This window comes from Iningainema tapete BLCC-T55 (assembly GCF_014698965.1).
In the GTDB taxonomy this organism is placed as follows: Bacteria; Cyanobacteriota; Cyanobacteriia; order Cyanobacteriales; family Nostocaceae; genus Iningainema; species Iningainema tapete.
Window position 1 is genome coordinate 57,672 of sequence record NZ_JACXAE010000049.1, and the last position, 87,762, is coordinate 145,433.

Sequence of the window (87,762 nt, forward strand, 5' to 3'; positions counted from 1 at the left end):
TTACCGTTGACATTGACTTGAGTACCAATGAGTTGAGCGTTTCTGCTACAATCTCGCGTCACCATACTGTGATTCAGTGGGCTAACAAGCGCATCATATTATCCAGTCACTTTGTTAAATTAGCTGATTTTGGGTTGCAGACTGCTTAGCCGATTGTTAAAAAGGTATAGGTGTAGATTTGCTTAAGGGGCAATCTTGTTTGTAGTGTCATCTTATACGATGACAAAACAGCTTTTTATAGCTAGACTAGTTGCAAAATAACAGACAGTGCTGTGCTAAACATTTCATATAACCCGTAGTTAAGTAGTAAACTTATACTTCTACGAGTTAACTTTTTATTATTAAGGTTTGAATTGTTATTGGTATGCAAGAGAATATGAAACCTATTACTAAGCAAGAAAGAATAAAAAGGGCAGAGCTACAGATTGAAAATAAAAAGCAAAATGTAGACTATGATACACGCGAGTTTACAATAGAGTACATTGTAGACAAGTATTTGAAAAAAGAAGAAGAAGATAAAAATGAAATTTATGTACCTGAGTATCAAAGAGAATTTGTATGGGATGAACGTCGTCAATCAAGATTGATAGAATCAATCATTTTGGGGCTGCCTGTACCTCTCATTTTTGTGGCAGAAATCCAAGAAACAGGACGTTTAGAGATAGTTGATGGATCTCAAAGAATCAGAACATTAGCTCAGTTTCTTCAAAATGATTTACAGCTAACAGGACTTGTTAATCTTGAATATTTGAATAGTTTTAAATTTGAAGACTTTCCTCCGTCACGTCAGAGAAAGTTCAAGAATACTCCAATGAGAATGATTGTTCTATCAGAGAAGGCTAATGAAGAGGTTAGAAATGATATGTTTGACCGTATCAATACCAGTAGCCTTCCACTATTCCCAATGGAGAAGAGAAAGGGAATATTTAAAGGAAATTTTAATGATTTTGTCTTTGAATGTTCTAAAAATTCTAAGTTTGGAAAACTATGCCCTATAGGTTTTCATTTTAAGAAAAGGCAAGAGGAAGCTGAGCTTGTTTTGAGATTTTTTGCATTTTCAGAAACTTATCCTGAATTTAATATTCAGGATATTAGTTTGGAATTTACTGGTGTAGAAAGGTTTTTAGATAAATATTTAGATTTAAAAAATTTGAATGCAACCGAAGCAGAAATGGTTCAAAAGAAAAAGGAATTTGAAAGAATGACCAATATGTTTCCAGGAAGATAAGCTTCCAATATCAGGCAATCTTAACGCAGAAAAGATTGATGAGCTTATCCACCAATACGGCTTTTTTGGGAGAATAGAAGTAGACAATAAGCGAGTAAAATATATTCTAGACCACATAGTAAAAATGAGATGTGATTTAGCACACGGAAATGTGTCATTTCGTTGGGCAGCTAGCGGAAAGGTTATGAATGAAATAGTTGCTATTAAAGATGATACGATTCAGTACCTAGAAAACTTATTGCAAAATATTAGTGAATTCATTAACCAGAAGAAGTATAAAGGGAGATCCTAATTCAGCAAGCAGAGAATTTTGCTAATTCAACTGCACGCTAAGAAAAATTTTGAGCCAATCCTAGACAAAGTTGTTTCTGTATACACCCATCTGATGCGTGCATACAGAAAGTATCAAATATGCAGGCAGAGAAAAACTTGTAAATTAGAATTTATCTTCCCAGTTTCTTGTATCGGTATGGTATCTTTGTAAATGTCCTACATTTGTAGTTGCAATTATTACTTTATTACCTTGATTTTGAGATGTAATTATTGCTGTAGCTGCCAAAATTACGTCTCCATCAAGAGCTTCTTTTGAGGCTGTTTGTTGACCAGTGCTGCGTGCCCATGCCCAAAGTTCTGCTGCCTTAAGCATGATTTCTGTTGTTATTGGTATGTACTGTATGTTCTCAAGATTTTCAATTTCGTTTAATCTTTCTATCCCCTTTTTTAACTTTTGGTGAATTAATTCTCTCCGAACTTCATAATCTGCTATTTCAGGAATATAAACAAAGTATTTTTTGATTATTATTCTAAACCATTGTTGACATTTGATTACTACCTCCTTTTGACTATTTGCATGGGTTATTAAACTAAGTGGTCCAGAGTCCAGTAAAATTATTTCTTTGTTCATGAAAAGAGAGTACGTCCACCTTGTCTTCTTCTTTCAGAGTCAATTCCTTCCATTAAGGCTTCTAAACTTTTCTCTACTTCCTCTTCATCATATTTCTCATTCCAATACTCAAAAAGCTCATCCACTGTCTTAAACCTTTTTTTAAATTTTTTCTGATAATTACTAATATCCCATAAAATAGCCTTTGCCTTTGCTTTACTATTTATTAAGTATTCTTTTTTGTTTTCATCTTCTAATTGATGTTTGTCTAAAGTAGAAAGAAATTTTTCTGCTATTATCTTAGTAATTTTTAGTAAATTTTCTGGTACATAACCTGTGTAGCTTTCTGTCACTTCTAACAAATTACTCAGAAATTTATAAATATTTTTTAATCCACTAAAGCTTATTTCTTCACCTGAATCAATATCTATAATTTTCAGAATTTCCAGCAGAGCTATGCGTACTGCTATATCTGCTTCTAGCGATTTAATATCATACTCAAACTCCTCGAAATCTTTTAGTAAACTAGAGGGTAAAAAATTGTGAAATTGAGTTATAAAATTATTCACTAACTCCCGAAATAATTTCCATGATTTAAATTGTTGTTGCAAATTTTGTGTTTGATGAAACTCCAGTTTTACTTGTTCACTTTGCTTTACTATCTCCTCAAGTCTTTTATGAAAACCTTGAGGTGCTTGAGGATGGCTAGAGTTAAATATTTCCTCTAGTTTATTAATTGTTTCTTCTAGTCCGGTATTTATATCTGAACTACCGTCATTAACTGACTTTACTACCTCAATGGCATCTAGTAAAAGTGAAGTCATATTTTTTACTTCCTGCTTCTCACTTTGTTTCTTTGACAGAAGCGTCAAAGCACCAAGCCCTATATGCTTAATACAGCAATGACAACTGAGCTTAGTACTTCCCATCTTAAGTCATCTGTTTTTATTTATGCTGATTTTGGACTTTTTGTTTGCCATACACCTTAAACTGTTTGACAACCCAGTTGGTTATGCGGGGCGTTGTTGGCTTAAAACCTGGTAAGCATAGCTAAAATCGTCAGTGGTAATTCTGATTGCAGCAGGATCTGTCAAACCTTGAGCGCGATAGCGACGGATTGCTTCTACAGCAGCACGATCGCCTAACAATGCCAAATCTGCTCCATTCCAACCTTCAGTTACTGCCGCCCAATCTGCCAAATTCACATCTTCCAAGGGACGTTCTTGATTGTGAACTTGCAGAATTGCCAAACGGCTGTCCAAATTGGGTAAATCTACTAATAGTTGTAAATCTAACCGTCCCGCTCTAAGTATAGCTGGGTCTAAAGCATCAGGACGATTGGTGGCGGCAATCACTAAGATGGTAGCACCTGTTTGTAAACCGTCCAATTCTGTAAGTAATTGTCCCACCACGCGATCGCTCACTCCCGAATCGCCACTATAACGCCCTCTCGCTGGTGCCAAAGTATCAATTTCGTCGATAAATACAACGCAAGGGGCTGCTTGTCGCGCTTTAGCAAACAATTCCCGCACCGCTTGTTCGCTTGCACCCACCCACTTACTCAGTAATTCTGGTCCATTAACGCAGATAAAATTAGCTCTAGCTTGGGAAGCCACTGCTTTGGCTAACATAGTTTTGCCAGTTCCGGGTGGTCCCCAGAGTAAAATACCTTTAGGAGGTCTTGCTTTTGTTTTTAGATAAAGTTCTGGATGTAGTAGTGCGCCTTCTACTGATTCGCGCAAAGTTTGTTTAATCTCCTCCAACCCACCAATTTCTTCCCAGGCAACATTGGGTGATTCTATTTCTACTGAACGCAAAACAGCGGGTTTAATTTCTTTAAGTGCTTGCAAAAAATCCGACTGCTCTACTGTTATAATGTCGGGAATTGGCTCCTCAATTGAGGGAACTTGGCGACGCAAAGCACTGTATGCTGCTTTTTGACAGACTGCTTTCAAATCTGCACCCACAAAACCGACAGCTAAATCGGCGATCGCTTCTAAGTCTACCATCCGATCTTTAGGCATAGCGCGAGTGAGAATTTGCAATATCTCCAAACGTCCCTGACGATCTGGCACGCGAAATTGTACCTCACGATCAAATCTTCCCGGACGACGTAACGCTGGGTCAAGATGATCGGGGCGATTAGTTGCCGCTAGCACTATTACACCTTTAGTTTGGGCAAAACCATCCATCAAACTCAACAGTTGTGCAACTAGTCGTTTTTCCACTTCCCCTTCTACTTTGCTACGATCTGGGGCAAGACTGTCGATTTCATCTATAAATATTATACATGGAGCATTTTTGGCAGCTTTGTCAAAAATTCCGCGTAGTCTTTCTTCAGCTTCGCCATAGTGTTTGCCGATCACTTCTGGTCCAACTAATGCGATATAATTAACTCCTATTTCTTCTGCCAGAGCGCGGGCAGTTAGGGTTTTGCCAGTACCAGGAGGACCTACTAACAAAACACCGCGTGTAGGTTCCAGTCCAAGTTTAGCAAGTAAGTCAGGACGTTTTAAAGGTATAGCGATTAATTCTTTCAGTTCTTTGAGAACTTCTCCAAGCCCGCCCACATCTTGAAGAGAAATAGCTGTGGAGTTTTTTGCGGTAGAACTTGAGTGACTAGAACTTGGCGTCTGTGGAGTGGGGCGATTTGTGCCGATATCGCTACTTATATTACCAGAACGGGGTATACCTCCCGAACGAGGTATACTCCTAAGAGGACGAGTACTGAACTGCACATCAGTTTTGATTTCTCCCTTTTCAATTTTTTCTTCTAGGGTTTTCGCAAGTTCTAATAAATGCTCAAAACCTTTGAATAAATCGCTCATCAAATTCCTCCCATTTTTTGCAGTCTGATTTTTAAAAGCCAACTCCCAACTGGTTATGTTTCATTAATACTACTATTTTTTTCTGATTTGATAGTAGTGCCTGTTCGTTATACTGGAAAAAAGGCTGGAACTGACCAATGTTTCTGGCGATTAGCTCAGGCACTCTCAGCGTTGTATCCTAATGGTACAGACGAAGAACTTTGGGTGAATGGTTTTTAGAAAGAAAAAAGGACTTGGATTTTAATATTTATGATACGCTCCTAACTGAATATATCATCTGTGTTAGGGTTAGATAAAGTGATTCCAGATTTTGACGAAAATGGTAATTTACAGCCAGGTGTATATTTTTGCGAATGGGAGGAGTTTAAGGAAAGATTTGGAAACAGTTTCAAGCGAGAACGAATGATCAATGGTTTAGAACTGGCAATGACGCAATTAAAAGCGGCTGGCTGTAGAATAATTTACATAAATGGCAGTTTTGTTACCAGTGAACCAAGCCCTAATGATTTTGATGCTTGTTATGATAATGCAAAATAGAAAGGGAATTATTGCTATTAATTTGGTGAGATGGGAACCATGATTAAAAATGAAAAGCAATATGAGTACAGCAAAGATTGTGCAAAAAGATTTGAATATTCCATAGCTGTAGTTGAACAAGACGAAGCGTGGAAGAAAAGAGATCCTGAACGCTGGCAGCTTGACATTGATGTTAAAAAGTCTCATTTAGTGGCTTTACAAGAAGAAATCGCTGAATATGAAAAGCTGTTTGATTGTGATAAAAGCCAACCAATTAAAATTAAAGTTGAAAATTTCAACAAACTGCCAGATGTATTAATAAAAGCTCGCATAGCAGCAAAAATGAGCCAGAAAGAACTGGCTGATATTTTAGGGTTTGAAGAACAACGAATAAAAGAGTGTGAAGATAAAGATTATCAATGCGCGAGTTTTTGCGAAATCCTCGAAGTGAGTGCAGCCTTAGGTGTGGAGTTTGACAACGCATTTGTTCAGGTGAATTTTGAGGAAATAGAAGAAGGAAAAAAAAGTGCCCAAAAATGGCATAAATGGCGAGAATTAAGGATGAATCTAAAATCTCAAGCTTCCTAATAGGTTTAAAAATTAGAACAGGAGATTCGCTGCTCCTTTAATCCGGTCTAGGGGTTCCACGGAACGGGGTAAGATTGGTAGGCGGATAATAGTTTGCTCGGCAAATAAACTAGTATCAAGTTCTACATCTTTGCTGTAGCGGTTATGCACTATGTAACGCTGCGCAACTCCCATGTTTTGCAAAGACTCAGTTAACCGCGCAACTTCGGCAATAATTGCAGCTTGAGCTTGGATGACACCAATAAATTCTGTGTGGCGGGGATCTTTCAATTTTTTCTGGGCTTTGACAACTTGTTGTCGCAAATTTCGCAGCCGCCCGATAAATTCTATTCTACCTAAAACATTTTGATACTTCATCCACAACTTGAATATCCAGGCTAGCCAATCTGCTAATGCAGATGGCATTTCCAGAAAGCGCAGAAGATGACCTGTTGGGGCAGTATCTAGGATAATTAAATCATGTTGTTTGCGCTCTAATAAATCTATTACTGTAATGAGGGAGAGCATTTCATCAATACCAGGTAAAGCTTGCGCTACAATTTGTCGCCAAGCTTCAGGAGTGTAAGCGATTTTCACTGCTCCTGCGACTGTTCCTTCGCCGCTCATCATTTCGGCTAGTTCCCAAAGATAATCATTGCGGAACTGTTCTAATACTATCTCGGCATTGATTTCTTGACCGCTTAAATTGGCAGTTATCTGGGTAGGTTCGTGTTCTAATTTTATTCCGAAAGCATCTCCTAAAGAATGAGCAGGATCGATGGAAATTAGGTGAATATTTTTCTCTGGATAACGACTTGCTAATGCCCACCCTATAGCGGCTGCTATTGTAGTTTTTCCCACTCCTCCTTTGCCGCCAACGAGAATTAGTTGGCGTTCTTCAGCAATAAAATCACTGAAACTGGGTGGCACTTTAGCGGGTAATTGTATAGATGGAGGTGGTACAATTGCTACTGTATCAATTTTTTGAATTTGGTTAATAATCTTGTCTAAGGCTTCACCCCCAAGAGGTTCTGATACTTCTGGTACAATAAAAATAGGTTTTACTAGTAATTTTAAGAATTTATCTAGTAATCGTTGTTGTTCGCTATAGCGGTCTAAATCTACATCTGCATCTGTTATAATACGGTTAATAAATAAGCCTCCGCACGCAATTTTTAATATTTGTAAGTTTTCGATAAATCTTTCTGTTTCTAAAAGGCTCATGGGTTCGGCGATCGCCACTACCAAGCAAGCGCTGATATCTTGATTTTGCAGCAAGCGTCTGCCTTGTGCCAATTCAGATTTCATGTTGACTAAAAATTCATCGACTTCATCTGCGGTATAATTTCCCCTAAAAGTTTTAGCAATTAACCGATGTTTTTCTTGGAATAATTCTAAAGAATTTAAAACTATATCTAAAAAATCTTTAATTCCCAGCAAATTTAAAGTATGCCCAGAAGGAGCCATATCTACCACTATTCTATCAACCACTTTTTCTGTAAGCAGACGTTGAATTTCTAATAGACTCATGACTTCATCTAAACCGGGCCAATTTAAATCCCAAACAGGAGTTAAATCTTCCCCTTCAACGAAACTTCCCCGTTCAACTAATAACTCTAAAAACTTGCCGTATTTTGCTTTAAATTCTAAAAGTAATTCTTTAGCATCTAACGCTTGAACACTCAAATTAGGTAAATCGGTTAAAGGTAAAGCATTGTTTTCTACTTTGATTTGCAGTACATCGCTCAAAGAATGTGCCGGATCTGTGGATATTAATAGTATTTGTTCGTGGGGAAATAATTTTGCCCAGCGCCGAGCAAAACCGCAGGCAAGGGTGGTTTTTCCTACTCCGCCTTTACCGCTAAACATTGCTAGGTGAAGTGAGTCGTATTTGATCATATTTTTAAATAAAATGGTATGGAGGTAAAGCTTCTCCTAACTGTAATTCCCAGCGGGAGCAAGCTTGTTGCCATGTTAGAAATTGTTCGGCGAGTAAGGGTTCGTCTTGACGACTGACTAAAAGAAAAATCCGCGCTTCTTCACCCTGTGGTTGAACAACAATTGCCGACTTATATATCTGGGTAATCAGTTCAACTATCTGATTCCACTCCATATTTTGAGCTATTTGAAAGTCTTGCTGTGTTTGATAGCGTTGTTTTTTGGCTAAAAAATACTGTCTTCCTCCTACTTCAGGTGTGACTACTGGTTCATCCAGAGTTTTGGGAATAAACTTCAATATATATTCAGCTTTCCCACTAAGTTGGCGTATCTTTTCTAGATATTCCTGAGCGTGGGATTCTAGATAAGTTAGTAAACTTTCTTTGGCGGTAAAGGATGTGCCGAATCGCAAGGGTAAAATTGTAGTTTGGCGAAACAGTTCGCGAATAACGCAATCGTGCGACAAAACTGCTTGGATTAATTGTTCGTCATCGTTCTGCAATGATTCTAGGGAAACCTTTGGTTCCACTAAAGCTGAAATGCCAGCATTACTAATTATAAGTACGCGCGAGCCTATACCGTAAGGCAACTCAAGGGCAGCGACTGGTGTCTCTAAAAAGGCGTAAGTGTAAAAATTATCTAGTTCCACGCTTAGTAGCCGATGTAAAAATTTTCACTATTTAATATCTCAACTTGTTGCCAGGTTGCGCCATGAATCTTACCGTGATTAGCGTTGACGGTGTGATCTTTAACTACACTACCAGTACCTTCATTCAAGGGCCAGTATCCCACTAATCCGGGTTCGTTGCCCACAAGACAACGCGACATATCAGCTTGGATTTCTGCCTGAGAACGAGATCGATTCCAAATGCGAAATTCAGAAACTTGCCCTTTATAAAAATTCCGCCCCCCTGCTCCGCGACACAAGTAAAGCGGTGAATTGTTATGAGTTGTCCCTATAGTTGTGTCATTTGCGCTTGCCACTTCGACACCATCCACATACAAGTACAGATGCGAACTTTGCTTAACAAACGCAATATGATGAAGTTGTTGATCGTTAATCGGTTGCGAAGAAGTCATTGCTGGATTTTTTTTCCCATCATATCGAGACGCATAGATGCGGTCATTTTTACTGCTGTATCTAATGGCATATGGAAAGGGGGTTCCTGTCCATTTTTCAAGGACATTGATATCGAACGTTGCTTTACCCTCACCTTGCTGTACAGGATCTGGCTTTAACCAAACTTCGATGGTAAAATCTTGATCTTGGGCAAAGTCTAACGCAGCAGAATATGGGATTTCTACATAATCATCCTGCCCGTTAAAAATCAAAATCGGTACAACCGATTTTAGCGGCACTTCTGTTTGCTCCCAGATATCCTCATCAAAGGTTGAATTATTTTTCTGAGATTCACCCCTAGTAGTTTCCTCTTGTGTTTGTGTTGCATCAGGTTGCAGATCTTGGGAAGAGGGAGTTATGATGACTTCTGGGGTTATAACCATCACATGAGTTTCTTGATCTTCAGGCGAAAGCGAGGAGGAAGTCTGAATTTCTTCTGCTGACAAGGATCTTCCCCAAATCCGCACGTTAGTAATACTGCCGTGAAAGAAACAGGAACTTGCGCCGGGTTGTTCAATTGCTCCTGCACCTACATGCAATGGATTTTGATCGTTTGGTAGAAACGGAACTCCTACCCATTGTCCTACTACCGAACCATTGACGTAGAAAATCATTGTTTGGGACTTTTCGTCATAGGTTCCTGCTAGATGAGTCCAGATTCCTTCTTGAGATCTTGAGCCTGTAAGAATAGCCCAAGGAAATCCCATCATACCGCTTCCCATCCAGAACTGCCACTGTTGTGCGCTGTTCACGCAGAACACATACCCTCTGCGCCCAAGGCTTGCAGAACCATTGACGGAGGTTAAGATTGCCCGATAGCCACTACCACCTTGATACTTAACCCACATCTCAATTGTAAAGCTAGTCGGGTTGAGATCTATCGCGTAGGGGATGTCAATTTGGTCACTAATACCATTGAAGTAGGGAGTCGCGGTTGCAGGATAACCAAGGTCAACATCTTTTGGTTGTCCGCTAACAGTTTCTTTTATTTTCATCGAGTGTCCATCCCCCTAAACGGATACTTTCTCTTAAATGTTCAACTAAGAAATTTTGCTAACGAGTAATAGTATTTACGAATGCTGTTTGCTAATTATAGTATTATTTATATGTAAATTCAAAATTATATATGAAAAACATTCATCCGCGCCGCACAATTCAACCGACAATCAGTACAGTACCCCGCTATAAGAGTGAGGCGTCTGAACAATTAGAACTATATAAAATGGTAACGAAACGGCAGCGCATCCAGCAAGAATTGCAGTTTATGGAACAGCGTCTCCAACTATTGAAACAACAACTGAGTATGTTGGATAGCCAAATAGAAAAATCTGAAAAGAATATTCAGAAGTTGCGTCAATCAACTCCTATTTCTTCTCCTACTACAGCTACTCCTCAGAAAAGTGTTAAGTCGAGTAATTTCCAGACTTTCCACTTTGAATATTAGCATCCTCCTTGTAGAAGTTTGTAGTAAGCGCTTGAGCGCTTAAGCGCTCACTACGAACGTATATGTTTAATTTCACCTACTTACTTAATAATCTTCGGCTTCCTCCAAAGCTTGAATTTTCAGCAAAAGTTCTTCTTCTTGAATTTCAAAATCCTCTTCAGAAATATCACCTAAATCAAATGCTAACTGCAATGCTAATAACTGTTTTTGCAAATTTTGTGTATCATCTAATTCAGCATTAGCACGCTCTAGAAGTTGCTCTGCTAACCAGATAGTTCCACCTAGTGGTGCTGACAGTGGAAAGGTTAATAGTTCCAGTAACATAACGTTATCTCTCTTAAGAAAGCTGGGCAAATGTATAAGGTGCTGTAAAATTGTTGTAGCGGATTCGCAAGCGATCGCCAAATTTTTGGTCTATTTCTTCTACTTTTTCGCTAAAATTAGATTCACTTTCCCAACGAATCAAATAAGCTGCATTGTAAATCATCTCTTCCGTCATCGTATCGTTTTCCACAAATTCAGAAGCCAAAACCTGCAATTCGGAGCGGAAAACATTAATGACTGCTTCCTTACGCAGTTGCAAACCACTTTCAATCAGCTTGCCAATTTCGATTATTTCCGACTGACTTAAAGCTTTCCCTAACCTAGCATCGCGCTTTTCTTTCAAGCTGACATTTGATTCTAGTAACGCCTGCATCTCCAACTTACTATTCCAAAATACCTTGACGCTAACTTCTCTGTATCCCTCCAATTTTTGAAATAACTCTTCTAGTTTTTCCTTATAAGGACGAGTCAATTGTTCGGTTACAGTTTCCCATGTTTTCACTACCAATCCAAAGCGGAGAGGTAGCAGAGTACGAAACCCTTCATGCATCGCCTCTTCCAAAACTCTTTCATGGCACAATAAATTGCGTCGCGAAGTGAGATATTTCTCTTGTTTAGCATCCGAGTATAAAAAGTTAAACCCATCAATACTATACCCCCGTACTGGTTCTCTATCTAGTCCTTCTAGTACCACTTTTTCCGAAATAGGTGCTGGTAAAATGCCGTAAAGATAAATACCATGACTCATAAAAATTTACTTAAAATATACAACATTATTTATATCGGCTTTGATGTCAAAATTAGGCGTAGCTTTGCGTGAATCAAATTCAGGTTTCCCAAGCCTAAATCAACATCACCATGCACCACAACACCAATATTTAAAAGTTTATCTAGTAGTTCTAATATAGAAGGATTATTACTAGCTTCCCCTGGATAATAAGTTCCTGGCTGCGGTAAAAGAGTACCGAATTCGCCCAGATTTACATTCAAAGAAGCTGGCTCGATTTCAAAAATTTCGCATAACTGTAGTACTTGTTCTTCCAGCTTTTGTAGACTAAGAGCCGCTCTATCTAACTCTGACTCGCTGAGAAGTTGTTGTTCCATGCGGCGAATGACTTGTGCTTCCATTAACTGGCGCACCAATTCCACCACTGTTAACAGTAAAGAAGCTAACCCCGCCTTACTGTTCAATTTGTTAGTATTGGGTAGATCGGGATTTTCCTCGTGTATACCAACTAATGTCATAATGCTAATAATTAAGGATCGTTGAACTGCTTGTTTGCACCAAATTCTACTTGACTGCTAGCTAAAGCTTTGAGCGATCGCATTTCTGCTTCTAAACTTTGCAACCGTTCCTGAAGTTGGCGATTTTCATCAATTAAAGTCTGCGCCTTACTTGTAAGATAGGGATCGTTCTCCCACCAATTTATTCCCATCTCTCGCGCTTTATCTACTGAGGAAATCAACAAGCGAATTCGGATATGCAACAGTTCTGTGGAGGCTACAGAAACCGAAATATCACCTGCAATCACAATTCCCTTATCCAAAACTCGTTCGAGAATATCTGCCAAACTTGAACCTTGGGTAGATGTTGCAATTGTTCGACTTGTGTTGGATTGTGAACTGAGCGGCAGTCCTGGTTTAGAAGTCACGATTTGTTCGACTCTTTAATAATAGTATTTTACATCCCAGTTATCAACTAAGTATATAAAATTTTCCTTCTCTACAGCACGAATTTGAATGTCTTTTTTTTCTTTTTTCATAGATATTTTTGTAATTTTCCCCTAAGAAAAAAGTAGGAAAAGTAGGAAAAGTAGGAAAAGTAGGAAAAGTGAGAAGAAGTACATAAATATAGACTGTCCAAGTTTTTTAAGATATGATTATTTCTTATGAAATCTATCATCGATAGATGATTACAGAAATTATCTACATTCAAGAGAAATAATCATGGCAGTTGAAAAAGTAAATTCATCTTCTAGTTTGGCTGAAGTAATTGATCGCATTCTCGATAAGGGTGTTGTCATTGATTTGTGGGTAAGGGTATCCCTTGTGGGAATCGAACTTATAGCCATAGAAGCACGGATTGTGCTGGCATCAGTAGAAACTTATCTGAAGTATGCTGAAGCTGTTGGCTTAACTACTCAAGCTGCTGTACCAGCAGTCTAAAAGGTTGAGCGAGCGAACTGCGTAAATATTTCAGTCCGTTAAAACGGACTTGAGCTATTAGCGAGCCAGCGCTGTAGGAGGGTTTCCCACTGTCACGGCGACTGGCGTCCTTGAACTGAAGTTCAAGGCGTAATATTACAAAAAGGAGTTTAGAGCGTGTCTCTCAGAGAACAATGGTACGCAGCCAGACAGCAACGCCAACAGGAAGTGCGGGAACGTCAACAGCAGGTGCTTTTGACTCGAATGCAGTTTCAGGCGGAGATGGCAGCGTTGCATGAATATCAACGGGCAATGCTCAGTCAGTTTTGTCAGAACTTAGCGATGGAAACAGCAGAATTTCTGTCTGCTACAACGGCAAACAGAGCAGCAATGGCAGCGGCAATGCGCGAGTATTTGAGTAACTTCTACAGCACTTTGCAAGCTGATGTAGCTGCTTTTAGAGAGGAAACGCGATCGCATCAGTTACAAGTCTGGCAGGAACAGCGACAGCAACGGGCAGCCTATGTAGCAGCGATGCGAAATTATGTTTGGGGGACAACACCCATTCCAATATCTGAGCAACACCTATATAGCGCTACTCCAACAAATGAGATGGGAGGATATCAGTTGTGACGACGGTAATGCATGCCAACTCCCAAAATTTTGTCGATACACCAACAATCCATCGTCTCACCCAGCGTGCCCTGCGCTATCTTCACGCTGGTTTCTCCGTCCACTTGCGCGGTCCGGCGGGAACAGGTAAAACAACATTAGCAATACATTTAGCGAATCTTCTAGAACGTCCGATTTTACTGATGTTCGGAGATGATGAGTACAAACCCTCCGATCTAATTGGCAATCAACGGGGCTACAACCGTAAGAAAGTTGTGGATAATTTTATCCACACTGTTGTCAAGCTGGAAGATGAATTTCGCTCCTCTTGGGTTGATGCCCGTCTCACCACTGCCTGCCGCGAGGGCTTCACTTTAGTCTACGATGAGTTCAATCGCTCCCGTCCGGAAGTTAATAATGTGCTGCTGTCGGTATTGGAGGAAAAGCTCCTGGTGCTACCAACCTCAGCCCAGCAACAGGAATATATTCGCGCCCATCCCCAGTTTCGTGTCATCTTTACCTCCAATCCAGATGAGTATTGCGGAGTTCATGAAACTCAAGATGCTCTAATGGATCGACTGGTAACGATTGATATTCCAGAGCCAGACGAAATGACTCAGGTGGAGATTGTTGTGCAAAAATCAGGATTGACAAGAGCAGATGCTGGGGCGGTCGTACATTTGGTCAAGCGGTTTCGGGAGCGTACACAAACAAAGGAAAAGTCCTCAGGTTTGCGGGCGTGTCTGATTGTTGCCACAGTCTGTCATAGCAATAATATTCCTGTTGTGTCAACCAATCCTGACTTTCGCGATATCTGTGTAGATGTGCTGCTGTCACGTTATAAACTATCCCAAAATGATGGGATCTCGATTCTTCACGAACTGTTTCAAGAAGTTCCGGCAGTGAAAAAATCTTCTGCAAGGCGGCGTTTGGAGGGACAATGATTCTGATTCGCACCATGCGGCAAATTCGTACTAGTGGAACGATCCCTAGTTTCCGCTCCTGCCAAACTTTGAGCCATTTAGACTTGTCAAAGAGCGATCACGCTCGTCAAATCGGTGCATCAGCAAAAATGCTGGAAAAAGAAGCACGCAGGCAATGGCTTGTGCAACAATGGAAACAAAGGTGGTAATTCGATCTTACGCAGGAGGTTTGTAGTTATGGCGCTTGAGAATATCCCACCACATAAGCTAGATAGTGAGCATTACCGTCAAATGCTTGTTCGAGACGGCGAGCGTCGTTTTCGCGAATGGCACGGCGAGTTTCTTCGGTATCAACGCGAGTTTCTTAACGATCAGCATCGTCGGATTCGCGAACTTGAGAACCTACGTAAGAACATTTACGCCGATCACAAACGTCGTTCTCAAGAATCGCGTGATGAATATTTGCGCTACTACTACAAATACCTTGCCGAAATGCGTCGTTATTAAATGCAATTACGTCTATTTGCTCGTCAATCACCCGTGAGCGTACTCGGTCCTGGGCAAAGAGCTGTAATCTGGGTACAGGGTTGTAGGTTCGCTTGCAAAAACTGTATAGTGCCTGAGTCTTGGGATGAGTCAGCAGGAGAACAAGTAACGGTGGCTCAGATGGCAGCTTGGGTGCTGGCTCAACCTGGAATTGAGGGGATTACCTTATCTGGAGGGGAGCCGATGCTTCAAGCGCCGGCACTATCTCACCTGATCGACTTAGTTCGGGAAAAGGCAGACTTAGGAGTTGTATGCTACACAGGATACCGCCTAGAGCAGCTACAACAAGGTACATTAGAACAGCAAGATTTGTTGCAGCGTGTAGACCTACTAATAGATGGGATTTACATCGAACAACAGCACGCTGATTTACTTTGGCGTGGCTCAGCTAATCAGCGATTGATCTCTCTGACTGAGCGTTATCAGTCTCTAATCATATCTCAAAAAACACAGGAACGCTCAGTAGGTTTACAATTTTTCATGGAACCCACCGGAGAAATCCAGTTTGTGGGAATTCCCAATCAACCAGGTTTTCGTCAAGAGTTTGAATCTAGAATGTTAAATCGTGGTGTAATTCTAGATAGACATCTCCGCAAAAAAATGTAGAGACGTTCCGCCGGAACGTCTCTACAAGGATTCTGAATAATACACGTTTAAACTCAACTAAAAAACCTTTCCACACAGCGAACAAAAATCTCCACACCGATTGCCAAAGCTGTCTCATCAAAATCGAAACGGGGATGGTGATGGGGATAGGCTAAGTTTTTTGCTTGATTTGCCGAACCAACAAAGAAGTAGCAACCAGGAACTTCTTGTAAGAAGAAAGACATATCCTCACCACCCATAGTTTGGCATTCTGGTACTATCCCAACAGGAGTTTCGATCACTTCTTCTGCAATTGAACGTACCAATTCCGCCATGCCAGCATCATTAATTGTGGGTGGATACAAACGCCAGTACTCAAAGTCATAACTAGCACCATGACTTTGGCAAATACCTGCGATTATTTGCTCTACTCGTTGGTGAAAAAAGCCTTCAAACTCTGGGTTAAAATACCTGACAGTGCCACGCATCCTAGCAGTATCAGCAATCACATTATGTGCTGTTCCCGCATGTAGTTCACCAACTGTCACTACTGCAGAGTCTAGCGGACTAACATTCCGAGCGACAATGGTTTGTAAGGCATTAACAATTTGGGCAGCAACTACAACCGAATCAATGGTTTGATGTGGCATCGCACCATGTCCACCTTTACCTAAAATTGTACAGTTGAACAACTCTACAGCCGCCATTAATGCCCCGGCACGCACACCCACTGTCCCTAAGGGGAGATTATTCCACAAGTGCAAACCGATAATCGCATCTACATCTGGGTTTTTCAGTACCCCAGCTTCAATCATCGGCTTTGCGCCTCCTGGTCCTTCTTCTGCAGGTTGGAAGATAATTTTTACAGTACCAGTAAAACTATCTCGATGTTGATGAAGATAGTATGCTGTACCTAGTGCGATCGCCGTATGTCCATCATGTCCACAAGCGTGCATCACTCCATCATGCTGCGATTTATAGGATACCTCATTTAGTTCTTGAATCGGCAAAGCATCCATATCTGCCCGAATTGCCAACACCCTCGACGACTCGTTCCCAAGCAGAGCTTGGGAATGCCTCCCCCCAGGCTCTGCCTGGTAACAACTCTTACCATAAATAATCGCAACAATACCCGTTTGAGCAATGCCAGTTTGATGCTCAATTCCCCATTCCTGCAACTTTTGTGTAATAAACTCAGCAGTGAGTTTTTCTTTAAAACCTAATTCTGGTTGTTGGTGTAATCTTCGTCGCCACTCCACTAGTTGAGGTTGTAATGAACGAATGTCGAGGCGGATGCGAGATAAGTCAGCAGCAGGATGGGGAAATGTAGAAACCATTGTTCAAAGTTTTCTCAAATTGTAGTCGTGGTATTTCTATTCTCACACTAGAACTAAAGAACTAAAGGTAGCAATCGCTCTAAATCTAAATTTGCAGCGACTTGAGCAAGTTTGTTTACATCAGCAGGGTTCTCTAGGTAAGGTAAGCAGCCCAAGACAGGAATGTTAGTCAGCGATTGAATTAAATCAATTGGTGTCAATTCAGCTATTTCCTCATCTGTTCTCGGTTGAACGCAGTTGAGTATAATTCCGATTAGTTGCACTTTTGTCAATCTAGCTAATGCCACATTAGCTACTGCTTGGGAAATTGCACCTAATCTCACAGGTACTACCAATACTGTAGGTAAGTGCCATGATCCTGCTAAATCTGCTACCGTCATTTCATCAGTAACGGGAGAACCTAATCCTCCCAAAGCTTCAACTAAAACAAAATCGTGACGCTGACGCAAAGCTGTCAAAGCTTGCCAAACAACACCTAAATCTACTGTGCGATTTTCCTTGGCTGCAGCGACAGGAGGAGCCAAAGGTGCTTGAAAATATAATGGTGTAATTTCTTCAGGAGATTGCTGTAAAGAAAATAACTTTTGATACCACTCGCGATCGCCAACTCCTGCTTGTATTGGTTTCATAATTCCCAAGCTACGGGAACAATATTTTTGCCAATAAGAAAATAACGCTGTTGTTAAAACAGTTTTACCAGATTCCGTATCAGTGGCTGTAATCAAAAGAGAATTAATCATAACGTAGATACGTTCCGTGGGAACGTCTATCAAGAACGTGGTTGAATTAGCTCTGGCGTTGGTATTCCACCGGGCGGTTGCTCCAAATTATAACCAGGTGTAGTAGGATTTGGCGTAGGATATGGCTGTACAGGCGGTTGTAAAGTGGGACTTATTGTAGGTATAATTGGAGACTCTGTAGGCGTTGGTAAAGGTATTTCTGTAGGAGTGGGTGTTGGTGTTGGTTCAACTAAATTTTCTAAACCAACATTAAGACTATAGTCGCTTTCGGAAACTCCAGATAAAGGACTTAACTCAATACTGTAACTACCAGTAACAGGCAATTCTCCGCGATAAAATGTGACAAGCTTGGCATTATCTTCAATCGGTTGTCGATCTGGACCTAGAACTGAGAGTAAAACGCCACCTTCTTGAGCAAACAAAGCTGTTAACTGTTGTCCTTTCCTAGCGAAAAAATTATAGCGGATAATTTCATTTGCTTGCAAAGTACCTTCTTTGTTAACTGTATTCGATAAACCGAAATTGAGACGCCTAATTTTGATGATCGGTTTACTGCTTGTTGGTGTCGGAGTCGGTGTCGGAGTGGGTGTAGATATATCGGCTTGAGGTGTCTGTGTGGGTGTTGGTGTTGCACCAGAAATCACCGGAGAAGGAAAAGTTTGTGGTGCTGTTGCTTGTGATGGTTCTCTAGATTGATTGCGGATGGAACTAACAATTGCCCAAGAACCAACTCCTGCTAGAATAAAAACAGTAATGCCAATTGCTGCCATTGCCCAAGGATTATCTAAAATTGATCCACTAGCAGGTTCGGGAATTGCTCTTGCTGGTTGATGAGGTAGCGGGGCTTTTGGTTGCACGGGAGGATCGGGGCGACGGGCGACGGCTACTGTTTGTACATTAGATACATTAGAAGTGGGACTTTTTTGCTCTTGTAGTGCTTGCAATACCTCGTTAGCATTTTGGTAGCGAGTACTAGGTCGATAACTCAACATCCGATTCAACACAGAAGCAAATTGTGGATTGACTGTTACCCAAGGTTGCCAATTCCAAGTTAACTGGTTTTCATCAAATAATTCATTTGGTTCTTTACCAGTCAGCAAAACTATCGCCGTTACTGCTAGTGCGTACAAATCACTATTAGGATAGGCTCGACCCGTTTGCATTTGCTCATTGGGTGCATAACCCAATTTTCCTACACTAGTGGCGTTTGTGGTAGTATTGGGCGATTGCACTCGAGTGACTATTTCTTTGACTACACCAAAATCAATCAAAACAGGTGTACCCCCCACAGCCCCCCCTTCAGAAGGGGTGGTCATGGGAGGGTTGCGTAAAATGATATTATCTGGGGAGATATCCCTGTGAATAATGCCACGGCTGTGAATATGCTCCAATACTGGCAATAAGGAGCGCATCAACTGCAAAACTTCTCTTTCGGTGAACGCGCCACCAATAGCTTTGCGTTCATCAAGTATTGTACGGTAAGTTTTACCCGCGATATATTCTTGCACTAGAAACAAGCGCTGGTCTTGTTCAAAGTTTTCCCGAAATTGCGGTATTTGTGGATGTTGTATTTTATATAGTGTTGCTGCCTCTCGCTGGAAAAGCTCGAGTGATTTCTCCCAAGCTTCAGTTCCTGTTGCTGTGGGCATCAGTTCTTTAATGGCACAAAGTTCGTTAAAGCGCCTCTGGTCTTCTGCTAGATAGGTTCTCCCAAATCCTCCTTGACCCAGAGTTTGAATTATACGGTAACGGTTTTGCAGGATAGTGCCAGCGGTAATCGGTGGTCGCATCTTCGATTTCTTTAATTTAATAGCACTAATAGGAGGAATTCATCTCAGGATAGACTGTTTCCTGACAATTTACACTTGATAGTAAAACTTTTCTATCGAAGTTGGGGGTAACTCCCATAGAGAAGTGCATTTCAAGTAAAGCATAAAAGACTTGCATTACTATATTTTTACAATTTCTACTGTCCTTCTTACTCTTTACAGGTGTATCATAAGATATCTGACAACTCTACTAAGCCGAACGCTGTAAGTAAAAACGTCAGTATGGGGTGTATCTTAAAAGATTTTTCCCAAGTATGAAGTTGGGATAAAGATAAGGAGTGAAGAATCAGGAGTTATACGGTTTTTTTTACCTGACTCAAAAAGACCTAAAAATTAGACCTAGTTAATAGACTTGAGGTTCAGTTAAGCTGTCATTGGTTCACCTAACTCAATAATATGGCAAAAAGTAAAAATTATAGTTTGATGAAAAAACATTTAAAGTTTTTATGAAAGGCTCAAACTTCTTTAAAGATAGGGTTGTGCAGCGTTTCCAAAGGAAGGATTATTGCTCTAACTATCGAACGATAAATCTGCAAAATATCTAATAATTAAGATTGCCATGAATGCACATCGAGGATCTGCTGTGCTCAGTTCTGCAACAACTTTAAAAGTACAGCCAGCTGCAACAGCACTAATTGACAATAGTCGTTTGCGACTGTTCTCTGGCTCAGCCAATGTACCACTGTCTCAAGAAGTCGCTCGTTACCTGGGGATGGATTTGGGACCAATGATCCGCAAACGATTTGCGGATGGAGAACTATACATTCAAATACAGGAATCAATTCGGGGCTGTGATGTTTATTTAATCCAGCCCTGTTGTCATCCTGTAAACGACAATCTGATGGAATTGCTGATTATGATTGATGCTTGTCGTCGAGCCTCAGCTCGACAGGTGACAGCAGTAATTCCTTATTATGGGTATGCTCGTGCCGACCGCAAAACTGCAGGACGAGAGTCAATTACAGCCAAATTGGTTGCTAACCTGATTACCCAAGCAGGTGCTAACCGCATTCTAGCAATGGATTTGCACTCAGCGCAAATTCAAGGCTATTTTGATATACCTCTGGATCATATTTATGGTTCTCCAGTGGTGCTGGATTATCTAGTAAGTAAACAACTTTCTGACATTGTGGTAGTTTCTCCAGATGTCGGGGGTGTTGCACGAGCTAGAGCATTAGCGAAAAAGCTCGATGATGCGCCTCTAGCAATTATTGATAAACGTCGTCAAGCTCATAATGTTGCCGAAGTATTAAATGTTATCGGTGATGTTAAGGGTAAAACTGCGGTGCTAGTGGATGACATGATTGACACGGCAGGAACTATCAGTGCAGGAGCGCGGTTACTACGTGAGGAAGGGGCTTCTCATGTATATGCTTGTGCAACTCACGCCGTGTTCTCTCCACCTGCAATTGAACGGTTGTCAACTGGTTTGTTTGAGGAAGTAATTGTCACAAACACGATTCCGATCGCCGAGAGCGATCGCTTTCCCCAACTAGTCATGCTTTCTGTCGCTAATATGCTAGGTGAAACCATCTGGCGGATTCACGAAGATAGCTCAGTTAGCAGTATGTTCCGCTAATACAACAAGACACGGAGGCACAACCCTCGTCTCCGTGTTTTTTAAACAGTTATTTCCGAGTTACTGGTGGCATTTGTGATGCTAGGAGGCTCAGATCCCCGACTTCTTAAAGAAGTCGGGGATCTTGTTGTTTACGAATGATTTAGGATTGCTATCTCTGCTTGGGCAACAGTAACAGTTAGTTTTAATCCCAGAGCATTTAACCAATTGCTTAAATTATAAATAGCCTCGCTTCCTTTTTGAGAAAGCAATTCATCTAATTTTTCTAAATGTTGTTTTGCTTGCTCTGGTGTCATGTTTTGTTCTGCAAGAGCAATTGCTACATGACTTAGCGCCATTTTTAGCAGTTCAGGTTCAGGATCTTTTTCCTCGAATGTCGCTGTTATATAAGCAGCAGCCAGTTCTGGCTTTTTTTTGAGAGATTCAATCAAATAGTCATGATAACTATCACTCGTTGGTATTTTCACGTTTTTCATAATCTACCCAATATTCTTTAGCTTGGCGAATATCTTGATTTTGAGTACTTTTATCTCCACCACATAGTAGAAGCACAATTGTTGAGCCTATTTGTCCAAAATAGACGCGGTAGCCAGGATCATAATTAATTTTAAGTTCACAAACTCCTTCTCCAACTGAGCGATAGTCTCCCAAATTACCAGCAGTCATTCGGTTAAGCCTAGATATAATTTTAGCTTGGGCATTAGTATCTCGCAAAGAATCAAACCACTCAGCAAAAGGAACTTTGCCATCAGATGTAATATAGCGTTGAATTTCCCTTGGTTGTGCTTCCATTTTTTTGATTTAATAACTAGAAGCACGATTTCTTATAGCTTCCTCAAGTATCTCGTCTACTAACTCAGGTTCCTTAGCAAATAGTCCCACCCAAGGGTCTTTGGTCACTTTTGTAGCTGCTAGTAGTTTGATGACTTCTGCAATCATTTCTGGCAATGAAATTTGACGAGTATCAGCCAAAAACTTAGCACGAGCAAGGGTTTGTTTTTAGATTTCAACTTCAATTTTTTCCATGCCGCCTCACCTTTTAAATTGCTGCTTTGTGCAATTTTAGCATTATTAACTTACACGGGCGAACTTGCTCTATAATCTCAGTATTAAATTTTACTTCTTCATCAAAAATTAAAATTTATAAAACGGTTAATTCAGAGTTAGTGGTAGCATTTGTGATGCTATTTTCTCCCTTCTGGATAACATTCACAGTTAGTTTTAACCCCAGAGCATTTAACCAATTTCCTAAGTTATAAATTGCCTCGCTTCCTTGTTGGGAAAGCAATTTATCTAGTTGTAGATGTATTTTTGCTTGTTCTGGTATCATGTTTTGTTCTGTAAGAGCCTCAGCTACATTGCTTAAAGCCAGTCGAAGTAGTTCAGGTTCAAGCGCTTCATTTTCTTCTAATTCAAAATGAGTCTCAAGACACAGCGCAGCATAACTTGGATCTTTGAGATGTGAAATAAGAAAGTCATGGTAAGGTAAACTTTTGGGCATGGTTTTAACTTTTATAGTCTTTCCAGTATTCTATTGCTTTCACAATATCTTGGTCTTGAGTGCTTTTATCTCCGGCACAGAGCAGAAGCACAATTGTTGTACCAATTTGTCCAAAATAAACTCTGTATCCTGTCCTGCTCCATAGTCAATTCTAAGTTCACAAACTCCCTCTCCTACTGAGCGATAGTCACCTAGATTGGCCGCACTAACTCGGTCGAGTCTCTTATTAATTATGGTTTTGGCTTTACCATTCCTTAAAGCAAGAAACCACTCATCAAAAGGAATGCTATCAGGTGTAACATAGCTTTGAATTTCCCGTGGTTGTGCTTCCATAATTATAAAGTTTTCATAATAATAGAGCGAGTGTGATCATCTTAACTACGCAAGCTCTTACCTACCACTCTGTCAAGCTAACATTGATGTATTAATTTTAACATCTTTTTAGTAATTTTCTGGGTATTTTCTCTTGTCTTAGCAGTTAGTTGCCGGATAAACACCAGGACTATAAAGAATAAGATAGAATTATTAAAGGTTATTTACAGAATTGACTAATTCACCTAAATTCTGTTAAAACAGTCAGCCACCGTATATAAATCTAAAAATCTCTATTAAAGTTCACCAAATCTTATGACGCTCCCTATTCGCAACGTCGCCATCATCGCCCACGTTGACCACGGCAAAACTACCCTAGTTGATGGTCTTCTCAAACAATCCGGCATTTTCCGCGAAGGGGAAGACGTTCCGGATTGCGTCATGGACTCCAATACCCTCGAACGTGAACGAGGTATTACCATTCTTGCCAAAAACACCGCTGTTCGCTACAAAGAGACGTTAATTAACATTATCGATACCCCAGGACACGCTGACTTTGGCGGTGAAGTAGAACGGGTACTGGGTATGGTTGACGGTTGTATCCTGATAGTCGATGCAAATGAAGGTCCCATGCCGCAAACAAGGTTTGTGCTGAAAAAAGCCTTGGAAAAAGGACTGCGCCCCATTGTTGTAGTGAATAAAATCGACCGTCCCCAAGCAGATCCTCATGGCGCGATCGATAAAGTATTGGATCTGTTCTTGGAATTAGGCGCTGATGACGATCAGTGTGATTTCCCTTATCTGTTCGCCTCCGGCTTAAATGGCTACGCTAAAGACAGCTTGGATGATGAACCCAAGGATATGCAACCTCTGTTTGACGCAATTTTACGCCATGTTCCACCTCCAGTGGGCGACCCCGACAAGCCATTACAATTGCAAGTCACAACCCTAGATTACTCAGAGTACTTGGGGCGAATTGTAATTGGTAGAATTCATAATGGCATCGTCCGTGCTGGTCAACAAGCAGCTTTAGTAACAGAAAAAGGCGAAATTGTCAAGGGAAAAATTTCTAAGTTGTTGGGTTTTGAGGGCTTAAAGCGAATTGAAATCGCAGAAGCAACTGCAGGTAATATTGTTGCAGTAGCTGGTTTCGCTGACGCAAATATCGGGGAAACAATTACTTGCCCCAATGAACCACAAGCTTTGCCATTAATTAAGGTAGATGAACCAACCTTACAAATGACCTTCTGGGTAAATGATTCACCGTTTGCAGGTCAAGAAGGAAAGTTGGTAACATCACGGCAAGTGCGCGATCGCCTAATGCGAGAATTAGAAACAAACGTCGCCCTGCGTGTTGAAGAAACCGACTCCCCCGATAAATTCCTAGTTTCCGGTCGTGGAGAACTACACTTGGGGATTTTAATTGAAACCATGCGTCGAGAAGGCTACGAGTTTCAAGTATCCCAGCCACAGGTAATTTACCGCGAAGTCAACGGACAACCTTGCGAACCTTACGAACTTCTCGTACTTGACATTCCCGAAGACGCAGTTGGCAGTTGTATTGAACGACTGGGACAACGTAAAGGTGAAATGCAAGATATGCAAGTTGGTGGTAATGGACGCACCCAGCTAGAGTTTGTCATTCCCGCCCGTGGATTAATCGGTTTCCGGGGTGAGTTCATGCGGATGACACGGGGTGAAGGTATCATGAATCATAGCTTCCTTGACTACCGTCCTCTCAGTGGTGATATTGAAGCTCGTAACAAAGGTGTTTTAATCTCCTTTGAAGAAGGCGTTTCCACCTTCTATGCCATGAAGAATGCTGAAGATAGAGGACTGTTCTTTATTACCCCTGGTACTAAAGTTTACAGAGGCATGATTGTGGGCGAACACAATCGTCCTCAAGACTTAGAACTCAATGTCTGTAAGACTAAGCAACTTACCAACCACCGCGCCTCCGGCGGTGATGAATTGGTACAGTTGCAAGCACCTGTAGATATGAGTTTAGAGCGTGCTTTGGAATACATTGGACCAGATGAATTGGTGGAAGTAACTCCTCAGTCAATTCGTTTGCGCAAGATGACGAAGAAGCTGGTTAAAAGGTAGAGACAAAGACGGGCGCTTAGATCGACATTCCATGTAAATACACTTTTACTGTAGGTGGGGCATATGCCTTGCCTACTTGATTTATGAAGCGATCGCGCTTCAAATCACCGCTATGATCCAAGGTATATATTATCTGGAGAGTTAATGATTATGAAAACCCTTCAAACTACAGCAAAAATTACTGCTAGTGGTGAGTTAACGGTAAATATCCCAGGCAACATGCCTGAGGGAGAATACCAAGTTGTTCTAGTTATAGAAGAACGCCCTATTGAAAAAGAAAAATCTCGTTTACAAGATTTCCCTGTGATTAGCATTGGCTCTTGGCCAGAAAATTTTTCTCTAAGGCGTGAGGATATGTATGGTGACGACGGTCGTTGATGCTGTTTTTATTGATAGTAACATCCTTATATATGCCAGTATTTTAGAATCACCTTTTCACTTAACTGCTCTTAACAAGATACAGGCACAAGAACAAGTGGGAAGAGAGTTGTGGATTAGCCGACAAGTGTTGCGGGAATATCTGGCAACTCTCACCCGTCCACAAACAACAATCAACCCTATCCCAATCTTGACATTGACTACAGAGATTCGGTTTTTTGAAAATAGATTCAGAGTCGCTGAAGATAATCCTCAAGTCACCCAAAACTTACTGACTCTAGTGGAGCAAGTAGCTGTTGCTGGTAGACAAATTCATGATGCTAACATTGTGGCAACCATGCAGGCTTATAATATCACAAAGCTACTTACCCATAATCTTGCTGACTTTAACAGATTTGCTCATCTCATCACCTTGCTACCTTTACAAGAATGAGTGTGACAAAAGTATTAGATGGTTGGATTCAATGAAGGTGCTTTGAGTGCTTTTAGGGCAGCTTCTGCCAATACCCGATGTGCAGCAGTTGTTGGATGAATACCGTCCCAAAACAAAAACTTGTCTTGAAGATCGCAGGTAGTAATATTATTGAAACAGGCACTGGTCACATTGATGAAACCAAATTTACTAGGTTCTCTAAAGGCTTCGTTGTATAAGGAATATACATCAAGTGCAATAATCTGGGTGTGAGAATCTAACTTTTTACTGAGAAAATCAAGAGATTTTGCCAAGGTTTGATTACTCGCTTTCGCCACAAAACTGAGTAAGCTGGAACTAGAAGTATTACTTGTGGCTGGAATCTTTCCCAAATCAGGTAAGTTAGCCACCATAATTTTTTTAGCGCCCAATTTAGACAGAGACTCAATTGCCCTCGATAAATTTTCGATTGACTGAGTAGGATTACTAGCGCCATAAAGATAATCATTGGCTCCTGCCCAGACAAGAAATAGCCCATTTGGATTTATCTTTCGATTAGCTTTTGTAAAGCTATCGACTTGCGTCAATAAACCTGGTACTCCATTCATGCTGTTGCTTCCCGTAGTTGCACCACCAAAAGCAAAGTTATTTTCAGGCGAGCTTGCTGCTTCCAATGAGGAAGCTAGATATTCTACCCAAACCAAACCATTTGAATAACGCCCTTTGAAATAAGGAGGGTTGGGGGGATATGTTCCACCTGTAGCGCGAAACATATTGCCAACATCCGAGAGACTATCACCAAAAACGTAGAGTTCATTGATTTGAGCGGAACTCTGTTGAGAAACTGCCATCACCATAATTAAAGATAAAAGAGCAAGTCCTAATATAAAAATTCTTTTTTTCACTGTTGCTATCAGTTTCGACGGATACGAAGAATCAATGCAAATTTCTTTTTAACTTTGCTTTACACTCTTTTAACATAACTTAATAGTCATGATAGTGGAGGGGGATTAACCGTACTTAAGGGCAAAATCTCCCACTTGCCCACTCCCCTACTTCCCCACTTCTACTCAAAAGGGGGGAATGTCCCTAGTCCTAGCGTTGTAAGGCTGAGGTACAATGCAAAGATATATTTAAAAAATGAGTAGCCGACAACCCATGATATCACCAGAGGTTAACACAAAATCCACCGATAAAAACTTAGAGGCAATGCGGCATTTTTCTGAGCAATATGCCAAGCGCACCGGAACTTACTTCTGTGCAGAACCCTCTGTTACCGCAGTAGTGATCGAAGGACTTGCCAAGCACAAAGATGAACTTGGCGCTCCTTTATGTCCCTGTCGTCACTACGAAGATAAAGAAGCTGAGGTGAACGCTACTTTTTGGAACTGTCCCTGTGTGCCAATGCGTGAGCGCAAAGAGTGTCATTGTATGCTATTCCTCACACCAGACAATGAATTTGCAGGTGATAAACAAGAAATTTCTTTAGAAACTATTAAACAAGTGCGCGATAGCATGTCATGAGCGAAGAAATACCCCAGCAGTTTTGGCAAGGTGTAGAGCAGTTCAATGCTGGGGAGTTCTATGCCTGTCATGATACTTTAGAGGCTTTGTGGATCGAAGCAACAGAGCCTGAAAAAACTTTTTATCAAGGAATTTTACAAATCGCTGTGGCGCTGTATCATTTAGGTAACGGTAACCTAAGAGGTGCAGCAATTTTGCTGGGAGAAGGACGCAATCGTCTACGCCGCTACCCATCTATATATAGTGGGATTGATGTAGATGAATTATTGAATCAAAGTGGGGTTTTGTTGGAGATAGTACAACAAAACGGAGTAAAACAGACTACTGCTTCTCATCTGGCTCAGCATGTAATTAAACTGGTAGCGAAACCTTATCGGTAGGAAAAGCGTCAGTGGTTGTAATTGATAGTAGAGACGTTTCGGCGCAACGTCTCTACTGTAAATCGCGCCAAAACGTCTTTCCGGAAGTCAGAAGGTAGAGATTTTCTGCGTTGTGAGTACCTGACGTAAAAAAGACTGCAAAATAAAAGCACATTAGCTAACAATTAAAATACAAGCAAAAATCATAAAGTTCAATTTGTTATGAAACCCCGTTATCAATTATCTCCATCCCATATAAGTCGCTTTGGATTAGCTGTAATCCCAGCGTTAGTTTGCAGTGCGATCGCAGTTCCTACCCAACTACAAAGTGCGATCGCTCAAGCACCCAAGGAAAATCGTCCACTGACAATCCGCTCTGATGTACAAGAATACGACTCGAAAACTCAAGTAGTGACAGCTCGTGGTAATGTCCAATTATCATATCCAGCACGCCAAATCCAAGCAACAGCAGCCCAAGCTCAATTCTTTAATAAAGAACGTCGCATTATTATGAGCGGTAACGTCTACATTTTGCAACAGGATGGCAGTAGTATTCGCGGAGAAACTGTTACTTATCTCATTGATGAAGGAAGATTTATTGCTCAACCCAAAGCTAATCGACAGGTAGAAACTACCTACATTGTTAATGACACACCCAATCAGGCTAAAGCACCAGCCCCAAAAACACCTGCATTAAAGCGTACTAATTAAATTTACTGGTACTGGGTATTATGGAAAAAATACTCAGCACTACTCTAGAACTTGGTTTAAGTTGTGAGAATTATCTTAGAGAATATTCACAAATCTTACGGTAAAAGAGTTGTTGTAAATCGGGTAAACCTCTCTGTCGCCCAAGGTGAAATTGTCGGTTTACTAGGTCCTAATGGAGCAGGAAAAACAACAACTTTTTACATCGCTACAGGTTTAGAAAAACCGGAGCGAGGGACTGTCTGGTTGGATAATATAGATATTACTAATCAGCCAATGCACAAAAGGGCGCGAATGGGTATTGGTTATCTAGCGCAGGAAGCAAGTGTTTTTCGCTCCCTAAGTGTGCGAGATAATATACTTCTAGTGCTTGAGCAAACTAATGTGCCACGTTGGTTATGGGGAAGGCGAATGGAAACTTTAATCCGGGAGTTCCGTTTGGAAAAAGTAGTTAACAGTAAAGGAATTCAACTTTCAGGAGGAGAAAGACGCCGAACAGAATTAGCCAGAGCCTTAGCAGCAGGAACAGAAGGACCACAATTTTTACTTTTAGACGAACCATTTGCCGGAGTTGATCCCATTGCAGTCTCAGAAATTCAGCAAATTGTGGCGCGATTGCGCGATCGCAACATGGGTATACTAATCACAGATCACAACGTCCGCGAAACCCTTGCCATTACAGATCGTGGCTATATAATGCGCGAAGGGCAAATCCTGGCTTCGGGTACTGCCGAAGAACTTTATAGTAACCCCTTAGTAAGGCAATACTACTTAGGTGACAACTTCCAAATGTGAAGTATCCACCATCAATTGCAATATGACATCAAAAAAGCTCAAGTCATCTTTTTACACACTTAATACACTGCTGCCTTTTTCGATCATGGATCGTTACCTAGCCAGCGAATTGCTACCACCGTTTTTATTTGGCGTTGGGGCTTTCTCTTCACTAGGTGTAACAGTTGATGCGATGTTTGACTTAGTACGGAAAATAGTAGAATCCGGACTACCGATTAGTATTGCCATTCACGTTTTTTTATTAAGGCTGCCAGAGTTTGTCGTTTTATCTTTCCCTATGTCCACATTACTGGCTACATTGATGACTTACAGTCGTCTTTCCAGCCAAAGTGAACTAGTCGCTTTACGTGGCTGTGGGGTAAGTGTCTATCGCATGGTACTACCAGCTGTAATGTTAAGTTTAGTGGTCACAGGATTGACATTTGCGTTTAATGAACAAATCGCACCAGCCGCAAAATATCAAGCAACTCAAATCTTGAATAAAGCATTAAAGTCTGACAAGCCAATTATCGCCAAACAGCAAAACATCTTCTATCCAGAATACCGTCAGGTTGAGCAGGATGGGAAAAAGTCTAAGATTCTAGCACGTCTATTCTACGCCGATGAGTTTGATGGAGAGCGGATGAAAGGGTTAACGATTATAGACCGTTCCCGTGAAGGCTTGAATCAAATCATCGTATCAGAATCAGGCGAATGGAATCCAGGACAAAATGTCTGGGATTTTTCTAACGGCACAATATATCTAGTTGCGCCCGATCGCTCTTACCGTAACATATTGCGCTTTGAACACCAACAATTGAAATTACCCCGTACACCATTAGATTTAGCACAGAAAAGTCGAGACTACGGTGAGATGAATATTGCCCAAGCCTTAGAACAACTGGAAGTTGAACGCCTGGGCGCAGATGAGAGAAAAATTCGTAAACTCGAAGTTCGGATTCAACAAAAAATCGCTATCCCATTTGTATGTGTAGCCTTTGGCTTAGTTGGAGCAGCAATGGGAACTATACCCCAGCGTACTGCCAGAGCAACCAGTTTTGGTATTAGTGTTATAGTTATTTTTACTTACTACATAGTATATTTTATTTCTGGAGCATTAGCAGAGGCAGGGATTTTTTCTCCCTTTATCGGAGCTTGGTTGGCAAACTTTTTAGGATTAGGAATCAGTATTTTCTTATTAATGCGGGTAGCAAAAAGATGAAAAAGAATGGGCTTTGGGCAATGGGCTTTGGGCAATGGGAACTGGTTAGAGAAGATTAATTATTTCTTACCTAGCCGGATACCCGATGCCCGATGCCCCATTCCTGCTAATCTTCAATCAAAATTCGACATTCAGGTGCATCTGGGTTTGCTATACAGTATTCCTCAAAGGAAGTTTTGGCAGGCTCCATATGCTCAGCTTTTTGATGAGCTGCTTGTGCCTGAAGCTCTTCCACTTCATCCCAAGCATCTGCACATTCACTAGAAACAGCCCCATTAATAGCACAAGTGCTACGTGCCTCCTCAATCGCTTTTTGAATTTTCTGCTCAAACACATGCACAATTGGACTTTCGACAAAGTTGCTTTTGGTGAGAATATCCGTCACCGAAATGATGCCCAACAGCTTGCCTTGAATTACAGGCGCTCTACGGATACCAGTATTAGCAAATAACCGTGCTACATATTCCACGCTTAACTCAGGATTTACAATAATGCAAGGCTTGCTCATAATTTCGTAAACACGCACTTGCTTAGGATCTTTTCCGTAAGCTGTTACCTTGTAAATAACATCTGTTTCTGTAACAATGCCATAAGCATCATTGTCATAGGCACGATCCACAATCAAAGCTCGCAGACCTTTTTCTTTCATCAGCCTCACTGCAGTAGCAACAGTCGCTGAACTGCGAATTGTCACTACCTCTGTAGTCATGATGTCTTCAGCTTTCATTGCTAACATCTCCTTTTTAATGGAGTGGAATTCTTGCCCATCCACCACCATAAATTAGAACAGATGTCAAATTCAAATTATATCTAAACAAACATTTTGAGGCTTGAACTGAAGTTCAAGGCTTAAAGCTCAAGTCAGCTGAAGCTGACTGAAAGAGTTACGCAGTTAGCTTCAGCTAACTTAAGCTTTTAGCCAAGAAATAAATTTCTTGGGCGTCTTTACGAAGTGTACACCAATTGATAAGTTACTAATTTAACCTTAATTTAACAGTAAGTTTAAGTACTTTAGCTAGTATTTAACAGAACATAGCGATTTCTCAAATTTTGCCATGAAGAAATCGCTGTGCTATTTTTACTTAAGCATTTCAATGAATTTGCTGCGGTATTTTTGGAGACGCGCTCCTCAGTAATATAACCAAGCCTCAGAATTAACAACTATGTGGAATTCTTTCGATGTATCAGGGTATAACGGACTTAACTTTAATTCCGTGGAACTCGCACTACTAGACTTAAGTGCATCAGAAACTACTTACGGACTCGCAACCTCACATCAGTCATTCTCAAACTATAGTCTTCCTTCAATCGAAGCTATTAATACTGGTATCTTTACAGTTGGCGAAACTGGAGAGGTAAGCTTTAACTATTTGTTTGATGGAGGTGGATATGAAGGCGAGTTAGCAATCTTTAGTTTATTAGGAATGGAGCAGTACGGCATAGGCTCAACCATCTTTATTCAAGAAGCAGCGCTGCGTGCGTCACAAAACTCTCCTGATTGGGGCTATGTTGTGATTTCTGACAGTACCGAAGGAGCAAAATTCTTTGGCAGTATAGAGTACGAAGATGATGTTAACAACGGACTTTATTTAGGTAATAAAACCTTTAACCTGCATCCAGGAAGCCAATTTGGCATCATGCTTGTTCCTAATGGTAAAGTTAAAGATGCTTTGCTCAATCCGGATATAAACGGAGAAGGGCGTCCACTGTTCTCAATTCCCAAGGCAAATCTTAATAACACAATTCAATTTGCTCAAGTAACTAAACTCAATGCTGATGGACAGCAGCAAGTCAATGGTAACACTTTTAGCTTTGAGGATATACAAATTAATAGAAATTCAGATCGTGACTACAATGATCTAGTCTTTCAATTAAGTGGTGTAACGGGAGAAGCGCCATCTTTGCAGAGAGTTATTAATCCGAAAAGAGACTGGCGTAACTCAAATCTTGGACAAGAAATCATCCAATCAATGGTAGATCCGCTCGATTTTGCTGGTAACACAATTGATTTAGGGCGTAAAGTTAACTTATCCTCATCTGGCAAAATTTATCAAGGCTGGGTGGGTAGTATTGACACAGATGACTACTACTGTTTTAGTCTAGGGACGAGTAATCACTTCAGTTTGTTAATGGATGGCACGAGTGCTGATGCAGATATTCAGTTATTAGATATTCATGGCAACATTCTTCATCTATCGACTGGCACAATTGCAAAATCAATTGATACAACTTTAGATGCAGGGGCTTATCGTCTTCGAGTTATGCCGGGTGAGAATGTCGGCACTATGTATAATATCACACTTTCGAGTACACCCCTAATTGACGATATCACAACTACTGGTTCGGACTCTCCAACATACTTTGAGACAAATCTTTCCACTTCATTGATTAGAGTAAATGATTTTCGCAGTGGTAATCCTAGCCTTGGTAGCGATGCACGTTTTGCAGGAATAAATGGTAGTGGTTGGCATAATGTGGTTTTGGATACTGGTATTAATTTAAGTCATCCCTTCTTTGGCTCAGATAGTAATGGAGATGGTATAAGCGATCGCATCGTCTACAGTTTCGATTTTGCTGATAACGATACAGATGCAACGGATGTTAGTGGGCATGGCACAAACGTCACCAGCATTATTGCTTCCCAAGACGGAACTTACACAGGTATTGCACCTGCAGCTAATATCATCAACCTCAAGGTTTTTTCTAATAGTGGAAATGGCAGTTTTGGTGCTACGGAACAAGCCTTGCAATGGGTAATTAACAACGCCGCAACATACAAAATCGCTAGTGTGAATTTGTCGATAGGTGATGGCAATAACTGGAATACAGCCGCACCACGTTACGGAATTGGTGATGAGTTGCAAAGGCTAGCAGATTTAGGTATTATAGTCGTCGCTGCCTCAGGTAACTCATTTGCTGGATATAGTAGCGCTCAAGGTGTACAATATCCTTCAGCAGATCCCAACTCACTTTCTATTGGTGCTGTTTGGGATGCAAATAATGGCGGAGCCTTTAGCTGGGCTAGTGGTGCAATAGATTTTACTACCAACTCTAACAGAATTGTCAGTTTTTCTCAACGCTCTGAAGCATTGACAACTGCATTTGCTCCTGGTGCGCAAATCACTGGCGCGGGACTTAGTAGTAATAGTACAAGTTCTGACTTTACAACTACAAGATCTGGCACTAGTCAAGCTGCACCACATGTAGCAGGTATGGCTATATTAGCTCAGCAATTAGCAGAACAAACTTTGGGGCGGCGACTAACTCCAGGAGAATTCCGCAACTTGTTAAGGTCAACAGGTGTTACTATCAACGACGGTGATGATGAAAACGACAATGTAACAAACACAGGGCTGAACTTTCCAAGAGTTGATATGCTGTCTTTAGGACAGGCAATTCTGAATTCCTAATCAACAACTCTAACAACAAATGAGGAGTATTAATATGGGTTCAAGAAAAGCGATCGCACTATTTCTCTCCCTTGGCTTAGCTGCAACCGTCAGCGCATGTGGTAACTCCGAAGGTGGTGAAGGCGGCGAAGGCGGCGAAGGCGGTACAAAGACTCCATCCACGCAAACTCAATCACCCGCACCAGCAAAAACACCTTAGATTAGACATAGCAGTGAAAAATAATGTAGAGACGTTCCATGGAACGTCTCTACAAGGATTCTGGATGATGATTCTTTGTATTGATCATGTTCTCACCCCTACTGAATTAGAGTCGATTATTTCCCAATTGAATAATGCTGAATTTATCGACGGCAAGGAAACAGCAGGATGGCACGCTCAGCAAGTAAAAAATAACACGCAATATATAGCCTCCCAAGAAATAAGTTCTATCGTTACACAAGCACTTAAACGTAATAGATTATTTCAAGCAGCAGTAAGACCAAAAACTATCCTTCCTGTAATATTTAGTCGCTATGAACCAGGTATGTATTATGGCGATCACACTGATAATGCATTGATGGGGCATGAAATTCTCACTCGTTCTGATGTATCATTAACCCTATTTCTTAGTCACCCTTCAAGTTACATAGGTGGAGAATTAGTAATTGATACTTCTTTGGGTGAACAAGCTTTTAAACTAGAAGCAGGCTCAATGATTGTTTATCCTTCTTCAACTTTACATCGAGTTGAAACAGTTAAAGAAGGTATTAGACTTGTGGCTATTACTTGGATACAAAGTATTATCCGTGACACCGCAGAAAGAGAGATTTTGTTTGATTTAGATACCGTTCGGCAAGTGATATTTGAGAAGTACGGTAAATCACCAGAGTTTGATTTGATTTGTAAAACTCATGCTAATCTGTTGCGGAAATGGGCAGATGTATAATCAGAAATATTTGATTCTATTTATTAGTAGTAGCCATTTAATCAATTGCATGGCTATTAGCCAAAATCCATAACTGACTAAGAAGTGCAATGAGCTTTAATTTTCGTCAAATTCATCGCAAGATAGCACCAATACTTTTCTTGCCATTATTTGCCAGTGCTTTAACTGGAATATTTTACCGTATAGGAAGAAGTTGGTTTGGCATCCCGAATCAATTAGCGGATTTTGCCATGATGATTCATCTAGGAGGATACCTCGGACCTCTTGTACCTGTTTATGTACTTTTAATCGGTTTAGGACTGTTAGGGTTGATTGTCACAGGTTTAAGTATGACAAATTTATTTGGCGAGCGCTCCTCAAAAGCAGCAAAAGTGGGCGTAGACGCTTTGCGGCTTGCCGTAAGGCATCGCAAACTTCACAGCATCCTCGCACCCATTTTCTTTTTACCGTTAGCAGTTAGTGCTGTGACGGGGATAATTTTCCTATTGGGAAAAGATTTTTTTGGCATGTCTGGCGAAGTAGCTGGAATTTTTTTACAAATTCACCAAGGTACATATTTAGGACCTATTCTTCGACCGTTTTATGTACTTTTAATTGGTTTAGGATTGATAGGATTGTTGGTAACGGGCATTAATATGACAAGTATATTCCGCAAACGTCGTGTTTGAAAAAAACTGATTTACTTTACCATTCTCAAACCTTTACCAGTAACGCTACCCTTTTTTACCGCGTAACTGTTGTATTCCTTTTCTCTACCCAAAATCTTTGCTAATGTGCGCAAATTGAGTCGCTTAAGTAATTCAATAGTTATTGGTCGCTTATCACTCCAAAAAATCATAGATGCTAAAAACTCTTGAGCTGGTTGTGAATTTAGCATAGCGGCAAGAAAAGATGCCTCAGATTTAGAATCGCATGATAAAAAGTAAACCGTATCGTCAAAAACAACAGGATGCCCGTTAATTGGACTAACTTCTACAAAATTAAGAGTTTTGTAAAAACCCGATATAGCCACTTTCCAAGGTGCAAAAGTATATTCTCCCACACCAAATACAGAAAATTCTGGACGATTCCGATAAATCGAACTACTACGTTTTGATAAATACTCTCGATAACTCTGAAGATAGCTCCATATTTTAGGAGCATCAAACTCTAAGTGTGTTGTATCTTCACCAACATACCGTTGCGTAACAATAACATATTTTCTACAAGTTGATGTACGACCATTTCCAACATCTGAACTTTTCAACAGCGGAAATACCCAATCTTGCTCAAGAGAATAAACATTACCATATCCGTTGCGGAATTTATCGCCTTCTCGTTCAAGTTCCATCACATTAGAAGAGTCATGCTTTAAGCCAGAGCGCCAGGTATAAACTGAGTCAGTCCCACGTAAATGTAACCAATGCTCATAATCTATGACATTGGCAACGAGTGTATTATCGTGATAACCAATAATTTGAGATGGTTTTTGAGCAGATAAATTATCGAAAATTTCGCAATCTTTTGCTAACTCTCCATCTCCAATTAACAAAACAAACAAACAAGCATCTACAGAAGCATTAAAATATTTTGTAGTATCTATTTTATAGATTTGAACCCGGTTAACTCTATGCTTATACTGCCAAACATGAATAATAATTTTTCTAGCAACAGAAGTTTTGCATAACATTGCAATTATGCCAGAACGTTCTTGCAGCCACTCTAAATGTTGAAGTAACATCCATTCGGAAATATCAAAATTACTTTTCCCCGTTAAAGCATCATATCCACGCTTGCCTTGAAAATTAGATTTTTGCGGTAAATTAGAACTTTTTAATAAGCCTAAATCGGAACTTGTCACCCAAGGAGGGTTGCCAATAATCAGTAATGGGTCATCTAATTTATTAATAATTGCTGACCAATTTAAATCAAAAAAATCACCGTTAATAATCTCTATTGGTACATTACACTTTTCTAGTGCTATCCTTTCTTTCAAGTAGACCAGATGCTCTGTATTAATATCATATCCAACAAATTTACTGGCTTTTGAGAATATTTTACAAGCAGCCAACAAAAATGCTCCACGACCACAAGTAGGTTCTAAAACGGAATTTGGTGTTACACCAAGCTTATGAACAACATTCGTTACTTCCAACGCTAAAGTTGTTGGTGTCTGAAAATCCCCAAATTCCCATACTTTTTTAGCTTTGTGCTGCTCATCCCGCAGCGTCCTTAAACAGTAACAAGCCATACTCTTCTCCAGTAGGTTGAAAGCCTAGCCCTCGATAAACTGCTTGGGCTGCTTTGTTGTTTACAGAAGTAAACAGAATGGCGCGGTTCACTCCCTGAGACTGTGCATCTAACAATGAGCCTGCCAATACGCATCTGGCATAACCTTGTCCACGCAAAGCAGGCGGTGTCCACACTCCACCAATTTGTACGATATCAGGTAAGCGAGCATTGAAGGCAGAGTAGGAAACTAAAGTTCCTTCTGCTACCAGCACATGGTGCATAGCGTTAGCTTGACGCGCTTCTACCGTTGAACGGCAGGCTACTGACAAGCTGGGAGTGTCTGTTGCTCCCAAAGTTTCTATGTTGTAAGCAGCGCACCACGAGGTAAGTAAGTCTAACTCATCTGCTGTTGGTAGTCGGCACTCAACTTCTTTTAATAAGAGTGCTTCTGGAATACGAAGATCTTTTAATGCTAAAGAAAACAATACTTCAGGTTCGTTGATTTGTGTAGGTCGGTTGGCAACTCCCAACACTTCTGTTGCTGCCTTTACTTGTGAAAATGGTCCAATAATTCCTGCGATCGCACGACTAGATGCTACAACTGCTTGCACTACCTCTTGAAGATATACAGGTGCTTGAACTATTACTATTCCGTTCCAATAATGAGCGGCAACGGCGGTGATAATTTTATCTTCAATCGCAGCCACATAAGTGCCTTGAAACTGCGCGCCCTGGTAAACTAGTCCCACTGCTTGCAGATTCGAGCGCAAGAACATTGAAGTATCAGCATGTTGAGAGAGGAAAGTCTCTAGCGCCTCTTCATCACCAAGTTGCAGAGTCCTTATGGTTGGCACAAACAACTCCCAAGGAAAATAGTTTGATCAAAAATTATTAGGATATGTTTATAACCAATATAAATGTAGATTGCTAAAGCTGCGGGACACCTAACTATGAAAACACTGTTTTTAGCTTGGCAAGATCCAAATAGTCGCTGTTGGTTTCCCGTCGGTAGGTTAACTTTTGATGGGAAGAAATATCAATTTGTGTATACTCATGGTGCTGTAGAAGCTAGAGATAAGTGTGGATTTCCACTAGTATATTCATTTCCCGAACTGCACAAAGTATATACATCGGATGAACTGTTTCCCTTATTCTCTAACAGAGTTATGCGGCGATCGCGCCCTGATTATCGTAATTATCTTGAGTTGCTAAATATTTCGATGCACGAGGATGATCCAATTGCCATTCTTTCTCGTAGTGGTGGGCGTAAGGTAACAGATCATTTTGAAGTGTTTCCTTGCCCAGAACCAGATGAAAATGGCTTTTACCACATCCATTTTTTTGCGCATGGACTGCGACATCTTCCGCTTTGTGCAGCAGAACGAATTAACCAACTTCAAAGCGGCGAACTTTTATATCTAGCCCATGAATTTCAAAATCCCTATGACCCTAATGCTCTGCTCTTATGCACTATGGATCATTATATTGTAGGTTATTGTCCCCGCTATATTTTAAATGATACTTTTAAACTTAAAAACGAAAACCCAAAATTTTTAAAAGTACACGTTGAGCGCGTCAACTCAGTACCAGCACCGCTCCAGTTACGATTATTATGCAATTTGACCGGGCAATGGCATGAGGATTTTCGCCCATTTTCTAGCCATGAGTATCAGCCAATTGTGACCGATACTCCAGCTATCAGCATCTTATAGTGAATGGGATGCAAGGAAAGCTTCGACTTCAGCGGCTGTGGGTTGAGAAGCGATCGCACCAGGTTTTAAAGTCGTCAACGCTCCAGCAGCACTAGCGTAAGTGACAATTTCTTTTGCTGTCTGTGGATTACTCAAATTATTGATACCTTGTTGACAAATTTGGTGAACAAACCCAGCGACAAAGCTATCCCCAGCCCCAGTGGTATCAACCACGGGAACGGAAAAAGCAGGTAACTTACCTTCATTTTCACCCAAACAGTAAGAGCAGCCGTTCTCCCCATCTGTTACTAGCACTCCCTCTACAGAGTTAAGACGGTAGTTGATTGCTCCTGCATCGCTGGTATCAAAAAGCCATTCAGCTTCTTCTTTGGCAAGTTTAACAAAATCGACTTGCTTAAATAGTTCCCGAATTTTTTGTTGAGCGATATCAGGGCTTGTCCAAAACACAGGTCGCCAGTTAACATCAAGTAAAATCTTGATGTCATATTGCTCTGCGAGCTTCAAGGCGTAGTGAATTGCACGCTCACTTTCTGGATAAGCTGCTTCTAATGTACCTAAAACTAAAAAATCTGCCGTTTGAAATAGGGATTGTGGCAATAAATCAGTCTTAAGGTGAGTATCGGCGAATTCGGAGGTATCGTGTTTGCCAAAGCCGGCAAAATTGCGATCGCCTTTAAGGTCGCGCACAACGTAAACTTGTCGTGTTGGCGCTGTGGGATGGCGTTGCACTCCTGTGATATCCACACCTACTTCATCTAAGAGTTTTACCAGCGTATTTCCTGGCTCATCTTCACCCACAGCGCCGATAAATCCGGATTGTGTCCCCAGCTTTACTAAAGCACAGGCGACATTAGCTGGTGCTCCCCCTGGGTAGGGAGTCCAAGATTCTACCTCTGGGAGACTTTTTCCCAATTGATCGGCTAATAAATCAAATAAAACTTCGCCCAAGCACAAAACACGGGGATTGCTCATCTGAACTGAGATTTTCGATTTTGGTTAGGAACTTGCCGTTTAAAATCTACAATATTTCCGCGACCGAGTCGGCGATCGTTCATACAACTCAACGAACCTAACCCAGACCAACCATATTTAAAAAGAAAATCTTCACAATAGTATCACTGCTAACAGTTAAAACACCTACTCACAAAAGAATCTTCTAGAATGAAAAAGAGCAATTAAGTAGATATACTATGGAGGATTAAATAGCTCATGGCTGGTGGCGAGTCTCTGACCCCCGTTAGTCTATCAGACAGAGAACTGCAAATTATCGATTTAGTGGCCGCTGGCTTAACTAACCAAGAAATTGCAGCCAAACTGGAAATTAGTAAGCGTACAGTTGATAACCACATCAGCAATATTCTCACTAAAACCGGCACTGATAACCGAGTAGCTCTTGTCCGCTGGGCTTTGCAGTGGGGAAAAGTTTGCTTGAATGATGTAAATTGCTGTCCTCTTCCTCTGCCTGAACACAACGGTTAAATAAGTTACTAATTTATGAAATCTGCCAATTTTGGTAGGTCCGATGATTATTCTCCTCCTCACGCCTAACTTTGACGAGGACTTCTCCAAATTAAGCAGAGTAAAACAAGGACTGTTTCCCCAAAAGCAGTTCAAGTTGCAGTGATAGTACACAGAAGCTTTTTTATTGCAGCTTCTTCTAGAGTAAGATTTGGTGGCGGTGAAAACACCTTTAGAAAGATTGTGCCTTTAATTAAGCTGGGTTTGTTGCTGCAATCAACAAAAATTAGCAATACTTTATGGGATAGAGCGTTACATTTGTAAGAAATCTATATTGCTCGATCCGATTAGGGAGCAGTGTTGCTATGTATACCTCTGCTGCTGCCAAAGGAAGCTCGTCTTCCTTTGACTTCTTAAATTTCGATTTAACAGTACCTTCACCTACACAAGATGCTGATTTACTCAAACAGCTATCGTTTATTCCTGGGCTGAAGGAAATTCTCATGCTGCGCCAAGTTCATGCTCTAGAACATGCCGTAGTTTGGGTGTTGAGTGAATTAAACAATTACCATGCTCCCACATCAACCTCATCTAATTTTCAAGTTGATAACGAACTATTAGGGGGTTTATCTACAGATCAAGGATTCTACCTGTATGGTGAGGTGAATATCAGTGATTTGCGTCGTGCCGTGTCAATTGCCCTACATCGCCTTACTAGTGGAGAATGGAATTTAGCGGTGCATCCCCGTTGCGGCACAAATTTATCCGTAGCAATGCTGTTAACAGCAGGATTAGCTGTAGGTGTGCATCTTTTACTACCTAGAGGACCAATCGAGCAATTGGTAGGATTGGGAATAGCCACGACAACAGCGGCTGAACTTGCACCAGATATTGGTGCTTTGGTACAAAAATACCTTACAACCGCCATTCCCTTCAACTTAGCCATTGAAAATATTACTTTAACTCGTGACCTTTGGGGACGCCAGGGGCATTTTATTAAAGTATGCTGGCGGGAGTGAAGAAGAAACATCATGCGAAAACTTTATTTTTTACTTCCTGGGACAGATGGCAAATTTGCCTGTGGAGGTCTTTGGGCAGAATTAAAAACGTTTCATCTTGCCCAGCAAATTTGTACTGCTGAGGTGGTAACTTACCGTCAACGGGAAACAGGCAAGGTGTTTCTCGATGATTTGCTTCAAGACAAAGACTTAGATGACATCATTTTTGTGATTAGCTGGGGATTTGATGTAGCTCTGCTAGTCACTAAGTTAAAGCAATACAATGTTGTTTACCATGCCCACAGTGCCGGATACCGATTCAACCTTCCGCCGAGTATTCCAATTATTACTGTAAGTCGAAATACAATGGGATATTGGGGACAAAAATCTCCAAACTCGCTCATTTATTATTTGCCTAATCAAATTAGTAACGAATTTCAAAATTTAGGGATTGAAAGGGATATTGATGTTTTAGTTCAGAGTCGAAAATCTTCTGAATATTTAATTCAAAACTTAATTCCAGCATTACAAAAATGTTGTAACGTAATGCTAGTTAACTCTTATGTAAAGGATTTACCTGGTTTATTTAATCAGTCAAAAATTTACCTCTATGACTCTGCAGAATATTGGGCGCAACAGCGTGTAAGTGAAGGATTTGGTTTACAACCAATGGAAGCTCTTGCATGTGGATGTCAAGTTTTTTCTAGCATCAATGGCGGACTTTCTGATTACTTAGACCCTGGATTTAATTGCTATAAAATTGCTGGATATTCCCAAGAATATGATACTCAACGTATATTACAAGTCTTAAAAAATTGGACTTCACCTAATTTATCGGAACAGTTTTTTAGTGAATATCGTGCTGAGAATATTACTAAGCGTTTTCAAGTTATATTGGATGAGTTGAACAACTTTTTTGACCACAAAAAACAACACCCATCAAATATTCCCAGCTTGACGAGAATACGTGCTGCAAAATTACTCACAAACAGAATATTAACTAAGCTAAGTAAGAAATATTTTAGTGGTTTATGATTGAGTTTCTATGGTTTTAGACCAAAATTTTGCTGATTTGCTTAGGGCTTCATCTCACCGATTATTCTCCCTCATGGAAAGATTTAACGAGGCACGAGTACTGATAATTGGTGATTTGACTTTGGACGAGTTTCTCACAGGAAGTGTGGAGAGAGTTTCTCGTGAAGCACCAGTGTTGATTCTCCGTCACGAAACCACTAAGCAAGTACCAGGAGGTGGAGCAAATGCGGTGTATAACTTTGCTCGGTTGGGAGCGCAGGTTTTGGCGGTGGGGCTTTTAGGTAAAGATGAACAGGGAAAAGCACTACGTAATTTATTGGAGGTGGCGGGAATTAATACTGATGGTGTTTTTCTTGATCCCCATCGTCCGACAGTCACGAAAACACGAATTTCAGGGCATTCTCGTCAATCGGTGACTCAGCAAATAGTTCGGGTGGACAGAAAGTCTGATGAATTGCCAGATTTGGATTTACAATTACAGTTGGCTCAGTATATAAAGGAGCAAGCTAGTTCAGTAGATGCTGTGATCTGCTCTGATTATGGTGATGGAACTTTGACTCAAAGAGTGATTTCGGCGGCTTTGTCTGCTTCGCGGACAATTGTTGATGCTCAAAAACATTTGGAGCGTTATTCTGGAGCTATGTTGTTTACTCCCAATCTGCCGGAAGCTGAGTTGGCTGTGGGTTATAGTATTACTGATGACCAGAGTTTGACTCGGGCAGCAAGCGATTTATTTCGTTTGACGCAGGCTAGGTATGTTTTGATTACTCGTGGTGAACAGGGGATGAGTCTGTTTGATTGTGATGGGGGTGAATTTCATATCCCGGCTTTTAATCGGACTGAGGTGTTTGATGTTACGGGTGCAGGTGATACTGTGGTGGCGGGTTTGACTTTGGGTTTGGCTGCTGGGGCTTCTGTTTGGGAAGGGGCTGTTTTGGGTAATTTGGCGGCTAGTATTGTGGTGCGTCAGTTTGGTACGACGACGACGACGGTGCAGGAGATGCGGGCAGCGTTGTCTGCTTTGTTGGATGATTTGGATTATTGAACCGCGAAGGCGCTAAGAGCGCGAAGGAAACAGATGAGTCGTAGGTTGTTGGTGACTGGTGGTGCTGGTTTTATTGGTGCGAATTTTGTTCATCACTGGTGTGGGGTTTTTCCTGAGGATCGGGTGGTGGTTTTGGATGCGCTTACTTATGCGGGTAATCGTAAGAATTTGGCTTGTTTGGAGGGGCAGGAGAATTTTCGCTTTGTTCAGGGGAATATTTGCGATCGCTCTTTGGTTGATGAGTTGTTGGCGGTGGAGGGGATTGATACGGTTGCCCATTTTGCGGCTGAGTCTCATGTTGATCGTTCGATTTTGGGCCCTGGTGCTTTTGTTCAAACTAATGTGGTGGGAACTTTTACTTTGTTGGAGGCTTTTCGTCAACGTTGGTTGGTGTGTGATAAGTCGGATGGTTTCCGTTTTTTACATGTTTCTACTGATGAGGTTTATGGTAGTTTGGGACTGGATGACCCTCCTTTTCGGGAGACTACGCCTTATGCTCCTAATAGTCCTTATTCGGCGTCTAAGGCTGGTAGTGATCATTTAGTTCGTGCTTATTTTCATACTTACGGTTTACCAACTATTATTACGAATTGTTCTAATAATTATGGTCCTTTTCAGTTTCCGGAAAAGTTAATTCCTTTGATGTGTATTAATTGTTTGATGGGTAAGCCTTTACCTGTTTATGGTGATGGTAGGAATGTTAGGGATTGGCTGTTTGTTGGCGATCATTGTCGTGCTTTAGATGTGGTGATTAATTCTGGTCAGCCGGGGGAAACTTACAATATTGGTGGTAATAATGAGGTGGAAAATATCCAGTTGGTGCAGATGTTATGTGAGCTGATGGATGAATTAGCACCCAACTCTGCTGTGCATCCGGCAAAAAGTTTGATTAGTTTTGTTAAGGATCGCCCTGGGCATGACAGAAGATACGCTATTGATGCGACTAAGATTAAAACTCAACTTGGCTGGACTCCAACTGTGGCGATCGCTCAAGGTTTACGTTTAACTGTTGAATGGTATCTGACTCACATCGATTGGTGGCAACCTCTTTTATCGCCAGATTACCAAGCTTATTATCGTAAAGTTTATGCCTAGTAGAGACGCAAAATTTCGCGTCTCTACTTCATTGTGTGAAATTTCGCGCTACATCATCTACTAAGACTGAGCTATTCCTACTGGACAAGCAACATTTGTTCCACCTAAACCACAGTAACCATTGGGGTTTTTAGCTAGGTATTGCTGATGGTAGTCTTCTGCGTAGTAGAACTCAGGCGCTTTGAGAATTTCGGTAGTAATCTTACCATGACCAGCCGCAGTTAAAGCTTGTTGATAAGCTTTTAATGATTCTTCTGCCTGCTTTCTTTGCTCTTCGGAATATACGTAAATTCCTGAACGGTACTGAGTACCAACGTCATTACCTTGACGCATTCCTTGGGTGGGGTTGTGGTTTTCCCAAAATACTTTGAGCAGTTGTGAATAACTAATTACTTTTGGGTCAAAAACAACGTAAACTACTTCATTATGTCCGGTTTGTCCACTACAAACCTCTTTGTAGTTAGGATTAGGCGTTATTCCAGCTGCGTAACCAACGGCAGTGGTATAAACTCCTTCTAACTGCCAAAATTTGCGTTCTGCACCCCAAAAGCATCCCATCCCAAACATTGCTGTCTCCATTCCTTCTGGAAATGGAGGTTTGAGGGGATTACCATTAACATAGTGGCGTTCAGGTACTCGCATAGGTTCTGCCCTTCCTGGCAAAGCTTCTTGTGCAGTCGGCAGAGTTAGTTTTTTACCAAATCCGAATAAAACCATGATTCTGATAAATATCTTTACATTACTTACTATTGTAAAGATGTTTGGCAATTCTTGTGGTACGGAGAGCAGCACCGTGCTTTGGTTCCCAAAGTTGAGGTGACTGCGGAGCATCCTGCCCGTTCTTGATTAAAGGAGACGAAATATCCACACCCAATCCAACACGGTAGAGACTTTACATGTAAAGTCTCTACTGTGAAATTGTTGCTAAAACTACTTTGATTAAAACTACTAAAACAGCACCAAAAAGAAACCCCAGCAAAGGAATCCGGAATTTTTCCCAAGTAATCATGATTTTTTGATATTTCCTTCTTGCTCAAGTAAAAACCAGTAAAATAACCCTAAAAGGAAGATTCCGATCATGCCAAACGAGTAAGAAGCTGTACCGCCATGCCAATCATCAAAAGCAGCTTTGTTGGATACTGACATAGCTGCCAACATGGCAATTCTCACTCCATTAACTATAAATCCGATGGCGATCGCGACAATTGGTACGAAAATTTGCTTACGCCAATGTACGGGAAACATCACTAGCGCAATCACCGCAATTCCCAAAACGTAGGTGATGGTATCAATGCCAGAGCAACCGTAAACTACTCTCACGCCTCCTGTAGGAAGATTAATATTTGTCCCCACAACAGACACAGAGAAGCCGCTCAAAGACAAGAGAAATCCACCAAATTTAGCACTCAATGGCGAAAGATCAAATAGGAATGCTGCAATAACACCGGGTACGCCTAAGAAAAAAAGTATGATCAATTCTTGCCAATACTGCTTTAATCCTTTAAAACCAGAAGCTAGTAAGGCAACACCAATAGCCGAAGTTAAGGATAACAGGCGAAGTGCATGACCTGCACTCAGATTAATACTCTCCCATAGCACCCAACTAATTAGTACAACACCAACCAAGCTGGAAAAAAAATCACTTTCAAAGCTTAAACTATGGCGTTTTTCCCATAATAAAGTGCTGGTGGCTAGTAAAAACAGAATACTCATCCCTAAATGACCCATGTCATCTGCCCGCCAAACTAAAGTAATACACATTGTCTCTAAGGCGATGGCGATCGCTAATAGCCAGTAGCGAGGGTCTTTCCAAGATAGGAGTTGAGTTAGTTGGAACTCTTTCATTGAAACACAATCTATGATCTTGAGTAAAGTACGCTACAGCAAAAGCCGTAACGTACTATATCTTCAGCTTCGGTGCGCTATAGCTTTTGCTTAACGCACCATTTTTTGTAGTGAGATTTGAGCATCTGCTACTTCTAACAGATAGAACATTCCAAAATTACTTAAACCTCATTTTTGGAAGCCTGCATTTGCTTACGCTTCTTCATAAAGCGTGCACCAAAACCAGCGGCAGTCAAAGTACCTAAGATAGTCATAGGTTCGGGAATTTCTGGGTTAGGCGCACCTGGGTTAACTGCAACTGGTGGGTTAACCATTGGAGGGTTAACTGCTGGTGGGTTAACCATTGGAGGGTTAACTGCTGGTGGGTTAACTACTGGGGAAACAGTTGGAGCTGGGCTAATTACCACAGGGGGAAGAGTGGGAACTGGGCTGGGGCTAGCGCTAGGACCTGGTGTAATAATAACGGCTCCAGCACCGCCTACTGGTAAATTATTTTCAGGACCTGCGTTGAAGGCTGGTCCTCCTGCTGGAGGTCTTTGTCCAAAAGGAGGTGCGCCCAAGCCAGGTTGTGTAACTTGTTGTGCCTGCGCTTGGCTTACCAAAGATGAGAGGGTTGCGGTTGCTGCTACTGTGAATGCACAGATTACTAAATTCTTAAGAATAGATGACTTAGTCATCACTATTTGACTCCTCAAAAATTATACGTTCAGAAAAAACTATGTGTTGATCGCTTTCGTTCGCGTAGAATTTTCAGATTTAGCGCAGCAATATATTGAGTAATTCTGTAGTAGATGAGCAATTACTACTAGAAGTACCTATCAGTACGACCAATTTGAAAATTCACACAATTTGTATAGCAGGCGAGAGCTTGCCGTTGGTTATGAACTTGTTACTGTACAAAAAAACGGTAAGTCAATTGGTAAAGCACCAGAAAATTTCTCTTGAAGAATCACGAAAAAGACGAATTTTTTGCCAGCCTGCTGCTGTGGTAGATGATGTAAAACCTGGAATGCTGGAGTACCAAATGCTTTTCATCTGCTTGAGCTTTGTGTACTCCCTATTAAAGTCACAATGATATAGATCATTGTGTACGTGTTCTCCTTGCTACAGCCATCTTACATTAGTAAATCGATTGACGAATATAAAGTTTTGGCAAATACGTTAAAAAACACACAAAGTTTAGGTAAAGTAATGATGCTACAAAGACTTAAACTACGGCAGTAGGAGAAACCACAGGCACGCAAGCGTTGACTAAAGGTAACAATGGACCTTGTTGCTCTTGCCCATTCACAGCTAAATCACTATGACACAAATAAATTGTTTGTGATACACGAGAAAGCAAATCAGCCAAAATTCTTTGCAATCTTTGTTCTTCTGCCTGTTTTTCATCCTCCGCTGTCCAAGGTTCTCCATAGCGATCGCGCAGAAAAAACGGCGCACCGAATAAAGTAGCCGCACCACCTTTTGCCCACAAAGGTGAACCAGCATCTAGCCAAAAATGCCAACGATGAGATCGTCTACTAGAGCGGTATTGGAAAATAGTTGCCAAGGTAACAGCTTTTGCTCTTTGTCCAATGGGACGAACAGGGTAAGGATTGGCAGTAATAGTACCACGTTGCAGCAGTTGTATAAATTCGGCAATTGTATTATGAGGTACAACCCCCCCACTGTGGGGGGTTTGTTTTAACCTGGTATCAATTTCCCAGTAGTGTTGGGCAGTTTCTAGTAACTCCCGCAGAGCAGCTAATTGATCGTAAGGGAGATTACTCCCATTCCATAAAAAGCGCTGAATAGTTCTGTCAATTAGAGAAATAGGACTAGGTATCAAACGCATCTCCTGCTGAGTTCGTTGTTTCTCCAACCACTCTAAAATTTCTCCATAAGCTGTAGTAGCTCCATAACCCAATCTATCCCACCGATCAAAAGCCGTTACTTTGAGTAAGTTGGGATGATCTGGGTGTGGGACAAAGCAGTAATCTGCTATTAATCCAGCACGTACTGGATCTATGTGGGATTTGGGGATGATATTTTCTCCCTCGTTGTCGAGACGCCCCACCGGGGCTTCTCTACCTTCTATTCCCCCACTCAAAACAACTAACATTTCTGCCACTGCATCTCGATTTACCAAACGTCCTAAACCTGGGTAGACAAGTGCTAGTGTGGTGAGTAATCCGCGAATGAGGGGTGAACTAACTAGGGGACGTTGATCGTTGAGAGATTCTACGGGAATATTTTGCTTGGAGAGGATTTCTATCAGGGTGTAACGAGCGATCGCATCTAAACCTGGAGCAATTATCGCTATTTCATCTGGCTGCACTTGATGATTTTTAATTGCGTCAACAATTAGCTCTGCTGATTGTCGTAAAAGTAGAGCGCGAGAAGTAGTTTGAATTGATTGTACATTGGAAGGTAAACCAGACAAAACGATTTGTTCTGTCAATAGTTCCTCCATTGGTTGAATTAAACTATTTGCCAAACTAAAAATGGCAGGCTGAGTCAGGGTTTCGCACCGACAACGCGACGCTAACACGGATAGGTAACCGGGGTCGGCGCCTAGTCCCAAGCGTACTGTACCATCTAAATTGTAGCTAAAAGCCCCTACAGCACCGTTATCTAACAGCAGATCAAATAAGTGACGTGCTACAGCCGGGTAATCTTGCACATCATCTGCTAGCACAGCTTGATAACGTTTAGTTAACTGCTGTTGGTAATTTGGTTCTAACAACAAATGTTGGTGATAAAGTTCAGTAACAATACCGTAAGTAAGTAATCCTCTTTCTAAGCACCAATTGCGCCACTCTAGTAGTAACGAAGCTAAAAATTCAGGATCTAGATTAGTAGCATCTGGCGTCAAAGCTTTTGCTAAAACATCGCCAATTTCCTCACTTGGTGTACCGCTATAGGCTGCTAGTTGTAGTAAGTCTAGAATGCGGCGCACTAAGCGGTACTCTGTCATGCCTACACGCTGTAATAGTTCTTCGTCTAAGCGATCGCGCCATAGCTTAGTTGCTAATTCCTGCTCAGTTTCTGGACGTAATCTTACCGGAAATTGTGCTTTTAACTGTAATACCTGAATTAGTACAGGCCAAAATAAAATTACTTCATCCTGAAAAAAACCTAAAGGAGTTTTACAGCGTACTGGATATTTTCCTTGCGTTGCTGTAACAATTTTATCAGCTAAATCTCGTCGATTTTCTTCATTAGCCGCTAAAATTAACGCTTTTACTTCTATGTGGTGACTATAAAGATAGTTTCTCACATTTTCACTATTTTTTCTTCTACCATTTTTGTTATACAATAGTTCATTTGCGGAAGTTTCACATCCTATCCATCTACACAACTGATTTACTAACACAGATGTTTTACCACTACGGCTAGGACCGATTAACCAAAGTGAATCAGAAACCACAGACTATCTCCTCGTGGATTTGTGATTATACCTTGTACGTTAACGTATATTTAAGAGAAACTAAATTAATAATGCTAAATGATTGCTACTATGATACACTCAATATTTAGCCAAAAAATTTATCCCTCCTTACTGGCTACTTACCACTGGTATTTACGCACACCAGAGCGTTCGCTGGAGCAAGCTTATAAAGCGGCTTTACAAATTAAGGCAATAGAAGATGAACATTTCGATGGTAATCCTGTAAGTTCTAATTCTAGATATAGCAGCAGTATGATGGAATATTTCGAGTCCGACTTGAAGAAGCTGCTGAAAAATGTCCGAATGCGGCTGACAGAGTTTAAAATAAGTCGTTCCATACTCTACGAGTATAATTTAAGAGCTGCGAGAAAATTTGATATAGAACACCTCAGTCCTAAGTTAATTCTAGATAAGTTGAAGTTCATTGATAATATAGTAGCAAAATATACCGATATATATGAAGAAGTGAGTGGTAAAGATTTAATTACTCCTCAAGACACAACAGCAGCAATAACAGTTGTCAGCAAACCTCAACCGCCAAAACCACAAAATTTTTCTAGAAGAACTTTATATGAACAATCAACAAGAAGTAAAGTGAACACAACAGGGGTACTACCCCGTTCTATTTTAGGTACTCTCACTCGTTTGCAAATAGAATTAGACCCGAATGCAGAACAAGACGTTGTACAAAATTTTCGCAAAACACAAAAAAGAACTGTAATATCTATTAGGTTTATTTTACTACTAATAATCGTACCTATTCTGACTCACCAACTATCAAAAGCTATGGTAGTAGGACCTGTGGTAGATCATTTTAGACATGCTGAGGAAGTGTCAGTATTTCTCAACACCGAAATGGAAGAAGAAGCATTGTCAGAATTACAAAGATTTGAAGAGAGAATAAAGTTTGAAAACCTAATTAATAAAGTATCTGCACTATCTACTGAGCAAATAGAAATTAAAGTTAAAGAAAAAGCTATTGATATTGCTGAAGAATATCGTCATAACAGCGCCAACGCCATCAAGAATGTTTTTGCAGATATATTGTCAATTGGTGCTTTTACGTGTCTTTTGCTAGTTAGTAAACGTGAAATCGGTGTGTTGAAGGAATTTTTTGATCATGTGGTTTATGGTCTGAGTGATAGTGCCAAAGCATTTATTATTATTTTGTTTACAGATATATTTGTAGGGTTCCACTCTCCTCATGGTTGGGAGGTAATTTTAGAGGGTGTGTCTCGCCATTGGGGTTTACCAGGAAATCATGATTTTATCTTCTTATTCATTGCTACATTTCCAGTGATTTTAGATACAATCTTCAAATATTGGATTTTCCGCTACTTGAATCGTATTTCTCCTTCGGCAGTTGCTACATACCACAATATGAATGAATAGATGGAGACGCACAGTGGTAAGGTAATGGCGGACGGTAACTCGTGCCTACAATAAATGGTAAAAGTATCATTTATGTGCGTGAAATGAAAAATGTACTGAAAATCATCGCTATTAGTTTTCCCGTTATGGCGACAATTCTCCTTGTACCCATACACAGATTGGGATATGGAGAACTAAGTCCGCGAGAATGTAGACTGGAAAGATGGCAAATACCAACTTCGGTTCAACAGCAAGAAACGAAATCGCCTCTGGTATCGATACCATCGTTATTTCCCTGTTGTCAAGGTGATAATTCTTGTTTAGATCAGCAAATCTGGGGTGAAAATAGTCTTGCACCCGATCAAAAGTCTTTGTTAACATCGATTGAACGTAGTTTGCAATATCTACAAACTAGTGTTGCTGATAGTGCTTATAAAAGGTACAAAGTGGCAGGCATTACTCGCTTTCGCGTGATTAAAAGTTTACAGCGATTCCGTGAGTTGTTGCTTGTTTCTAAATCTCCAATGGAACTAAATGCAGCTATTGCACAGGAGTTTGAATTGTACCAGTCTGTAGGGAAAGACTTGAAAGGTTCGGTTTTATTCACAGCTTATTATGAACCAATTTATGCTGCAAGTCGTTTCCCAACACCAGAATATCGTTATCCTGTCTACCGCTTACCTCCTGATTTGAAATCTTGGCGCAAACCTCATCCTACTAGATTAGAACTAGAAGGAGCAGATGGTTTGCAAGCGGCAAAAGGTCGATTGCGCGGATTAGAATTGTTTTGGCTACGCTTACGCTTAGAACCATATTTAGCTCAAATCCAAGGTTCTGCTCGACTTGAGCTGACCGATGGTACTCAAACTACAATTGGTTATGCGGGTAGTACTGCTTATGACTATAAAAGTATTGGGCGAGAACTAGCGAATGATGGCAAACTACCTTTACAAGGTATGACTATGCCGATTATTCTCGATTATTTTGATAAACGTCCCCAAGATCTAGATATTTATATTCCCCGTGATCCTAGTTTTGTCTTTTTTCAAGAAAATCACGGCGCTCCAGCACAAGGTTCTATCCAGCAGTTACTAACACCAGAGCGCTCCATTGCCACAGATAAGTCTCTGATGCCTCCTGGTGCTCTTGCTTTGATTCGCGCTAGTTTTCCCTTTGTCAATTCTCGGGGCAAAATGGAGCATCGAGTTGTTAGTCGTTATGTTCTCGATCAAGATACTGGTGGCGCAATTAAAGGCGCGGGTAGAGTTGATTACTTTTTGGGTGCGGGCAAGGTAGCAGGCTTACGCGCTGGAGTCACTGTCAGTGATGGGCATTTATATTATTTGCTTCTTAAAGAAAAAATTAAATAAAAATAGCACTTAAAATGATATTCTAATTTATTTACCCAAATTCACGTAGAGACTTAGTTTGCTCGCGTCTCTACATCTACGAGTTTTTTGGGTTGGAACCACAAAACTTATTTCTCGTCATACGTAATTGTCGTTAACCAAACTAAAAGCAATCAACCTCCTTTACAGAGGTTAATAACCAAACTTATTTAAGTTTTCTTCTTCCCATCAAAGTTTTAGCCAATCTCCTGCATAAATCAGAAATCACGTCCCTATAGTTTGTATATATCTGTATTCTTACTTAAGTAAGTTGCTGAATTGTATTCTGACGATACATTGAGATGAAAATCAGGGGGATTATCAGTGATCAGAATCTTAGTCGATGCTGACCTAATACTAGAAGCTTTGATGAATCGAAATGGAGTTGTAGGTGACATTAACCAATTGTTAGATAGAGTACATCCACTCATCCAAATGCACGTAACGGATATTGGTTGGCAAAAAATTTACACTTATGCAAGCCGTTTACGAAACACAAATATTGCTGAGGTAGTAATTGATTGGTTAAAAGAAAAAATCCAAGTTTGTTCTGTAGATCAAAACATACTACAACAAGCACGTTTGTCTCCTCTCAAGGATTTTGAATCTGCTGTAGAATTAATGTGTGCTAGTTACGAAGAACTTGATGCGATTGTGACTCACAATCAAGATGATTTTGCCGAAGCTCCTAGTAAGTTTTGGATTTGGTCTGCATCAGAATTGTGGATGCGTGCGAATTTAGAAAGTCAGTTCAAAGCAACCAGATACAGTTAAGTAGTAGGTCACAGCGAAAATAAGACTACCATTCTTAATAATGTATAACACCATTAATCAGGCTAATGTACAGATAAATCTAAAGTATAATTTATAATACCGTTTCCACTTGTTTGTTGGGAAACATTGGTATCAGGACTGCTTAACTCTAAACTAACAGAAGACGATACCGGAGCATAACGAGCAGAAATTTGCACTTTATGCTCTCCTTTAGAGAGTAATGGTGATAAATTAATTTCTTCTTGATTGTTGGTAAATCGTTTCACTACCCTACCATTTACGGTAATTTCACCACTTAATTGGCTACCAGAAGTATTAATCCTTAAGATGTGGGGTTGTCTGAGATCATCAGCACTTAAGGTAACAGCGCTGTGTTGATATCCTGAAGAATCACTGGAGGAACGCTGACTAGAAAATACAGTTGAATTATTCATATCATCACTACTGCTTTCTGTGTGAACAGAAGTTTGGCTACTTGAAGCAATATTCTCAGTACAAGCTGTGGTTAAACTAACTACACAAGCTATACAGCAAGCAAACAATAATTTAGTTTTCATGGCTCAATTTAGATAACAGCAGGTATGGAAACCCACCTGCTGAATACTAGTAAAAAATTAAAGCTAGCTCCAAGGGAGAAAACCCTAACTGCTGCCATAATCTAACTATAGATTATTCTATCAAATCCGCCTAGAAATTTATTTCTAGGCTAATAGCTCAAGTAAGCTTTAGCTTACTAAGAGTATTTTTCAGTCAGGTGTCTTGTGACTTTAGCTATTAGCCCTTACTTTCGTCAAGGCGTACTTTAAACCTATCTTCTGCGGCTAGGAAGACCTGGTACATCTACTTGAACGTTGACTGGTACTTTAATATGTGGACTTCTCACACCAGTGGGGTTGTAACCACCACGAAGGTTTTGATTGCTATTGCGAATTTGTTGAATTCGACCACCAACAGCAGTTTGAGTACCTACGTTGGTAGCATTGTTACCATAGCAATTTTTGTCAATGTTCTGATTCACATTGTTAACTTGTCGAGCTGGTTTACCACGTTCGCGAAGTGCTACTTGTACGTTAACATCAGTTGCTACGCAGGCAGCTTTGGCAGAAGGTGTGAGTGAAGGAACGAAAGATGATACAGTTGCTAGAGAAAATAAGCTTACAGAAAGTAACTTAAAGTTCATGTCTATTTCCTATTGACAGATTGTTGTACTTGTCGCAGTTTGAGTGCGATTAATTGTTGAGCGAGAACGTAGAGTACTAGTGCGTTTAGTCCCAGTTGCTCTGCAGACAACGGCAGTTCTTCCCGGATATTTCAAAACCCGATATGCACCATTTTTGCGCAGGCGCACGCTTGCAGGAGTGCGATTAGGAACAATTACTGCTCTTGGTTGAGCGTTTTGCACTTGGATATCACCGTCTTGATCTATCGTTAATCTAACGTTGTCAGTTTCTAGGTCTATCTCACCAGCAGAAGCAATTCCCACAGGTAAAACTAATAGAGCAGAGATGGTAAATAGCGAAATGGATTTTTTGGTGAGCATGGCTTTAGTCTCCCTATTAGAGGAAAAAACCGATTTTTTAGCAATTCTTGCTAGGAAATCGGTAAAACCTATAATTGCTAATTGCTATTTTTTTAGTTATTTACTCTTAAAAATTGGCAATTTCGCAATATTTTCCCGCTAATACTTTTGACTATTTTCAACTCGATTAGCGACGATATTTAGCTGCATCAATTTGACGCTGGACGTTGCGCTGTATAGCTTCTTGGCGAGATTGATTGCCAACACCGTATACTCCTGCATCTTGATTAATTATCTGAAGGTTATCTGCTCTTTGCCTACCTGTTTTCTTGTATCGTCCAGAGCTAGATTGATTTTGAGTACTGTATTGTTGACCTCTTTGACTGGAAGAGTTGTTGTAACCACTAACAGTATTGTTTTGATTCAAAATTTGTACGTTGCTGCCATCTTGTCCAGCGAAGGCAGTGCTTGGAGCAACAATCAATGCAGCAGCTAATAAACCAAAAGCGTGAATTTTTTTCATGTTTTTTACCAGGTTAGTTGAGTAGGATAAATTGGTTTTTTGCCAAAACCAGCGTTGTTTAAGTTTATGTGCTTAGTAGCGGTAACCACCTTTTCTTTGCTGATATTGCTTCTGAATAGTATTGGTTTCGGAAGTTTGACCAGTTACGTTATCACGACCTACATTTACACCATATTGGTCGGTAACTGAATTGGAGCCAGCAGTTTGATTACCACCACGATTGTATGTACCAACACCACTTTTCTTCAGTTGTTCTTGAACAGTATTGGTGATGGAAGATTGACCAGTGGTGTTACCAACGCCCTTGTTTACACTGGATTGATTGGTAATACTTTCGCTACCTGCAACTTGATCGGCTATTGCTGCAGTGGGTGCAATTAATAAACCAGCAGCTAGTAAACCGAAGGTGAAAAAATTCTTCAACATATTTTTAGACCTGATGAGTTGTGTGTTTTGAATTTGGTTGAGTTGGGTGATAGATATAGGCGATCGCCTATATCTATGTTTGGTAGTTCCCCTGGTTGGGGTAAGACGACTTCATATCTGTGTGTTTAGTAACGGCACAGAGAACCAGCAACTTTCTTATTAACTTGTTGCTGAATAGTGTTGGTAGATGAAGATTGACCAGTTGTGTTACCGTAACCTCTGTTGTAACTAGATTGCTCGGTAACAGAACTAGAAGCAGCAGTTTGGCTACCAGAATCGTAACCACCACACAAAGCACTATTACCGCCTCTCTTGTATTGCTGCTGGATGGTGTTGGTGGTGGAAGATTGACCGGTGGTGTTACCGTAACCTTTGTTGACGCTGGTTTGAGTGGTAACGCTGCTGCTACCTGCAACTTGATCTGCCAGAGCAGCACCAGGAGCAATCATTAAACCAGCAGCCAATAAACCAAAAGCAAAAGACTTTTGCAAAAACATATGTTTAGATCTGGTTAGTGATTTGTTTGTTGGTAGATCACCCGATCAAAGCAAAGTTGCTCTTAATACCTTTAACCAAATATTTTAGGTCTTAAAGCGTAAAGTTGGGGACTTTGCAAAAATTTTTTACTTATACACCGGGTTTTTCACATTTATATGTGATCAATTGTGGTATGCACCCCGGTTATTCCCCTGTTATGCTCAATTAGTAACGACGGTAGCGACCGTTGCGACCAACTGTGTTAGCAACTTGCTTTTGAATGGTATTGGTTTCAGAAGTTTGACCAGTTACGTTATCACGACCTCTGTTGTAGCTAGATTGATTTGTCACTGAATTAGCTCCAGCAGTTTGGCTACCAGGATTACTACGACGAACGTAACCTCTATTAGCACCACTCTTCTTAATTTGTTGTTGAACAGTGTTGGTGATGGAAGATTGACCGGTGGTGTTACCGTAACCTTTGTTAACACTTGATTGATTGGTATAGCTGCTGCTACCTGCAACTTGATCCCCTGCCAAAGCTGCAGTAGGAGCAATCATCAAACCAGCCAATAAACCGAAAGCAAGAGACTTCTTCAACATATTTTTAGACCTGATTGATTAGTTGTGTGTTTTGGAGAGACGCGAGGAAGATCGCGTCTGTACTAGATAGATTCAGCTGCGATCCAAGCTGCGGCAAAAGTTTAGCGACGACCAGTGCTAGAGTATTGCTTTTGAACGGTATTGGTTTCAGAAGTTTGACCAGTTACGTTATCAGCACCTCTGTTGTAGCCAGATTGACCAGTCACTGAGTTAGCTCCAGCGGTTTGGTTAACAGGTTTGCGAGCAGGGACATAATTTTTACGATAACCACCACGAGCGCCACCGCGAATACCACTCTTTTGAATTTGTTGTTGAACGGTGTTGGTGATGGAAGATTGACCAGTGGTGTTACCGACACCTTTGTTAACACTAGATTGATTGGTAACACTGCTGCTGCCTGCAACTTGATCCCCTGCCAAAGCTGCAGTAGGAGCAAACATTAAACCAGCCAATAAACCCAAAGCAAGAGACTTCTTCAACATATTTTTAGACCTGAGAGCGTTGTGTGTTTGTTAATTTATCTACCCTTGGCTTTACCTATCTACCGCAGTAGTGGCTTGCCTCATACTTAAATACTTTAACCAAAGAACTTAGGGGTGTCAAGTAGTTTGGGAAAATTTTTTTAGGTGAGTTTTTTCGTAATTTAATGCTAGAATCTACGGCTATAGGTGAAACAAATGTGCTGTAGTGGCTGTGAAACAAAAGGCAAAACCAAGGATAGCTATTCTTCGCGAAAAGGCTGGACTAACCCAGCTAGAATTGTCACGTCTTGTGGGCGTGACCGAAAGCACCATTCAAAACTGGGAAAGCGGAAGAACCGGGACAGATCACATAGAGAGAATTATTAAGTTTTGTAAAGCTTTGGGCTGTCAAGTAGAAGACTTAATCGAGTACGTGAGCGAGTTAAGCGAAGAATCAGTAGCAAAACCCAAATCGCTCAGCGAAATACAAAATTTACTGGGAACTGACACACCAACCTCAGATCCTACCCCGAAAAAAGTCAAAACCAAAAGATCAGCAGAAGTCACGAGTCAATCGTAGAGACGTTCAGCCGGAACGTCTGTACCCCATCACCTCATTTGCCACAGAGTATCAACAGTGACAAACTGATAACCCTGCTGTATCAATTTGGGAATCAGTATTTGTGTTGTAGCAGCAACATCTTGTCCACCGCACACGCCATCATGCAAAACAATTTGTGAGCCATTTTTTACCTCTTGAAGAACTCGCTGCACTACAGTATTAACACCAGGGCTGACCCAATCTTCTGGTACTACACTCCACATTACTGTTCTGTAATGCCACTGTTGCAATAAATTTAAAGTTGTGGGTGTAAACAATCCATTTGGAGGACGAACATCACGTACTAATTTGGGTTGAAGGTGACAAGCACTATATATTGCCGCTTGAGTTTTTTCTAAGCTGTGTTTAAGATCTGTTGGAGAGAGCATGGGAAAATTTTGATGATCGTACCCATGTAATCCAATCCAGTGTCCTTTGTCGAATACCTGTTTAGCTATTGCTGGTGAACGGTTGACGCAAGCACCTAACCAGAAAAAGCTTGCTTTCACATTGTAACGGTCTAGAACTTGCAATAACTGGGATGTGTATTGGGGATGGGGACCATCATCAAAGGTGAGGGCGACAACTTTGGCATGGCGAGCGCCACTCCAAAGACAGTCAGGGAAGGTTGGCTTGAGAATTGGGTACAAAATCGGAAATAAAGGATATAGCTGCATTTTTGGATTTGAGATTAGTAAATTTCCCCATCGCCCCTATTCTACGCAACTGAACTGCTGACAGCTATTTTCCATTGATTGAAATACCAAATGTAGAGACGTTATACCGTTTCTTCAAAAGCTGGCTACACATGATCCTCTTGTGTCCCCCAAGGCATCGGGGGGTTGGGGGGATCAGATTTGTGGCAACGATCAAGAGATTTAGTATTACATGTAACTAAATGTAGAGACGTTACATGTAACGTCTCTACAAGAATATTGTGTCCCTACGGTTCATGTGTATTTAACTGCATCATTTGTATGTAAAGTTTTGTAACAGTTTGCGTAACTCCTAAGAATGCTTCCGATATTTAAACATAAAGATTGAAGAGTCTAATCTAGGTCATGCTAAAATTAGATACTTAAAGCCTTAGTATAACAGCAAAAATTTTTGCATCATAGCGAAATTTATTTTTCATAAAAATTTGAATTGGTATTGGTTCAAACGAATAAAGGCAATAAACACAGCTAAACAAATGTCTTTCACTAACCACTGGGAGTGTAAAAGTTATGCCATACACGGAATGGGATGACATATGGGGCTTTGAAGGATATCCAGGATCCCCCGACAGGACGGCTCTACGGCAATTCCCACCCCACCAAAATTGTCGAAGCACAGGGATGGGTAGTTGATGGTGACGGTGGCATTGTTCTCGTTGCCCAAGCCCCTTCCTCTCAACAACTTAACACGTGATCGCCCCTACCTTCCCTTGCTTGCCCCACAAAATAGCACAAAAGGTGCGCGATCGCACATTGACACCCTACTAGAAACCCGGCTTTTTGAAAAAGCTGGGTTTCTTTATTTCCTACGTAACACTGTCTCACAAAAACCTTGATATAAATACAAATCTGTAGAGACTTCGTATTTCGCGTCTCTACAAAATGCATCTGTATAAACACAATTTTGTTAAGAAGTTATAAATTCACAAAATCGCTGCGTAAATCTTTTAAATATCCCCGATAAGTATGTAAAGGTTCAAGGTTGAGTTAAGCGAGATATGGAGGAAATACCTCCGATTGAACTGAATTAACCTTACCTAATAATCATCAATTAGAAGGAAAAAAATGGCTAGTTTAATCGACAGTACTGTTTCATCGGCTCTCATTAATTACAACGCAATTAATGATATCTTAGTCTCTGATTTTACCCGCAACATTGGGACTCTAACTGATACTGCTGTTACCCGTAACGGTTACTCTGTAACTCCGTCTGATCCTACAGATGTCTTTAAGTTTAATGTTGGGAGTAACAGTCATATCAACCTAGCGCTAACAAATATTAGCGCTGGCGATGATGCAGATCTAAGACTTTACCGAGATAATGGTAACGGTTACTTCGACTCTAACGATACGTTAGTTTCAAGTTCTGTTCGCGGAAGCAACAACGATGACGCAATTAACGTTGCAGCACAATCGGCTGGAACTTATTTTGCTGAAGTTAGTCGTTATGCTCCTGGTAGTTCAGGTAATGTAACTTACAATTTAGCCTTGTCTACTGCTTCACCTAGTAACCTACTGGCTAATGAGTACGAAGTGGGAAACTTGTCAGGCGATCGCACTTATTATGGTGCAATCAATAATAGCAACGCTGCTGATGTTTACCACTTCTCTCTAGGATTTTACGAGGGGGTGAACATTAATTTAACCGGGCTGAGTGCTGATGCTGATATTAGACTGATTCAAGACGGTGGAAATCGGATTGTTGAATTATCCGAGGTAATTAGAACTTCTACCAATGGCGGCAGTCTCTCGGAAAGTATTTCCGGGTTTGACCTTTCCGGTGACTACTACCTCCAAGTCTATCAATATGGTAACAGTAGCACAAACTACACCCTCAACTTCGATTACTTCCCTACCACTTATGCTTAAGCTTGAGCATGACTTGAATAAGTAATTGAAAGCATTGAGGGACAATGCTTTCCACAAGTTGCAAATAATACAGCGGCAGAGTACCAATTTTTGGTCTTTGCCGCTTTTGTTATTAGTTTATGGCATTTTTCTTAAAAAGCGTTGTAAACAAATGTCAATATTACTGACTTGCTGCGTAAATCTTTTATCTACCCCCGATAAGTAAACAAAGGTTCAAGGGAAGTAAAAAGAGTAATAAACAAAACTTACCTTGCCTTGAGTAAATCACGATCAACATTTAAAGGAAAAAAATGACTACTTACAACTATACTGTTGGTACTTTGACCGAAACCGCTGTTACCCGTAGCAACTACTTAACGAACGAAACAGACTCTAGAGATGTTTATAAGTTCTCAACTACTGGTACCAGCGACATTAACTTGTCTCTTTCTCGGATTAGCAGTGGTGATGACGCTGACTTAAGATTATATCGCGACAATGGTAACGGTTACTTTGACTCAGGAGATCAGTGGATTACTAGTTCTAGTGCTAGCGGAAACCGCGATGACGCGATTAATGCTAGAGGTGATGCTGGTACTTATTTTGCTGAAGTGGTTCGTTATTCTCCCGGTAGTACAGGTACTGTAAATTATAATTTAGCTTTGTCTGCTACCTCACCTTACTCGCCAAGTAACCTTTTACCCAAAGAGATTAATCTTGGTGACTTGTCTAGCGATACCACCCGCTCTGGCTATATCAGTAACTATAACACCACTGATGTTTACAGCTTTTCATTAGACTTTTACGAAGGTACTAATATTAGCCTAACCGGACTCAGTGCCGATGCAGATATTAGACTGTATCAAGACAACAACAACAACGGTATTGTAGACACAAATGAGTTAGTGCGCTCTTCCACTAATGGTGGTTCTTCATCCGAGTATATTTCTGGAATTGATCTTTCTGGTAACTACTTCTTAATGGTGTCTCAATATGGTAGTAGCAGTACAAGCTATAATTTGAACTTTGACCATTACACCACTACCTTTGCTTAGGTTTGAACATGAAAGTTTCGCTCATGAAAAATAATTGAAAGCATTGAGGGACAATGCTTTCAACAAGTTGCAAATGATACAGGCGGCATACCAATCTTGTATGCTGCCGCTTTATTTTATTCTACAAGATTTTTGCTCTTTGACAATCTACTTTTTCTACTTCACATCAAAGATTAAATTGTGAAAAACTGTAAATAGTTACAGATAGTTGCGTAAAATCTTTTACTTAAGCTGAAAATTACATAATTACGCCTTGAACTGAAGTTCAAGGCTGATAGCTGAAGTCCGTTAAAACGGACTAACTGTATACTAGTAAGCTGTCTTCTTACTTGAGCTATCAGCAGAGAAATTTATTTCAAGGCTGATAAGAAGCTTTTCCTTTTTTATCAGTAAAAAGATATTTCAAATTATGAATCAAGTGTTACATATCGCTAGTAATGAGATCGCCACTTCTGAAATTATCCCGACACTTACCAGTTACAACATGATCCCGCAACTGATATGCGAGAGTATAATTAATAGGGCGATCGCATCAATTACATGCTCAGAAGAAGAAACAGCAAATGCTCTAGAGCAATTTTATCAAAATTGGGATTTGACAACACAAGAGAAAAGACTTGCTTGGCGTCAGCGTTACAGTCTCACCCAAGAACAGCTAGAACAGTTAGCAACAAGAAAGCTCAGAATTGAGAAATTCAAACAAGTTACTTGGGGAAATCAACTAGAATTTTACTTTCTCAAACGCAAAAAACAATTAGATAAAGTCATTTATTCTTTAATTAGAACTGAAGAAAGAGGAACGGCTAACGAATTGTACTTTCGGATCAAAGAAGGAGAACAGTCTTTAGCTGAACTAGCACAAGAATATTCCATCGGTATAGAAGCAGATACAAACGGAATCTTGGGCCCTGTAGAATTGGGAAATCTCCCAGTTAATCTTGCTCAATTACTCTATACAAGTCAAGTAGGAATTATTCAACCACCCGTACCTTTTGGCGAATCTTGGTTAATTGTACGTGTTGAGAAGCTAATACCAGCACAGTTAGACGACTTTATGCGCCAAAGACTACTCCAAGAAAATTTTGAAGCTTGGTTTCAACAACAACTTAGTCAACTCTCACCAGAAGAACAAATTTGGATGGGAGTCAAACGTAAAGTATCAATTCAACAAGCGCTCGCCGCATAAATAACTCAAAAATTAAGTACAGAAGTTCCTACAGAAAGTCTCTTCAGCACTATGACATCCAGCACAATTGATATCAAACAAATTCTTGCAGAACAATTTCCCTTCCAACACTTGTCACCAAACGCATTAGAAAATTTAGAAGGAAAAGTCCAATTTCTGCGCTACCGCATGGGACAGGTGATAGTAACGCAAGAAGCCATGCCAGAACAGATTAGCATACTCTTGCAGGGACAAGCTCGTCTTTTAGGATACGATCGCCGCACACAGAAAGCCGACACACTAAAATTACTACAACCAGGGGAAGTTGTCGGTTGGATTAGTCATGTACGGGGTGTAGCTTGTGAAACGGCGATTGCCTCAAAAGAAGCAATTTGCCTCAATCTTCCCAGCGCTGATTTTCTCAACCTTATGAAGCGAGAGAAAGCTTTTGCCAAAGCATTACAAAGCCGAACAGACATCATCGAAGTGTACGATTTACTGGGTGAAGAATTAAATCGCCGCGCAGATGGCAGCACTGATTTAGCAAAACTTGCTCAGAATGTATGGGAAGCAGCTACTGTATTAACACTACAACACATAAGTACCGCCCTGTTCAAGGAGAACAGGGGGGATCATATATGGTTAGTCAGCGGTAGTTCACAAACTGAATTTCCTGTAGGTAGCCGTTTAGAATTTGCAGACGCAATTGAGCGAATATCTATAAACAGCAGTGTACGTTTAGTAGGTGTACCTAAATCTTTACTTCCTGCGCCAAAAGAGATAGCACCAAAACCAACAACAGATTCCTGGTTGGCAGAAATTCCTTACGCTCCAGAAATGAGCACAAAACCAAAATCAGCCAAACAATCTAGACGGGAATTCCCTTACATCAAAGCTAGAGGTCCAGTTGATGCATCTTTAGCTTGCTTCCAGATGTTGAGCCAATACTATCATATACCTTTCCGCCGAGATACACTACGACGGGTTGTAGATAAACAGCATCAACGCGGTAGCATATCATTACCATTTTGTGCTGCAGTAGCAGAAATGATGGGATTGACAACACAAATAGTCAAGATTCCCGCATCCGCAGTCAGTCGCCTGCAACCACCTGTGATGATATCTTGGCAAGACAGTTTTGCAATTATTTACAAAACTAGCGAGCAAGAGTTACTGATTGCCGTTCCCGAAATGGGGTTAGTTAAACGCAAATCGAGAGACTTTGCAGAAACTTGGGGTAATGAAGGTGAAGTACTGTTGCTGCAACCTACGAAACACACTCCTAAATCACGTTTTGGTCTTTCTTGGTTTGTTCCTGCATTACGTCGCCATCGCAAGGTACTGATTGAAGTGTTGATTGCTTCGATAGTAGTGCAAATTTTCGGGTTAGTAAATCCCCTGACAACACAGGTAATTATTGATAAAGTACTAGTTGGTAATAGCCCCGATACTTTAGAAGTTTTGGGCATCTTTTTACTTGTAGTAGGGGTGGTAGAAGCAATTCTCACCAATGTTCGCACTCATTTATTTGTTGATACCACCAACCGCATCGACTTATCACTAGGTTCAGAAGTCATCAATCACCTGTTACGTCTACCCTTATCTTACTTTGACCGCCGCCCTGTAGGGGAATTAGCCACGCGGGTTAGTGAACTTGAACATATTCGTTCTTTCCTCACAGGTACTGCTTTGACTGTGGTGATGGATTCGGTGTTTTCGATCATCTACATTTTTGTCATGGCGATTTACAGTTGGGCGCTGACATTAGTAGCACTAGCAACAGTACCTTTGTTCGCCTTGCTCAACTTGTTAGTATCACCTGTGATGCGGCGACAATTGAACGAAAAAGCCGAACGCAACGCCGAGACACACTCTTACCTGGTAGAAGTGATGGCGGGAATGCAGACAGTCAAAGCGCAAAATTTGGAGATGCGATCGCGTTGGCAATGGCAAGAACGTTATGCTCGATACATCAGCGCTGGGTTTAAGACAATCTCTACGCAAACTACTGCAGGTTCTATCAGTAGCTTCCTCAATAAACTCTCTAGTTTGTTAGTACTGTGGGTAGGAGCTTACCTAGTCCTAAACGGACAACTTACCTTAGGACAACTGATTGCTTTCCGCATCATCTCTGGTTATGTTACCAGTCCTTTGCTACGCTTAGTCCAACTGTGGCAGAATTTCCAAGAAACAGCTTTGTCTCTACAAAGACTCAGTGACATTCTTGATAGTCCTCAAGAAGCAGAAACTGCTGAACAGCAAAACATTTTCATGCCTGCAATTGAAGGTAACGTTCGCTACGAAGATTTATCCTTCAGCTTCCGTGCTAATGGTCCCTTGCAACTGTGTAAAATTAACTTAAGTTTCCCTGCAGGTTCGTTTGTCGGCGTTGTCGGTCAAAGTGGTTCTGGAAAGAGTACACTGTTAAAATTATTACCAAGATTGTATGAACCTAAATTAGGGAAAATCTTAATTGACGGTTACGATATCAGTAAAGTAGACCTTTACTCCCTACGCCGTCAAATAGGAGTGGTGCTACAAGATACATTATTATTCGACGGTACAGTACGAGAAAATATCGCCTTAGCTTGTCCTGATGCTAGTGATGAAGAAATTATCGCCGCCGCCAAAGTAGCATTTGCCCACGACTTTATTATGTCCCTGCCTAACGGGTACAATACCCCTGTAGGTGAAAGAGGTGCAGGACTTTCTGGAGGACAACGGCAACGGATTGCGATCGCTCGCACCGTCTTGCAAAATCCTCAACTACTTATCCTCGACGAAGCCACCAGCGCCCTAGACTACAACGCAGAAGCACAAGTTTGCCGCAACCTAGCCGAAGCATTCAAAGGCAAAACAGTATTTTTCATCACCCACCGCTTAAGTACAATTCGCCATGCTGACACAATTCTCATGATGGATTCTGGCACAGTCGTAGAAGAAGGAACCCACACAGAATTAATGTCCCTCAAGGGCTACTACTACTGTTTATACCAGCAACAACAAACACAGATTTAGCTAATGGTAAAAACAATTACCAATTAACAATTAACACAATGAATATCCAATACACTTTTGACCAACCAGTCCTACTCAAACAGTCTCCCACATGGTCGCGAGTAATTGCATGGGGAATTGTTGGCATCACAGCTTTTACAGTTATTTGGGCATCAGTATTCAAAATTGACGAGGCAGTTCCCGCTACTGGTAAATTAGAACCCCAAGGTGCAGTCACTGACATTCAAGCACCTGTAAATGGTGTCGTCAAATTGATTCACGTCAAAGATGGTCAACAAGTTAAAAAAGGTGATATATTAATCAGTCTGGAACAAACTACTGCTATAGCGCAGTTAAAATCATTACAGCAAAATCGTGCTTCATTGGTACAAGAAAACCAATATTACCGCCAACAACTAAGCAAAAATCCTACCTACCCCACAAAAGTAGAGACTTCGTATTTCGCGTCTCTACAAATTCCCCCAGAAATAGCCACTTTAACTCAAAGTCGTGCAGCAATAATAGCTGAAAATCAAGTCTACAGATCGCAGTTAAACAATTCTACGACAGGAATTGTCCTCACACCAGATCAACAGTTACGTTTGCGCAGTCGCCAGTTAGATTTTAATTCCCGTATAACGGACATTAAATTAGAGATAGAAAAGACACAAGCGAAGTTGACTGAGGGACAATTGCAATTAGCCAGTGCTAAAGATGTCCTTGCCATCAATCGCAAAATTATTCAGGATATGGAACCAGTGGTGAAGGAAGGTGCGATTGCGCGATCGCAGTTTTTAGTAAGGCAACAAGAAGTTCTCAAAGCTCAGGCAGAAGTTGACAGACTCACAAAGGAACAGCAACAATTAAAATTAGCAATCATTCAAGCGAAAGAAAAAATCCGCAATACTGAGGCAATATCTAAAGAAGATTTACTATCACGCATTACTGCCAATGAAAAAAGCATAGCTGAAATTGACAGTCAGTTAACTAGAATAATTTTAGAAAATCAAAAGAAAATTAATGATATTGATAGTCAGTTAGCTCAAGCGCAAACTACCTTAAAATATCAAAAAATTACCTCTCCTATTAGTGGAACAGTTTTTGAATTAAAAGCAAAAACTCCTGGGTTTGTAGCTAACTCCAGCGAACCAATTTTGAAAATTGTTCCCAATGACAACCTGGTTGCTAAAGTTCATATTACTAACAAAGACATAGGATTTGTTCAGCAAGGGCAGAAAGTTGATGTGAGAATAGATTCCTTTCCCTTCCAAGAGTATGGTGATATTAAAGGAGAGTTAATTTCTATAGGCTCTGATGCATTACCACCAGATCAACTGTATCCTTTCTATCGTTTTCCAGCAAAAGTGCGCTTATCTCGTCAAACATTACTAATAAATCATCGCGAACTGCCACTGCAATCAGGTATGTCAATTAATGCAAATATCAAATTACGTCAACGCACTGTTATGAGTATTTTCACAGATTTCTTAGTGCAAAAAACTGAAAGTTTGAAATTTGTGCGCTAAATCCCCGTAACTATTTCAGTCAGCCTCAGCTGACTTAAGCTATTAGCCTTGAACTGAAGTTCAAGGCGTTAAGGATATCATTAAGAGTCTTTACTCGATTAGCTGCAATATCCACTCTAGCTTTTTGGACTAACTTATTCAATTTGAAATTGTAACAAATTCTGTAACAACATCACTATTTTAACCTTTACTCGTTTAGATTAGGACAACAATTTAAGGAGAATTTCGGTATCGACGAGTGATGCTGTTTAAAGATGATATACGTGATTATCAAATTCTGTTTCTCTCTTTGTTCCTTGTGTTGGGAATCAGTACAAGGGACTGGACGTTAAAACCAGAGTTAATTGGAGTAGCGATCGCCACTAGTCTATCAACACAATGGCTGTTGTCATTAGCTACAAAAACTGAACAAATCAACCTGCGCAGTCCTTTAATTACCTCTTTAGGACTTAGTTTACTACTACGAACCGATCACTGGATGACAATGGGATTTGCAGCAGTAAGTGCAATTACCAGCAAATTTGTCTTCAAAGTCGGTGATAAACATTTCTTCAATCCTGCCAACTTTGGCATCATTTCTGTCTTGGCACTCACCAACGATGCTTGGGTTTCTCCAGGACAGTGGGGCGAAGACTGGTGGTATGGGCTATTATTTGCTGGTACTGGTGGGATGATTTTACAACGTGTTGGTCGCTGGGACACTACAGCCGCTTTCTTGAGTACTTATGCAGCCCTACAAGCTATATGCAATCTCAGGCTAGGTTGGACTTGGGATGTTTACTGGCATCAATTGATGAATGGGTCTTTACTTTTGTTTGCCCTATTTATGGTAACAGACCCTCGGTCAATTCCTAATGCTCAAATTGGACGTATAGTTTGGGCAGTATGCATTGCCATTTTAACATTTATTCTCAAGAATTATTTATTTGTTTCCACAGCAGTTTTCTGGGCGCTGTTTACCCTTGCCCCATTCACCATGCTGCTCGATCTCCTTTGGTCTGCACCCCGTTTTTCTTGGTCATTTTCATCGCGGCAGTCTCCTGACTCCTGACTCCTGACTCCTGACTCCTGACTCCTGACTCCTAATCCAAAATTTTATGAAACCATTTAAATACTTAACTACCTTACTACTAACTTTTGTTGCTGTTCTTTGCTTTGCGCCAGCAGCTTGGGCATTTTGTGGATTTTATGTTGCCAAAGCTGATACTAAATTATATAACAAAGCTTCTCAAGTAGTGATAGCGCGGGATGGAAATCGCACTGTTCTGACAATGGCAAATGACTATCAAGGTGATATAAAAGATTTTGCTGTTGTTGTCCCTGTACCGACAGTTATACAAAAAGATCAAGTTCGCGTTGCTAATCCCAAAATTGTTGAACGCCTAGACGCTTTTAGTGCGCCGCGCTTGGTAGAATATTGTGATCCCGATCCCTGCGCTCGTGTTTATAAGAATGAGGAGCTACAACGTGCAGATGCACCTGCTGCACTAAGAAGCAGCTCCGGGAGTAATAGAGGCGAAAGCAGTTTGGGTGTCACAGTCGAAGCCCGTTTCAACGTGGGCGAATATGATATTGTGATCCTGAGTGCAAAAGAATCTGGCGGACTAGAAACTTGGCTCAATCGTAACGGCTATAAAATACCTAGAGGGGCGAAACAATTACTTCAACCCTACATTCGTTCTTCAATGAAATTCTTTGTTGCCAAAGTCAACTTAGATAAATTTGCGGAAAATGGCTACCAGTTTCTTCGTCCATTACAAATTTCTTACCAGTCACCCAAGTTCATGCTCCCAATTCGCTTGGGCATGATTAACGCCACAACTGAGCAAGATTTGATTGTCTACATTCTTTCACCAAAAGGACAAGCGGAAATTACTAACTACCGCACAGTGAAAATACCTTCCGATGCCAACATTCCTCTGTTTGTTAAACAAGAATTTGGCAACTTTTACAAATCCATGTTCCAAACAGCATACACAAAAGAAGACCGGAAGGTAGCTTTTCTCGAATATGCTTGGGATATGAGTAATTGCGATCCTTGTTCTGCTGATCCTCTAACTCGTGAAGAACTCCAACAAGCAGGTGTATTTTGGTTAGATGATAACCGAAAAGAGCCAATACCTCCAAATGGCTTTCGTCGTCCTGCTCCATCCAGCAATGTGTTCATCACTCGTCTGCATGTACGCTACACTCGCGACAAGTTTCCCGAAGATTTGATGTTTCAGCAAACTAACCGCCGTGAATCTTTTCAAGGACGCTACGTGTTGCAACATCCATTCACAGGTGAAGCAAATTGTCAAGCAGGTAAACAGTATAAACGTTCTTTACCGCAGCGATTTGAGCAAGAGGCGCAAACTGTCGCTAAACTAACTAACTGGAATATCCAAGAAATTCGCCAGAAAATGAAAATAAATGGTCAAACTAGCACTTCTTTTTGGGAAAAATTTCTTTCTTGGTTGTTGTGAATGAATCAGAAGCCCGACTTCTTGAAGAAGTCGAGCTTCTGGGAATGCGTATGTAAATAAATGTAAAGATTAGCGTAAATACCAGATGAACCGCAGATAGCTCCACAGAGGTTCAAAAAAGAGTTGGCTTTGCATAATTAAAGGATGCTTCTTGTGGGGTAGGCATCCTGCCTGCCCTATCATAGAAAGGACGGGCAAGATGCCCATCCCACAAGAAATGCACCATGAGTCCTACAAATGTGCAACGTCAAATAGTTTACTTAGGCCGCCAAACCGTAAATCAACATCAAGAACAAAACTATGAGAAATTCACACATAGATTGGAGCAACAACAGAGGTTTGGGAATGCACTCTAACGGAGGTTATGAAGATTTCCGACTCATTGATGGATGGGAAACACCATTTCATGCCAACACTAACACGATGCCAATTAATGAAACAACAAGAAGTGTTAGTATCCTCATCAAAGATGATAGAAACTATAGTAGTAGTGGTGGATCTGGCAGACACGATGGTAATAACACCGTCGTCTTGACAATTCAAGATCCCAACTTCCCCGTAGGATTCGCTCAAGAAGTATATATCTTCACAGAAGAAGAAGCTAAAAATAACGGCGGTAATATCAATAAACAAATACCTCTTCAAGCTGATAGTAATATTAAAGCAGTTACTATCATCATTGAAGATAATGATCTAGGTGAAGATTTCAACCTTACCCCAATTCGAGGCACTGCTGGAGCAGATACACTATCTGGTACTGCTAAAGGTGATGCAATTTATGGATACGAGGGTAATGACACGCTATATGGATTAGGAGGATCTGATAGTCTTTACGGTTTTGGTGGCGATGACACCATCTATGGCGGCGATGGGAATGACTATATATATGGTCTTTCTGGTAATGATAATTTATCTGGCGAAGCAGGTAATGACACTATAGATGGCGGTGAGGGTAATGATTATCTTAACGGTGGGAGTGGCAATGACTACCTGTTTGGTTGGAATGGTAATGACACCTTGATTGGTGGTTTAGGTAACGATCAACTTCAAGGCGAAGCTGGTAACGATACATTAATTGGTGGTGTCGGCAGCGACACTCTAACTGGTGGTTCTGGTGCTGATACTTTTGTATTCAATTACCTATCAGAAGAGGGAACTGACACCATCACAGATTTTAATTACTTAGAAGGCGATAAAATCCAAGTTTCTCAAGTAGGATTTGGGGTAACTTCAATTAATGAATTTACATACAACAACACTACAGGTGCTTTATTATTTAATGGCTGGCAGTTTGCCACGCTTCAGGCAAATCTTGGTAGTGGTTTTATTCCTAGTTTAGACATTGTTTTGGTTTAAGTTTAATTAGGTTTTCTGGTGTAACATCTACCATACAATGTTTGAATAGTTACTTTTTGGAAAAATCCTTGTTTGGCAATGAAACATTTCTGTCAGCATTGTTTCAAATTATTATTTGTGACGAACAGTCTTGTCTTCTATTTGCTGACTGCTAACCAAGTGCAGGCACAGATTGTTCCTGATGCTACTCTACCTAATTCTTCCACAGTTTCATCTAACGGTAATGCTACTGTCATCACAGGGGGTACTCAAGTAGGCTCCAATCTATTCCATAGCTTTCAACAATTTTCTGTACCAAAAAATGGGAGCGCTTATTTCGATAATTTATCAACGATTGAAAACATTATCAGTCGTGTCACAGGTAAGAGTGTCTCTAATATTGATGGGTTAATCCTTGCCAATGGAGGAGCTAATCTTTTTATTGTCAATCCAAATGGGATTATTTTTGGCAAAAATGCTGCTCTAAACATTGGCGGTTCATTTCTAGCTACTACTGCCGATAGCATCAAATTTACTGATGGTAGTTTGTTTAGTGCTGCTCCTCAACCCCAAATACCTTTGCTGACAGTCAATGTCCCTATTGGCTTACAGTTTGGACAAACACCAGGAGAAATCATCAACGCATCTATCGCTCCCCTGATAGATTTCAGCACAGGGAATCTGATTCTAAATAATCAAGGTGAACCGTTCTTTGGTGGTTTACGAGTTTTACCAGGAAAAACTTTAGCACTAATAGGGGGCACAATCTCTTTTCCTGGAGGGTATGTAACACTTGATGGAGGAAGGGTAGAGTTAGGGAGTGTAGGAGGTGCTAGTTTAGTCAGTCTTATTCCCCTAGAAAACGGCTGGACAATTGGCTACGAAGGAGTGCAAAACTTTCAGGATATAGAGTTTTCTCAGTTTGCTACGATAAATGCTAGTGGATTAAAAGGTGGCAGTATTCAAGTACAAGGTAGACAGGTTACTCTAACACAAGAGTCACTGATTGGCTCTAACACCTTGGCAGATGAAAACGGAGGAAAAATCAAAATTCAAGCTTCGCGACTAAATATAGATAATTCGTCTCTAATCACTTCTTTGACACAAGGTTCTGGAAAAGCAGCAGATATTATCGTTCAAACAAATCAACTAATTGCCAAAAATGGCGGGCAGATAGTAACCAGAACTGTTGACGCAGGAGATACTGGAAACTTAAGTATTACTGCTTCTGACTTTATAGAAGTGAGTGGTGGTCAGATAATAGAAGAACGATGGTTTGCGAGTGGATTATTAATAGAAGTTGGTCAAACAGTACTAGGAAATGGCGGAAACTTCACAATTACCACCAACAGTCTCAGAATATTAAACGGAGCGCAGATTGGTACAAATACCCGTGGTGCTGGAAATGCAGGTTCAATGGAGGTGAATACTTCACTATTAGAAATTAGTGGAAGTGCGTTAACAGCAGATGGTATACAGTATAGAGGTATACAGAATTTACCAGTTAGTAGTGGGTTGTATACAAGTACGGAACCAGGTTCTAGTGGTAACGGAGGTAATTTAAGCTTAACAGGCGATCGCATCAGTCTTCGCAATGGCGGAATACTACAAACTGCTACCTTTGGTTCAGGAGATGCAGGCAATTTAACTGTAAAAGCTTCATTCATCGAAGTAATCGGCACAGATGCCGAGGGATTATTCCTATCTAGCTTATTTGCTGCCTCAGGAGGAATTACGGGAGTACAATCAGGCATTCCCGAAGCGACAGGTAAAGGCGGAGATATCAGTATAGAAACCGGACAATTGCGTGTCGCGGATAGAGCAGCTATAGCTGTAGGTAGTATCAATCCTACTGATGAAGCAAAAGGTGCAGGTAATCTTAGTATTCAAGCTCAAACCATCCGTCTAGAAAACCAAGGAAGACTGGTTGCGGAAACAGCATCGGGTAGAGGTGGTGACATTTCACTCAAATTACAAAATTTGTTACTCTTACGTAATGGTAGTCAAATTTCTACTACTGCGGGTACTGCTGAAAAAGGCGGAGATGGCGGCAATATCTCAATTGAAGCCCCGTTCATTGTTGCCATCAAGAATGAAAATAGTGACATCACCGCTAATGCTTTTACTGGTAATGGAGGCGAAATTAACATCACAAGCACAGGCATTTTTGGAATTGAGCGGCGCAAGGCAGAATTAGGCAGGATCACTAATGACATTGATGCCAGTTCTAGATTTGGCATAGCAGGTACAGTAACAATTAACACACCAGATGTAGAACTCAGTCGTGGCTTAATTCCTCTGCCCTCGAATGTAGTAGATGCTTCTCAACAAATTGCTACTGGCTGCACTCCTGGCAATAGACAAAGAGCCAATTCCTTTATCACTACCGGGCGTGGTGGAATCGCCTCTAGCCCCACTGAGCCGTTACAAAGTGATGCAGTACTAACTCCGTGGGTGACACTTCCCCAATCGGTAAGTAGTAACACTCACTCCATCGCCAAAGTCTCTTCTTCAATTGTGGAAGCACAGGGATGGGTAAAGGACGCAAATGGTGATATATTCTTGGTTGCTCAAGCACCAAATGTAAATCCTCAAAATGCTTGGTTATCGCCTACTTCTTGCTTGAGTCGATAGCTAGTTCACCATATAGTAATAAAAACTATAAATATCACGACGACGGGTAATTCCTTAAAGCACATTCATAGGTAATACTGAGGGAATGTGTCTTGCCAAAATTAATATGGAAAAACTGGAGGAACACCTGCGTCGTTTAGTGGAAGAAGCCTGTGGAAACCCACCGGGTAGTCAGCAGCGTCAGAAGTTGATGACGCAAATCATTCGCTTGACAACCAGCAGGCTTTGGAGGGAAAGTACTCCCTACTATCAAGATGCAGTGCAGCAAACTTGGTTGTATTTCTGCCGTAATCTTTGTGAAGGAATTACAGGTCAGGTTTACAATGCTGATTATGGTAGTGTGGTCACTTGGTTAAATACTTACCTCAAACATCGGCTGCAAGATTTTTACCGTAAACAGCAAGATGAGGCGGCTAAAACAGTTGCTGCCAAATCATTTCAGTCTGCCTCCGGTGATATCAAAGAAACAATTGATCCTGTAGATAACCTAGCTGCTAATCCTGACATTCCTCCTATTTTAGAGGACTTGAGACAATGGGCGCTTGTTGATACTGATGGCGAACTCCGTCAAATTCACGTTCAAGGGCATCAGGAAGTGAATTGTCAGATGTTAATTTTAAAACGCCTACCCCCAGAGGTAAGTTGGAAAGAATTGGCTGAAGAATATAATCTTAAGGTTTCTACTTTAAGTAGTTTTTACCAACGTCAGTGTATTCCACGCTTACGAAAATTTGCGGAAAATGAAGGTTATGTATAATTTAATTTGTTAATTTAAGCGATCGCTCTACTTAAAGTGCGATCGCCAAGTTTAATTGAAGCAACTTTACCAGCCTTGCTCTGCTTGCTCCAAAACATAAGTAGCCACTTCCACAATCTCTTCTTCGCTTAACTTGCCTTTAAAAGCAGGCATAGCATTTTTACCGTTTTGTACCTGGTGAATAATTGCCTGAATTAAATCGCCATCATCAATTAGGTACTTTGACAAGGCTTCTTTAGTCAAATTTTTTTCGGCAATGAGAATATTTCCACCGCCAATATGACAAGAAGCACAGTTAGCGCTAAAGAGTTTAGCACCGTTGGAAGTTTCGGTTGCTAATGCTGGACTAATGAATGTAGATATTAATAGAGCGATCGCCAACAGTACAATTAATAAAAATCTTCTCAAGGGATTCTCCTGGCAAAAAGCCTCCTGCTACTGAAAAAACGTTTCCAGTAACTATTTTATGGCTGCTAGAAGCCCCTAGCATACTTAATAATTTACGGTAACGAATTTATCTCCAATGTCTTTTCACTTCACAAGTGGAGATACTTCGTCACCGCTGTTTGTTCCCATTATGCTACATGACGTAGACGCAGCTTACAGGAGAGGTTGTCGTAGTTTTTCTCTAGCTAGCTACAGATTCAACAATCACCTTGCCCACCATACCAGCACCACGGTGAGGTTCGCAGTAGAATGAGTATTCACCAGGAGGTGTATCTTCTGGGAAAGTGGTTTCTACGCTTTGTTTTGGATTCATCATCAACTTCTTGTTTGACAAGGATTTGGCAAAATCAGAACTCTTAGTGGGGTTTTTTGCAGGATCAAACACCACATTATGGGGAGGAACTTTGTTGTTCACCCACTTAATCGTATCGCCAGGATGAACCGTCAACTTGTTTGGCTCAAATGCTAGCGCTCCTTTATCCGTTCCCAGTTTCACTGTATATGTCTCAGCAGCAGCGCTGGGAGTGATTAGGGCAAAGCTGCTCACAAGTATTGCGATTGTCAAAACAGCTAGAGTAGCGCGCCGCAAACTAGACGCAATCATTTTCATGGGTTTCTCCTAATAACAACTTTTATGTTCCCTTATCCATTCTAAATAAGATTGAGCCTAAATATGACAATATGTCGTAGATGCAAATTTTTTTAATAATGAGGAAAAATAAATAGCACAAAATAGACTAATTAATAGCCATTATTATATTACTATATACTAATATAGTTTGTGGGTAAAAGTAATAATTTCGTTTATAATGCCCCACTCTCTAAAAATTTTCCGCACCCCAACCTGGAGCTTTTTGTGCTGCTGTGAGGATAAAAGCAGCTAAGCTTTCCACCTGAGGAAGCGACAGCCAACTTTCAGGAACTTGACGACACCAATAATTCTCTTCACTACCATCATAGGTCATTGGTTGGCGCATGAAGGCAACAAGACTGTTAATGTTATCTCTAGCTGGATTAGCGCCTTTAAGTGTTTTCAACGACAGAGATACTAATGGGTTGGGTAAAGTTGCGCCACCCACATGACAATTTGTGCAGTTGGTTTCAAATAGTTTTTTGCCAATTGACAAATCTTCAGGTGAAAATGAGCGAGTATTCCCTTGCGCATCCACCAAGAGATTGATTGGCTCAGTTATGTGCAAATAACGCACTATGTAAGAATCAATATTAGCAGCTTGAGCGCTTAAGTTTATACTTCCACAAACTACTAATACAAAAGTTATCAACAGTAGATTGCGAACAAAAAATCGATTTAGCATTATATCCTAAGTTGGATGTGAAATTTTAGATTTTGGAGACGCCCCGATGGGGCGTCTCTACTAAATCATTAAACTGGCTTTAGTAGTAAATCTTACCGCCACCCCATTTAATGCCAGCAATCTTCGGTTGGATGAGAATGTGACCGGCGATCGCCTCCAAATCCTCATCAGTGAGATTACGCATTGCTGTGAAAATATCAGCACTCTTAGTGCTGGGATGTAACTCAGAAATTTCCTCCTCCCCATCATAGGTAGTAGGATTTTTCATGTAGTCCACCAATCCCTCTAGGTTATTACGGTTAGGGGTTGCCAGTGATAAAGCTTCAGGATCAAGTCCCACGTTCTGGTTTGTTTTGGTAACGCCCCCTGCATGACACTGGGCGCAAGCGTAATTAAATAGGCGTTTGCCTTCTTTGACTTGTTTGAGACTAAGTACTGTGGTATCGCCCTGTTCATTCAAAGGCACAGTACGGGTAGCTTCATCAAGTTCCACCGCTGTGGCGCTACCGACAATAAACTGAAACGTTAGTAAAACAGTAACCACAAAAATGCCAACTAGTCTTCTTAACATGTTTCCTCTTAACAATTTTTTACTCGCAACACAGCAATGAACGCGATTCTCAATTCCCTTTCGTGCTTATAGTAGAGCTTTGCTGCCACAACCACAGGTAGAAAATGAGTCGCTGCAATAACAATTATTATCTCGTTAAGAGTACCATTTTTTGCCTATCCACTACTTGAAGCGAATGTGGAATCGTCAAAAGATGCACAAGGGTTTTTTTGCCGTTATAAATCTTAACCTTTCCCTCCTGTAAACGTAACATTTTCGATAAAATAACGGTTGAAGAAAGCGTAAATAGCCAAAGCTGGGAGGGTGAATACCATAGAAGCTGCCATGATGTAGTTCCAATAGCTGATGTATTGACCTTTAAAGCTGTTCAATCCTAAAGGAAGTGTAAACATTTCTGGGTCAAACAAGATTACCACGGGTAACAAGAAGTTATTCCAACTACCCATGAACACAAAAATAGCTTGTGCTGCCAGTGCTGGTTTTGCTAGCGGTAGGACAATATGTCGGAAAATACCAAAAGTTTTTAATCCATCTAGTTGAGCAGCTTCCTCTAGTTCCCTGGGAAAATTAATGAAAAACTGTCGCATCATGAAGATAAAAGTAGCATTCACCATGCTAGGAACAATCATCCCTTGATAGGAATTTAAAGCGCCGATCGCTTTTAAAATCAAAAATGTCGGTATCAGTGTTACCTGGGAAGGAACTGCTAACACTGTTAGAATTAGCAAGAACCAGAAGTGCCTGCCTGCAAAGCGCAATCTTGCTAGAGCATAACCTGCCATTGAATTGAATAGCAAGTTGAGAATGGTGACACTCACAGCAATGACTATGCTGTTGAACAACCAGCGAAAAAACAGCGGTTCTTGCAGAAATATTTGTTTATAGTTGTCGAGAGTAAAGTTTTTGGGTAGGAAATTAGCTTCACCGCTCACAATTTCCCCTAATGGTTTGAATGATGCCGAAAGCGCCCACAAAAATGGTATTATAGTGATTACTGCATATAGTATCAGCACCAAGTACAGTAGCACCCCAGTTGAGAAAAAACGTTTCATTTCAAATTAAAATGCTTGTTGCCAGAAACCCGGTATCTTTAAGATACCGGGTTTCTTCTAGATTACTAATTAATTTGCTTTCTTACCCAAGCACGAAAAGCTCTCATTGTCTTGTTTCTCCCCTCACTTCTACACTTTTTCAGGTATTCAGGAATGACTTGAGTCAGGGGAAAATTAGGGAAATTTGGACTAGATGAAAACTCAACGTATTTACCTTCTTGGCGGACATTAATTTGTAAGTTACCTTTTTCAAATCTCCATAATTCTGGTACTCCCAGCCCTTCATATATACTAGGGTGAGTGCGGGAGGTTATATCAACTTCTAATGCTAAATCTGGCGGGGGATCTACTGTTAAGTCTAATCTGTCTTTGCCTCGGATTACTGCTTCATTTTGAATATAGAAACAATTGTCTGGTTCTATCCCTTGAGCTATAAATTGATTTTTAAAAGTTGTAGAACCTAAAGGTAAGAATTCAATGTCTAGTTCTTCAAGAAGAATTTCTATAAAGTTAGTAATCAATACTTTATTGATTTCATGTTCAGGTAGTGGTGACATAATTTCTAGAATTCCGTGATCATAAGCTACTCTAGCTGCACGCTGTTCGCCCAATTCTTCTAAAATAGCTTCAAATTCTTGCCAACTAACATCTTTTAGCAATACTCGCTGCCCTGGTGGTACAACTAATCTTTTGATTTCTAATAACATTTTTTGACTCCTTTGTGAATTTATTTTTTTTCGCCACCGAAGAGTCGGCGCTGAATTATAGTGATGGAGATGATGATAGCTGCTAATAAGAAAGCGATCGCTGCCCCATAACCCATTTGCAAGTCACGAAACACGGCTTGGTATATCAGTAAAACTACTGTTAGAGTAGCATTATTTGGTCCCCCAGTACCACGGGAGAAAATGTAAGACTGATCGAACAGTTGAAACGTACCAATCACGCCCATTGCGACAACAAAGAAGGTAACAGGTTGAAGCAAGGGAATAGTAATATGTATAAATTGTTGCCATTTACTAGCCCCATCTATTGCTGCTGCTTCGTAGAGTGTTTTGGGAATATCCTGCAACGCCGCTAAGTAAATTACCATGTAAAACGGTGCAGTTGACCAAATATTCATGAGCATAATACCTTTAAGCGCAACTGCTGGATCTCCCAACCAATTGTAAGTAGGTAGCCCGACAAAACTGAGAAAATCATTCAGCAATCCATTGGTGTTATATATCCACATAAAGATGAGAGTCAGAACCGCTGAAGAAGTGACAGTCGGTAAAAAGTAAAGGATGCGCCACCAGTTTTTAGCGCGAATCCCAGAATTGAGAGTTACTGCTAAAACTAGAGCCAGGATAGTTTGTGTTGGCACGACAATTGCCACGTATTCCATAGTATTTCTTAATGCTATCCAAACTCGTTCATCTTCAACTATGCGCGTGAAATTGCGCCAGCCAATAAACTTGTAGTCAATACCGCCTAAAAGTTGCACTTTATGTAGCGAAAGAAAAACAGCCCAAATAATTGGCGACACCACAAAAGTACCCAACACTAGAATGGTTGGCATCATGAAGAGATAACCTGCCAAACCTTCTGTTACATTCCACTCGCCGGTTTGCCGCCTTCTCACTCTAAACACAACATTGCTATGTCAATTGCGTTTGTTAATTTTACCTTAACTCGGACTGCTCCCATTGCTGCTGGCTTCATATTGAAGCCCTCCATTAAAGCTACAAGTGAAAGAAAAATCAAGCATAGCAAAAGATTATGCATTGCGATCGCCATGCTTTATTTTATACGCTTTTGTCAAAAACATAGATTTTGTCTATATGCGTATATCTTTACTTACTAAATCAATTCTTAGCTTCACTTTGGTGACGTTTTGTCTAGGAATTATTGCAGAAACTAAACCAGTAAAAGCTGCTGATTTTACTGTAGTAGCTAACGGTCTTGATAATGTACGCGGTTTAAACTTTGGTCCTGACGGTAGTTTATATATTACAGAGTCAGGCAGAGGCGGAGATGGAAGATGTATTCCTGGTCCCTCTTTAGAGGGACTTCTTTCTTGTGCTGGTAATACTGGTGCAGTGACAAGAGTTAAGGACGGTAAGCAAGAACGTATACTCACAGGGCTACCATCATTTGCATTAAGACCGACTGGTACTACAGGTGAAGGACCTCAAGACATAGTATTTGATTCCGCTGGAAATCCTTATCTTCTCATTGGGTATGGTGGTAATCCTACCATCAGTGATTTTCCCGAAAATGCTCCAAGTTGGGGACAACTTTATAAAATAGACTTCAACACAGGTTCGTTGACAAGTATTGCCGATTTTGCCAAATACGAACTCGCCAATAACGCTGATGGGGAAGAAACCCTTGACGTTAGTGGTGAAATAGCTAGTAATCCCTATGCTTTTACAATTAGAGGCAACACTGCTTATGTAGTTGATGCAGCTGCAAATGATATTCTTAGTGTGGATCTGGATGGAAGTAATTTGAAAACATTCGCTGTACTTCCCACACAAAAAATCACAAATCCAATTTTCCCAACGCCTGCACCGGGACAAGTGACACCTCCAGATGCGCCACCACCCGGACAAATACCGAACGAAATTCAAATTGAATCAGTACCCACTGGTGCTGCATTTGGTCCCGATGGTGCTTTGTATGTCAGCGAATATACAGGTTTTCCTTTCCCAGTTGGTGCTGCACGGATCTTTAGGATTGGACAGGATGGGGAGATCAAGGTTTACGCTGATGGTTTTACCCAACTAACAGACCTAGATTTTGATCCTGAAGGCAACTTGTATGCTTTACAATATTCCAATGCACCAGAATGGCAAGGGGTTACTGATGCTTCTGTGATTCAAATCGCTCCTGATGGTACTCGTACAACTTTGCTCAATGGAAATGGGTTAGAAGCTGCTACTGCTCTAACTGTTGGTCCTGATGGTAATGTTTATGTCTCGTACAAAGGTAATCTACTAGGACAAGGGCAAGTGTTGCGAATTAATAGAAAAGCAAAAGTTCCCGAACCAAGTTTATTACTGGGCGTGGTAGCATTTGGTACTTTGGGAGTAAATTCACTTCGTAGGGTGCGTTCAAAGTAACAAACAAGATCCCCGACTTCTTGAAGAAGTCGGGGATCTGGAGATCTGGGGGGGATCAACTACTCCATCACCTTAATCAACTTATTAGCTTCTGCTTGCGCCCGCTGCATTGCCTGCTGTAATGATTGTTGTCCCAACAGAGCGCTGACAAACTGGTTGTCAAAGTTGTTCATAACTACCGCTGGGTATTTACCTGCTTGCCAAGGCATGGCATAATCAACGCCAGCGACAAGTGCAGAACGTAGAGGATCTTTGTCATAGCCTAGTTTTTGAGCTACAGACTTTCGCGTTGGTAAAGCAAAGCCTGTTTTCGCCCACTTGGACATCCCTTCTTTGCTGGTGAGATAAGAAATTAGTTTCCAAGCTTCAGCTTTGTGTTGTGATTGCTTATTCATTACATAAGCAACAGTAAATACCATTGTATTTTTTGTATTATAAATTTTAGGTACTTCTACGGTTGCGAAATCTGTTTGAGGAAAAGTCTCTTGTAAATAAGGAATTGCCCAGTTACCTTCTATTACCATCGCTACCTTTCCTTGTCCAAACATTTCACCGCCTGAATCTGTCCCTACATCTGATTTCTGTGCTGAGGAACGGTCTATGCGATACTGGTCTACAGTTAATTGTAATCCTTGCAAAGCTTGTGTACTAGCAAACGTAGCGTAACTATTTCCATCTACGAGTTTTCCACCAAAAGCTTTGATTTTATAAGCTTGACGCGCTAACTCCGGAATTTCTCCAAAACCATACTGATCTATTCTGCCATCAAAATTACTATCTCTTGTCAGCTTTTGCGCATAGTTACGTAATTCCTCCCAATTAGTAGGAGGAGAATTTAAATTTGCCGCTTTTAAAGCTTTTTTGTTATAAAACAAAGCAAGGGTAGAATAGTCTTTAGGCAGACCATAAATGTGGTTTTTAAACTTAAAACTGTTCAGCACTTTCTCTTCAAAGTCTTTAAGATCAAATGCAGGAGTAATATAACCATCTAACGGTTCTAAAACATTCTGACTCATGAGGAAAGGAGCATCAATTGCATCTAGATAGAATACGTCAGGAGCAGCTTCCCCAACTAAACGGGTTTTGATTACATCCATGTATTGATCATTTATGACCTCATGCTTGACTTTAATCTCAGGATGTTGTAATTCAAAATCTTGTAGTAATTGTCTGAGTAGTTTTTGCTCCGTAGGACTAGCTATCCAACCACTTAATTTGATGGTGACAGGGATTGCCGTCCTCTGCAATGGTAGACTGTGACAAGCAAGAATTAAGATGGCGATCGCCACCACCAATCCCCAAAATTGTCTCACTTTTATCATCATTAAAGTATTATGCCAAACCCTTTTAAATAAGTTATAACTTTTCTACCTATAGTACTAATTTATCTAAAAGCTAAATTTTTTCTGAAGAAAGCAAGTTAAAATAACTAAGAAGTCCTAAACCAAGAGGAGACTGTAACCTCACTCAAAGAGCGAATATCCCACTAGGAAATTTTACCTGTAGAGATAGAACATGGATTTTACTCAGCTAAAAAAGGCTGGTTCTGTAACTCCATCTCAAGAGACAACATCAGAAACAGCACTTTCTCCTACCTTAAAACCCAGCACTCGATTCTCTAAGGATGCTATTCGCAGGAGCTTAAAAGCTTCTACCTTAGATGCTTTTTTTGCCGCAGTGTTCTCAATGGCTACTACTGGTATTTTACTCAGTAATTTCCTAGTGGAGTTGAATGCTACTCCAGTAATTTTTGGGACACTAGCATCAATTCCGATGTTAGTTAATCTAATTCAGCCCTTAGGTGCTTACTTGTCGGAACGCACGACGAGTCGTTTCCGTCATTCCCTCAAAACATACGGTACTTCCCGATCACTTTGGCTAATTCTCGTCATTGGTATTTTGCTTACATGCTGGGGAAAAGTTAGTACTACCCAGTTACAAATATTAACTATTGTAATTGTTCTGTTGAGTTATTTATCGGGCGCACTGGGAAATGCTTCTTGGCTGAGTTGGGTAGCTACCCTTGTACCCAGAAGATTGCGAGGACGCTATTTTGGCTTACGCAACAGTATAACCAGCCTTACAAATTTAGTATGTGTACCTTTAGCTGGTTTTACTATATCAAGATGGCCTGGAGGGATTCTTCAAGGTTATGGAGTAGTTTTGTTTGTAGGAATTATATCAGGATTAGTAAGTTTGGCATGTCAATCCTTCCAAATCGATATCAATCCTAGTGAGCAAAATGCTACTTTTGTCAAGCCCAGCCAACCAACCAATCAACCGCGTGTAGAAATATCCACCGCTTCAGTAGAGCAGGTAGAAAATACGGTTTCAGAAGAATCTCAAGTTTCTACGGTGAGTGAGAGAAACTCAGAATCAGAGCCTTCCAAGCAAAAAGTGATTTCTTCTTTGCCTTCTAGAATCCGTAAAACCATATCCAATAACTTGAATTTTTTTACATTTCTGCTGTACTTCAGTTCTTGGACATTTGCAGCTAATCTTAGCATCCCCTTTTTCAACTTCTATTTGTTCAACACTTTAGAATTAGATGTCAGTTGGGTAAGTGTGTACGGCAGTCTTCAGGCAGGGGCAAATTTACTCATGCTAATTTTATGGGGTAAGTTAGCAGACAAAATAGGTAACCGTACAATACTTCTGTTAGTTGTTAGTATGGCTACAGCCACCCCAGTACTCTGGCTCCAAGTTGGTGTTACTCCCCTAGACATTTTCTTATGGTTGCCACTTTTACACATTTTTATCGGCATTACTTGGGCAGGGCTGGACTTGTGCAACAATAATTTGCAAATAGGAGTAGCACCAATTCAAAATCGAGCTATGTACTTTTCAATTGTAGCTGCGGTAGCTGGGGTAAGTGGTGCTTCAGGCACAATCATCGGTGGCTTAGTAGCACAAAATCATTCTTTTGGTGGCTTATCAGGATTGTTTGCTTTATCCAGTGTCTGCCGCTTTCTCTCCCTCATCCCTTTGTTGTTTGTGCAAGAGACACGCTCTCAATCTTTCTTCCAAATGTTCCTGAAGGCAGGAGGCACTAGGCAGGAAGCAGAAGGCAGTTAGAAAAAGTTAGAGCCTCAAAAATGTGGAAGCAGGCATCGGATGCCTGCTTTGAGCTGGGGACGGGCAAGGATGCCCATCCCACAAGATAATTTATTTCTTGGTTATCTCCTATTCAGCGGCTGTGGAACTTAAGGTTCTTTCCCACATCACCATTTTCGGAGTTGTGGTTGGTGCAGGAGGTTGGTGCAAGGCAATCAACCGTGCTAGAGTTTGCTTTAATTGGGTACGTGGTAAAATTTCATCGACAAAACCATGCTTGAGCAAGTCTTCTGCGGTTTGAAAATCATCTGGCAATTTTTCCCGTAAGGTTTGCTCAATCACTCGCCGACCGGCAAAACCAATAGTTGCCTTTGGTTCTGCTAAAATTATGTCTCCTAACATAGCGAAACTAGCAGTTACTCCACCTGTGGTGGGATTAGTTAGAACAGGAATGTAAAGTAGTTTTGCTTCTCGATGACGTTGTAAAGCGGCAGATATTTTTGCCATCTGCATGAGTGAGAGCATTCCTTCTTGCATCCTTGCTCCACCAGATGTACAAATGATTACCACAGGATACCGTCGCTGAGTGGCTTGCTCAATTAAACGGGCTAGTTTTTCCCCGACGACAGAACCCATGCTAGCGCCAATAAACCGGAAGTCCATTACACCTAAAGCTATGGGTAAGCCATTAATTTGTCCCAAACCTGTTTTGACGGCTTCTACTAATCCTGTTTTCTCCTGCATTTCCCGCAGACGATCGCTATAGGGTTTGCGATCGCGAAATTGCAAGGGATCAGTTGGACGCAAATGCTCATCCATTGGTTTCCAAGTACCAGTATCTATCAACTGACGGATGCGCTCATCGCTATCAACTCGATTATGATGTCCGCACTCGGTACAAACCATTTGATTGGCTTTAAGGTCTTTTGTATATGTCAATACACCACATTGAGGACATTTATGCCAAAGCCCATCAGCAATTTCACGTTCTTGGCGTTCTAAAATGGTAGAGCCTGATTTCCGTCGATTTGCAAACCAATCTAATAGAGACTTTAAACCGCGTGATTCTTCGTTGTTCGCCATTTTTATCTTATTTTAATGAGTAGTATGTCATCAATCATCAGGTCAAGCCACTTGAGCAAATTCGTTTTGTAAGCAATTTAGACCTATTGGATGCATCTAGTGTTGCCAGCTTAACGAAAATACGTAAACCAATTCAAGTCTCTTGTTCGTCTTCCTAAAGAATTAATTACGGCAGTGCCGTAGAGCATTCGTCCCCGATTCGGGATTGAGATGATATTAACAAAAGCGCAAAGGCAGATAGGGTGATGAAGCTTACAGTTATTGAGTATAGGGATAAAATTAAAAATTCTCCTTACCCAACTTCTTCAGCCAGCTAAGAAAAATAACTGTAAGTATGTAGACAAGATTGCCTTGCCGCTAAATAGAGTAATTATAGCCCCCAAAGCTAAAAAAGGACCAAAAGGCATCTTTTGTCCCCATGAATGAGGCAAAGTCGGGTTCACATTCCTAGAGTGGCGGCGATTACCGTTCCTCGCTTGCATGATCCCAGCTACACCTACTAATGTTCCTAAAGCACAAGCAATTAAGCCAGCCAGTAGTAAATACCTCCAACCCAACCAAGCACCCATCATTGCGGCTAGTTTGGCATCACCTCCACCCATTGCGGCTTTACCAAAGGTAATTGAACCAGCGATCGCAATTAAATCAAATAACCATAAGCCTAGTACTGCTCCCACTATCCCCATCTTCAGGTAGTTTACCAGTCCTACCCAGCTAGCTTGGTACGTAAAACCAATGATCATTTGAAACAAAATTCCCACTACTAACCCTGACTGAGTCAGTGAGTTGGGTAATATCATTGTATCTAAGTCAATTAGTGCTAAAGTTAACAACCAGCTGCAAAAAGCCCAGTAGCTAATTGTCAACAACGAAAATTTAAATACCCAAAAAACTAACAAAAACAATACCCCCGCACTCGCTTCCACCACAGGATAACGAAGAGAAATCTTGCTTTTACAAAAACGACAACGCCCTTTCAACCACAGCCATCCTAACACTGGGACATTATCGTAAGCTTTCAATTGGTTTAAGCAATGGGGACAGCGCGACGGGGGAAAAAGAATAGACAATCCGGCAGGTAGCCGATAAACCACAACATTGATAAAGCTACCAATAGATGCACCTAAAGCGAATACAACTATACTCGCCGGAAATAATATGAGTAAGTCCATGTATTATTTGTCAATTGTCCTTTGTCAATTGTCAATGGTTAATTGTCAATTGTCCAGAGCATTTAACCTGTACAGACGCTCCGCCGGAGCGTCTCTACTAATACATGTACGATTCAATCTGATTCAACGGTACAAAACATTCTTCTGGTAGTAATACTGGTTGTTGCGTGAAAATTACCTTACCTCGGTGATTAAAGCGGTTGATTGCCACTCCTGAAGGTTGCCCAGCCATATCGGGATGTACCTCACAGTAAATGTAATAAATATGACTAGCAGCTTTAATTACGGCAGGATCAATTAAAGCTGGTTGGTTTGGTTGGTTGGTATAATTTACCTGTTGCCCTTGTTTTAAAGCGTACACTACTCCCTGGGATCTGTTTTCTAGGTTTGCTTATAGTTTATATGAAGTTCTCACAACTGTTGCCGTTTTTGGGCAGGAAAGATAAAACTACTGTTCGAAAGTTTCAATCAGTGACTCACCCATAGCACGGCAACCTAAAAGATTCATTCCAGAGGACATAATATCGCCAGTGCGATCGCCCTTTTGTAAAACTTGTAACACTCCTTGTTCAACATAGTTTGCTACATTAGGTTGATTTAAACCATAGCGAAGCATCATTGCGGCACTTAAAACCTGTGCTAAAGGATTGGCTTTATCAAGTCCAGCGATATCTGGGGCAGAACCGTGAACCGGTTCAAAGACACCAGGACCAGAGCTACCTAAACTGGCAGATGGTAACATGCCAATACTACCAGTGAGCATAGCAGCCGCATCCGAGAGAATATCACCAAACAAGTTACCTGTGACAATAGTGTCGAACTGTTTGGGAGCGCGTAGCAACTGCATAGCCGCATTATCTACATACATGTGAGATAGCTCTACATCCGGATACTCTTGACTGAGATTAGTGATGCGATCGCGCCACAGTTGAGATACTTCTAACACATTTGCCTTATCTACAGAACAGAGTTTTCCCTGACGTTTACGTGCTGCATCAAACGCCACTCGTCCAATCCGTTCAATTTCTGATTCAGTGTAAACCATCGTATTCACACCGCGCTTTTCACCAGTTTCCGTCGCAAAAATACCCTTGGGTTTACCAAAGTAAATTCCCCCAGTAAGTTCGCGCACCACCATAATATCCACACCCTCAACAACATCCCGTTTCAAACTCGAAGCATCAATTAACTGAGGGATGATTTTTGCAGGACGCAAATTAGCAAATAATCCCAACCCCGCACGCAATCTTAACAAACCAGTTTCTGGACGTAAATGGGATGGTAAAGAATCCCACTTATAACCACCTATAGCAGCAAGTAATACAGCATCGCTATTGCGACAAGCATCCAACGTAGCAGCAGGTAGCGGTTCGCCTGTAGCATCAATAGCCACCCCACCAATTAGCGCTTCCGTAAATTCAAATTTCAAATCAAACTTTTTCCCAACAACATTTAACACATCTTGTGCCACTGCCATAATTTCCGGTCCAATACCATCACCCGGAAGTAAGGTAATACGGTAATTCTGTGTCATATTTATAACAGATGATTCAATAATTTGGGCAGAATAAATATAATACAAGCGTAAGTGTACCAATGGAGTTTTTAATTTATTTAGATGTTTGTTGCCTAAATCGCCCAGCCCTTTCAATGCGAACAAATGAACTATCAACTTATTCCGATGACCGAAGTTGCAGATTACGGAAAATACTTG

96 protein-coding genes and 2 pseudogenes (1 of these 98 cut by a window edge) are annotated in these 87,762 nt (G+C 40.8%); 49 read left to right on the forward strand and 49 right to left on the reverse strand.

Annotated features, from left to right (window positions below):
- The 3 genes from ICL16_RS13650 to ICL16_RS47695 all read left to right on the forward strand — a co-directional run.
- Positions 1–149, forward strand: partial view of an FHA domain-containing protein gene (locus ICL16_RS13650; protein ID WP_190828449.1) — the 3' portion only. 175 nt of this gene lie to the left of the window's left edge; the window shows 149 of its 324 coding nt (coding positions 176–324); its start codon lies beyond the left edge, outside the window; its stop codon occupies positions 147–149.
- Positions 150–376: 227 nt separating this feature from the next.
- Complete coding sequence (locus tag ICL16_RS13655; RefSeq protein ID WP_190828451.1) at positions 377–1,228, forward strand: DUF262 domain-containing protein; 852 nt, start codon at positions 377–379, stop codon at positions 1,226–1,228.
- A gap of 46 nt (positions 1,229–1,274) precedes the next feature.
- On the forward strand, positions 1,275–1,520 hold the full coding sequence (locus ICL16_RS47695) for an MAE_28990/MAE_18760 family HEPN-like nuclease (protein ID WP_420485276.1): 246 nt from the start codon (positions 1,275–1,277) through the stop codon (positions 1,518–1,520).
- 144 nt (positions 1,521–1,664) lie between these two features.
- On the opposite strand, the gene ICL16_RS13665 is transcribed toward ICL16_RS47695, so the two are convergent.
- The 3 genes from ICL16_RS13665 to ICL16_RS13675 all read right to left on the reverse strand — a co-directional run bounded on the left by ICL16_RS13665 (position 1,665) and on the right by ICL16_RS13675 (position 4,939).
- Positions 1,665–2,132: a PIN domain-containing protein gene (locus ICL16_RS13665; RefSeq protein WP_190828458.1), complete on the reverse strand. Its 468-nt coding sequence runs from the start codon at positions 2,130–2,132 to the stop codon at positions 1,665–1,667.
- Complete coding sequence (locus ICL16_RS13670) at positions 2,129–2,935, reverse strand: hypothetical protein (RefSeq protein ID WP_238360766.1); 807 nt, start codon at positions 2,933–2,935, stop codon at positions 2,129–2,131. The genes ICL16_RS13665 and ICL16_RS13670 overlap by 4 nt, the downstream gene beginning before the upstream one ends.
- Positions 2,936–3,121: 186 nt before the next feature.
- Complete coding sequence (locus ICL16_RS13675; RefSeq protein ID WP_190828463.1) at positions 3,122–4,939, reverse strand: AAA family ATPase; 1,818 nt, start codon at positions 4,937–4,939, stop codon at positions 3,122–3,124.
- A 96-nt stretch (positions 4,940–5,035) separates the two neighbouring features.
- Here ICL16_RS13675 and ICL16_RS46795 point away from each other — a divergent pair, with 96 nt between their 5' ends.
- The 3 genes and pseudogenes from ICL16_RS46795 to ICL16_RS13685 all read left to right on the forward strand — a co-directional run bounded on the left by ICL16_RS46795 (position 5,036) and on the right by ICL16_RS13685 (position 6,043).
- On the forward strand, positions 5,036–5,158 hold the full coding sequence (locus ICL16_RS46795; RefSeq protein ID WP_273038684.1) for a hypothetical protein: 123 nt from the start codon (positions 5,036–5,038) through the stop codon (positions 5,156–5,158).
- A 78-nt stretch (positions 5,159–5,236) separates the two neighbouring features.
- Positions 5,237–5,467 (forward strand): annotated as a pseudogene (locus ICL16_RS13680) (DUF6932 family protein); the annotation flags it as partial.
- Between the two features lie 48 nt (positions 5,468–5,515).
- Positions 5,516–6,043, forward strand: a complete 528-nt coding sequence (locus tag ICL16_RS13685) for a helix-turn-helix domain-containing protein (RefSeq protein WP_190828465.1) — start codon at positions 5,516–5,518, stop codon at positions 6,041–6,043.
- A 12-nt stretch (positions 6,044–6,055) separates the two neighbouring features.
- Here the strand turns inward: ICL16_RS13685 and ICL16_RS13690 are convergent, their stop codons facing one another.
- Genes ICL16_RS13690 through ICL16_RS13700 form a run of 3 tightly spaced genes read right to left on the reverse strand, consistent with a single transcriptional unit; the run spans position 6,056 to position 10,075 of the window.
- Positions 6,056–7,921, reverse strand: a complete 1,866-nt coding sequence (locus ICL16_RS13690) for an ArsA family ATPase (RefSeq protein ID WP_202895538.1) — start codon at positions 7,919–7,921, stop codon at positions 6,056–6,058.
- Between the two features lie 4 nt (positions 7,922–7,925).
- Entirely contained in the window at positions 7,926–8,609 is a 684-nt protein-coding gene (locus tag ICL16_RS13695) for a GvpL/GvpF family gas vesicle protein (protein WP_190828467.1), read from the reverse strand.
- A 2-nt stretch (positions 8,610–8,611) separates the two neighbouring features.
- On the reverse strand, positions 8,612–10,075 hold the full coding sequence (locus tag ICL16_RS13700; RefSeq protein ID WP_190828469.1) for a LamG domain-containing protein: 1,464 nt from the start codon (positions 10,073–10,075) through the stop codon (positions 8,612–8,614).
- Between the two features lie 131 nt (positions 10,076–10,206).
- On the opposite strand from ICL16_RS13700, the gene ICL16_RS13705 reads away from it, so the two are divergent.
- Positions 10,207–10,524 (forward strand): gas vesicle protein, encoded by a 318-nt coding sequence (locus tag ICL16_RS13705; protein WP_190828471.1) that lies wholly within the window; start codon positions 10,207–10,209, stop codon positions 10,522–10,524.
- A gap of 84 nt (positions 10,525–10,608) precedes the next feature.
- On the opposite strand, the gene ICL16_RS13710 is transcribed toward ICL16_RS13705, so the two are convergent.
- From ICL16_RS13710 to gvpJ, 4 genes are read right to left on the reverse strand one after another with little or no spacing between them, the layout of a single operon-like run.
- The gene (locus ICL16_RS13710; RefSeq protein ID WP_190828473.1) at positions 10,609–10,848 is read right to left on the reverse strand and encodes a gas vesicle protein GvpG; all 240 of its coding nucleotides are present in this window, start codon (positions 10,846–10,848) and stop codon (positions 10,609–10,611) included.
- Positions 10,849–10,861: 13 nt separating this feature from the next.
- Positions 10,862–11,596, reverse strand: a complete 735-nt coding sequence (gene gvpF, locus ICL16_RS13715) for a gas vesicle protein GvpF (RefSeq protein WP_190828475.1) — start codon at positions 11,594–11,596, stop codon at positions 10,862–10,864.
- Positions 11,597–11,625: 29 nt separating this feature from the next.
- Complete coding sequence (locus tag ICL16_RS13720) at positions 11,626–12,093, reverse strand: gas vesicle protein K (RefSeq protein ID WP_190828477.1); 468 nt, start codon at positions 12,091–12,093, stop codon at positions 11,626–11,628.
- Between the two features lie 11 nt (positions 12,094–12,104).
- Positions 12,105–12,500 carry a gas vesicle protein GvpJ gene (gene gvpJ, locus ICL16_RS13725; RefSeq protein WP_190828479.1) on the reverse strand — a complete coding sequence of 132 codons (396 nt, stop codon included), beginning with the start codon at positions 12,498–12,500 and terminating at the stop codon, positions 12,105–12,107.
- A 295-nt stretch (positions 12,501–12,795) separates the two neighbouring features.
- Between gvpJ and gvpA the strand changes: the two genes are divergently transcribed.
- The 6 genes from gvpA to ICL16_RS13755 all read left to right on the forward strand — a co-directional run bounded on the left by gvpA (position 12,796) and on the right by ICL16_RS13755 (position 15,680).
- On the forward strand, positions 12,796–13,014 hold the full coding sequence (gene gvpA / locus ICL16_RS13730; RefSeq protein ID WP_190828481.1) for a gas vesicle structural protein GvpA: 219 nt from the start codon (positions 12,796–12,798) through the stop codon (positions 13,012–13,014).
- Positions 13,015–13,170: 156 nt separating this feature from the next.
- A complete protein-coding gene (gvpC, locus tag ICL16_RS47240) occupies positions 13,171–13,626 on the forward strand; it encodes a gas vesicle protein GvpC (RefSeq protein ID WP_190828484.1) in 456 nt (151 codons plus the stop codon).
- Positions 13,623–14,549 carry a gas vesicle protein GvpN gene (gene gvpN, locus ICL16_RS13740; protein WP_190828485.1) on the forward strand — a complete coding sequence of 309 codons (927 nt, stop codon included), beginning with the start codon at positions 13,623–13,625 and terminating at the stop codon, positions 14,547–14,549. Before gvpC ends, gvpN begins: the two co-directional genes overlap by 4 nt.
- Complete coding sequence (locus tag ICL16_RS13745) at positions 14,546–14,737, forward strand: hypothetical protein (RefSeq protein ID WP_190828487.1); 192 nt, start codon at positions 14,546–14,548, stop codon at positions 14,735–14,737. Before gvpN ends, ICL16_RS13745 begins: the two co-directional genes overlap by 4 nt.
- A gap of 28 nt (positions 14,738–14,765) precedes the next feature.
- Positions 14,766–15,035 (forward strand): hypothetical protein, encoded by a 270-nt coding sequence (locus ICL16_RS13750; protein ID WP_190828642.1) that lies wholly within the window; start codon positions 14,766–14,768, stop codon positions 15,033–15,035.
- Positions 15,036–15,680, forward strand: a complete 645-nt coding sequence (locus tag ICL16_RS13755) for a 4Fe-4S single cluster domain-containing protein (RefSeq protein ID WP_190828489.1) — start codon at positions 15,036–15,038, stop codon at positions 15,678–15,680.
- 53 nt (positions 15,681–15,733) lie between these two features.
- Here the strand turns inward: ICL16_RS13755 and ICL16_RS13760 are convergent, their stop codons facing one another.
- The 3 genes from ICL16_RS13760 to ICL16_RS13770 are packed head-to-tail and all read right to left on the reverse strand — an operon-like array spanning position 15,734 to position 19,526.
- Positions 15,734–16,996, reverse strand: a complete 1,263-nt coding sequence (locus ICL16_RS13760) for a M20 family metallopeptidase (RefSeq protein ID WP_190828491.1) — start codon at positions 16,994–16,996, stop codon at positions 15,734–15,736.
- 53 nt (positions 16,997–17,049) lie between these two features.
- Positions 17,050–17,733 (reverse strand): dethiobiotin synthase, encoded by a 684-nt coding sequence (gene bioD / locus ICL16_RS13765; RefSeq protein WP_190828622.1) that lies wholly within the window; start codon positions 17,731–17,733, stop codon positions 17,050–17,052.
- A gap of 32 nt (positions 17,734–17,765) precedes the next feature.
- Positions 17,766–19,526 carry a serine/threonine-protein kinase gene (locus ICL16_RS13770; protein ID WP_190828493.1) on the reverse strand — a complete coding sequence of 587 codons (1,761 nt, stop codon included), beginning with the start codon at positions 19,524–19,526 and terminating at the stop codon, positions 17,766–17,768.
- A 598-nt stretch (positions 19,527–20,124) separates the two neighbouring features.
- Between ICL16_RS13770 and ICL16_RS13775 the strand changes: the two genes are divergently transcribed.
- Entirely contained in the window at positions 20,125–21,144 is a 1,020-nt protein-coding gene (locus ICL16_RS13775) for a ribose-phosphate pyrophosphokinase (protein WP_190828495.1), read from the forward strand.
- 131 nt (positions 21,145–21,275) lie between these two features.
- Here ICL16_RS13775 and ICL16_RS13780 read toward each other — a convergent pair whose 3' ends face one another.
- The 5 genes and pseudogenes from ICL16_RS13780 to ICL16_RS13800 form a co-directional block, all read right to left on the reverse strand.
- Complete coding sequence (locus ICL16_RS13780) at positions 21,276–21,620, reverse strand: helix-turn-helix domain-containing transcriptional regulator (RefSeq protein ID WP_202895540.1); 345 nt, start codon at positions 21,618–21,620, stop codon at positions 21,276–21,278.
- Positions 21,592–21,936 (reverse strand): type II toxin-antitoxin system RelE/ParE family toxin, encoded by a 345-nt coding sequence (locus tag ICL16_RS13785; RefSeq protein ID WP_190828497.1) that lies wholly within the window; start codon positions 21,934–21,936, stop codon positions 21,592–21,594. Before ICL16_RS13785 ends, ICL16_RS13780 begins: the two co-directional genes overlap by 29 nt.
- A gap of 9 nt (positions 21,937–21,945) precedes the next feature.
- Complete coding sequence (locus ICL16_RS13790; protein ID WP_238360768.1) at positions 21,946–22,116, reverse strand: hypothetical protein; 171 nt, start codon at positions 22,114–22,116, stop codon at positions 21,946–21,948.
- Positions 22,117–22,285: 169 nt separating this feature from the next.
- Positions 22,286–22,645 (reverse strand): helix-turn-helix domain-containing transcriptional regulator, encoded by a 360-nt coding sequence (locus tag ICL16_RS13795; protein ID WP_190828499.1) that lies wholly within the window; start codon positions 22,643–22,645, stop codon positions 22,286–22,288.
- Positions 22,646–22,649: 4 nt separating this feature from the next.
- A pseudogene (locus ICL16_RS13800) lies at positions 22,650–22,978 on the reverse strand (type II toxin-antitoxin system RelE/ParE family toxin).
- A gap of 294 nt (positions 22,979–23,272) precedes the next feature.
- Here ICL16_RS13800 and typA point away from each other — a divergent pair.
- The 3 genes from typA (at position 23,273) to ICL16_RS13815 (ending at position 25,874) form a co-directional block, all read left to right on the forward strand.
- On the forward strand, positions 23,273–25,063 hold the full coding sequence (typA, locus tag ICL16_RS13805; RefSeq protein ID WP_190828504.1) for a translational GTPase TypA: 1,791 nt from the start codon (positions 23,273–23,275) through the stop codon (positions 25,061–25,063).
- Between the two features lie 150 nt (positions 25,064–25,213).
- Entirely contained in the window at positions 25,214–25,441 is a 228-nt protein-coding gene (locus ICL16_RS13810) for a hypothetical protein (protein ID WP_190828506.1), read from the forward strand.
- Complete coding sequence (locus tag ICL16_RS13815; protein WP_190828508.1) at positions 25,422–25,874, forward strand: type II toxin-antitoxin system VapC family toxin; 453 nt, start codon at positions 25,422–25,424, stop codon at positions 25,872–25,874. The genes ICL16_RS13810 and ICL16_RS13815 overlap by 20 nt, the downstream gene beginning before the upstream one ends.
- Positions 25,875–25,888: 14 nt before the next feature.
- Here the strand turns inward: ICL16_RS13815 and ICL16_RS13820 are convergent, their stop codons facing one another.
- Positions 25,889–26,758 (reverse strand): SGNH/GDSL hydrolase family protein, encoded by an 870-nt coding sequence (locus tag ICL16_RS13820; protein WP_190828510.1) that lies wholly within the window; start codon positions 26,756–26,758, stop codon positions 25,889–25,891.
- Between the two features lie 253 nt (positions 26,759–27,011).
- Between ICL16_RS13820 and ICL16_RS13825 the strand changes: the two genes are divergently transcribed.
- From ICL16_RS13825 to ICL16_RS13845, 5 genes are all read left to right on the forward strand, one after another.
- Positions 27,012–27,377, forward strand: coding sequence for a ferredoxin thioredoxin reductase catalytic beta subunit (locus ICL16_RS13825; RefSeq protein WP_190828627.1), 366 nt, complete (start codon positions 27,012–27,014; stop codon positions 27,375–27,377).
- Positions 27,374–27,757 carry a DUF309 domain-containing protein gene (locus ICL16_RS13830; RefSeq protein ID WP_190828512.1) on the forward strand — a complete coding sequence of 128 codons (384 nt, stop codon included), beginning with the start codon at positions 27,374–27,376 and terminating at the stop codon, positions 27,755–27,757. Before ICL16_RS13825 ends, ICL16_RS13830 begins: the two co-directional genes overlap by 4 nt.
- A 201-nt stretch (positions 27,758–27,958) precedes the next feature.
- Entirely contained in the window at positions 27,959–28,447 is a 489-nt protein-coding gene (locus ICL16_RS13835; RefSeq protein WP_190828514.1) for an LptA/OstA family protein, read from the forward strand.
- Positions 28,448–28,510: 63 nt separating this feature from the next.
- Entirely contained in the window at positions 28,511–29,239 is a 729-nt protein-coding gene (lptB, locus tag ICL16_RS13840) for an LPS export ABC transporter ATP-binding protein (RefSeq protein ID WP_190828516.1), read from the forward strand.
- Between the two features lie 85 nt (positions 29,240–29,324).
- Positions 29,325–30,440, forward strand: a complete 1,116-nt coding sequence (locus tag ICL16_RS13845) for an LptF/LptG family permease (protein WP_190828628.1) — start codon at positions 29,325–29,327, stop codon at positions 30,438–30,440.
- Between the two features lie 106 nt (positions 30,441–30,546).
- Here ICL16_RS13845 and ICL16_RS13850 read toward each other — a convergent pair whose 3' ends face one another.
- Positions 30,547–31,167, reverse strand: coding sequence for a CP12 domain-containing protein (locus ICL16_RS13850; RefSeq protein WP_190828522.1), 621 nt, complete (start codon positions 31,165–31,167; stop codon positions 30,547–30,549).
- A gap of 436 nt (positions 31,168–31,603) precedes the next feature.
- On the opposite strand from ICL16_RS13850, the gene ICL16_RS13855 reads away from it, so the two are divergent.
- The 4 genes from ICL16_RS13855 (at position 31,604) to ICL16_RS45640 (ending at position 35,444) form a co-directional block, all read left to right on the forward strand.
- Entirely contained in the window at positions 31,604–33,850 is a 2,247-nt protein-coding gene (locus tag ICL16_RS13855) for a S8 family serine peptidase (protein WP_190828524.1), read from the forward strand.
- Between the two features lie 34 nt (positions 33,851–33,884).
- Positions 33,885–34,049 (forward strand): hypothetical protein, encoded by a 165-nt coding sequence (locus ICL16_RS13860; protein WP_190828527.1) that lies wholly within the window; start codon positions 33,885–33,887, stop codon positions 34,047–34,049.
- Between the two features lie 13 nt (positions 34,050–34,062).
- Positions 34,063–34,776: a Fe2+-dependent dioxygenase gene (locus tag ICL16_RS13865; protein WP_337907002.1), complete on the forward strand. Its 714-nt coding sequence runs from the start codon at positions 34,063–34,065 to the stop codon at positions 34,774–34,776.
- An 89-nt stretch (positions 34,777–34,865) separates the two neighbouring features.
- The gene (locus ICL16_RS45640; protein ID WP_190828529.1) at positions 34,866–35,444 is read left to right on the forward strand and encodes a PepSY domain-containing protein; all 579 of its coding nucleotides are present in this window, start codon (positions 34,866–34,868) and stop codon (positions 35,442–35,444) included.
- Between the two features lie 11 nt (positions 35,445–35,455).
- Here the strand turns inward: ICL16_RS45640 and ICL16_RS13875 are convergent, their stop codons facing one another.
- Positions 35,456–37,006 (reverse strand): N-6 DNA methylase, encoded by a 1,551-nt coding sequence (locus ICL16_RS13875; RefSeq protein WP_190828531.1) that lies wholly within the window; start codon positions 37,004–37,006, stop codon positions 35,456–35,458.
- The gene (locus tag ICL16_RS13880; protein ID WP_190828533.1) at positions 36,972–37,841 is read right to left on the reverse strand and encodes a GNAT family N-acetyltransferase; all 870 of its coding nucleotides are present in this window, start codon (positions 37,839–37,841) and stop codon (positions 36,972–36,974) included. The genes ICL16_RS13875 and ICL16_RS13880 overlap by 35 nt, the downstream gene beginning before the upstream one ends.
- A 96-nt stretch (positions 37,842–37,937) precedes the next feature.
- Between ICL16_RS13880 and ICL16_RS13885 the strand changes: the two genes are divergently transcribed.
- Positions 37,938–38,699 carry an HIRAN domain-containing protein gene (locus ICL16_RS13885; protein WP_190828535.1) on the forward strand — a complete coding sequence of 254 codons (762 nt, stop codon included), beginning with the start codon at positions 37,938–37,940 and terminating at the stop codon, positions 38,697–38,699.
- Here ICL16_RS13885 and ICL16_RS13890 read toward each other — a convergent pair.
- Positions 38,694–39,671 carry a carbohydrate kinase family protein gene (locus tag ICL16_RS13890; RefSeq protein ID WP_190828538.1) on the reverse strand — a complete coding sequence of 326 codons (978 nt, stop codon included), beginning with the start codon at positions 39,669–39,671 and terminating at the stop codon, positions 38,694–38,696. The two genes, ICL16_RS13885 and ICL16_RS13890, sit on opposite strands and share 6 nt — an antisense overlap.
- Positions 39,672–39,908: 237 nt before the next feature.
- Between ICL16_RS13890 and pedR the strand changes: the two genes are divergently transcribed.
- The 5 genes from pedR (at position 39,909) to rfbB (ending at position 44,330) form a co-directional block, all read left to right on the forward strand.
- Positions 39,909–40,178 (forward strand): photosynthetic electron transport-dependent transcriptional regulator PedR, encoded by a 270-nt coding sequence (gene pedR, locus ICL16_RS13895; protein WP_190828540.1) that lies wholly within the window; start codon positions 39,909–39,911, stop codon positions 40,176–40,178.
- 344 nt (positions 40,179–40,522) lie between these two features.
- Positions 40,523–41,176, forward strand: coding sequence for a DUF6391 domain-containing protein (locus ICL16_RS13900; protein ID WP_190828542.1), 654 nt, complete (start codon positions 40,523–40,525; stop codon positions 41,174–41,176).
- Between the two features lie 12 nt (positions 41,177–41,188).
- The gene (locus ICL16_RS13905) at positions 41,189–42,190 is read left to right on the forward strand and encodes a glycosyltransferase (RefSeq protein WP_190828544.1); all 1,002 of its coding nucleotides are present in this window, start codon (positions 41,189–41,191) and stop codon (positions 42,188–42,190) included.
- Positions 42,191–42,200: 10 nt separating this feature from the next.
- Positions 42,201–43,235 (forward strand): bifunctional heptose 7-phosphate kinase/heptose 1-phosphate adenyltransferase, encoded by a 1,035-nt coding sequence (locus ICL16_RS13910; RefSeq protein WP_190828546.1) that lies wholly within the window; start codon positions 42,201–42,203, stop codon positions 43,233–43,235.
- Between the two features lie 33 nt (positions 43,236–43,268).
- Positions 43,269–44,330, forward strand: a complete 1,062-nt coding sequence (gene rfbB, locus ICL16_RS13915; RefSeq protein ID WP_190828548.1) for a dTDP-glucose 4,6-dehydratase — start codon at positions 43,269–43,271, stop codon at positions 44,328–44,330.
- 60 nt (positions 44,331–44,390) lie between these two features.
- Here the strand turns inward: rfbB and msrA are convergent, their stop codons facing one another.
- The 5 genes from msrA to ICL16_RS13935 all read right to left on the reverse strand — a co-directional run bounded on the left by msrA (position 44,391) and on the right by ICL16_RS13935 (position 49,584).
- A complete protein-coding gene (msrA, locus tag ICL16_RS13920) occupies positions 44,391–45,047 on the reverse strand; it encodes a peptide-methionine (S)-S-oxide reductase MsrA (RefSeq protein WP_190828633.1) in 657 nt (218 codons plus the stop codon).
- A 288-nt stretch (positions 45,048–45,335) separates the two neighbouring features.
- A complete protein-coding gene (gene crtA / locus ICL16_RS13925) occupies positions 45,336–46,175 on the reverse strand; it encodes a cyanoexosortase A (protein WP_190828549.1) in 840 nt (279 codons plus the stop codon).
- Positions 46,176–46,336: 161 nt separating this feature from the next.
- Entirely contained in the window at positions 46,337–46,852 is a 516-nt protein-coding gene (locus ICL16_RS13930; protein WP_190828551.1) for a PEP-CTERM sorting domain-containing protein, read from the reverse strand.
- Between the two features lie 235 nt (positions 46,853–47,087).
- Positions 47,088–47,210 (reverse strand): hypothetical protein, encoded by a 123-nt coding sequence (locus ICL16_RS46800; RefSeq protein WP_273038692.1) that lies wholly within the window; start codon positions 47,208–47,210, stop codon positions 47,088–47,090.
- A gap of 172 nt (positions 47,211–47,382) precedes the next feature.
- Positions 47,383–49,584, reverse strand: a complete 2,202-nt coding sequence (locus ICL16_RS13935; protein WP_190828553.1) for a DEAD/DEAH box helicase — start codon at positions 49,582–49,584, stop codon at positions 47,383–47,385.
- A 90-nt stretch (positions 49,585–49,674) separates the two neighbouring features.
- Here ICL16_RS13935 and ICL16_RS13940 point away from each other — a divergent pair, with 90 nt between their 5' ends.
- From ICL16_RS13940 to ICL16_RS13950, 3 genes are all read left to right on the forward strand, one after another.
- The gene (locus ICL16_RS13940) at positions 49,675–50,997 is read left to right on the forward strand and encodes a proton extrusion protein PcxA (protein WP_190828555.1); all 1,323 of its coding nucleotides are present in this window, start codon (positions 49,675–49,677) and stop codon (positions 50,995–50,997) included.
- An 83-nt stretch (positions 50,998–51,080) separates the two neighbouring features.
- Positions 51,081–52,346 carry a murein transglycosylase A gene (gene mltA / locus ICL16_RS13945; RefSeq protein ID WP_190828635.1) on the forward strand — a complete coding sequence of 422 codons (1,266 nt, stop codon included), beginning with the start codon at positions 51,081–51,083 and terminating at the stop codon, positions 52,344–52,346.
- A gap of 342 nt (positions 52,347–52,688) precedes the next feature.
- On the forward strand, positions 52,689–53,138 hold the full coding sequence (locus ICL16_RS13950; RefSeq protein ID WP_190828557.1) for a PIN domain-containing protein: 450 nt from the start codon (positions 52,689–52,691) through the stop codon (positions 53,136–53,138).
- A 62-nt stretch (positions 53,139–53,200) separates the two neighbouring features.
- Here ICL16_RS13950 and ICL16_RS13955 read toward each other — a convergent pair whose 3' ends face one another.
- From ICL16_RS13955 to ICL16_RS13990, 8 genes are all read right to left on the reverse strand, one after another.
- Positions 53,201–53,695: a hypothetical protein gene (locus ICL16_RS13955; RefSeq protein WP_190828559.1), complete on the reverse strand. Its 495-nt coding sequence runs from the start codon at positions 53,693–53,695 to the stop codon at positions 53,201–53,203.
- A 251-nt stretch (positions 53,696–53,946) separates the two neighbouring features.
- Positions 53,947–54,318, reverse strand: a complete 372-nt coding sequence (locus tag ICL16_RS13960) for a hypothetical protein (RefSeq protein WP_190828561.1) — start codon at positions 54,316–54,318, stop codon at positions 53,947–53,949.
- 9 nt (positions 54,319–54,327) lie between these two features.
- A complete protein-coding gene (locus ICL16_RS13965) occupies positions 54,328–54,678 on the reverse strand; it encodes a hypothetical protein (protein ID WP_190828564.1) in 351 nt (116 codons plus the stop codon).
- 166 nt (positions 54,679–54,844) lie between these two features.
- A complete protein-coding gene (locus tag ICL16_RS13970) occupies positions 54,845–55,180 on the reverse strand; it encodes a hypothetical protein (RefSeq protein ID WP_190828566.1) in 336 nt (111 codons plus the stop codon).
- Positions 55,181–55,252: 72 nt separating this feature from the next.
- Positions 55,253–55,606, reverse strand: coding sequence for a hypothetical protein (locus tag ICL16_RS13975; protein ID WP_190828568.1), 354 nt, complete (start codon positions 55,604–55,606; stop codon positions 55,253–55,255).
- Between the two features lie 125 nt (positions 55,607–55,731).
- A complete protein-coding gene (locus tag ICL16_RS13980) occupies positions 55,732–56,103 on the reverse strand; it encodes a hypothetical protein (protein WP_190828569.1) in 372 nt (123 codons plus the stop codon).
- Between the two features lie 205 nt (positions 56,104–56,308).
- Entirely contained in the window at positions 56,309–56,686 is a 378-nt protein-coding gene (locus ICL16_RS13985) for a hypothetical protein (protein ID WP_190828571.1), read from the reverse strand.
- 101 nt (positions 56,687–56,787) lie between these two features.
- Positions 56,788–57,168: a hypothetical protein gene (locus ICL16_RS13990; protein WP_190828573.1), complete on the reverse strand. Its 381-nt coding sequence runs from the start codon at positions 57,166–57,168 to the stop codon at positions 56,788–56,790.
- A 211-nt stretch (positions 57,169–57,379) separates the two neighbouring features.
- On the opposite strand from ICL16_RS13990, the gene ICL16_RS13995 reads away from it, so the two are divergent.
- Positions 57,380–57,727: a helix-turn-helix domain-containing protein gene (locus ICL16_RS13995; RefSeq protein WP_190828637.1), complete on the forward strand. Its 348-nt coding sequence runs from the start codon at positions 57,380–57,382 to the stop codon at positions 57,725–57,727.
- Positions 57,728–57,756: 29 nt separating this feature from the next.
- Here the strand turns inward: ICL16_RS13995 and ICL16_RS14000 are convergent, their stop codons facing one another.
- Positions 57,757–58,425, reverse strand: coding sequence for a polysaccharide deacetylase family protein (locus ICL16_RS14000; RefSeq protein WP_190828575.1), 669 nt, complete (start codon positions 58,423–58,425; stop codon positions 57,757–57,759).
- A 583-nt stretch (positions 58,426–59,008) separates the two neighbouring features.
- Between ICL16_RS14000 and ICL16_RS14005 the strand changes: the two genes are divergently transcribed.
- From ICL16_RS14005 to ICL16_RS14055, 11 genes are all read left to right on the forward strand, one after another.
- Positions 59,009–59,158 (forward strand): hypothetical protein, encoded by a 150-nt coding sequence (locus tag ICL16_RS14005; RefSeq protein WP_190828577.1) that lies wholly within the window; start codon positions 59,009–59,011, stop codon positions 59,156–59,158.
- A 371-nt stretch (positions 59,159–59,529) separates the two neighbouring features.
- Positions 59,530–60,333, forward strand: coding sequence for a PPC domain-containing protein (locus ICL16_RS14010; protein WP_190828579.1), 804 nt, complete (start codon positions 59,530–59,532; stop codon positions 60,331–60,333).
- Between the two features lie 290 nt (positions 60,334–60,623).
- A complete protein-coding gene (locus ICL16_RS14015) occupies positions 60,624–61,367 on the forward strand; it encodes a pre-peptidase C-terminal domain-containing protein (protein ID WP_190828581.1) in 744 nt (247 codons plus the stop codon).
- Positions 61,368–61,776: 409 nt separating this feature from the next.
- Complete coding sequence (locus ICL16_RS14020) at positions 61,777–62,553, forward strand: peptidylprolyl isomerase (RefSeq protein ID WP_190828584.1); 777 nt, start codon at positions 61,777–61,779, stop codon at positions 62,551–62,553.
- 51 nt (positions 62,554–62,604) lie between these two features.
- Entirely contained in the window at positions 62,605–65,550 is a 2,946-nt protein-coding gene (locus ICL16_RS14025) for a peptidase domain-containing ABC transporter (RefSeq protein WP_190828585.1), read from the forward strand.
- A 38-nt stretch (positions 65,551–65,588) separates the two neighbouring features.
- Complete coding sequence (locus ICL16_RS14030; protein ID WP_190828586.1) at positions 65,589–67,055, forward strand: beta-barrel domain-containing protein; 1,467 nt, start codon at positions 65,589–65,591, stop codon at positions 67,053–67,055.
- Between the two features lie 241 nt (positions 67,056–67,296).
- Entirely contained in the window at positions 67,297–68,106 is an 810-nt protein-coding gene (locus tag ICL16_RS14035) for an RnfABCDGE type electron transport complex subunit D (RefSeq protein WP_190828587.1), read from the forward strand.
- 46 nt (positions 68,107–68,152) lie between these two features.
- Positions 68,153–69,520, forward strand: a complete 1,368-nt coding sequence (locus tag ICL16_RS14040) for a DUF2330 domain-containing protein (RefSeq protein ID WP_190828588.1) — start codon at positions 68,153–68,155, stop codon at positions 69,518–69,520.
- Positions 69,521–69,820: 300 nt separating this feature from the next.
- On the forward strand, positions 69,821–70,876 hold the full coding sequence (locus ICL16_RS46805; RefSeq protein ID WP_190828589.1) for a calcium-binding protein: 1,056 nt from the start codon (positions 69,821–69,823) through the stop codon (positions 70,874–70,876).
- Positions 70,877–70,993: 117 nt separating this feature from the next.
- Positions 70,994–73,489 (forward strand): two-partner secretion domain-containing protein, encoded by a 2,496-nt coding sequence (locus ICL16_RS14050; protein ID WP_190828590.1) that lies wholly within the window; start codon positions 70,994–70,996, stop codon positions 73,487–73,489.
- Positions 73,490–73,595: 106 nt separating this feature from the next.
- Positions 73,596–74,246 carry a sigma-70 family RNA polymerase sigma factor gene (locus ICL16_RS14055; RefSeq protein ID WP_190828591.1) on the forward strand — a complete coding sequence of 217 codons (651 nt, stop codon included), beginning with the start codon at positions 73,596–73,598 and terminating at the stop codon, positions 74,244–74,246.
- 66 nt (positions 74,247–74,312) lie between these two features.
- Here ICL16_RS14055 and petJ read toward each other — a convergent pair whose 3' ends face one another.
- From petJ to ICL16_RS14090, 7 genes are all read right to left on the reverse strand, one after another.
- Positions 74,313–74,654 carry a cytochrome c6 PetJ gene (petJ, locus tag ICL16_RS14060; RefSeq protein WP_190828592.1) on the reverse strand — a complete coding sequence of 114 codons (342 nt, stop codon included), beginning with the start codon at positions 74,652–74,654 and terminating at the stop codon, positions 74,313–74,315.
- Positions 74,655–74,874: 220 nt separating this feature from the next.
- The gene (petE, locus tag ICL16_RS14065; RefSeq protein WP_190828593.1) at positions 74,875–75,303 is read right to left on the reverse strand and encodes a plastocyanin; all 429 of its coding nucleotides are present in this window, start codon (positions 75,301–75,303) and stop codon (positions 74,875–74,877) included.
- 211 nt (positions 75,304–75,514) lie between these two features.
- Positions 75,515–76,009, reverse strand: coding sequence for a photosystem II cytochrome PsbV2 (psbV2, locus tag ICL16_RS14070; protein WP_190828594.1), 495 nt, complete (start codon positions 76,007–76,009; stop codon positions 75,515–75,517).
- A 79-nt stretch (positions 76,010–76,088) separates the two neighbouring features.
- On the reverse strand, positions 76,089–76,580 hold the full coding sequence (gene psbV / locus ICL16_RS14075) for a photosystem II cytochrome c-550 (RefSeq protein ID WP_190828595.1): 492 nt from the start codon (positions 76,578–76,580) through the stop codon (positions 76,089–76,091).
- Between the two features lie 224 nt (positions 76,581–76,804).
- The gene (locus tag ICL16_RS14080; RefSeq protein ID WP_190828596.1) at positions 76,805–77,632 is read right to left on the reverse strand and encodes a carbohydrate ABC transporter permease; all 828 of its coding nucleotides are present in this window, start codon (positions 77,630–77,632) and stop codon (positions 76,805–76,807) included.
- Between the two features lie 65 nt (positions 77,633–77,697).
- The gene (locus tag ICL16_RS14085) at positions 77,698–78,339 is read right to left on the reverse strand and encodes a Uma2 family endonuclease (RefSeq protein WP_190828597.1); all 642 of its coding nucleotides are present in this window, start codon (positions 78,337–78,339) and stop codon (positions 77,698–77,700) included.
- 20 nt (positions 78,340–78,359) lie between these two features.
- Positions 78,360–79,265: an ABC transporter permease subunit gene (locus ICL16_RS14090; protein ID WP_190828598.1), complete on the reverse strand. Its 906-nt coding sequence runs from the start codon at positions 79,263–79,265 to the stop codon at positions 78,360–78,362.
- Positions 79,266–79,362: 97 nt separating this feature from the next.
- Between ICL16_RS14090 and ICL16_RS14095 the strand changes: the two genes are divergently transcribed.
- Positions 79,363–80,739, forward strand: a complete 1,377-nt coding sequence (locus ICL16_RS14095; RefSeq protein ID WP_337907003.1) for a ScyD/ScyE family protein — start codon at positions 79,363–79,365, stop codon at positions 80,737–80,739.
- A 59-nt stretch (positions 80,740–80,798) separates the two neighbouring features.
- On the opposite strand, the gene ICL16_RS14100 is transcribed toward ICL16_RS14095, so the two are convergent.
- Positions 80,799–82,061, reverse strand: a complete 1,263-nt coding sequence (locus ICL16_RS14100; protein WP_420485277.1) for an ABC transporter substrate-binding protein — start codon at positions 82,059–82,061, stop codon at positions 80,799–80,801.
- 193 nt (positions 82,062–82,254) lie between these two features.
- Between ICL16_RS14100 and ICL16_RS14105 the strand changes: the two genes are divergently transcribed.
- Complete coding sequence (locus ICL16_RS14105) at positions 82,255–83,814, forward strand: MFS transporter (protein WP_190828601.1); 1,560 nt, start codon at positions 82,255–82,257, stop codon at positions 83,812–83,814.
- A 108-nt stretch (positions 83,815–83,922) separates the two neighbouring features.
- Here ICL16_RS14105 and accD read toward each other — a convergent pair whose 3' ends face one another.
- From accD to leuB, 4 genes are all read right to left on the reverse strand, one after another.
- The gene (gene accD / locus ICL16_RS14110; RefSeq protein WP_190828603.1) at positions 83,923–84,876 is read right to left on the reverse strand and encodes an acetyl-CoA carboxylase, carboxyltransferase subunit beta; all 954 of its coding nucleotides are present in this window, start codon (positions 84,874–84,876) and stop codon (positions 83,923–83,925) included.
- Positions 84,877–85,181: 305 nt separating this feature from the next.
- Positions 85,182–86,048, reverse strand: a complete 867-nt coding sequence (locus ICL16_RS14115; RefSeq protein ID WP_190828605.1) for a prepilin peptidase — start codon at positions 86,046–86,048, stop codon at positions 85,182–85,184.
- A gap of 97 nt (positions 86,049–86,145) precedes the next feature.
- The gene (locus tag ICL16_RS14120) at positions 86,146–86,409 is read right to left on the reverse strand and encodes a hypothetical protein (RefSeq protein WP_190828607.1); all 264 of its coding nucleotides are present in this window, start codon (positions 86,407–86,409) and stop codon (positions 86,146–86,148) included.
- 87 nt (positions 86,410–86,496) lie between these two features.
- Positions 86,497–87,582 (reverse strand): 3-isopropylmalate dehydrogenase, encoded by a 1,086-nt coding sequence (leuB, locus tag ICL16_RS14125; RefSeq protein ID WP_190828609.1) that lies wholly within the window; start codon positions 87,580–87,582, stop codon positions 86,497–86,499.
- Positions 87,583–87,762 lie beyond the last annotated feature (180 nt).

Excerpts from the sequence above, each read along its gene's own strand:
- ICL16_RS13780 (WP_202895540.1), bottom strand. The coding sequence starts at position 21,620 with ATGAAAAACGTGAAAATACCAACGAGTGATAGTTATCATGACTATTTG.
- ICL16_RS46805 (WP_190828589.1), top strand. The coding sequence starts at position 69,821 with ATGAGAAATTCACACATAGATTGGAGCAACAACAGAGGTTTGGGAATG.
- ICL16_RS13670 (WP_238360766.1), bottom strand. The coding sequence starts at position 2,935 with ATGACTTCACTTTTACTAGATGCCATTGAGGTAGTAAAGTCAGTTAAT.
- ICL16_RS13770 (WP_190828493.1), bottom strand. The coding sequence starts at position 19,526 with ATGCGACCACCGATTACCGCTGGCACTATCCTGCAAAACCGTTACCGT.
- accD (WP_190828603.1), bottom strand. The coding sequence starts at position 84,876 with ATGGCGAACAACGAAGAATCACGCGGTTTAAAGTCTCTATTAGATTGG.
- ICL16_RS13955 (WP_190828559.1), bottom strand. The coding sequence starts at position 53,695 with ATGAAAACTAAATTATTGTTTGCTTGCTGTATAGCTTGTGTAGTTAGT.
- msrA (WP_190828633.1), bottom strand. The coding sequence starts at position 45,047 with ATGGTTTTATTCGGATTTGGTAAAAAACTAACTCTGCCGACTGCACAA.
- rfbB (WP_190828548.1), top strand. The coding sequence starts at position 43,269 with ATGAGTCGTAGGTTGTTGGTGACTGGTGGTGCTGGTTTTATTGGTGCG.
- ICL16_RS13710 (WP_190828473.1), bottom strand. The coding sequence starts at position 10,848 with ATGTTACTGGAACTATTAACCTTTCCACTGTCAGCACCACTAGGTGGA.
- ICL16_RS13860 (WP_190828527.1), top strand. The coding sequence starts at position 33,885 with ATGGGTTCAAGAAAAGCGATCGCACTATTTCTCTCCCTTGGCTTAGCT.
- ICL16_RS13890 (WP_190828538.1), bottom strand. The coding sequence starts at position 39,671 with ATGAGCAATCCCCGTGTTTTGTGCTTGGGCGAAGTTTTATTTGATTTA.
- ICL16_RS13750 (WP_190828642.1), top strand. The coding sequence starts at position 14,766 with ATGGCGCTTGAGAATATCCCACCACATAAGCTAGATAGTGAGCATTAC.
- ICL16_RS13885 (WP_190828535.1), top strand. The coding sequence starts at position 37,938 with ATGAAAACACTGTTTTTAGCTTGGCAAGATCCAAATAGTCGCTGTTGG.
- ICL16_RS13970 (WP_190828566.1), bottom strand. The coding sequence starts at position 55,180 with ATGAAAAAAATTCACGCTTTTGGTTTATTAGCTGCTGCATTGATTGTT.
- ICL16_RS13845 (WP_190828628.1), top strand. The coding sequence starts at position 29,325 with ATGGATCGTTACCTAGCCAGCGAATTGCTACCACCGTTTTTATTTGGC.
- mltA (WP_190828635.1), top strand. The coding sequence starts at position 51,081 with ATGAAAAATGTACTGAAAATCATCGCTATTAGTTTTCCCGTTATGGCG.
- pedR (WP_190828540.1), top strand. The coding sequence starts at position 39,909 with ATGGCTGGTGGCGAGTCTCTGACCCCCGTTAGTCTATCAGACAGAGAA.
- ICL16_RS13745 (WP_190828487.1), top strand. The coding sequence starts at position 14,546 with ATGATTCTGATTCGCACCATGCGGCAAATTCGTACTAGTGGAACGATC.
- ICL16_RS14020 (WP_190828584.1), top strand. The coding sequence starts at position 61,777 with ATGAATCAAGTGTTACATATCGCTAGTAATGAGATCGCCACTTCTGAA.
- ICL16_RS13705 (WP_190828471.1), top strand. The coding sequence starts at position 10,207 with ATGAAAAACATTCATCCGCGCCGCACAATTCAACCGACAATCAGTACA.
- ICL16_RS13655 (WP_190828451.1), top strand. The coding sequence starts at position 377 with ATGAAACCTATTACTAAGCAAGAAAGAATAAAAAGGGCAGAGCTACAG.
- ICL16_RS13760 (WP_190828491.1), bottom strand. The coding sequence starts at position 16,996 with ATGGTTTCTACATTTCCCCATCCTGCTGCTGACTTATCTCGCATCCGC.
- ICL16_RS13980 (WP_190828569.1), bottom strand. The coding sequence starts at position 56,103 with ATGTTTTTGCAAAAGTCTTTTGCTTTTGGTTTATTGGCTGCTGGTTTA.
- ICL16_RS13855 (WP_190828524.1), top strand. The coding sequence starts at position 31,604 with ATGTGGAATTCTTTCGATGTATCAGGGTATAACGGACTTAACTTTAAT.
- ICL16_RS13930 (WP_190828551.1), bottom strand. The coding sequence starts at position 46,852 with ATGACTAAGTCATCTATTCTTAAGAATTTAGTAATCTGTGCATTCACA.
- typA (WP_190828504.1), top strand. The coding sequence starts at position 23,273 with ATGACGCTCCCTATTCGCAACGTCGCCATCATCGCCCACGTTGACCAC.
- ICL16_RS14080 (WP_190828596.1), bottom strand. The coding sequence starts at position 77,632 with ATGAAACGTTTTTTCTCAACTGGGGTGCTACTGTACTTGGTGCTGATA.
- ICL16_RS13810 (WP_190828506.1), top strand. The coding sequence starts at position 25,214 with ATGAAAACCCTTCAAACTACAGCAAAAATTACTGCTAGTGGTGAGTTA.
- ICL16_RS14085 (WP_190828597.1), bottom strand. The coding sequence starts at position 78,339 with ATGTTATTAGAAATCAAAAGATTAGTTGTACCACCAGGGCAGCGAGTA.
- ICL16_RS13900 (WP_190828542.1), top strand. The coding sequence starts at position 40,523 with ATGTATACCTCTGCTGCTGCCAAAGGAAGCTCGTCTTCCTTTGACTTC.
- gvpF (WP_190828475.1), bottom strand. The coding sequence starts at position 11,596 with ATGAGTCATGGTATTTATCTTTACGGCATTTTACCAGCACCTATTTCG.
- leuB (WP_190828609.1), bottom strand. The coding sequence starts at position 87,582 with ATGACACAGAATTACCGTATTACCTTACTTCCGGGTGATGGTATTGGA.
- ICL16_RS13875 (WP_190828531.1), bottom strand. The coding sequence starts at position 37,006 with ATGGCTTGTTACTGTTTAAGGACGCTGCGGGATGAGCAGCACAAAGCT.
- ICL16_RS13825 (WP_190828627.1), top strand. The coding sequence starts at position 27,012 with ATGATATCACCAGAGGTTAACACAAAATCCACCGATAAAAACTTAGAG.
- ICL16_RS14100 (WP_420485277.1), bottom strand. The coding sequence starts at position 82,061 with ATGATAAAAGTGAGACAATTTTGGGGATTGGTGGTGGCGATCGCCATC.
- psbV (WP_190828595.1), bottom strand. The coding sequence starts at position 76,580 with ATGTTAAGAAGACTAGTTGGCATTTTTGTGGTTACTGTTTTACTAACG.
- ICL16_RS13905 (WP_190828544.1), top strand. The coding sequence starts at position 41,189 with ATGCGAAAACTTTATTTTTTACTTCCTGGGACAGATGGCAAATTTGCC.
- ICL16_RS14105 (WP_190828601.1), top strand. The coding sequence starts at position 82,255 with ATGGATTTTACTCAGCTAAAAAAGGCTGGTTCTGTAACTCCATCTCAA.
- ICL16_RS13975 (WP_190828568.1), bottom strand. The coding sequence starts at position 55,606 with ATGTTGAAGAATTTTTTCACCTTCGGTTTACTAGCTGCTGGTTTATTA.
- ICL16_RS13960 (WP_190828561.1), bottom strand. The coding sequence starts at position 54,318 with ATGAACTTTAAGTTACTTTCTGTAAGCTTATTTTCTCTAGCAACTGTA.
- ICL16_RS14015 (WP_190828581.1), top strand. The coding sequence starts at position 60,624 with ATGACTACTTACAACTATACTGTTGGTACTTTGACCGAAACCGCTGTT.
- gvpA (WP_190828481.1), top strand. The coding sequence starts at position 12,796 with ATGGCAGTTGAAAAAGTAAATTCATCTTCTAGTTTGGCTGAAGTAATT.
- ICL16_RS13965 (WP_190828564.1), bottom strand. The coding sequence starts at position 54,678 with ATGCTCACCAAAAAATCCATTTCGCTATTTACCATCTCTGCTCTATTA.
- ICL16_RS13795 (WP_190828499.1), bottom strand. The coding sequence starts at position 22,645 with ATGCCCAAAAGTTTACCTTACCATGACTTTCTTATTTCACATCTCAAA.
- ICL16_RS46800 (WP_273038692.1), bottom strand. The coding sequence starts at position 47,210 with ATGAAAAGCATTTGGTACTCCAGCATTCCAGGTTTTACATCATCTACC.
- ICL16_RS13690 (WP_202895538.1), bottom strand. The coding sequence starts at position 7,921 with ATGATCAAATACGACTCACTTCACCTAGCAATGTTTAGCGGTAAAGGC.
- ICL16_RS13755 (WP_190828489.1), top strand. The coding sequence starts at position 15,036 with ATGCAATTACGTCTATTTGCTCGTCAATCACCCGTGAGCGTACTCGGT.
- ICL16_RS13815 (WP_190828508.1), top strand. The coding sequence starts at position 25,422 with ATGGTGACGACGGTCGTTGATGCTGTTTTTATTGATAGTAACATCCTT.
- ICL16_RS13985 (WP_190828571.1), bottom strand. The coding sequence starts at position 56,686 with ATGTTGAAGAAGTCTCTTGCTTTCGGTTTATTGGCTGGTTTGATGATT.
- ICL16_RS14010 (WP_190828579.1), top strand. The coding sequence starts at position 59,530 with ATGGCTAGTTTAATCGACAGTACTGTTTCATCGGCTCTCATTAATTAC.
- ICL16_RS13785 (WP_190828497.1), bottom strand. The coding sequence starts at position 21,936 with ATGGAAGCACAACCAAGGGAAATTCAACGCTATATTACATCTGATGGC.
- ICL16_RS13850 (WP_190828522.1), bottom strand. The coding sequence starts at position 31,167 with ATGAAAGCTGAAGACATCATGACTACAGAGGTAGTGACAATTCGCAGT.
- ICL16_RS13720 (WP_190828477.1), bottom strand. The coding sequence starts at position 12,093 with ATGACATTAGTTGGTATACACGAGGAAAATCCCGATCTACCCAATACT.
- psbV2 (WP_190828594.1), bottom strand. The coding sequence starts at position 76,009 with ATGCTAAATCGATTTTTTGTTCGCAATCTACTGTTGATAACTTTTGTA.
- petE (WP_190828593.1), bottom strand. The coding sequence starts at position 75,303 with ATGAAAATGATTGCGTCTAGTTTGCGGCGCGCTACTCTAGCTGTTTTG.
- ICL16_RS13700 (WP_190828469.1), bottom strand. The coding sequence starts at position 10,075 with ATGAAAATAAAAGAAACTGTTAGCGGACAACCAAAAGATGTTGACCTT.
- ICL16_RS13990 (WP_190828573.1), bottom strand. The coding sequence starts at position 57,168 with ATGTTGAAGAAGTCTCTTGCTTTGGGTTTATTGGCTGGTTTAATGTTT.
- ICL16_RS14055 (WP_190828591.1), top strand. The coding sequence starts at position 73,596 with ATGGAAAAACTGGAGGAACACCTGCGTCGTTTAGTGGAAGAAGCCTGT.
- ICL16_RS14035 (WP_190828587.1), top strand. The coding sequence starts at position 67,297 with ATGCTGTTTAAAGATGATATACGTGATTATCAAATTCTGTTTCTCTCT.
- ICL16_RS13675 (WP_190828463.1), bottom strand. The coding sequence starts at position 4,939 with ATGAGCGATTTATTCAAAGGTTTTGAGCATTTATTAGAACTTGCGAAA.
- ICL16_RS14025 (WP_190828585.1), top strand. The coding sequence starts at position 62,605 with ATGACATCCAGCACAATTGATATCAAACAAATTCTTGCAGAACAATTT.
- ICL16_RS13830 (WP_190828512.1), top strand. The coding sequence starts at position 27,374 with ATGAGCGAAGAAATACCCCAGCAGTTTTGGCAAGGTGTAGAGCAGTTC.
- ICL16_RS13775 (WP_190828495.1), top strand. The coding sequence starts at position 20,125 with ATGAATGCACATCGAGGATCTGCTGTGCTCAGTTCTGCAACAACTTTA.
- ICL16_RS13940 (WP_190828555.1), top strand. The coding sequence starts at position 49,675 with ATGATACACTCAATATTTAGCCAAAAAATTTATCCCTCCTTACTGGCT.
- ICL16_RS45640 (WP_190828529.1), top strand. The coding sequence starts at position 34,866 with ATGAGCTTTAATTTTCGTCAAATTCATCGCAAGATAGCACCAATACTT.
- ICL16_RS13685 (WP_190828465.1), top strand. The coding sequence starts at position 5,516 with ATGATTAAAAATGAAAAGCAATATGAGTACAGCAAAGATTGTGCAAAA.
- ICL16_RS14030 (WP_190828586.1), top strand. The coding sequence starts at position 65,589 with ATGAATATCCAATACACTTTTGACCAACCAGTCCTACTCAAACAGTCT.
- ICL16_RS14000 (WP_190828575.1), bottom strand. The coding sequence starts at position 58,425 with ATGCAGCTATATCCTTTATTTCCGATTTTGTACCCAATTCTCAAGCCA.
- ICL16_RS13835 (WP_190828514.1), top strand. The coding sequence starts at position 27,959 with ATGAAACCCCGTTATCAATTATCTCCATCCCATATAAGTCGCTTTGGA.
- ICL16_RS13665 (WP_190828458.1), bottom strand. The coding sequence starts at position 2,132 with ATGAACAAAGAAATAATTTTACTGGACTCTGGACCACTTAGTTTAATA.
- ICL16_RS13910 (WP_190828546.1), top strand. The coding sequence starts at position 42,201 with ATGGTTTTAGACCAAAATTTTGCTGATTTGCTTAGGGCTTCATCTCAC.
- ICL16_RS14115 (WP_190828605.1), bottom strand. The coding sequence starts at position 86,048 with ATGGACTTACTCATATTATTTCCGGCGAGTATAGTTGTATTCGCTTTA.
- ICL16_RS14040 (WP_190828588.1), top strand. The coding sequence starts at position 68,153 with ATGAAACCATTTAAATACTTAACTACCTTACTACTAACTTTTGTTGCT.
- crtA (WP_190828549.1), bottom strand. The coding sequence starts at position 46,175 with ATGAAAGAGTTCCAACTAACTCAACTCCTATCTTGGAAAGACCCTCGC.